89 protein-coding genes, 2 tRNA genes, 1 pseudogene and 1 riboswitch are annotated in these 85,999 nt (G+C 41.1%); of the genes and pseudogenes, 57 read left to right on the top strand and 35 right to left on the bottom strand.

What is annotated here, in order from left to right; all coding sequences use genetic code 11:
* The first annotated feature begins 222 nt into the window (after positions 1-222).
* The 11 genes from ACMVDV_RS23040 (at position 223) to ung (ending at position 9,434) form a co-directional block, all read left to right on the top strand.
* Positions 223-651, top strand: coding sequence for an FKBP-type peptidyl-prolyl cis-trans isomerase (locus ACMVDV_RS23040; RefSeq protein WP_064666343.1), 429 nt, complete (start codon positions 223-225; stop codon positions 649-651).
* 106 nt (positions 652-757) lie between these two features.
* Positions 758-1,372 carry a histidine phosphatase family protein gene (locus ACMVDV_RS23035; protein WP_416159821.1) on the top strand — a complete coding sequence of 205 codons (615 nt, stop codon included), beginning with the start codon at positions 758-760 and terminating at the stop codon, positions 1,370-1,372.
* Between the two features lie 41 nt (positions 1,373-1,413).
* Positions 1,414-1,539, top strand: a riboswitch (cobalamin riboswitch).
* Positions 1,540-1,621: 82 nt separating this feature from the next.
* The gene (locus ACMVDV_RS23030; protein WP_416159820.1) at positions 1,622-2,455 is read left to right on the top strand and encodes an ABC transporter ATP-binding protein; all 834 of its coding nucleotides are present in this window, start codon (positions 1,622-1,624) and stop codon (positions 2,453-2,455) included.
* Complete coding sequence (locus tag ACMVDV_RS23025) at positions 2,445-3,440, top strand: FecCD family ABC transporter permease (protein WP_416159819.1); 996 nt, start codon at positions 2,445-2,447, stop codon at positions 3,438-3,440. Before ACMVDV_RS23030 ends, ACMVDV_RS23025 begins: the two co-directional genes overlap by 11 nt.
* 4 nt (positions 3,441-3,444) lie before the next feature.
* Positions 3,445-4,509: a nicotinate-nucleotide--dimethylbenzimidazole phosphoribosyltransferase gene (cobT, locus tag ACMVDV_RS23020; protein ID WP_416159818.1), complete on the top strand. Its 1,065-nt coding sequence runs from the start codon at positions 3,445-3,447 to the stop codon at positions 4,507-4,509.
* On the top strand, positions 4,509-5,309 hold the full coding sequence (locus ACMVDV_RS23015) for an adenosylcobinamide-GDP ribazoletransferase (RefSeq protein WP_416159817.1): 801 nt from the start codon (positions 4,509-4,511) through the stop codon (positions 5,307-5,309). Before cobT ends, ACMVDV_RS23015 begins: the two co-directional genes overlap by 1 nt.
* Complete coding sequence (gene cobU / locus ACMVDV_RS23010) at positions 5,306-5,833, top strand: bifunctional adenosylcobinamide kinase/adenosylcobinamide-phosphate guanylyltransferase (protein WP_304180638.1); 528 nt, start codon at positions 5,306-5,308, stop codon at positions 5,831-5,833. The genes ACMVDV_RS23015 and cobU overlap by 4 nt, the downstream gene beginning before the upstream one ends.
* The gene (locus ACMVDV_RS23005; RefSeq protein WP_416159823.1) at positions 5,833-7,329 is read left to right on the top strand and encodes a cobyric acid synthase; all 1,497 of its coding nucleotides are present in this window, start codon (positions 5,833-5,835) and stop codon (positions 7,327-7,329) included. The genes cobU and ACMVDV_RS23005 overlap by 1 nt, the downstream gene beginning before the upstream one ends.
* The gene (gene cobO, locus ACMVDV_RS23000) at positions 7,319-7,918 is read left to right on the top strand and encodes a cob(I)yrinic acid a,c-diamide adenosyltransferase (protein ID WP_304180637.1); all 600 of its coding nucleotides are present in this window, start codon (positions 7,319-7,321) and stop codon (positions 7,916-7,918) included. The genes ACMVDV_RS23005 and cobO overlap by 11 nt, the downstream gene beginning before the upstream one ends.
* Positions 7,918-8,775, top strand: a complete 858-nt coding sequence (locus tag ACMVDV_RS22995) for a cobalamin-binding protein (protein ID WP_416159816.1) — start codon at positions 7,918-7,920, stop codon at positions 8,773-8,775. The genes cobO and ACMVDV_RS22995 overlap by 1 nt, the downstream gene beginning before the upstream one ends.
* Positions 8,772-9,434, top strand: coding sequence for a uracil-DNA glycosylase (gene ung / locus ACMVDV_RS22990; protein WP_304180634.1), 663 nt, complete (start codon positions 8,772-8,774; stop codon positions 9,432-9,434). Before ACMVDV_RS22995 ends, ung begins: the two co-directional genes overlap by 4 nt.
* A gap of 192 nt (positions 9,435-9,626) precedes the next feature.
* Here the strand turns inward: ung and ACMVDV_RS22985 are convergent, their stop codons facing one another.
* Both ACMVDV_RS22985 and tal read right to left on the bottom strand, forming a co-directional pair.
* Entirely contained in the window at positions 9,627-9,815 is a 189-nt protein-coding gene (locus ACMVDV_RS22985) for a DUF3545 family protein (RefSeq protein WP_304180632.1), read from the bottom strand.
* A gap of 189 nt (positions 9,816-10,004) precedes the next feature.
* Entirely contained in the window at positions 10,005-10,955 is a 951-nt protein-coding gene (tal, locus tag ACMVDV_RS22980; protein ID WP_304180630.1) for a transaldolase, read from the bottom strand.
* A 248-nt stretch (positions 10,956-11,203) separates the two neighbouring features.
* On the opposite strand from tal, the gene yaaA reads away from it, so the two are divergent.
* The 3 genes from yaaA (at position 11,204) to ACMVDV_RS22965 (ending at position 14,723) form a co-directional block, all read left to right on the top strand.
* A complete protein-coding gene (gene yaaA / locus ACMVDV_RS22975) occupies positions 11,204-11,983 on the top strand; it encodes a peroxide stress protein YaaA (RefSeq protein ID WP_304180628.1) in 780 nt (259 codons plus the stop codon).
* Positions 11,984-12,219: 236 nt separating this feature from the next.
* Entirely contained in the window at positions 12,220-12,408 is a 189-nt protein-coding gene (locus tag ACMVDV_RS22970; protein WP_304180626.1) for a DUF1289 domain-containing protein, read from the top strand.
* A gap of 305 nt (positions 12,409-12,713) precedes the next feature.
* Positions 12,714-14,723, top strand: a complete 2,010-nt coding sequence (locus tag ACMVDV_RS22965) for an alpha-amylase (protein WP_416159815.1) — start codon at positions 12,714-12,716, stop codon at positions 14,721-14,723.
* Positions 14,724-14,903: 180 nt separating this feature from the next.
* Here ACMVDV_RS22965 and srmB read toward each other — a convergent pair whose 3' ends face one another.
* Positions 14,904-16,136 (bottom strand): ATP-dependent RNA helicase SrmB, encoded by a 1,233-nt coding sequence (gene srmB, locus ACMVDV_RS22960; RefSeq protein WP_064666361.1) that lies wholly within the window; start codon positions 16,134-16,136, stop codon positions 14,904-14,906.
* A 76-nt stretch (positions 16,137-16,212) separates the two neighbouring features.
* On the opposite strand from srmB, the gene ACMVDV_RS22955 reads away from it, so the two are divergent.
* The gene (locus tag ACMVDV_RS22955; RefSeq protein WP_416159814.1) at positions 16,213-16,911 is read left to right on the top strand and encodes a tRNA1(Val) (adenine(37)-N6)-methyltransferase; all 699 of its coding nucleotides are present in this window, start codon (positions 16,213-16,215) and stop codon (positions 16,909-16,911) included.
* A gap of 31 nt (positions 16,912-16,942) precedes the next feature.
* Here the strand turns inward: ACMVDV_RS22955 and ACMVDV_RS22950 are convergent, their stop codons facing one another.
* Positions 16,943-18,823, bottom strand: coding sequence for an AMP-binding protein (locus ACMVDV_RS22950; protein WP_416159813.1), 1,881 nt, complete (start codon positions 18,821-18,823; stop codon positions 16,943-16,945).
* 191 nt (positions 18,824-19,014) lie between these two features.
* On the opposite strand from ACMVDV_RS22950, the gene ACMVDV_RS22945 reads away from it, so the two are divergent.
* The 5 genes from ACMVDV_RS22945 (at position 19,015) to ACMVDV_RS22925 (ending at position 23,617) form a co-directional block, all read left to right on the top strand.
* Entirely contained in the window at positions 19,015-19,488 is a 474-nt protein-coding gene (locus tag ACMVDV_RS22945; RefSeq protein WP_064666364.1) for a VOC family protein, read from the top strand.
* A 347-nt stretch (positions 19,489-19,835) separates the two neighbouring features.
* Positions 19,836-21,575, top strand: a complete 1,740-nt coding sequence (locus ACMVDV_RS22940; protein ID WP_416159812.1) for a hypothetical protein — start codon at positions 19,836-19,838, stop codon at positions 21,573-21,575.
* Positions 21,576-21,985: 410 nt separating this feature from the next.
* Positions 21,986-22,243 (top strand): type II toxin-antitoxin system Phd/YefM family antitoxin, encoded by a 258-nt coding sequence (locus ACMVDV_RS22935; RefSeq protein WP_416159811.1) that lies wholly within the window; start codon positions 21,986-21,988, stop codon positions 22,241-22,243.
* Positions 22,231-22,530, top strand: coding sequence for a type II toxin-antitoxin system RelE/ParE family toxin (locus tag ACMVDV_RS22930; RefSeq protein ID WP_416159810.1), 300 nt, complete (start codon positions 22,231-22,233; stop codon positions 22,528-22,530). Before ACMVDV_RS22935 ends, ACMVDV_RS22930 begins: the two co-directional genes overlap by 13 nt.
* 358 nt (positions 22,531-22,888) lie before the next feature.
* Positions 22,889-23,617: a hypothetical protein gene (locus ACMVDV_RS22925; RefSeq protein ID WP_416159809.1), complete on the top strand. Its 729-nt coding sequence runs from the start codon at positions 22,889-22,891 to the stop codon at positions 23,615-23,617.
* Between the two features lie 266 nt (positions 23,618-23,883).
* On the opposite strand, the gene ACMVDV_RS22920 is transcribed toward ACMVDV_RS22925, so the two are convergent.
* From ACMVDV_RS22920 to ACMVDV_RS22900, 5 genes are all read right to left on the bottom strand, one after another.
* Positions 23,884-24,453, bottom strand: coding sequence for a DUF2799 domain-containing protein (locus ACMVDV_RS22920; RefSeq protein ID WP_416159808.1), 570 nt, complete (start codon positions 24,451-24,453; stop codon positions 23,884-23,886).
* 147 nt (positions 24,454-24,600) lie between these two features.
* Positions 24,601-24,981 (bottom strand): hypothetical protein, encoded by a 381-nt coding sequence (locus ACMVDV_RS22915; protein WP_283710236.1) that lies wholly within the window; start codon positions 24,979-24,981, stop codon positions 24,601-24,603.
* Complete coding sequence (locus tag ACMVDV_RS22910) at positions 24,978-25,346, bottom strand: hypothetical protein (RefSeq protein WP_416159807.1); 369 nt, start codon at positions 25,344-25,346, stop codon at positions 24,978-24,980. Before ACMVDV_RS22910 ends, ACMVDV_RS22915 begins: the two co-directional genes overlap by 4 nt.
* Positions 25,347-25,426: 80 nt before the next feature.
* Positions 25,427-26,317 (bottom strand): dienelactone hydrolase family protein, encoded by an 891-nt coding sequence (locus ACMVDV_RS22905; protein WP_416159806.1) that lies wholly within the window; start codon positions 26,315-26,317, stop codon positions 25,427-25,429.
* Positions 26,318-26,424: 107 nt separating this feature from the next.
* Positions 26,425-26,643, bottom strand: coding sequence for a hypothetical protein (locus ACMVDV_RS22900; RefSeq protein WP_304180610.1), 219 nt, complete (start codon positions 26,641-26,643; stop codon positions 26,425-26,427).
* 211 nt (positions 26,644-26,854) lie between these two features.
* Between ACMVDV_RS22900 and ACMVDV_RS22895 the strand changes: the two genes are divergently transcribed.
* The 4 genes and pseudogenes from ACMVDV_RS22895 (at position 26,855) to ACMVDV_RS22880 (ending at position 30,012) form a co-directional block, all read left to right on the top strand.
* On the top strand, positions 26,855-27,718 hold the full coding sequence (locus ACMVDV_RS22895) for a PA4780 family RIO1-like protein kinase (RefSeq protein WP_304180609.1): 864 nt from the start codon (positions 26,855-26,857) through the stop codon (positions 27,716-27,718).
* A 118-nt stretch (positions 27,719-27,836) separates the two neighbouring features.
* Positions 27,837-28,169 carry a PBPRA1643 family SWIM/SEC-C metal-binding motif protein gene (locus ACMVDV_RS22890; RefSeq protein WP_416159805.1) on the top strand — a complete coding sequence of 111 codons (333 nt, stop codon included), beginning with the start codon at positions 27,837-27,839 and terminating at the stop codon, positions 28,167-28,169.
* Positions 28,170-28,340: 171 nt separating this feature from the next.
* Positions 28,341-29,234 (top strand): annotated as a pseudogene (locus tag ACMVDV_RS22885) (GGDEF domain-containing protein).
* A 193-nt stretch (positions 29,235-29,427) separates the two neighbouring features.
* Positions 29,428-30,012, top strand: a complete 585-nt coding sequence (locus ACMVDV_RS22880; protein ID WP_416159804.1) for a YqaA family protein — start codon at positions 29,428-29,430, stop codon at positions 30,010-30,012.
* 28 nt (positions 30,013-30,040) lie between these two features.
* Here the strand turns inward: ACMVDV_RS22880 and ACMVDV_RS22875 are convergent, their stop codons facing one another.
* Entirely contained in the window at positions 30,041-32,014 is a 1,974-nt protein-coding gene (locus ACMVDV_RS22875) for a phytase (RefSeq protein WP_416159803.1), read from the bottom strand.
* 229 nt (positions 32,015-32,243) lie between these two features.
* On the bottom strand, positions 32,244-33,410 hold the full coding sequence (locus ACMVDV_RS22870; RefSeq protein WP_416159802.1) for a hypothetical protein: 1,167 nt from the start codon (positions 33,408-33,410) through the stop codon (positions 32,244-32,246).
* Positions 33,411-33,540: 130 nt separating this feature from the next.
* Here ACMVDV_RS22870 and ACMVDV_RS22865 point away from each other — a divergent pair, with 130 nt between their 5' ends.
* Both ACMVDV_RS22865 and ACMVDV_RS22860 read left to right on the top strand, forming a co-directional pair.
* Complete coding sequence (locus tag ACMVDV_RS22865; RefSeq protein ID WP_416159801.1) at positions 33,541-34,005, top strand: MarR family winged helix-turn-helix transcriptional regulator; 465 nt, start codon at positions 33,541-33,543, stop codon at positions 34,003-34,005.
* Positions 34,006-34,092: 87 nt separating this feature from the next.
* Positions 34,093-34,830, top strand: coding sequence for an RIO1 family regulatory kinase/ATPase (locus ACMVDV_RS22860; RefSeq protein WP_416159800.1), 738 nt, complete (start codon positions 34,093-34,095; stop codon positions 34,828-34,830).
* 40 nt (positions 34,831-34,870) lie between these two features.
* Here the strand turns inward: ACMVDV_RS22860 and ACMVDV_RS22855 are convergent, their stop codons facing one another.
* The 7 genes from ACMVDV_RS22855 to ACMVDV_RS22825 form a co-directional block, all read right to left on the bottom strand.
* Positions 34,871-36,283, bottom strand: a complete 1,413-nt coding sequence (locus tag ACMVDV_RS22855) for a family 43 glycosylhydrolase (RefSeq protein WP_416159799.1) — start codon at positions 36,281-36,283, stop codon at positions 34,871-34,873.
* Positions 36,284-36,511: 228 nt separating this feature from the next.
* Positions 36,512-36,982, bottom strand: coding sequence for a hypothetical protein (locus ACMVDV_RS22850; RefSeq protein WP_416159798.1), 471 nt, complete (start codon positions 36,980-36,982; stop codon positions 36,512-36,514).
* Positions 36,982-38,124, bottom strand: a complete 1,143-nt coding sequence (locus ACMVDV_RS22845) for a PepSY-associated TM helix domain-containing protein (RefSeq protein WP_416159822.1) — start codon at positions 38,122-38,124, stop codon at positions 36,982-36,984. Before ACMVDV_RS22845 ends, ACMVDV_RS22850 begins: the two co-directional genes overlap by 1 nt.
* Positions 38,125-38,411: 287 nt before the next feature.
* Positions 38,412-39,248, bottom strand: a complete 837-nt coding sequence (locus ACMVDV_RS22840) for a mechanosensitive ion channel family protein (RefSeq protein WP_304180597.1) — start codon at positions 39,246-39,248, stop codon at positions 38,412-38,414.
* A gap of 40 nt (positions 39,249-39,288) precedes the next feature.
* The gene (locus ACMVDV_RS22835; RefSeq protein ID WP_304180595.1) at positions 39,289-39,996 is read right to left on the bottom strand and encodes an LrgB family protein; all 708 of its coding nucleotides are present in this window, start codon (positions 39,994-39,996) and stop codon (positions 39,289-39,291) included.
* The gene (locus ACMVDV_RS22830; RefSeq protein WP_304180650.1) at positions 39,989-40,342 is read right to left on the bottom strand and encodes a CidA/LrgA family protein; all 354 of its coding nucleotides are present in this window, start codon (positions 40,340-40,342) and stop codon (positions 39,989-39,991) included. Before ACMVDV_RS22830 ends, ACMVDV_RS22835 begins: the two co-directional genes overlap by 8 nt.
* 130 nt (positions 40,343-40,472) lie before the next feature.
* Complete coding sequence (locus ACMVDV_RS22825) at positions 40,473-41,264, bottom strand: crotonase/enoyl-CoA hydratase family protein (protein WP_304180593.1); 792 nt, start codon at positions 41,262-41,264, stop codon at positions 40,473-40,475.
* Between the two features lie 263 nt (positions 41,265-41,527).
* Between ACMVDV_RS22825 and ACMVDV_RS22820 the strand changes: the two genes are divergently transcribed.
* The 5 genes from ACMVDV_RS22820 to ACMVDV_RS22800 all read left to right on the top strand — a co-directional run bounded on the left by ACMVDV_RS22820 (position 41,528) and on the right by ACMVDV_RS22800 (position 47,626).
* On the top strand, positions 41,528-42,733 hold the full coding sequence (locus tag ACMVDV_RS22820; RefSeq protein ID WP_304180592.1) for an efflux RND transporter periplasmic adaptor subunit: 1,206 nt from the start codon (positions 41,528-41,530) through the stop codon (positions 42,731-42,733).
* A gap of 11 nt (positions 42,734-42,744) precedes the next feature.
* On the top strand, positions 42,745-45,861 hold the full coding sequence (locus ACMVDV_RS22815) for an efflux RND transporter permease subunit (protein ID WP_416159797.1): 3,117 nt from the start codon (positions 42,745-42,747) through the stop codon (positions 45,859-45,861).
* A 108-nt stretch (positions 45,862-45,969) separates the two neighbouring features.
* Positions 45,970-46,290 carry an HI1450 family dsDNA-mimic protein gene (locus tag ACMVDV_RS22810; protein ID WP_392344022.1) on the top strand — a complete coding sequence of 107 codons (321 nt, stop codon included), beginning with the start codon at positions 45,970-45,972 and terminating at the stop codon, positions 46,288-46,290.
* Between the two features lie 61 nt (positions 46,291-46,351).
* Positions 46,352-47,167, top strand: coding sequence for a DUF481 domain-containing protein (locus tag ACMVDV_RS22805; RefSeq protein ID WP_416159796.1), 816 nt, complete (start codon positions 46,352-46,354; stop codon positions 47,165-47,167).
* A gap of 9 nt (positions 47,168-47,176) precedes the next feature.
* Positions 47,177-47,626 carry a hypothetical protein gene (locus tag ACMVDV_RS22800; protein WP_416159795.1) on the top strand — a complete coding sequence of 150 codons (450 nt, stop codon included), beginning with the start codon at positions 47,177-47,179 and terminating at the stop codon, positions 47,624-47,626.
* A gap of 61 nt (positions 47,627-47,687) precedes the next feature.
* Here ACMVDV_RS22800 and ACMVDV_RS22795 read toward each other — a convergent pair whose 3' ends face one another.
* Together ACMVDV_RS22795 and ygfZ are read right to left on the bottom strand one after the other, a co-directional pair.
* The gene (locus ACMVDV_RS22795; protein ID WP_304180584.1) at positions 47,688-48,173 is read right to left on the bottom strand and encodes an FKBP-type peptidyl-prolyl cis-trans isomerase; all 486 of its coding nucleotides are present in this window, start codon (positions 48,171-48,173) and stop codon (positions 47,688-47,690) included.
* Between the two features lie 12 nt (positions 48,174-48,185).
* Complete coding sequence (gene ygfZ, locus ACMVDV_RS22790) at positions 48,186-49,097, bottom strand: tRNA-modifying protein YgfZ (protein ID WP_304180582.1); 912 nt, start codon at positions 49,095-49,097, stop codon at positions 48,186-48,188.
* Between the two features lie 130 nt (positions 49,098-49,227).
* Here ygfZ and ACMVDV_RS22785 point away from each other — a divergent pair, with 130 nt between their 5' ends.
* Positions 49,228-49,479 (top strand): succinate dehydrogenase assembly factor 2, encoded by a 252-nt coding sequence (locus tag ACMVDV_RS22785; protein ID WP_304180580.1) that lies wholly within the window; start codon positions 49,228-49,230, stop codon positions 49,477-49,479.
* A complete protein-coding gene (locus ACMVDV_RS22780) occupies positions 49,472-49,891 on the top strand; it encodes a hypothetical protein (protein ID WP_416159794.1) in 420 nt (139 codons plus the stop codon). Before ACMVDV_RS22785 ends, ACMVDV_RS22780 begins: the two co-directional genes overlap by 8 nt.
* On the opposite strand, the gene nadB is transcribed toward ACMVDV_RS22780, so the two are convergent.
* A complete protein-coding gene (gene nadB, locus ACMVDV_RS22775) occupies positions 49,851-51,476 on the bottom strand; it encodes an L-aspartate oxidase (protein WP_304180577.1) in 1,626 nt (541 codons plus the stop codon). The two genes, ACMVDV_RS22780 and nadB, sit on opposite strands and share 41 nt — an antisense overlap.
* A gap of 259 nt (positions 51,477-51,735) precedes the next feature.
* On the opposite strand from nadB, the gene rpoE reads away from it, so the two are divergent.
* From rpoE to pdxJ, 10 genes are all read left to right on the top strand, one after another.
* The gene (rpoE, locus tag ACMVDV_RS22770; RefSeq protein WP_064666393.1) at positions 51,736-52,317 is read left to right on the top strand and encodes an RNA polymerase sigma factor RpoE; all 582 of its coding nucleotides are present in this window, start codon (positions 51,736-51,738) and stop codon (positions 52,315-52,317) included.
* A 1-nt stretch (position 52,318) separates the two neighbouring features.
* Positions 52,319-52,930 carry a sigma-E factor negative regulatory protein gene (locus tag ACMVDV_RS22765; protein ID WP_335679850.1) on the top strand — a complete coding sequence of 204 codons (612 nt, stop codon included), beginning with the start codon at positions 52,319-52,321 and terminating at the stop codon, positions 52,928-52,930.
* A 4-nt stretch (positions 52,931-52,934) separates the two neighbouring features.
* Positions 52,935-53,891, top strand: a complete 957-nt coding sequence (locus tag ACMVDV_RS22760) for a MucB/RseB C-terminal domain-containing protein (protein ID WP_335679849.1) — start codon at positions 52,935-52,937, stop codon at positions 53,889-53,891.
* A 12-nt stretch (positions 53,892-53,903) separates the two neighbouring features.
* A complete protein-coding gene (locus ACMVDV_RS22755; protein ID WP_304180571.1) occupies positions 53,904-54,353 on the top strand; it encodes a SoxR reducing system RseC family protein in 450 nt (149 codons plus the stop codon).
* 69 nt (positions 54,354-54,422) lie between these two features.
* On the top strand, positions 54,423-56,210 hold the full coding sequence (lepA, locus tag ACMVDV_RS22750) for a translation elongation factor 4 (RefSeq protein WP_416159793.1): 1,788 nt from the start codon (positions 54,423-54,425) through the stop codon (positions 56,208-56,210).
* A 39-nt stretch (positions 56,211-56,249) separates the two neighbouring features.
* Positions 56,250-57,185 (top strand): signal peptidase I, encoded by a 936-nt coding sequence (gene lepB, locus ACMVDV_RS22745; protein ID WP_304180567.1) that lies wholly within the window; start codon positions 56,250-56,252, stop codon positions 57,183-57,185.
* A 2-nt stretch (positions 57,186-57,187) separates the two neighbouring features.
* Complete coding sequence (rnc, locus tag ACMVDV_RS22740) at positions 57,188-57,865, top strand: ribonuclease III (protein ID WP_304180565.1); 678 nt, start codon at positions 57,188-57,190, stop codon at positions 57,863-57,865.
* The gene (gene era / locus ACMVDV_RS22735; RefSeq protein ID WP_416159792.1) at positions 57,855-58,787 is read left to right on the top strand and encodes a GTPase Era; all 933 of its coding nucleotides are present in this window, start codon (positions 57,855-57,857) and stop codon (positions 58,785-58,787) included. Before rnc ends, era begins: the two co-directional genes overlap by 11 nt.
* A gap of 17 nt (positions 58,788-58,804) precedes the next feature.
* A complete protein-coding gene (gene recO, locus ACMVDV_RS22730; protein WP_416159791.1) occupies positions 58,805-59,494 on the top strand; it encodes a DNA repair protein RecO in 690 nt (229 codons plus the stop codon).
* A gap of 58 nt (positions 59,495-59,552) precedes the next feature.
* Entirely contained in the window at positions 59,553-60,284 is a 732-nt protein-coding gene (gene pdxJ, locus ACMVDV_RS22725) for a pyridoxine 5'-phosphate synthase (RefSeq protein ID WP_416159790.1), read from the top strand.
* Between the two features lie 57 nt (positions 60,285-60,341).
* On the opposite strand, the gene ACMVDV_RS22720 is transcribed toward pdxJ, so the two are convergent.
* The 3 genes from ACMVDV_RS22720 to ACMVDV_RS22710 form a co-directional block, all read right to left on the bottom strand.
* Positions 60,342-61,673, bottom strand: coding sequence for an IS4 family transposase (locus tag ACMVDV_RS22720; RefSeq protein WP_416159789.1), 1,332 nt, complete (start codon positions 61,671-61,673; stop codon positions 60,342-60,344).
* Between the two features lie 110 nt (positions 61,674-61,783).
* A complete protein-coding gene (locus tag ACMVDV_RS22715; protein ID WP_304182407.1) occupies positions 61,784-61,975 on the bottom strand; it encodes a hypothetical protein in 192 nt (63 codons plus the stop codon).
* A 57-nt stretch (positions 61,976-62,032) separates the two neighbouring features.
* On the bottom strand, positions 62,033-62,206 hold the full coding sequence (locus tag ACMVDV_RS22710) for a DUF1328 family protein (protein ID WP_304182406.1): 174 nt from the start codon (positions 62,204-62,206) through the stop codon (positions 62,033-62,035).
* A gap of 518 nt (positions 62,207-62,724) precedes the next feature.
* Between ACMVDV_RS22710 and ACMVDV_RS22705 the strand changes: the two genes are divergently transcribed.
* The 7 genes from ACMVDV_RS22705 (at position 62,725) to ACMVDV_RS22675 (ending at position 67,363) form a co-directional block, all read left to right on the top strand.
* The gene (locus ACMVDV_RS22705) at positions 62,725-62,970 is read left to right on the top strand and encodes an OadG family protein (protein WP_304182405.1); all 246 of its coding nucleotides are present in this window, start codon (positions 62,725-62,727) and stop codon (positions 62,968-62,970) included.
* A gap of 10 nt (positions 62,971-62,980) precedes the next feature.
* Positions 62,981-64,765 (top strand): sodium-extruding oxaloacetate decarboxylase subunit alpha, encoded by a 1,785-nt coding sequence (gene oadA / locus ACMVDV_RS22700; protein WP_416159788.1) that lies wholly within the window; start codon positions 62,981-62,983, stop codon positions 64,763-64,765.
* An 11-nt stretch (positions 64,766-64,776) separates the two neighbouring features.
* A complete protein-coding gene (locus tag ACMVDV_RS22695; protein ID WP_416159787.1) occupies positions 64,777-65,907 on the top strand; it encodes a sodium ion-translocating decarboxylase subunit beta in 1,131 nt (376 codons plus the stop codon).
* Positions 65,908-66,049: 142 nt separating this feature from the next.
* Positions 66,050-66,226, top strand: a complete 177-nt coding sequence (locus ACMVDV_RS22690; protein ID WP_167542971.1) for a hypothetical protein — start codon at positions 66,050-66,052, stop codon at positions 66,224-66,226.
* Positions 66,227-66,549: 323 nt separating this feature from the next.
* The gene (locus tag ACMVDV_RS22685; RefSeq protein ID WP_192541627.1) at positions 66,550-66,822 is read left to right on the top strand and encodes a type II toxin-antitoxin system Phd/YefM family antitoxin; all 273 of its coding nucleotides are present in this window, start codon (positions 66,550-66,552) and stop codon (positions 66,820-66,822) included.
* Positions 66,803-67,072 carry a Txe/YoeB family addiction module toxin gene (locus tag ACMVDV_RS22680; protein ID WP_304182401.1) on the top strand — a complete coding sequence of 90 codons (270 nt, stop codon included), beginning with the start codon at positions 66,803-66,805 and terminating at the stop codon, positions 67,070-67,072. The genes ACMVDV_RS22685 and ACMVDV_RS22680 overlap by 20 nt, the downstream gene beginning before the upstream one ends.
* 27 nt (positions 67,073-67,099) lie before the next feature.
* Positions 67,100-67,363 (top strand): hypothetical protein, encoded by a 264-nt coding sequence (locus ACMVDV_RS22675; protein WP_416159786.1) that lies wholly within the window; start codon positions 67,100-67,102, stop codon positions 67,361-67,363.
* A gap of 5 nt (positions 67,364-67,368) precedes the next feature.
* Here ACMVDV_RS22675 and ACMVDV_RS22670 read toward each other — a convergent pair whose 3' ends face one another.
* On the bottom strand, positions 67,369-68,682 hold the full coding sequence (locus tag ACMVDV_RS22670) for a peptidoglycan DD-metalloendopeptidase family protein (RefSeq protein ID WP_416159785.1): 1,314 nt from the start codon (positions 68,680-68,682) through the stop codon (positions 67,369-67,371).
* A gap of 150 nt (positions 68,683-68,832) precedes the next feature.
* Between ACMVDV_RS22670 and tyrS the strand changes: the two genes are divergently transcribed.
* Positions 68,833-70,032, top strand: a complete 1,200-nt coding sequence (gene tyrS, locus ACMVDV_RS22665) for a tyrosine--tRNA ligase (protein WP_192542834.1) — start codon at positions 68,833-68,835, stop codon at positions 70,030-70,032.
* Positions 70,033-70,108: 76 nt separating this feature from the next.
* On the opposite strand, the gene ACMVDV_RS22660 is transcribed toward tyrS, so the two are convergent.
* The 4 genes from ACMVDV_RS22660 to folE2 all read right to left on the bottom strand — a co-directional run bounded on the left by ACMVDV_RS22660 (position 70,109) and on the right by folE2 (position 73,465).
* Positions 70,109-71,056, bottom strand: a complete 948-nt coding sequence (locus ACMVDV_RS22660; RefSeq protein WP_416159784.1) for a cobalamin biosynthesis protein CobD/CbiB — start codon at positions 71,054-71,056, stop codon at positions 70,109-70,111.
* Position 71,057: 1 nt separating this feature from the next.
* The gene (mtnN, locus tag ACMVDV_RS22655; protein WP_304184282.1) at positions 71,058-71,765 is read right to left on the bottom strand and encodes a 5'-methylthioadenosine/S-adenosylhomocysteine nucleosidase; all 708 of its coding nucleotides are present in this window, start codon (positions 71,763-71,765) and stop codon (positions 71,058-71,060) included.
* Between the two features lie 104 nt (positions 71,766-71,869).
* Entirely contained in the window at positions 71,870-72,463 is a 594-nt protein-coding gene (locus ACMVDV_RS22650) for a DUF2726 domain-containing protein (protein WP_064666411.1), read from the bottom strand.
* Between the two features lie 81 nt (positions 72,464-72,544).
* On the bottom strand, positions 72,545-73,465 hold the full coding sequence (folE2, locus tag ACMVDV_RS22645) for a GTP cyclohydrolase FolE2 (RefSeq protein WP_416159783.1): 921 nt from the start codon (positions 73,463-73,465) through the stop codon (positions 72,545-72,547).
* Positions 73,466-73,678: 213 nt separating this feature from the next.
* Here folE2 and arcB point away from each other — a divergent pair, with 213 nt between their 5' ends.
* Complete coding sequence (gene arcB, locus ACMVDV_RS22640; protein WP_416159782.1) at positions 73,679-76,003, top strand: aerobic respiration two-component sensor histidine kinase ArcB; 2,325 nt, start codon at positions 73,679-73,681, stop codon at positions 76,001-76,003.
* 27 nt (positions 76,004-76,030) lie between these two features.
* Here the strand turns inward: arcB and arcA are convergent, their stop codons facing one another.
* The 5 genes from arcA to trmB form a co-directional block, all read right to left on the bottom strand.
* Positions 76,031-76,747: a two-component system response regulator ArcA gene (arcA, locus tag ACMVDV_RS22635; RefSeq protein ID WP_016709833.1), complete on the bottom strand. Its 717-nt coding sequence runs from the start codon at positions 76,745-76,747 to the stop codon at positions 76,031-76,033.
* Positions 76,748-76,855: 108 nt separating this feature from the next.
* Positions 76,856-77,380: a YfiR family protein gene (locus ACMVDV_RS22630; protein WP_416159781.1), complete on the bottom strand. Its 525-nt coding sequence runs from the start codon at positions 77,378-77,380 to the stop codon at positions 76,856-76,858.
* On the bottom strand, positions 77,377-79,002 hold the full coding sequence (locus ACMVDV_RS22625; RefSeq protein ID WP_416159780.1) for an ATP-binding protein: 1,626 nt from the start codon (positions 79,000-79,002) through the stop codon (positions 77,377-77,379). Before ACMVDV_RS22625 ends, ACMVDV_RS22630 begins: the two co-directional genes overlap by 4 nt.
* Positions 79,003-79,164: 162 nt before the next feature.
* A complete protein-coding gene (gene rsmC / locus ACMVDV_RS22620; protein WP_416159779.1) occupies positions 79,165-80,190 on the bottom strand; it encodes a 16S rRNA (guanine(1207)-N(2))-methyltransferase RsmC in 1,026 nt (341 codons plus the stop codon).
* A 31-nt stretch (positions 80,191-80,221) separates the two neighbouring features.
* On the bottom strand, positions 80,222-80,947 hold the full coding sequence (gene trmB, locus ACMVDV_RS22615) for a tRNA (guanosine(46)-N7)-methyltransferase TrmB (RefSeq protein WP_304184296.1): 726 nt from the start codon (positions 80,945-80,947) through the stop codon (positions 80,222-80,224).
* A 142-nt stretch (positions 80,948-81,089) separates the two neighbouring features.
* On the opposite strand from trmB, the gene mutY reads away from it, so the two are divergent.
* Together mutY and ACMVDV_RS22605 are read left to right on the top strand one after the other, a co-directional pair.
* Positions 81,090-82,166: an A/G-specific adenine glycosylase gene (gene mutY, locus ACMVDV_RS22610; protein WP_416159778.1), complete on the top strand. Its 1,077-nt coding sequence runs from the start codon at positions 81,090-81,092 to the stop codon at positions 82,164-82,166.
* Between the two features lie 24 nt (positions 82,167-82,190).
* Complete coding sequence (locus tag ACMVDV_RS22605) at positions 82,191-82,463, top strand: oxidative damage protection protein (protein ID WP_283710265.1); 273 nt, start codon at positions 82,191-82,193, stop codon at positions 82,461-82,463.
* 48 nt (positions 82,464-82,511) lie between these two features.
* Here the strand turns inward: ACMVDV_RS22605 and ACMVDV_RS22600 are convergent, their stop codons facing one another.
* Positions 82,512-85,280: an ATP-binding protein gene (locus ACMVDV_RS22600; RefSeq protein WP_416159777.1), complete on the bottom strand. Its 2,769-nt coding sequence runs from the start codon at positions 85,278-85,280 to the stop codon at positions 82,512-82,514.
* A 222-nt stretch (positions 85,281-85,502) separates the two neighbouring features.
* Between ACMVDV_RS22600 and ACMVDV_RS22595 the strand changes: the two genes are divergently transcribed.
* The 3 genes from ACMVDV_RS22595 (at position 85,503) to ACMVDV_RS22585 (ending at position 85,938) form a co-directional block, all read left to right on the top strand.
* Positions 85,503-85,724, top strand: a complete 222-nt coding sequence (locus ACMVDV_RS22595; protein ID WP_416159776.1) for a hypothetical protein — start codon at positions 85,503-85,505, stop codon at positions 85,722-85,724.
* Positions 85,715-85,790 (top strand) — tRNA-Phe (locus ACMVDV_RS22590). The genes ACMVDV_RS22595 and ACMVDV_RS22590 overlap by 10 nt, the downstream gene beginning before the upstream one ends.
* Before the next feature lie 72 nt (positions 85,791-85,862).
* A tRNA-Thr gene (locus ACMVDV_RS22585) sits at positions 85,863-85,938 on the top strand.
* Positions 85,939-85,999 lie beyond the last annotated feature (61 nt).

Below are 85,999 nucleotides of genomic sequence, written 5' to 3'. Positions count from 1 at the left end.
AAAGTTAGCGAACGCTTGACATAGGGCGCGAAAAGTTTATTTTTGTAAAACTCGCAAACTCGCAAACTCGCAAACTCGCAAACTCGCAAACTCGCAAACTCGCAAACTCGCAAACTCGCAAACTCGCAAACTCGCAAACTCGCAACTCATTATAAGACTTGCGTTCAATATTCTATTTATGCGATAAACCATTTTATTTATAATACAAATAAGTGGATTCACGTGGGTCGTAAAAAAACAACCAAATCAAAAGGCTCTTCAGGGCTCAATCGTAAAAACAGTGAAAGTTTTATTGCTAAGTTTAGTGCTCACCCTGATACTCAACTATGTGATTCAGGTTTAATGTATAAAGTTATTGATGAAGTGTCAGGCGAACGGGTAACTGACCTAGATACAGTTGTTATCAATCAACGTATTATGCTTGCAGATGGAAGTGTGATTGCAGACAGTTATAAAGCAGGCATGCCTGAAGTGTTTGCATTAGCTGAGGCAATTGAAGGGTTACGACAAGGCATTCTACTTATGTCGGTAGGATCTCGTTATGAATTTGTTATTCCAGCTGAACTGGCCTGGGGCCGTAAAGGTAATGGTGGTAAAATTGGGGCTAATGCGGTGCTGCATTTTGATGTTCGTTTGATACGTTTAGCCTAATAATTACTTAATTAGATCTGTGATTGAGCGTTTTACTCATCGATTGATTATCAAGCGTTCAGGTTAATTACATCCCCGGATAATTACTACTCATGTAAAGGATATTATGAAACCATTCTCTAGCCGTGTTTATTTATTGCGCCATGGAGAGCTTGCCGAGCAGGGAGTGTTGGCTGGACATACCGACTTTGCTTTAAGCGATATTGGAATCGAGCAGCTAAATCGTACTTCTGCTGAGCTAACTGGTATTGAGCGTATTATTAGCTCTACCCTAAAACGCTGCAGCGTTTTCGCTACTGAGTTTGCAAATAGACAACAGATACCATTAATTCTGACGGATCAAATCAGAGAGTTTAACTTTGGTGAGTGGGATGGTCGTAAATATGAATTTTTATGGCAACAAACGCATAGCCCAAGTATTGGTGATTTTTGGCAAGACCCATGGCATGTAACTCCACCCAGTGGAGAGTCTATGGCTGATTTCCATGAACGTGTTGCGACATGGTGGCAAACCCTATTAGTTGATATTGCCAAAACCGAGACTCAAGCGCAGTTGGTGATCACTCATGCAGGGGTGATCAAACAGCTACTCGCTATAATTTGCCAGTTGCCTAAACAGTCTCAGCAGCAAGATGTATTTTCTATCGGCTATGGCAAACTGGTTTGTATTGATATTTTTATTGATGAAAATGCTGTCTCGTGGCCAAAAATTGTATTCTAATCATGCCTATTGTAGCCGTCTAGAAAGATATTCATTGAAATATTTACTCACCTGCCCATAATAGAGCCTTATGTATTTTGGAATGGGGTGAAAGTCCTCAACTGTACCCGCAACTGTAAGTCACATGAGTGATAAGTCAGATACAAAATACGTTAATTTGAATCAATGAGCGGGTTAACTCTTCTATTATCACCATGAAGTCATGGTTTGTAGTGCTGTGGGTTTGCTATCGCGAGAGAGAACAACACATTGCATACACCTGACGTAACTGCGCCTGCTTTACTTAAAGTCACCAACTTATTCTGGTCTGTAGCCAATACTGTTATTTTACAAGATATCGATTTTGCGATAAAAGCAGGGCAATTTATAGGTTTGCTTGGCCCTAATGGTGCTGGAAAATCAAGCTTGTTGCGTTGTCTATATCGTTATAGCAAACCACAAAGTGGTGAGGTGCAATTTGCTGGGCGTAATATTTGGCAATTGAGCGCAGATGATTATGCCAAGCAAGTTGCCGTTGTACTGCAAGAGACGCCTTCGCAATTTAATTTGTCAGTGTATGATGTTGTCAGCCTTGGCCTTACGCCACACAAAAGTTTATTTAGTGCTACCACTAAAGCAGATCAGCAAGTTATTTTACAAGCGATTGAGCAAGTGGGTTTAAGTCATCACTTAACACAAAATTTTGACTCACTTTCAGGGGGCGAAAAACAACGCGCATTAATTGCACGGTCAATTGTTCAAGGCCCTAAGTTATTAATAATGGATGAGCCAACCAGCCATTTAGATATCAAGTATCAAATCCAATTAATGGAACTGGCCAAGTCACTTAATCTGACCATTTTGGCGTCGTTTCATGATCTTAACCTCGCCGCAAGTATGTGTGATCAACTGTTGGTACTCAAACAAGGCCAGTTAGTAGCATCAGGCACTCCAGAGCAAGTGATCACAGAGAAAATGCTTAGCGACGTATTTGGTGTCTGCGCTGAAGTATCGCAGCATCCGCAAAGCCAGCAATTACAGAAAGCGATTCCGCGTATTACCTATTTTTATGGTTACCAAGCGGGAGTGAATAATGGCAAGTAAACACACTTTGGCAGTTATTGCGGCGCTGATAATAGCTGTTGTGAGTATTTTTGTGGCGTTGAGCTTTGGGGCTGCGCCGAGTAAGTTTATTGATGTATACCACAGTATTAGTGGCCAAGGACATGACTCGTTTATTGAGCGGATCATATGGCAATTACGCATGCCACGCACATTGCTCGCTTTTTTAGCCGGATCGGGTTTGGCGATTGCGGGGTTAATATTGCAAACCGTTACTCGTAATCCATTGGCCGACCCTTATTTATTTGGTATCTCTTCTGGCGCATCATTTGGGGTGGTTTGCTTTATTACTATCACTGGTGTGAGTGCTGGTATCAGCATGTCTGCTGCCGCCTTTGTTGGCAGCTTAGTTACTATGTTATTACTGGTTTTTATTGCCGGACGTACTGGGCGCGGGCAAGTTGAAACCATGCTCTTGGCAGGGGTCGCTTTATCCTTTTTATTTAGCGCGTTTACCAGTTTGCTGTTGTATTTTAGTGATCCACAAGCGATCACGGCTATTTTATTTTGGACGCTCGGTAGCTTTGCTCGCGCTCAGTGGGCAACGCTCTGGCTACCTGCTTTAGTGATTTTAAGTTGTACAGCTGTAATGATGGGCTTTCGCCGTCAGCTCAATGCCATGTTACTAGGTGATGAAAGTGCCGTGACACTCGGTATTCCAGTGCAACGGTTTCGACTGTTAATGCTGATACTCAGCTCATTGATCACTGCGGTGTTAGTGGCTATGTGCGGTGGGATTGGCTTTGTTGGGTTGATGATCCCGCATATTGTGCGCTTTTTTGTCTCTCAAGGTACGCCTAGTGGCTTAATGATGACTGCACTCGTTGGCGGCACATTTATGGTATGGGTCGATGTGTTATCGCGTATTTTGTTAGCGAATCAAGAGTTACCTATTGGGGTGATCACTTCTGCAATCGGCAGCGTGTTCTTTTTATCATTACTTTATTTTCGCAAGCGAGAGAGTTAGTCAGATGTTTAATATACCTACAGTCACCAATCAATATAGCAACTTAATTGCGGATAAAATTAATCATAAAACCAAACCCCTTGGTGCACTAGGGAAATTGGAGCAATGTGCCACACAATTGGTTACTTTATTCAGCCAAAACGTGGCTGACGAAGATGCTTTTAAAACATTCACTCCTAGTATCACTAAGCCTACTTTGTTGGTCTTTGCAGGGGATCATGGTGTGGCAGCACAAGGTGTATCGATAGCGCCAAGTGATGTAACCTCACAAATGGTTGCTAATTTTGTCAGCGGTGGTGCCGCTATTAATGTATTTTGCCAACAACTTGGCTGGCAATTAGAAGTGGTTGATTGTGGCATTTTGCATCCAGTCACAGCACCGAGTGTGCACGACTGCCGTTTAGGTAGCATCACTAAGCCATTAAATACTGAGATGGCGATGAGTACTATGCAGGTTCAGCAAGGTTTTGATAACGCAACACTGTTGCTGCAGCAGCTTAGCCATAATGGCTGTAATACCATTGCCTTTGGCGAAATGGGCATAGGTAACACCACCAGTGCTGCAGCACTTATGGCAGCCATGCTTAATTTACCGGCGCAGCAGTGTGTAGGCAAAGGTACTGGGGTGAGCGATGATATTGTAAAGCGCAAAATAACGGTAGTCGAGCAAGCTCTTAGATTACATAAATCACAACTTACTGATCCTATCACTTTGCTTGCTGCGTTAGGCGGTTTTGAAATTGTACATATTACCGGTGCTATGCTTGCTGCTGCTGAGCAGGGCATGGCTGTAGTCGTTGATGGTTTTATTTGTAGCGCCGCAGCTATGGTTGCTATCGCGATTAACCCAGCAGTGAAAGATTATTTAATTTTTGCGCATTGCTCAAACGAGCAAGGGCATCGACTGATGTTAGACACGCTAAATGTTACGCCACTGCTGCAACTTGATTTACGTTTAGGTGAAGGTACGGGCGCGGCGTTGAGTCTTCCGCTATTGCAAGCTGCACTTGGTTTTTATAATCAGATGGCCAGCTTTGCTGACGCCGGTGTTGAGCAGGTTGTTAGTTAATGCAGCCTAACCATGAGCAAAATACAGTAACGCAACGGCAGCTGCTGTTACTGGCAATCAGTTTTTTAACCCGGTTACCAGTGCCACTAAACTTTGTGGTAACGGGCGCTCATTTAAATCAAGCAAGCCGCTACTTTGCCTTGGTGGGGTTATTACTCGGCGGGTTGTTAGCACTGGCATATAGTGTTTTCCAGCTGCTGTTACCCCCCTCAATCAGCGTATTACTAATGATGGCTGTGGGGCTGTTATTAACGGGTGCCTTTCACGAAGATGGGTGGGCTGATGTATGGGATGGTTTTGGTGGCGGTTGGCAGGTAGAGCAAAAACTTGCCATTATGAAAGACAGCCGCCTTGGCACCTATGGCGCAGCGGCATTATTTATCATACTGCTAGTGAAATTTCAGAGCTTACTATTGCTAAGTGAGTCATTGTTAAGTGTGCTGAGTGCAATTGTGATTGGGCAATGCCTAAGCCGTGCCGTCGCGACCAGCTTAATATTCAGTATGGATTATGTAAGTGCGGATGCTAGCGCAAAAGTAAAACCGCTAGCGATGCATTTATCGGTCACCAGTTTGGCCACGTTACTTTTAACCGCCGCTACTTTGCTGGTTAGCCTGATTGCCGTTGGCGTATTGTTATGGCAAACCGCATTCATTCTTATCGCAGTATTACTGATCCTCAGAGTAATCATGATCCGCTGGTTTAAGCAGCAGTTAGCTGGCTACACTGGCGATTGTTTAGGTGCGGCGCAACAGCTCAGTGAAGTGATTATTTACCTTACCTTAGTGAGTCTATTATGAGCCTTAACCACACACTTATTTTAGGCGGCGCGCGCAGTGGTAAAAGCCGTTTTGCCGAGCAGTTAGCTCTAAACAGTAATAAAGCGGTTATTTACCTCGCCACAGGGCAAGCCCATGATAGTGAAATGCAAGCACGTATTGCCCATCATCAACAACAGCGTCCCACCGATTGGCCGTTGGTTGAAGAGCCAATAACATTAGCCGATGCGCTACAAACATACAGTACTAAAGACAACTGTATTTTAGTTGATTGCTTAACCTTGTGGCTAAGTAACTGTTTATGCCATGCCAGAGCTGACTGCTGGAATGAGCAAAAAGCAGCGCTGTTAACGGCCCTTGCACATTTACCTGGGCAGGTCATTTTTGTCAGTAATGAAGTGGGCCACGGTATTGTGCCACTGGGTGAATTAAGCCGTGAATTTGTCGATGAATCGGGTTGGCTACATCAAGCCATAGCCGCAAGCGCTGCAAGGGTTGAATTTATCATGGCAGGTCTTGCCTTAACATTAAAAGAGCAGTCATGATGAAAATATTAATGGTACAAGGTACCACTTCTGATGCAGGGAAAAGTACTTTAGTGGCAGCATTGTGCCGGGTATTTGTTGAGCAAGGCATTAAAGTTGCGCCATTCAAACCGCAAAATATGGCTTTAAATAGCGCTGTAACCGAAGATGGCGGCGAGATTGGTCGTGCGCAAGCATTACAAGCAATTGCCGCTAAAGTAGCGTCACGGGTTGATTTTAACCCTATTTTACTCAAACCAAACAGTGATACTGGCGCGCAAGTGATCATTCACGGCAAAGCAATTAGTAATATGGAAGCGCAGGCATATCACGATTATAAAAAAGTCGCGATGGATGCGGTGCTCGCCTCACAACAGCGTTTAAGCGAAGAGTTTGAACTGTTAGTGGTTGAAGGCGCAGGCAGCCCTGCTGAAATCAATCTGCGTGCTGGTGATATTGCTAATATGGGTTACGCCGAAGCGGTTGATTGCCCCGTGATCATTATTGCAGACATAGATAAAGGCGGTGTGTTTGCGCATTTGGTCGGTACTCTTGCATTGTTAAGCGAGTCAGAACAAGCACGAGTAAAAGGCTTTGTGATCAACCGTTTTCGTGGCGATATAGGTTTATTGCAAGGTGGCCTTGATTGGCTTGAAGAGTACACCGGTAAACCTGTATTAGGTGTATTACCTTATTTGCATGATCTTGCCCTAGATGCCGAAGATGCTGTCGCGATAGATAACCAAGTCAGCCAAGCGAAAATTAAAATAGCCATTTTATTGTTGCCACATATTAGTAATCATACTGATTTTGATGCACTGCGATTAAATCCACACATTGATACTAATTACGTACGCCATACCCAAGCAATTCCAGATGTTGATCTTATTATTATCCCTGGTAGCAAAAATGTGATCAGTGATTTGACCTTTTTAAACAATGAAGGCTGGGGCGAACAAATTAAACGCCACCTACGTTACGGCGGTAAACTACTCGGTATTTGTGGTGGCTTACAAATGTTGGGCACTGATATTTTTGACCCTGATGGAGTTGAATCCAAGCAAACTCAATGTAAAGGCTTAGGTTTTGCTGATTTTGTTACTCATCTCGGGCAGCAAAAAGTACTAACCCAAGCCGAGGGAGCGATCACTTTACAGGGCCAGCAAGCCAAAGTGAGCGGTTATGAAATTCATGCCGGTAGCAGCCAAGGCGCCGCATTGGAACAGCCATTTTTAAAATTTACGCAACATCCTAATAATGTTGCGCAAGACGGTTTTATATCAAAAGATAGCTGTATAGCAGGTACTTACTTACATGGCTTGTTTGATAGCAGTGCAGCCACGCAATTGATACTCGATTGGGTATTGCCAAATAGTGGTATTACGCAATTAATTGATATCGACACACATCGCGAACAGCAATTAACGCGCTTAGCGAACATGTGCAAAGAACATTTAGATTTAGACAAAATAACGCAAATTTACCAAACTTGGGAAGGAGTTAAGCATGAGCGATAAAAATAACGACAAACACCAACAACGCCAACAAAAAGTAAAAGATAAAGTGGATGAGCGCATTGCCGCGGCACAAACAGAGAAAGGCGTTTTTCAGGTGATCACCGGTAACGGCAAAGGTAAATCAACCTCAGGGTTTGGCACCGTAACACGTTGTGTAGGTCATGGCATGAAAGCTGCCGTGTGCCAGTTTATTAAAGGTACTTGGCCCTGTGGAGAGCGCAATGTATTGCAAGGCGCAGGGGTTGAATTTGTCATTATGAACACCGGTTTTACTTGGGAGACGCAAAATAAAGAATCAGATACCGCAGCAGCGCAAGCGACGTGGCAAGAAGCTAAACGTATGCTGGCTGACGAATCAATTAATTTAGTATTACTTGATGAAATTACTTATATGATCACCTACGGTTACATTGATTTAGAGGAAGCACTCGAAGTGATCGCTAATCGTCCGCCAATGCAATCTTTAATTATTACTGGTCGTGGTGCGCACCGCAAGTTAACTGACTTAGCAGATACCGTAAGTGAAGTACGCAATGTTAAGCACGCGTTTGACGCCGGTGTTAAAGCACAAATAGGGTTTGATTACTAATGGCTAGGTTTAGGTTTATACTCGTTTTATCGTTGGCTTTGTGCTGCTTTAAGCTCGTGGCTGAGCCTAATAAGCAGCAATTAAGGATCGTTGCCCTTGCCCCGCATATCGTTGAAAACCTGTATACCATAGGTGCGGGTGAGCAAATAGTTGGCACTGTTGAATATGCGGATTTTCCAGCTGCGGCAAATGATATTGTGCGCATTGGTGGTCATCAAGGTATTCAGCTGGAGAAGCTATTAGCACTTAAACCAGACTTAGTGTTAGCCTGGAAAACCGGCAGCAAAACTGAAGATTTAGCCCGTATCGAAGGCTTTGGTATTGAGGTTTTTTACAGTGATGCGAGCGACGTTAATAAAGTACCAACTGAATTGCGCCGTTTAGGGGCGCTCACAGGACGTGAGCAAGCGGCTGAGCAAGCTGCGATTAAATTTGAAAATAAAATTGCAGTCATTAAAGACAAATATAGTGATAAGAGCAACATCGCGGTGTTTTATCAATTGTGGCCAGAGCCGATGATGACGGTGGGGAAAAATACCTGGATCAATCAATTAATCGACATTTGCCAAGGGCGCAATGTATTTGCAAACAGCCGTACGGATTACCCACAGATCAGCATTGAGAATGTGGTGGTAGCAAAACCTGAGGTGATAATATTACCAGACGAAAAATCACAAAAGCCGCAAACTGTGATTGATTGGTCGTCATGGCCAGAAGTGCCAGCAGTAAAGCATAATCAATTTGTTCATGTTAATGCTGATTTATTACATCGTTTTACCACGCGAATGCTCGATGGTCTTGCTGATATGTGTATTAAAATGGATGCCTCACGCGCCGTAATTAAGGAGCCACAATGAGTAATTGGCAAGACTTTTTAAAAACCGAATGTGCAAAGCAATATATGCAAGATACGCTTGCTGTGGTTGCACAAAAACGCAGCCAAGGTATTGCTGTATACCCAGCACAATCGCATGTATTTAGCGCTTTTGATGCAACACCGCTGGATGAAATAAAAGTGGTGATGCTCGGGCAAGATCCTTACCACGGCGAAGGCCAAGCACATGGTTTATGTTTTTCAGTGTTGCCTGAACTGCGTAAACTGCCGCCATCATTAAAAAATATTTATAAAGAGCTGGCTACAGATATTGCAGGCTTTAGTATCCCTGAGCATGGTTACTTACAACGCTGGGCAGAGCAGGGCGTATTCTTACTCAATACAGTGCTGACTGTTGAGCAAGGCCAAGCACATTCACACAAGCACTTAGGTTGGGAGCAGTTTACTGATCAGGTGATTGCCCATATTAATCAACACTGTGAAGGTGTGGTGTTTATTTTATGGGGGGCGCACGCACAAAAGAAAGGTAAAGGTATTGATAGCTCAAGGCATTATGTTTTAAATGGCCCACACCCGTCGCCGCTGTCTGCACATCGTGGCTTTTTTGGTTGTCAGCACTTTTCCAAAACTAATCAGCTACTAACGCAGCAAGGTAAGAGTGCGATTGATTGGCAAGTTTAACAATTGTAGGCGGGGTTTATCCCGCGCAGATTGGAGGCTTTGTCGCGATGTAAAATCGCTTATATGCTACACAAATTGTAATTCAATGCATGTAGGTTAGCCTGCGCAAAATGTAGCTAATTTAACAAAAATAAAGCCCCTTACAGCTCAGTAAGGGCCCTTTAGTTGGTTAGTTGTACTGCGCTGTGTAAATTAAAAATCTAATTCATCAATCGCAATATTGTCTGCAAAAAAATCTAACTCCTGTAGTTCTTTACGTAAACGATGCTTATCTTTTAAAGCTTCTATTTCGCGCCATTTTCTCTTTTTATTTTTCTGAGAGGCCTTTCTTGTTGTATCAGGACCTTCTAATATTTCTAAAATATCGTCTAGGCTATCCATGAACTTCTCCTATTGATTTTTTGAACCTCGGAAATACCTATACCACAGGCCAAACTAAAATAGAATAAAAAAGTGAAGGTTATGTTACAGGTAAGTGATAAATTAATGAATAGGGATTATTTTTGGCATAAAAAAACGTCGTAAATACGACGTTTAGTCTTTTATTAATTAACGAGCCGATAAAAGCGGTTACATCGCTTTAAAGCGTGCTTCTAGTTGCTCTTGGGCATCTGCAAATGAGCGAATACCTTCAGCTAGTTTTTCAGTCGCCATGGCATCTTGATTATGTAACCAGCGGAACTGTGCTTCAGTTAATGGTGCTGGCTTTGGCTCTTTAGCAATATCACTTTCAAGTAAATATTCTTGTGCGCCTTCAAGGTTACCTAGCTCTTCTAAAAGGTTCGGGCTAATCGTTAGCTTGTCGCAACCAGTTAGTGCGATGATTTCACCGGTGTTACGGAAACTTGCGCCCATAACCACGGTTTTATAATCATGGCGCTTATAAAATTCAAAAATACTGCGTACTGATTGCACGCCTGGATCTTGTAATGGATCGGTTGGTTTTTCTAAGCCGTTAGCAACGTGCCAATCTAAAATACGGCCAACAAATGGTGAGATTAAAAATACATTCGCATCGGCGCAAGCACGGGCTTGGGCATCACTAAATAACAAGGTTAAGTTACACTTAGTGCCTTCTTTTTCTAGCTGCTCAGCGGCTTTAATCCCTTCCCATGTTGAAGCAACCTTGATTAAGATTTTGTCTTTGCTCACACCTTCTTTTTCATAAAGACTTAATAAAGTATGGGCTTTATTAATGGTCGCTTGAGTATCAAATGACAAGCGCGCATCAACCTCGGTAGAAATATAGCCAGGTACGATCTCACTGATCTCTTTACCTAGCAATACGGCAAAGTAATCACAGGCAAGTTCTAATTGTTTAGCAGCGTCTTGCTCGGTTTCTTTAGCATAACTCCACGCTTTATCTAAATACGGCTTATAGGCTGCGATTTCACTGGCTTTTAATAGTAGTGAAGGGTTAGTTGTTGCATCTTCTGGTTGGTGTTTTTTAATCGCTTCAATATCACCAGTGTCGGCCACGATAGATGAATGTTGTTTGAGCCTTTGTAGAGCTGAAGTCATTTGCTTTCCTCATTCCAAGCAAGTTAAAAGAAAATACTGTAACTACCTTATACTGCAACACTGTGACAGTGCTTTATAGGTCTTATGTCCGTATCAGTAAAGAACGAAGGCGCATTGCTTAATCTGCTATGCGAATAAGGTAGGTATCATACCAATCAATTCAAGCAGATTGATATAAACAAAACGTGCTTTTCGTTTCATTTAATGTTGAAATTGACATTAAATAATTTCCAAGTCAATAGCTAACTATGATCACTGTTATTTCACCTGCAAAAAATTTAGATTACGAGAGCCAAGCAAGTACCGATAAATTCACGCAACCTGAGTTACTTGAACACAGCGAAGAGTTAATGACAGTGTGTCGCGAATTAACGCCAGCACAAATTAGCAGTTTAATGAAAATTAGCGATAAGCTAGCAGGCCTTAATGCTGCGCGCTTTAGTGAATGGTCACAGCCGTTTACTAGCAACAACGCTAAACAAGCTGTGATGGCCTTTAATGGCGATGTATATGGTGGTTTAGATGCCAACAGCTTAACTGCTGGGCAGCTTGATTATGCACAAAGTCATTTACGTATTTTGTCAGGCCTTTATGGGTTATTAAAACCACTTGATTTAATGCAAGCGTATCGCTTAGAAATGGGCACTAAGCTTGATAATAGCCGTGGTAAAAACCTCTATGAGTTTTGGGGCACTATTATTGCAGACAAACTCAATACCGTACTTGCAGAGCAAGATAGTCAATATTTAGTAAATCTAGCATCAAACGAGTATTTTAAAGCGGTTGATAAAAAAGCCTTAAACGCGCAAATCATTACTCCGCACTTTAAAGACTGCAAAAACGGCCAATATAAAATTATTAGCTTTTACGCGAAAAAAGCTCGCGGCTTGATGGCTCGCTACATTATTGAGAATAAAGTTACCCAGTTAAGCGACTTAAAAAAGTTTACTGTTGATGGTTACTACTTCAGTAGCGAAGCGAGCCAAAAAGAGCTTGAACCGGTATTTTTGCGTGATGAGCAAAATTAGATTGCTAACTTTATTGTAACAATGTTCACAGCTCGAGATCTGCACAATCTGAAAGTGGCAAAGGGCTGAGCGAAATAAGCTCATAAGCGCGAGTTTTCCTCGCGCTTTAACTGTGCATTTCTTATCTAGCCGATGTACATTTTCACACTATTTGCAGCGTAATAATTGGTAATAACATTAGACACCAACTAAAACAGCAACTAGTTTTGAGTTAATCAGGTCGAAGGTTTGACGTTATGAGTAACAGCCACACTGAACAGCCCGAAAATCCATGTATTCGTCACTGCTGTTTAGATAATAATGATATATGTCTTGGTTGCTTTAGAACACTCGCTGACATTTTAGCGTGGCATAGTGCTACTTTAGAGCAAAAACAACAGATCCTTAATGAATGCCAAATTCGTAAAAACGCTCAGCATAAGTAATCGCGTTGTCACTTCAAATTTAGTTCGCAGGACTTACCTCAAATTCCAAGAGCAACCACTCTATAAACACCCTCACCACAGCACATCCCAAGCCGCGGCACAGAAAAATAGAGCATGTTAGCGATAGGCTCGCTTCATTGTATTTGCAGCAAATATTCAGTGAATCAATTTTTGTTAAATATACTGAACGATTTATTAGCGTGTGAGGTTGCATACGTATTCAATTTTTATTCTGTTAGAACCATTCTATTGTTAATCGCTTGTAAATGTAAAAGTACCTAAATGACAACATAATGGAAAACACAATGAAAATTAAAAAAATAGCAACCACGATAGGGCTAAGCGTTGGCCTAAGTACTGCATCGATTGCAAATGCAGCACCCACCACATTCGTCCATTTATTTGAATGGAATTGGCAAGATGTCGCCCTAGAATGTGAACAATACCTAGGGCCTAAAGGCTATGCTGCGGTTCAGGTCTCACCACCGAATGAGCATATCATTGGCAGTCAATGGTGGACGCGTTATCAACCGGTCAGTTATTTGTTACAAAGCCGAGGCGGTAGCCGTGAGCAGTTTATTGATATGGTTAATCGTTGTGATGCCGCTGGCGTTGATATTTACGTAGATACCTTGATCAATCATATGGCGGCAGGCAGTGGAACAGGCACCGCTGGTAATACCTATGGTAATAAACAATACCCAATTTATAGCCCACAAGACTTTCACACCAGTTGCACCATTAATGGCTCAGACTACGGAAACGATCGTTACCGAGTACAAAACTGTGAGTTAGTCGGCTTAGCTGATTTAGATACAGCTGCAACGTATGTGCAAAACACATTAGCGGCTTACATTAATGAATTACAAGCCATTGGTGTTAAGGGATTTCGGTTTGATGCAGCTAAACACGTTGCAGCCACTGATATTCAGAGTTTAATGGCGAAAGTAAATGGTTCGCCAGTGGTATTTCAAGAAGTGATTGATCAAGGTGGCGAGGCTGTAGCAGCCTCAGAATACTTAGCCACAGGTTTAGTGACTGAATTTAAATACAGCACTGAGCTTGGCAATACCTTTAGAAATGGCTCACTCGCATGGTTAAGTAATTTTGGTGAAGGCTGGGGATTTATGCCAAGTGCATCAGCTGTGGTATTTGTAGATAATCACGATAATCAACGTGGTCATGGTGGCGCTGGCAATGTAATTACCTTTGCCGATGGCCGTTTGTACGACTTAGCAAATGTATTTATGTTGGCTTACCCGTATGGTTATCCAAAAGTAATGTCTAGTTATGACTTTCATAGTGATACTGATGCCGGTGGCCCAAGCGTACCTGTGCATAACAACGGTAATTTAGAATGCTTTGCAAGTAATTGGCAATGTGAACATCGTTGGTCATACATTGCCGGTGGCGTAGATTTTAGAAATAACACGACAGATAATTGGGCAACAACCAATTGGTGGGATAATACAAATAATCAAATAGCCTTTGGTAGAGGAAACGCTGGCCATGTCGCAATTAACAAAGAAGAGTCAACACTCAATGCCACCGTGCAAACAGATATGGCTCCAGGACAATACTGTAACGTGTTAAAAGGACATCTGACTAATGATGCAACAAGTTGTACTGGTGAAGTTATAACGGTTAATGCAAATGGCACTATTAACTTAAATGTGGCTGCGTGGGATGCAATGGCTATTCATAAAAATGCCAAGTTGACCACAAGCACCACCCCCGATCCTGAGAGTGATTGGCAGCGCACTGTGGTATTTATTAGCGCACAAACGCAAAGTGGCCAAGATATGTTTATCCGCGGCGGGATTGACCATGTTTATGCAAACACAAATCTTGGGCGTAACTGCCAAACAAGTAATTTTGAATGTGCGATGCCAATTCGCCACAATAATTTAAAAAATGCCACTACCAGTCCTTGGAAAGCGAACGACAACTACCTAGATTGGTACGGTGTTGAAAGTGGCCAAAGTAGTGAAGCGCAAGGCACGGCAACCGATTGGACCACTAATATTTGGCCCGCAGCTTGGGGAGCAGAAAAAACCGTTGCTAACGATGGCTTTGGTGTTACACCGCTAAATATTTGGGGAGAACATTATTGGCTGCTCGATGTTGATATGGATTGCAGCAAAGCGGTTAATGGCTGGTTTGAGGTCAAAGCGTTTATTAAAAATGGTCAGGGCTGGGAGGGCGATATAGCGCAAGCAAACACCCCTTATGTTAGTACTAATCATGTTGCTCAATGCGGCAAAATTAATAAGTTCGAGTTTAGTAATTCAACTGTAGAAATACGCAACTTCTAATTTTATTACAGGAACATCGCCACTAAACCATGAGTATGTGTTTAATGGCGAAGGCTAGCTCTACCTTGCTGGATCAGACTACTTAGGTGTTTGCCAGTAAAAGGCAGCACAAAAACTAAAAAGCCGAGCTTAGGTAGTTGCTCGGCTTTGTTAATTATCCAGAATTTAGGTTAATTACTGTTATTTTTTCTTTTTGACTTTCGTTTTTGCTTTTTTACGGGCTTTTATTTTTGCCGGATCTTTAAGCTTTTTGATCGGTAATTTAGCTTCTTTATGTTGTGGCTCAAGACCTTTGATAACACGACGTTTAAGTTTTTGCTCTGTGTAACGCTCAACTTTGGCAACAATTGCAATATCGTGGGCTTCCACTAATGAAATCGCGATGCCTTTTTTACCGGCGCGGCCAGTACGGCCAATACGATGCACATACACATCTGCGGTACGCGGCATATCAAAGTTAATTACATGGCTGATGTCTGCAACATCAATACCACGGGCGGCAACATCGGTTGCGACTAAAATTTTAGTACGACCAGAATGGAAGTTTTCCATCGCTTTCATGCGCTTGTCTTGCGGCATTTCACCACGCAGCCATGCAGCTTTAACACCGTTGTTAGTTAACTCACCAATTAAGGTTTCAAGGCGCTCACGGGTTTTTACAAACACAATCGCTTTGCTAACATCTGGGCCATTCAGGGTATTAACGAGTAACTCCAGTTTATGATGATAGTCATCGGCTAAATGGATCCACTGGTGAATTTTGGCTTTTTCTTTACGTGATGACTCCGCTTCAAGCAGTGCAGGGTCATTTAATATTTGCTCTGCAAAACGTTCAACACTGTCGCCTTCAAGGGTGGCTGAGAACAAAAAGCATTGACGACGGTTTTTAGCTTCTTCACAAATGCGCATCATCTCTTTACGAAAGCCCATGTCTAGCATGCGGTCGGCTTCGTCTAAAATAAGCATTTCGACATTTTCAGCGTGGAAGTTTTCGGTTTCTAGGTATTCCATTAATCGCCCTGGTGTGGCAATTAAAATGTCGTTATTTTTTTCAAAAATTTCTTTGTGCGTACCGTAGTTAATACCGCCAGTTACTACGCCTATTTTAAGGTGAGTGCCTTTGGCAAGTAGTTCACACTGTTCATGAATTTGATAAGCTAACTCGCGCGTTGGTGTCATTATTAACACGCGGGCAAAACCAGGCTCACGACGCGGAAAATCAAGTAAGTATTGAATCGCTGGGATCAAAAATGCCGCTGTTTTACCAGTACCGGTTGGTGCCGAGGCTAAAATATCACGCCCTTGCAGCGCTTCAGGAATTGCTTGTTGTTGAATGCTGGTAGGGGTTTCATAACCCATTTTAGCAACGGCTTGTAGTAGCTTGTTATCAATATCAAAATCAGAAAATTGCATAGAGTGTCAAAAATAGAGGACAATTGCCGTTAATTATACGCGCTATCCGCCAGTTGGTGAATGAAAAGGTGAAAAAATGTCAGGCTTTGTGTTTAAACAATTTAAAGTAGCGCAAACCCGCAGCGCGATGAAAGTCTCAACGGATGGGATTTTACTGGGGGCATGGGCTGACTTAGCCACCGCACAGCGGTTGCTTGATATTGGTACGGGAACTGGCTTGTTGGCACTAATGTGCAAGCAACGTAAGTCCAGTATGGCCGTTAGCGCCGTTGAAATTGATGCCAATGCATGTGCTGATGCACAGCAAAATTTTGCTAATAGCCCATGGCCAGATATTAGGTTGATGCAAAAAGCTATTCAGCAAGTAACCAGTGAGGTTAAATTTGATGTGTTGATCAGTAACCCGCCGTATTTTAACGCCAGTTTAAAAGGGGAGGACTTAGCCCGTAATACCGCACGTCATACAGATAGCTTAAGTTTTAGTGAGTTACTCAGCGCATTTAAAAATTTGAGTCATCAAAATAGTTTTTTGAACGTTATTTTGCCGTGTCCTGAGGCGCAGTTATTTATCGCTCAAGCACAACGACAAGGGCTGTATTTAGTGCGCCATTGTTTGGTGAACACGACGAAAGCAAAAGTGCCAAGTCGCAGCTTAATGTGTTTTGCCTATCAGGCAGAGCCATGCGAGCAAACTAGTTTAACGATTCATGCTGAAGGTGGGCAATATAGCGATGAGTATATTGCCCTATGTAAGGATTTTTATTTAAAGATGTAGTTACTTGGGTTACAGCCTTGTTTTGATGCGATTAACGATCGTTTAACTGTTGGCTTATTTCGCTAAAAATACTGGCATCATCAATGGTTGATGGGATCTGCAGTTCATCCCCATCAATGAGCTGACGGAGGTTTTTACGTAAAATTTTACCTGAACGTGTTTTTGGTAAACGTTCAACACTGACGATATTTTTTAAACAGGCGATAGCACCAATTTGATTACGAACGGCGAGGATCAATTGTTGCTCAACGTCAGTGGGGTTACCAATAAAATCGTTTTTTAATACGATCATCGCCATTGGCAATTGCCCTTTGAGTGAGTCATTTACGCCAAATACAGCACACTCTGCTACTGCGGGATGGGCGGCCACAATCTCTTCCATTTCACCGGTTGAAAGCCGATGACCTGCCACATTGATCACATCGTCGGTTCTACCCATAATAAACAGGTAACCGTCGTCATCTAAGTAACCACCATCACCCGTTAAATAATACCCAGGATATTCGCTTAAATAGCCTGCTTTATAGCGTTTTGTGTTTTGCCAAATAGTTGGTAAACAACCAGGTGGTAATGGCAATTTGATCACTACCGCGCCTTGTTCGTTTGCTGCACATTGGCTGCCATCGACATTTAGAATTTGTACATCAAAACCTGGAGTGGGGACAGTTGCACTACCGGGCTTTGTATTTAGTTGCTCAATGCCGATAGGGTTGCATGCAATTGCCCAGCCTGTTTCTGTTTGCCACCAATGGTCAAGCACAGGTAACTGAGTGTGTTCGGTTAACCATGCATAGGTTGCGGGATCTAACCGCTCACCAGCTAAAAATAATCGTTTTAAACTCGTGGTATCGTACTTTTTAAAGCCCTCAGCGGTGGGATCTTCTTTTTTGATCGCTCTAAAAGCGGTTGGCGCACTGAATAAAGCGTTTACTTGATACTCTTCAACTACTCGCCAAAATGCACTGGCATCAGGTGTGCGTACGGGTTTTCCTTCATAAAGTACTGTGGTGCATCGAAACATTAATGGCGCATAGACAATATAAGAATGGCCCACCACCCAGCCAATATCAGACGCTGCCCAAAATACTTCTCCAGGTTGCATGCCATAGACTGTTTCCATACTGTAATGCATAGCAACAGCATGGCCTGCGTTTTCGCGTATTACGCCTTTTGGCGTGCCGGTTGTGCCTGATGTATATAGAATATAAAGCGGGTGATCGCCTGCAACAGGCACTACATCGGCGGGTTCAGCTGTTTGCATAGCTTGCTCCCAATCGATGTCCGTAGCATTGAGCTTTGCTGTGATATGTTTGCGTTGATAAATAATACTATGCGCAACTTTATGCTCGGCAAGCTTTATTGCATTATCAATAAGTGGCTTGTAAGCAATGACTGAATTCACCTCAACCCCACATGAGGCACTGAGGATTAATTTGGGTTTAGCATCATCAATGCGTACCGCTAATTCATGGGCGGCAAATCCACCAAATACCACAGAATGAATTGCTCCTAAGCGAGCGCATGCCAACATACTAATAACAGCCTGCGGTATCATTGGCATATAAATGACGACACGATCCCCTTTTACAACACCTAATGATTGCATTACACCGGCAAATTTAGCGACTTCTTGTTGGAGTTGTAAATAGCTATATGTGCACTTACTGTCAGTGACGGGGGAATCATAAATTAGCGCTGTTTGCTCACCAAACCCAGCTGCAACATGTTGATCTAATGCCAGATAACAGCTATTGAGTTGGCTATCTGCATACCAATGATAAAGGCCGTCATTATCTTGTGTGTAAGCGTGTTGCGGGGCTTTGAACCAAGGGATGCGTTTTGCTTGTGTTAACCAAAATTCGCCTGGATCGTGAATAAACGACTGATATTGTTGTTGATAGTTGCCTTGCATAGCAGGATCCTGTGTATAAATGTGTGAGAGACCCTACAAAATGTAAGCCCTTTTCTATAAACCCGATATGCGACCATAGTCTGTTAGCCGTTTAGCAGTAATATTCACAGGGTTAAATACTACTGCCGTTAGCTGACATTCTCAGGCTTTATACTACGCTTTTAAAGCAGCTATATATTAGGAGAACAATAATGACAGTTTCAGCAATTCCAAAGGGGTATCATGCAATTACTCCTTACTTGATAATTAACGGTGCAGCAAAAGCAATAGACTATTACTGTAAGGTATTTAACGCGCAGCTTATTATGCAAATGCCTTTACCTGATGGTGGTATTGCCCATGCGGAGATTAAAATTGGTGATTCGCATATTATGCTTTCAGATATGTGCCCCGAAGTGCATTTTAAAAGCCCCGATGAGCTAGGTGGTACACCGGTTAGTTTAATGTTGTATGTTGCGGATGTGGATGCTGTATTTGCTCAAGCAATTGCAGAAGGTGCAACAGAAGTTCGCCCAGTGCACGACCAATTTTACGGTGATCGAGCAGGCACTTTACAAGACCCATTTGGCCATGTTTGGACAATAGGCACTCATAAGGAAGATCTCAACGATGATGAAATTAGTCAACGTATGGCCGATTTAATAAGCAAAGAAGAAGACGCATAAATTATTAACACGCATAAATTATGGGGCTCATATCTGATCTTACAGGTTTGAAAAATAGATTTATATTTCATCTGACAGACAGCTATGAGCGAGAAGCGGAAGTTGTTAAAACTACCTCAGAAGCTAATTTAACTTGCGTTACTCGGCTAGTTGCTAGTCATAAGAGCAGAATTAATGTTTTACTTTAAGTGCAACCTTCAGGCTTTCATTCAACAACTGATTTAAACCTTTATTGAGTTACTTGCGTCTCAAGGAGCATAATTATAAAAAAAATTGTATTTTTTAATAGCAAGATCGATTTGCTATACAATACCACGTGCTAAATTTTGACATTAGGGACAATTTTGATGCTTACTCGTTTTTCGTACTTTTGTACCATTCTATCCATAGTTACCACCTCGTTTTCGACATTAGCTTCAGATGTTTTAGATTGTGTTATTGAGAGATATAGTCAGCCAAATAGCCCGTTTACGGGTTTACCTAATCCTGCCGAACAGGGCGAACATAAATACACAGTAATGAACTATGGCGAACGACCATTTTTATTTGCTATATCAAAACCTGATGTAATTGCTCCAAATGTGAGCTTACCTAGCTTTCTTTCCGACTATTCACGCAACCAAGGATATGAGGACAATGCTTACCACAAATTTAAAAGTAGTAATTTACCTTTGGAGGCTAAAGTTTGGCTTCCTTTGGGAGCCCAACCACTACCGTTAGTATTATTAGTCCATGGAAACTCTGCTCCAGGGTTTGATTATCTAGGTGAATTACTCGCCAGCCGAGGGCACTTTGTTGTGCAAGTAAATCAAACTTATTTGAATGATTTATGGGGAGAAAATGGTGCCCGTGGTTGGATACTGCTTGAACATATTAAGCTGCTGCAAAAATGGAATGCTGAGCAAGGTCACGCTTTTTATAACAAACTAGATTTAGAGAATATCGCTTTAATAGGGATGTCTAGAGGAGGGGAGGCTGTTGCTTTAGCTGCATCATTTAATCAATGGAAGACCTTACCAAATAGTAGTGAATCAACAGAGTTTGGTTTTAACATTAAATCCATTGTCGCATTAGCCCCAATGGACGGGCAATATCAACATGCTGATGGTAGAAACATCCTGAAAAATGTTAACTATTTAGTGTTACAAGGAGGTCATGATGCGGATGTTTATCAGTTTCTTGGTAGCCAACAATGGCATCGAACTCACTTCGATGATGATAAAAACTACTTAAAGCAGTCCATTTATATTTATCGTGCTAACCACATAAACTTTAATCAAGATATGTCTGATGATTTCCATTGGGGAAGCAGCAAAGATTTTTATTCTAAGCTATTAACACCCAAACAACAGGAGAATTTAACTAAAGTGTATGTTTCTGCTTTTTTGGAAGCTACATTGGCAAACACAAAAGAGTATCGAAAAATTTTTAGACAACCTGTGGCTGGTGAGTTTGGTCTTCCTGACGATATTTATATCAGTCGCCATATGGCATCTGATTTCAAAGTTATAGAAGATTTTGAAAATGTAGCTAAAAAGGAAAGTACCGTTAAAGCCCTATCCGATAAAACGTTAACAGAAGTGCCAATCAGTATAGACTCAGAGCGCCTAAGAAACGGAACTAAAACTTCTAATAATGTATTAAAGGTTCAACTTAAGAAACAAGTTGAAACACGGTTGAGCATTAAGCTTTCAGAAGCTGAGCTGTTACATCAAAATCGCAAAGGAAAATCCTACCTAAGTTTCTCACTGGCTCGAGCTGATTCAGGAGAAAGCGAAGGATGTGGATCATACAATTTGTTATCTGATACCAGGGTAGAGCTACTTGATAAGTCTGGTGTAGTATTTAAAAAAAGTTTGGGCGCATCTGGCAGTGTCTCCCCTTTATTAATTTCTGACTTCTCTGAATTGGAAAAAGGTGATATGAAATATGCGCCGACAGAGCCAGTATTGCAAACCTTTACGCTCCCTATTGAATTGAATAAGCCAATCAGTGCCGAAAGCGAATTAGAGCTTGTCTTGATTTTTGCACCGAAGCGAGATGTATCTATCATCGTGGATGATATTGGGATAACTAGTTCTATATAGCTCATCAGCTTTCTTTTAAAGAAGCTAGTCATTAACGCATTAGGAAAGTTAGTTTACCTTAAGGTGAGGCATAAAATCGTTCTTAACGGCGGCTATTGGCACTCAGCCGATAGTTGGTATCGAGCGATATACGGTCATTGAGGTTTTAGTTAATCTAAGTCACTACTACTAAGGTGACCTGTGAGGAAACTTTTCTCTTTTTACATAATAAAATAACCTACCCCAAAGGTAATATTTATAGTTAGCAATAACTTACACTATTTGTTATTAATAGAAGCACATAAAAGAAGGACATTTTTGTGTGAAAATAGGGAAAGTGTCCTCTGATAAAGCTGCTAGCCGTATAGTTGTAACCTCTAGTTTGTGTGATACTATAGTGATACATTGTTTGGTCATATATTGGATTTATTATGAGAGTTGAACTTGTTACGACCCTTAAACGTCAAGCTACCAAAATTTTAGCGGATCTCCATGCTTCTAAAGAACCCGTATTAATTACTGAACATGGTCAACCATCTGCTTATTTAGTTGATGTCGATGATTATGAGTTTATGCAACAGCGGATGGCTATTCTTGAAGGTGTAGCACGCGGTGAGCAAGCAATTAAAAATGGTCATACATTTTCAAATCAAGAAGCAAAAGAAAAAATGAGCAAATGGCTGAAGTAATATGGACGTCACCAGCTCTCGATGATTTAAATGATATTGCTGAATATATTGCCTTAAGTAATATTCCAGCGGCTAAAATATTGACTCAAAAAATATTTGATAAAATATCTAGATTAGAAAGTCACCCCGAGTCGGGTAAAACACCGCTGGAGTTAATTAACTTAAATTACCGTGAAGTTAATGTTAATCCTTGTCGTATTTTCTATAAAGTTGATAGCGATAAAGTTTATATTTTACATGTCATGCGTCAAGAACGAGATCTGCGTAGATTTCTTCTAAAGAGTTAAATACGGCTAATCGGGTAGCCGGAGGTCTCTAACCTCCAGCCTGCGCCTCATATGATATTTTTGTTCATCAGCTCGCATTTACTAATCATAAAGAATGCAGCGGCTTCCTCCAGACTATCTCTCGCGATTTAGCCCTTGCCATTCGCGAGTGTCTATCGTTTAATAACAGTATGTTATTTAAACGGTGATCTCCCTACAGAGGACTTTCACCTCATAAGTCAATGCCCATGTCGGGCGTACTCAAGTTGTTTAAAAGGACAAAAAACAGTTGGCTTTTGCTCCTTCGTCGCTAATTTTAGCCAACAATTTCTTGCCTCTTAACGAGGCTTTATGTTTCAGCTCTCAAACTAGAGGTTATATGCAAGCTCAAGAGTTTATCGATTTGCTCAGTAAGATCCAATTCAGCCAGACACTCAGTTGGCAAGCTTATATTTTGATAGCCTTTGTTTCTGGAGGGGCTGGGTTTCTTTCTTCATATCTAAAGGAAAAAGGTAAAAATTACGCGAGTAAAGAGGATTTTGAAGAGTTGAAAGGTCAATTGGCGCAAAGCACAAAATTAGTTGAAGACATTAAAGCAAAAGTGTCTGAAAAAACGTGGATAAGCCAACAAATATGGGTCAAAAAGCAAGAGGCATATGAGGCTGTTTTTGACCTACTTATTCACGTTAATAAGTATGTAGTTAGGCAAGTTGATGACTTTGAAGAGTGGGAGTATATAGATAAATATCACCCATATTTTCAATACTTACAATATAACGAAGATAATGAATCTCTTCGTAAGCAACTTGAGAAAGATAAAGCTGAATATAATGAAAGAGTAAATTCTCCTGAGCATAAAGATGAAGCCGAAAAATTGAAACAGAAATACGAAGTTGCAATAGACAACTTATTAGATCTCGTCGATGTTAAGGCGATATACCTAAACTCTGAAGTCGGAGCTGTGGTAGCAAAGTTAAAAATTGAACTTGCCAGAACTTATGATGAAGAAGATTGGGATAGCCACTTTCAACGTTTATCTACAGAAACAAAAAATGCAATTAATAAAATCAAAGAAATTAGCAAAGTCGAGTTAAAAATAGAAACATAACAAGCTGTTAAACAAGGGCAAAAAACAGTTGGCTTGCGATCACTATTCACTGATTTTAGCCAAGTATTCTGCGCCCATTAGCGAGGCGTTACCAATATCCGCTCATGGCACATATGCGACGGTCAGATTTGATTGAATCCCACTAATCTGACAGTTCAAGTTAAGACTTATTTATATAAATTACATTGATTTTTTATTTAACCTGAATTTTGCTTTAACTTTTTGCATTAACCCAGCCCTATGATTACAGGCTGGGCAGAGGATAATCAAGGAAAGGTAATTTCAACTGTTGAGGTTTTATTCAATAGTGGTAATAAGGACTTTTCGCGTCTTAAGTCTTTTAACTCACGTTCTAATTGGCGTTGCTGTGTATTTAACTCTTTGCGCTGTGTTTGCGTGATGTTATTGCTGTTTAACTGCTGATTAATTTCAGAGAGTTGTTGTTTTAGCTCGGTTATACGGTTATCAACTGCTATGCGACGTTGTTGGATTTGATAACGGTCGTTACCTTCTTCCCACGCTTTTCGAAATGCACGGTTGTTACATACACCGTTATATGAGACTCCGCGCATAGCCAGAGTAAAGCCGTTTTCAGGCTGGCAATACACGGCTAAGCCATCCTCGTAGCTAGTTTTAAATTGTTCAATGTTTGGGTTGATATTGTAATCGTTACACGCTGCGATCTTTGTTATGCCATCGGCATAATCACCACCATTTACGCCGTGTTCATAACCTAAACTTTCCCAGTTGGCTGTTCTACACTCATCCTGACTCAAGGTTGTACAGCCATTATTTAGCAATACAAAAATACTTAATATTAATAAACGATTTTGCATAACTATCCTGTTATTTACGTTCTGTACCAATACGTTATAGTACATTTTATGGTTATTAAAAAGCTACAATTTAAGTGGGTTTGTAGACTATTTTAAGTAACAAATTATGTCCTTCATTAAGTTTAATTGCCACAGAGCGCATCTTAACTAGTGGTGCTTTGTACTGCGCGGAGCGCCAAGTATAATCGCCACTTGGCAAATACATACCGATAAGAATGCACTCACGCCCAAGGCGCCCCCAAAATTATTAAAGTAAGGGATTAAATTTTCAAACATGACAGCAAATATAATACTGGATGAAAATAGCGTATAGATACCAAAGCGTTTTGGCGCACTCATGCCAATAAAGGAGCCACCAAAAAAAATGCTGCTGTATAGCTCGGCGTTGAATTCGGTGGGGAGTAAAATAAGGTAAGCGACGATAGATAAAATGGCAGAGGCCCGAATCGCATCAAGACGATGGTGCTTAGCCAAATAAAAGGTCGAGAATGCGCCAAGTAACGCTAATAGGATTGCTGCTAAATTCATAATACGATCCCTTTCGCTAAGACGAATAAAGCCACGCTGATGAAGGCAATACTGCCTAACTTCCCGCCAAAACCAGTAAACATCTTCGCAGTCAGCACATATAACATAGCGCCAATTAAAGAAATAATGGCAAGTTCCCAATAACTATTGATCAAACCTTGTGAGCACATACCGGCAAAACTGCCAGCATAAATAGCAGCGTAAGGATGGTTTTCATACTGTTTTGGAAAAGCAATAAAACTACCAATAAGTCCGGTTAAACAGGACGCGATAACAGCGGGAACTGCAAACTGAGTATGCAAAATAAAACAACTCATACAACCGATAAAAAATGTGACGTACTTTAGGAGAAAAAATTTGCTCATGAGGGCAGCGGTTTCTTTAATGAGTTTAGTAATTGAGAGTGCGGCAGTGCTTAGCTATGTTACTAAACACTGCGCTGAAGTTATACGAGTTTTTCGTTAAAAAATGCGACCGTTCGTTGCCAAGCAAGTTCGGCGTTTTCTTTATCGTAGCGTCCGGTTGAATCGTTATGAAAGCCATGATTGGTTTTCGGATACATATGCATTTTATAGTCAACACCGAGGTTTTTTAAGTCACGCTCATAATCGGGCCATGTTGCATTGACGCGCTCATCGAGTTCGGCAAGTTGGATAACTAAGGGGGCTTTAATATTTTTACGCAGCGCTTCGCTGGCTGGAGTGCCGTAAAAGGGAACGCCAGCATTTAACAGTGTTGAGTCAACAGCCGCTAAGTAATTAACAATGTAGCCGCCAAAACAAAAACCAACGGCGCCAAGTTTACCGTTACTTTGCGGGTGCGATTTTAAGAATCTAGCCGCAGCGATGAAATCGTTTTGGATTTTTTCTTGATCCATAGAGCGCTGCATTGCTCGTCCTTCGTCATCATTGCCTGGGTAGCCGCCAAGTGGAAATAGCGCATCTGGCGCAAAAGCAATAAAGCCTGCTTTTGCTAAACGACGGGCAACATCTTTAATATACGGATTTAAACCACGGTTTTCATGGATCACTAAGACCACTGGGCGTGTGCCAGTTAACCCTGTTGGTACTACTAAATAACCGCGGCCTTTACTGTGGCCATCGGGTGAAGCAAACGTTTGATAGCTTGCTTTAATTGCATCGTCATTAAACGAAACTTGCTCGGCGAGGGTATAATTTGGTAATAATGCCGCTGTTAAAACGGCCATTGAATAGCCCAATGCAGCTAAGCTTGCAAGTTTTTTCATAAAGGTGCGTCGGTCCATTTTTCCATGGGCGTATTCATCGTACCAGTCAAAAGCTTCTTGCGGGATGTGATCTGAGAGTGGGTTTTGCATGCCAGCGCCTTTATGTTAATGAGAAACTTTTTATAACATAGCTGAGAGAATTTAAAATGTATATTATTGTATGCTTAGCAACCAATATTGAGCACGCACAATTAAGTTTAACTAACTTCTTCACCGGCATGCTTTGCGGCTAATTCATCAAGTTCCGCACAGGTGTAGTCAAATCCTACGCCATCAAATTGATAACTTACTTTTACATCAAAACCACCATTGAGCAGTTTTGTTGTTACGCGAGCGATAGGCCAGTGTTTTAATTCGTTTAAAAAACGATTAGCTATTTGTGCCGATTGAAAGTGATAGCGTATTTCTGAATTCATATAAAGTAAGTATAATTTAGGCTGTTAACCTCGCAGTTTGTGGATTTAGCTGATTTAGTCAAGTTTTTTGTTATTTAACCTGTTTGATAAACTCGATTGTGCGGTTATTAGCATTGGTTTTCGTGTGCTTTTGCTTTAACGTAAGGGTCTATCAAATAAAATAGTTTGCGAGAAGATTAAAAAGTATGCCTAAGTACGGTATAAACGTGTTATGAAAACGCCAAAACAGATCCTACCGTTAATCGAAGACGGTATCGTTGATGAAGTCATCAGCCAGTTAATGAGTGGCAAAGAAGCCTCGGTATATGTCGTTCGTTGCGGCAATGATATTCGTTGTGCGAAAGTCTATAAAGATGTGCAACAGCGAAGTTTTAAACAAGCTGTAAAATACCAAGAAGGACGCAAAGTACGAAATAGTCGTCGTGGTCGGGCGATGGAGAAAGGCTCTAAATTTGGCCGTAAAGAACAAGAAAACGTGTGGCAAAATGCAGAAGTTGATGCACTTTTCACGCTGTCTCGGGTTGGTGTAAAAGTACCACAGCCTCATGGTTGTTATGATGGGGTACTGATCATGGATTTAGTCACCGATAATGACGGTGATGTTGCGCCGCGTTTAAATGATGTCAGTTTAACTACTGAGCAGGCTATTGAAGATCATGCCACTATGGTGCATTACATTCGTTTAATGTTATGTGCGGGTATTGTGCATGGCGATTTATCTGAATTTAATGTGTTAGTAGACAGCTATGGTCCGGTGGTGATTGATTTACCGCAGGCGGTGAATGCAGCGGCAAATAATAATGCTCAAGAAATGTTTTTACGCGACGTACGCAATATGCGCTTGTATTACGGGCAGTACGCACCAGAAATACTCGACACTCGTTTTGGTGAAGAAATGTGGGCCTTGTACCAAGCTGGTGAATTAACCCCTGAAACCGTGCTTCACGGTGATATCGCAGATGATCATGCTGCAGCTGATGTTGATTCAGTACTTGATGAAATTAAAGCGGCGTTTGAACAAATGCAGGAGAATCAAGAGCGAATAAAGGCCGCACAAGCGCCTGACGAAGATTAGTCCTACTCTGTGGTAGTGAGGTATTAAAGTGGGCGCGCTAACAGCTTAAAACTCTGTTAGACTGCGCAGCCTTTAGTGACTCACAGTGAGTTGCTGTAAACGACAGTTAGGAACGCCGGTGTCAAAATTTTTCTATCGTGGTAAGCCCGATATCATGGGCAAGCACAATCAAGGTACGTATCAACCTAAACCAAAAGTAAAGCCAGGCAGTGAAGGCAATCCACTGCAATTGTGCGTACCAAACCATGAGCGTGAAAGTGAAGTTATCGCCATTTTAACGGCCAACGAGCTATTTGCAGAGATCATTGTTGATAGCGAGCTTGCTGAAAATATAGCGCCTTTAGAAATTGTGTTACAGCAGCCCGTTAGCCAAGTTTTTGCAAAAACGCCACAGCGCAATGATCCTTGTCTATGTGGTAGCAATAAAAAATACAAAAAATGTTGTGGCTAACTAATTTAACGCTGCAACTGGCAGTACTGCTGAGTAACTTGAGCTCAGCTTAAATGCATATTTTTCTCGTTACAATCGCGTTTACTATTTACCGCTCAGTGCAGCATATGTTCATATTTTTGTGCTAAGGTTAGCCATAATAGATGATAATTCAAGCAGTGATAATCGCGTATGGCATACTGTGAAAATGAGTTTAATCAACAGCTTGAAAGAAAGTGGTTACAGCGAGCATTTTCGTCGCTGTTTATACTTTCACTGCTGTTGATTGTTGTTTTGTATTGCACTTTTTTACCTGAACTTAGTGAGCATATATTTTTAAACGGTGTACTCACCGACACTATAAACTTGTTAATTGTTGTGGCTATTTTTGTGATCGTGCAAAAAGCCAATTTGTCGACCACTGCTTATGTCTATTTAAGTCTCGGTTTGACGTTTTGGACTGCAGGATTAACCTTTGATCTGCTTGATGAAATTTTAACTCAGCCGTTATTTATCGGTATTTATGTCGAAGATATTTTGCGTACTGCGGGAATGCTGCTTACCTGTTACGGGCTAAAGTTAACAATGGCTGATTTAAAGCGCACTCAGCAATGCTTATCAAAAGAGTTGACCACGGATTATTTAACAAAAATAGCAAATCGACGCTTTTTTTATCAACACATACAACAGGTTCAAGCCCAGCGGTTTACTCTGATTATTATAGATATCGACTTTTTTAAATCGATCAATGATGAATTTGGTCATGATGTTGGCGACAAGGTGCTGACCGAGCTGGCAGCGTTATATGCAAATGCACTCAGTCAAGACTGCGTATTTGCGCGCCTTGGCGGAGAAGAGTTTGCCGTATATGTGCCTGATGATAATCAGTAATATGCTATCGACCTCAGTCAGCAGTTACTCGCAATTGCACGAACTATTGAGCTAAACAAACAGCGTAATGTAACAGTGAGTATTGGGGTGTCGTTTAAGGCCGCTGATGAGTCACTTGCTGAGGTACTTAAGCGTGCCGATCAAGCGTTATATAAAGCTAAAAACAACGGACGCAACCAATATAGCCTTGCTTGATTTCTAAGCGATTGATTATAGTAAAATTTACAATTTTGACTGGGATTTTTACAGCCTCAGCCACATTTTACCCCCTGCTCATTTACTTTTTATAAAGAAAAGCATTATTAAACAATGCCTTTATTTAACTGTTAGGGCTGGTATTGAGCTTGCACTGTATTGATAATATGACTTTATTTTCCAAGGTAATACGATGGCTGTTATGCAACGTTTAAAGCAAAAAACGCGACAATTGATAGATTCAAAACACATGCTAACCAGCATAACGGCGGCCTCATTTTTAGAATCAACAATCGTTCCTATCCCTCTTGAGGCTGTGCTAGTGCCTTTGATGCAAGCTCGTCGTGATAAGCTTTGGCTGATAGCCTTAATGGCTACCATAGGCTGTGTAATAGGTGCGTTATTTGGCTATGCGTTAGGGTACTATTTGTTTGATGCGGTAGGTGATTGGGTGATCAATAGTTTTTCAACCCCAGCGCAGTTTGAACAAGTAACACAGCAAATGCAGCAACAGGGTTTTTGGTTTGTAATAACCCTTGGCATTGTGCCCATTCCATTTCAAATTGCGATGCTAGCTGCCGGCGCGACGAAATATTCGTTAGTGATGTTTTTAATTGCCACCATGATCGCGCGTTCAATCCGCTATTTTGGCTTAGCGCTGGTGGTGTATTTTGCGGGTAATCAAGCTGAGCGAATTATTAAAAAGCATAAAACCAAGGCGATGCTTGGCTTAACAATATTAGTGTTACTTATTTGGTGGTTAACAACCTTGCTATAGCCGCTAAATAGCGGCTATAGCAGTCAGTTTACTTGTTGGTGCTGTGTATCAGTGAATGTACTTGGCGCCAATCGACCAGTTTAAAGTTTTGTGGCTGTTGTGGCATACGGTTATAACCATCTTGCACAATTAACACGCCAAGAGGATAGCCTGGCAAAGGTTTGGCTGTAACCGTTAAGCCATCGGTTTCTGATACGCCATCAATGCCTTGCGCTAAATTGGCGATAATATTAAATTTGCTGGTAAATTCAAGGGTAGGGTGATTTTCCCCCTTGTTTATCCGATACACTACATAGCTATTATCACCTTGGCTTGATACCACTAAGAAGCGCTCATTTTCACCTTGATAAATTTCCATGCCTTCTACATCATCAATCAACAGTTCATTAATTGACTGCAATAAAATCGGCGCTTGTTTTGCGTCGGGCTCGGCATCGATAAACCAAATCCCAGCATCTTCTTCACCGGCAAACAGTTCGCCGTTTTCATCATCACTACTGCAACCTTCAGGTTGGCTTGGCAGGTTAAATTCGCGCACAAGTTTGCCAGCGACTTTTTGCTGTTGGTTGGTAATTTTGTATTGCTGATATAGCCCTGATTTGTCATTTACAAAGACATAATTCCCAGAATGCGATGAGTACATACATAAGCCATATATTTCACTTAAATTTGTCGCCACACTGCCTAGCAGCTGTATGTTATTGTGTAGATCTACAGTGAATAAACTAATGCTATTTTCACTGCGATTACTGGCTGCTATTAAGGTCTGAGTGGGATTATCTATGCTGCTATTTTGGCGAACATCAACATTGTTAACTCTGCCAACTTCCAGCGCTTGAGTTTGCTCTCCCGCTAAGTTGTATACCATAAGGCCGCGGCGTTTATCGGTACCTATGATCAGACTTTTGCTGGCATCTGTTGGGTGCAGCCAAATGGCTGGGTCATCTGCGGCATCGCCAAAGGCAGCAACGGGGGTCGTTTGCATATTTGCATACACATGAGCTGTTTTTGCTGCGGTGTTATTTGTTGTGGCGCTGCTAAGTGGCTCTAAAATGAGTTGGCTACTGAGGTACGCGCCCGTTTCATCATCATAGATAATGGCTTGCGTGTCGGCTGCGTTATTAGTCACGGCTACAGCAGCGATACTTTGTTCACCTGCTAAATGCCATTTTTGCTGCAAGTTGTGCTCAGTATGGTATCTGTGTAGGCTATTATCGCTGCTTGTGGTAAACCATAAACTGCCATCTGCGCTGGTGGTTAATACGCCAATCCCGCTGCTGAGCTCGCCAAATGGTGCCACCATTGCCAGTGGCTGTTTAGCTGCGGAGGATTCTGCATTGGCGTTCATTTGCCAAATGCCTAGCTCTTCTTCACTGATAAATAGTTGTTGGCTTGCATCATTAACCGCACAGCCTGCGGCTTCATTTACAGCTGCAAACTCTCTTACTGCAATATTAGCGGTTTCTCCGCTGGCAAGATTATACACTATGGTTTCTGTCATTAAGCCACGCACATCAGCAACAAAAGCTGAAATACTGCCAGTATCGATATTGTTAAATAAGCATACCGCATCAGGTCGCGCTTGTGGGACGACAATGGCGGGGTGCTCTGTTAGTTGCCAATGACCGTTATTTTTAGCAAGCGTAAACATCGCAACCTGATCATGCTCGTTATCAATACTAGCCACCAAAAAAGTATTCTCGGCAATAGAGCGTACTGACAAGGTTTCAAAATTCCCTGACTTAACAACATCACTGTGTTGGCCATTTTTAGAGACTACAATGAGACCCTGACTTTCACTTGCCAGTAACCATGTATCGTCAACAAGCCAAGCGGCTTGTGAACCTTGAATATTATTTTGTTGCCAAAATGGCGTGCTGCTAAGCTTGAGGGTAGTTTGCTCTGCGAGTGAGGAGTGAGCATCTTGGCTGCTGCAAGCGCCTAATGTTGCTGTGAATGTAAGTATGCTTAATGCATAAGCAAGTGGTTTAAGTGTTGGCATGAATAAAGTCCTAGTTAGCTTGGTATGCGATGCAAGCTAAATAACTTTTATGACAACGCCGTGACAAAATAAAGACTGCTACCATGGACATTAAAGGGTTTAATTTTGCCTTATTGTCTTCGGTTTGTTGGTAACGCTTTGTTTTAAATGTGTTTAAATTTAAATTGTTAACGCGATAAGCGCTCTTTTATTACGAGGTCACAGGCTGAGCTGATTTGACCCTAAGCTATTATTTTTCCGTGATAGTGGTGGTTATTTGTGATTTAAGTTGCGCGAGTGTTTGCAGTACCGAGCGCTGCCAAATAGCTTTAAACGCTTTACAAAATAAATATAAAAACAGTAAGGGCATCAAGAATAGTTTGATGATCAGCAGTGATACTAAGTTTAAAAACTCAATAAATAACCCTTCCAATGAATCGGCCATCTCAGTAATGCCATTGCTAACGGTATCCACGACTTTGCTAATTAAATTACCTGAATTACCCGTTAGTTGGTCATTATAATCACGCAATAATTGCTGTTGCTGACTTTGTTGTTGATGTAATGCAGCCAGCTGATTGTTGATAGACGCTTGTTGTTGTCGTAAATCGCGCTGTTTTTTAAGCAATGGTTTGGCTTGTGGAAGCTCTGTTAAGGTGAGTTTTTCGGTTAAACTGCGGGTTGTTTGAATTGCCTCAATTTGCTTATCCAATTCATCAAGTTGTTGTTTATTATCTGCGATAACTATTTTTAATTGCTGTTGTTGGACAGCAATAAGCTCTAGCTCATCAAGGCTGGTTTGCTTTTGACTATTAATTTTTGCGCTTAATTGCGCCGATAACCTTGAGGTGGTATTCGCTTGGGCGCTGAGAGTGTCGACGGTGTTTTCAACATATTGATTTTGATAATTAATCTCTTCATCTAAAAATGCTTGGCTGGCAAGGCCGGTTGATAACACCACCAGTGGAATTAAAAACCGCACTAAAATCAAACTTGCGAGTAACTTACCTGTTAGCTGCTTTAAATACCCGAAGTGATCGCAAAGCAAATAACCAATAGCGCTGACGGTAAATAAGCTACTAAAAAACACTCCCGATGAAATCGTAAATAATATCCGTTGGATAAATAATGAGCCTAATGACATACGCATTGCATCGGCAATATATTCTGCCAAATCGTTAACTGGATCAAGTAGTTGTGCAGGTGCAATACTGGCTATGCCGATGCCAACTTCAGCCGATTGCAATAAAGAAATAATACCGTTAACGCTGCGCGCAGAGGCATACACTAATGACGATTGCACTAAGGCTTGATCAAGAAACGCCATAATGTAGCCGTTAAACTGCTCTAACCAGCAAAGCACTAGTAGTATAACTATGACAATATACTTGATAACATCTCGTTGTTTGCTGTGCATGTCTTCCTCATTAACCTTGGTCAGCTTACTTACGCTACACTAATTAAGTGTAATTAAGCAATTGTGTACGATTGAATTATTTTAGCAGTTAACTGTCTATGAATGACTTTTAATGCCGTGTTGAGAATTTATGAAAGAACCCGCTTCACTTGGACAATGTTGTATTGACGATCTCGATCCTGTTCAAGATCTTGGTCGATTAGTTTCTTATTTGCGCTCAAATTTAGTGACCCACTTAGATGCCGAGCTGATGCCAATGGATTTAACTTCGGCGCAGTACATTGTTGTGGTGTTGCTTGCTCGCGGCACAGTGAATACCTTAGCCCAGCTGTGCGAACACATGATGTATGATCGTGGTGCGATGAGCCGTTTATTATCTCGTTTAGAGGAAAAGGGCTTAGTTGCAAAGCAACAATCCGCAGCAGATCGCCGCTCCACGTTACTATGCCTGACCGCAAAGGGCCAACAGCTTTATCCTGAAATTCTGCCTATCGTAAATACTATTTACCGCACAGCTTTAAGCGACTTTTCTGACGATGAAAAAAAACAGTTAGCGAGCCTGCTGTTTAGAGCAATTCATAATTTAAAATCGTAAATTTATCTAAAGACGACATTGCTGTGAATTGTGAGTTTTGATAATATAGTTGCCTAGGCACTCACATTCAACACGGTTCAGGATGTTATGATCGAAGCTACTTTATTACACCAGCTACAGCTGCAATTTCCTGATCATCAATTCACAGTAAATAACTTAAAGGTTGTGCACACGGGTCGTTTTGCTAATGCCATTGTGTACCGCTATACCGACCTGCAATTTGATTTAGTGATCAAAGATTTTCAACACAGTCCTTGGTGGGTGAGAAAAACCTTTGCACCTTTGTCGGTGAATCAAGAGTATAAAGGGTTGGCTCGTTTAGCGGGTATAACAGGTGTGAGTGGACGATTTCTGCGATTATCGCCGCTTGCTGTTGCCTACGATTATATTGAGGGCACGCCACTTAAGCAGTTAGTACAGCAAAATAAAGTCTTACCTGTGAGCTTTTTTAAAGACTTTGAGCGACTGGTTGCGTTAATGCATCGCCGTGGGGTGGTACATCTGGATTTGCGTAATTTAGGTAATGTGCTGTGTAGCCATGACGGTAAGCCGTATATTATCGATTTTCAGTCAGCGATACGTTATGCGCGTTTTCCTCGTTGGTTGCAGCGATTTATGCGCGGTGCAGATATGTCGGGTGTGTATAAAGCATGGGCTAAGCTATCTGAGCAACCGCTACCGGATACTAAAGCGGATTATTTAAGTAATTTTAATCATGTTAGAAAGCGCTGGATTTTTAGAGGTTACCCGATACAACGTGCATATATGTGGGGATGTGGGGTGGCTACGCAAATCGCCTCTGCCATTATGGAACGGTTTTTATAAAGCGCGTAACCGCGCTTTATAAAAAAGTTGCTAGATTGGTTTAAAATTTTGGCCAACCATTTGAATCCCAATTTAATGTACTGATCAGCAGTTTTGGCACACCGTTGTCACCTGCGTCATAGGCGTGGCGAACCATTACATCGGTATTTAGAATATCTTGTCCGCCTGGGCCTACCCACTGACTGTTACCAGCGTCTAAAATACTGCCACCGCCAGAGAGCATATTGTTGCCATTTTTGTCTAAGTAAGGGCCTCGGATATCGCTGGCACGGCCGTATGCGATACGGTAGGTGCTGTCGGTGCCTGCACAACATTTACCCACCGAGACAAATAAATAGTAATAACCTTGGCGATATACAATACTCGGCGCTTCAATACCACCAGAGCGACTTGCTAATGAATAGAGCTGGCCAAATGGTTTCATGGTGATCGGATTTATACGCATTAATTTGATGCCAGAATTCCATGAGCCGAAAACTAACCACGGCGCCCCATCTTTTGCGACGACTAAGTCAGGGTCAATGGCATTGTAGTTATTGCTGTTAGTGGTATTAATCACTAAACCATCATCTCGCCAGCTACCTGCTGACACGCTAGTGGCAGAAGTTAAGCCAATTGCTGACACCCGTGAGCCGAAAGTTGATATTGAATAATAAAGCCAGCTACGACCATTGTAGCTTTTAAGCTCTGGTGCCCAAACATCAATGCCATCATGTTCAGGCACATAGTTAGCCCACCAGTTTAAACCATTAGGGAAAATCGCAGCCGCATCATTCCAGGCAACCCCATCATTTGACCATTTTCCGGCGATGCCAGGGCCGGTTTGAAATATCCACCAAGTGCCATTTTCGTAACCTATGGTTGGATCATGAGTTACTAAACTGCCTGTTAATGGCCAATGATCTGTCGCGCCATTGGTGGTTGAAGGATCAAAAGGTGCAGACTCTACGTTAGCGAGCTTGTTGAGTTGCCAAAGCTGTGCATCACTGGCGTTATAGGTCCATTGGCTGATATTAGCGCCATCGTTGCCGTTAAACTCAAATAAATCGAGCGCTTTGCCACTATTGGCGTTAATGAAGCTAACGTAACCACTGCCATCGTCATTTATTTGCCAATGTTGCGTAGCCACACCTGAGTATTCATATTGTGCGACATTCGCCCCATCAGCTGTTGACCAGTCATATACTTCCATGGCTTTACCACTGTTTAGGTTGATCACAGAATAGTTATTGCCACCAACGTTGGTAATGATCCAGCGTTGAGTATTATGTTGATTTGCAGCCCACTGGCTTATATTTGCGCCATCATTGCTTTGCGCGCTACTAACTTCGACAAGTTTGGCACTGTATTTTGACTGAATAGTGTAAACACCGTTATCAATTGCATAAGCGCCATTAGCATAAAAACCAACGGCTATACACGCGGCGGCTATTCCTTTATTGGAAAATATCATTGTGTCTCCAAATTATTGTGTGTGGATTGTAGTGTTAGCGAAGCAAGATAATTGCTACTTCACTATTTATAATACTTTATTATATTAATACTTTTGTAAAGGATTTGTTTTGTAATGTTTAATAAAAGTTAAAAAATAGTGGTTTAGGCTGGTTTTTATAAGCGAGGATCTGCCTTGAGTAGTACAAAGGGCAGGGCAGCTTAGGGCAAGGCGCCCTAAGCTAGTTGATTATTGTTGTATTAATTGGCTTGGGATCGACCAGTGTTGCACGAGCTCTTCACCTTGCCAGGTTTGAATAGTGAGCCAAAGTTTATCACCCTTGCTGATGGTTGCAGAGGCAATAGCATGTGCGTGTTGTCCGTGATTGGTGCCGTGCATAATGCCTTCATCCCCCTTTGCCAGTTCACTCAGTGGCAAAGGCTGCGGGCCTATATTTAAATAAGCTTGGCGAATTTTACTGATTTCACCTTGGTTAAACGCTAAAAAGAAGTCTTTTACGTACTCGTTATGATGCGAATAGGGTTGCTCCATATTCAGTGGCATAGGGGCTATTTTAAATTCGCCTATCGTTTGCTCTTGCCATAGATCAGGAAAGGTTGGATTTAATGCCTGATAAATATAGATGCAAGGCAACACCAAAATCAGTGCATTAAGTAAATACTTGTTACGTTGCCACCAGGTTTTTTGTAAGCGTGCCATTAGTTAGCCTCCACAGTATCGTTAATTGTTACAGGGCTTTGCTTTTGTGCTTTAACAAGTTTTTTTGAATACATCATAAAGCCGGTAATTGACATACCACTTAAAATTACGCCAAACAGGAACCAAATTACTTTGGTCCAAAGACCACCAATTGTGCCGTAATGTAATGGATCTGCAATGTGTGACAGGGTCTGTAATGCGCTCATGGTTTCAGGGCTTTTGCTAGCAGCTATTTCGCCTGTCCATGGGTTGATTGCTGTCGAATACGCATAGCCATCATAAAAAATAGTATCACCGGCACCCATGATGCTATACATACCGCGGTTATGCTCAGGAAGCATAATGTATGTTGGAGTAAACTCGCTAAACTGGTTTTTAGTTAGAGTAATTGCACTGTCTAAATCAATTGCTTCAGCATTGCTGACACTGGGTAATTGGGCTTCGCTTACTATCGGCGCATGCTCTTCAATATCAATCTCGTTATGCCACATAATGGCCTGAGCTAAATACCAAAGCCCAGTTAAACTCATAATCGCCATAAACCAAATAGACCAAACACCGCCCATTGTATGTAAGTCTTTTAATAAAGTTTTACTGCCTTGATTAAAGCGTATTTTAGGCTGAATGAAGGCACGCCAGAAGTTTTTATAAATAATTAAGCCAGTTACTAAAGCACCCAAAGTCACAAATGCCATAGCACTGACGAGGTAGTAGCCAACGCTATAGCCTTCCTGCCATGGAAAATATAACCAGCTGTGCAAAGTGCGCATAAACTCGATGAATGAAGTGGTTTGATAGATAGCTTGTACTTCACCTGTGTATTGATTTACATAGGCTGTTGCGTATGGCTTATCGGTATCAGTAAAAATAATTGCATTAACTAAATAAGGTTCGTAACTAACAACACTCATGACATCAGCAGTTGGGTACTGGCTTGTTACGCTATCAATAAGCGTTTGCTTAGATTTTTCAGGTAAGTTATCAGGGTTGCTAGCGCGTGCTTGTGAATTTGTTAGCCAAGTTATTTCGTGGCTGATCACCGAAATAGTGCCTGTTACACAAATAAAACAGAATAAAACCCACACTGGTAGCGAGAACCAGCCATGTAATTGAAACCAAAATCGCTTACTTAGTTTTGCCATCATTAACCTTTATGTAAATAACACTTGTTATCGTTAGTGTTGTGTTTGAGTTATTGTACTATTAATTTATAGCCAATTTCAATTTATCAATTAGGCAGCTAAACGGCAGCAATATACGTTTTAGAGTCGTATTATGGTTTTGTAAAGCTAAGGGTGCGTGCTAAAAAGACCGAGCTGATTTGCTTTCATAGGTAAGCGTATTTAACAGTACAGGCAGTTATTGGTGATGTGTTTAGCTTGTAATTAGGGTAAAAAGAGAGCTTACACTCTCTTTTTATGCATTGCTTTTAGCTATCAAGATCTTGTTTATTGATAGTAATAACGCGTTGTGGGAATGGAATTTCAATATCCGCGCCTTGAATTGCACTATAAACTCCACCGTTGATGGCAAGTTTAGTTTCGATGATTTTAGTCGTTGGCACCCAGTAGCGATAGCTGATGGTTACGCCGCTGTCAGCAAAACGTTCAATACCAACTTGTGCAAGAGGTTCATCAGCAACTAATTCATGCACTTTTAAAACCTCTTCTATGAGTTCTATGGCATGTTGTGCATTGGCGTTGTAGGCGATATCAATTTCACCTTTGACCAACGAATAGTTAAACGAGTTATGCAGTATTTCGCCAACGATGTGTTTGTTAGGAATGGTTATTTCTACTTTTTCTTCGTTAATCAAAATGGTGTAGCCCAGCTCGATGGTTTTGACTTGGCCACTGACATTTTTAACTTCAATAGTATCGCCAACAATAAATGGCCGAGTAGCGATGATGGCAAGACCAGCGCCATAATTTGAGAGCATGCCTTGCAGGGCTAAACCAGCGCCAAGAGAAGCGGCACCAATTGCAGCAACGAATGGGGTAACGCTTACGCCTATTTTACCCAGCGCGATAATAACGAACATAATGATCAGTAATACTTTCACCACATTACTAACAAAGTTGGTCAGGGTGATATCGATATTATGGCGTGCCATTAATGCGGCAACCATCTTCGCTATTTTCTGTGCGACCCATAAACCAAAAATCAAAATGAGTAACGCGCCGACCAGCTGCATGCTGTATTTAACGAGGTACTCGCTGATCATGGTGTAATATTTTTCGACTTGCTGTATTTCTGTACTGATCATCTTATGGCCATAAATAATTTGATTGCAATATGACTGCGTATCATAGCAGAGCTTGACTTAAAAATGGATAAAGTAACGGCACGATTAACGCTGTTAGTAAGGCGCTGAGCGCCATAGCAACAGAAGCAAACGCACCAATTTTTGGATGCTCTGTTAAGGCTGCGGCGGTGCCTATTGCATGAAATGCGCAACCCACGGCTACGCCTTGTGCTTGATGATTATAAATGCCTACGAGTTTTAAAATTAGTAGGGCAAATAATGCGCCGAGCAAACCGATGAAAATTACCATTGCTGCCGCTAAAGAAGGTATGCCATCGAGTGCTCCCGTAACTAATAAAGTAATCGGGGTGGTCACTGATAAAGCCGCCACAGAAGCGGCTAATTGAGCCGGCACATCAAATGCCGCACTGAGTAAAGTTGCAACTACAGTGGCATTGATTATTCCCAAACTACAGCTGCCTACGATGAGTAGTAGGTTTTTTCGTATATGTATAAACTGTTGATATAGTGGTAATGCAAGCGCAACAATGGCAGGTTCGAGTAAACTGCTTAATAGTTGACTATGGCTGGCAAATTGTGAGTAGGGCAGTGAAAAGCTCACCAATAATAAGGCCAGTAAAGCAATAGTCATCAAAACAGGGTTAGTTAGCGTTTTTACTATAGGGTAGTTAATAGCCATATTGAGTTTTCTTAGCACTAAAAACACTGCAATTGTAACTATGCCACTCAGCCACCATAAATTATCCACGCTCAGCACGCCCTTTAAATAGGCAGATCATAAAAGCGATCAGTAACATGCTACTTAGCGGCACTAAAATAACGGTGGCGGTTAAAAACTGCCATTGCTGGGTAATGATCGCAAGGTGTTCAATAAAACCCACTCCAGCAGGAATGAAAAATAATGGCATAAAGTTCAGCAGTGGTTTAGCGCAAGGTGTTAAATGATGTTCTTTTACTAATCCTGTTAAAAGCAGGGTGAGTAAAATCAGCATACCTAATAGCGGGGCGGGAAAACTGCCTTGCAGCCAATACATAATTGTTTTTGCTACAGCCAAACAACCTAAAATCAAACAGCTGCTGAGCAAATAAGGCAATATTTTTTTTAGCACAGGGGTTAGGGGATCCATTGATTATTTACTCACTACGGGTCGCACCACACTTCAGCATGTTTTGTCGTTTAAAACTATGCGACTTATTGCTAAACATGCACATTCAGCGAACTTGTTACCAGCGTTTACTATTTTGATACTCAATGTTATCAGCGCCTTTGGCTTTAGCAATAGCCTTTTTGGTATTGCTATTAATAAGCAGACGAATTTGGCTAATGGTTTCTTTGGCTAAAATTTGCCTTTTAGAAGAGGTAAAACTTTGTTGTGTAACGCGCTTGATTGCCGCTAATGTATCGGGTGAACGAGCTAATAAGGTATTGATCATCGCTAAACAACGCTGTTTTGGATCATCATGTACTTCAGTTATTAACCCCAATTGCAACGCTTTATCCGCACTAATGGGCTCGGCATGACTGGCAAGCCACATTGCATCATCACGTTTAATTAAGCTAGGCAGTATCACGTTCGCGCCCATATCAGGACATAGTCCCCAGCGCGCTTCCATAATGGCTAATTTAGCATCAGGATGAACAATACGATAATCAGCGCCAAGAGCTATTTGTAGCCCGCCACCAAAGCAATTACCTTGAATAATCGCAAATACCGGCACACTTAAAGATTGCCAGCCAAGCACAACGTGCTGCGCTAAATTGCAGTTTCCTGGCAGCCATTTAAACAGCAGCTTGACAATATTAATAGGGCTTTTCATAACCGCGGTAACATCCAGCCCTGCACAAAAATGTTCTCCGTCACCTTGAATAATGACGGCACGGATACTGGCATCGTTGTTAATTTGCTTAATAATTGTTGTTAGCTGTTTGAACATGACAAAGTTTAACGCGTTCTGTTTATCTTGTCGGGATAATGTCACGTAGGCAATAGATTGTTGTTTTTCAAAGTTTATCATGTCAACTCCTCGGACCTGTTTAGGATTAGCTTACGAGTTAATTGAATTGATGTAAAGCATGGCTTTTTAGTTGAAAAATAAGCTGTATTGGCGATGGTTATTGTTAATTTGACATACAAATGATTACAAAGTGGTCTATATTTTTAGCTGAACTAATTGTTATCTCATCGTTCAATATAGCCACTAAGCGCAACGTTGCGTTTAAGCACAATTTGAAAATAACCATAAAGGTAGGATCCGCAAACTACCAAGGAGAAAAAATCATGCTAACACGGTTCACGCCTAGCATTTTAGGAACTTACATGTCACTGGCGATTAAAGGCGTTGTAGGGACAACATTAATTGTATCTTTAGTTGGTTGCTCAGATGACAACGCGACAAAACAAGTGGCTCCTGCTCCGGCGGTTTCTGTGTTTAATGTGGTGACTCAGGAAGTGGGGGATTATCGAGAGTTTGTTGCTCGTACACAAGCTCATCAAGAAGTGAAAATTCGTGCTCGTGTTGAGGGGGAATTAATTGAACGTCATTTTGACGAAGGTTCATTTGTTGAAAAAGGACAGTTATTACTAAAGATTGACCCAAGTGAATATCAATCGTCTGTCGCTGAAATTGAGGCGGACTTAAAAAGTAAACTTGCTGGTCAAGACGGCGCATCTCGCGATTTAAAACGCGGTAAAGAAGTCGCCGCGCAAGGGTTTATCTCGCAATCTGATTTAGATAAATTAATGACTAAGTATGAGCAAGCTACTGCGGCTGTTATCTCTGCAAGGGCAAGCCTTGAAAAAGCAAAATTAAATCTAAGTTACACCGAGATTAAAGCGCCGTTTGCAGGGCGTATTGGTAAGGTGAGTTATGACGTAGGTAATATTGTTAGTCCTTCATCAAATGAATTGGCGGAATTGACCGATGTGGATCCAATTTATGTCAACTTCCAAGTCGAAGAAGGCGATTACATTAGCTACCGTCAAAAACATCAAGACAGTACTAATAACCCGCAAAACGTACCAATAGATTTATCCCTGCGTTTGCCAAATAACTCGGACTTGGGGGTAAAAGGGCTGTTAGATTTTGCCGATACGAAAATTGATCGCAGCACCGGTACTGTTGAGCTAAGAGCGACATTTGCCAATCCACAAAATATTATCATGCCAGGCTTGTTTGTTACTTTGATTGTTGAAAGTAAAGATAAGCAACTGCAAGCACTTATTCCTCAAGCTGCTGTACAAGAAAATCAACAAGGTAAATTTGTACTCGTGGTGGGTGAAGATAACAAAGTTGCAACGCGGATTGTGCAACTAGGACGACGTATTAATGCGATGTGGGTCGTTAAATCAGGCTTAGAAGAAGGTGAGCAAGTCATCGTTGAAGGTTTGCAAAAAGTCCGTCAAGGGGCTGAAGTCAAACCTGTAGAAAAAGTAGTTGATCACACCACCGGAACTATTTCTAACAAAACTAATGCTGCTAGCTAACAGGAGCGCACATGATCAGTAAAACGTTTATCGCGCGGCCAAAGTTTGCCTTAGTTATTTCGATAGTGATTACGCTAGCGGGTTTGATTTCAATGGCATTACTACCGGTGAATATGTACCCAGAAATTACTCCCCCACAAGTACAAATTACTGCCACTTATCCAGGTGCTAGCGCACAAATTGTAGAAGAATCGGTGATCCGACCCATTGAAGAGCAAGTCAATGGTGTTGAAAATATGATGTATATCGAATCCAGCTCGACTAATAACGGCACTGCGAATATCACTGTGTACTTTAAAGTTGGTACTGACACTGATATTGCACAAGTGAATGTACAAAATCGAGTGGCACTTGCAGAGCCCGGGTTACCTAGTGAGGTAACACGCCAAGGTGTTTCGGTTAAGAAAAAGTCCAGTTCAATGTTACTCGGTATTAACTTGTACTCGAATCAAGAAAATATCGATGCAATATTTTTAAGTAACTACGCAACTAATTATTTAACCGAGCCGCTAGGGCGAATTCCTGGCGTGGCGTCTGCTGAAGTGATGGGGGAAAAAACCTATTCTATGCGTTTATGGTTACGCCCCGATAAAATGGCAGCTTTAGGGCTGACAGTAGGTGAAGTGCGAGGCGCATTACAAGAGCAAAATACCATAGTGGCAGCGGGTAAACTAGGTGCGGCACCGAGCTTACCAGGTCAGCAATTTGAGTATTCAATTCAAGCTAAAGGGCGCTTAAAAACCCCAGACGAGTTTGGCCAGACCATTATTCGCGCGAATAAAGATGGTAACTTCGTACGTTTAAATGATATTGCGCGGATTGAACTTGGCTCTGTGGATTACAGCATCAATGCAAAGTTAAATCAGCAAGATACAGCATTTATCGTTATTTACCAATTAACCGATGCTAATGCAACACAAGTAGCAAATGATGTGAAGGCAACCATGGCAGAGCTTGCTAAACAGCTACCAGATGGAGTGGAGTTCTCAATTCCTTATGACACCACTGAGTTTATCGAACGCTCTATTGAAGAAGTAATTGTTACGTTATTTCAAGCGGTAGGTTTAGTTGTGCTAGTGGTATTTTTGTTCTTACAAAATTGGCGTGCGACACTTATCCCAACGATCGCAATTCCCGTCTCTTTAATTGGTACTTTTGCTTTTATGATGGCAATGGGTTATTCAATTAACTTAATTACTTTATTTGGTTTAGTGCTCGCGATTGGTATTGTAGTTGATGATGCGATTATCGTGATTGAAAACGTTGAGCGGATCCTCAAAGAAGAACAGCTACCAATTAAAGAAGCGGTCACTAAAGCAATGGATCAAGTGACAGGGCCTATTATTGCGACCACATTGGTGTTGCTAGCGGTATTTGTACCGGTAGGCTTTATGCCAGGTATTACTGGTGAGCTGTATAAGCAGTTCTCGGTAACCATTTCGTTCGCGGTGCTTATTTCGTCGGTCAATGCATTAACATTAAGCCCCGCTTTATGTGCGTTATTGTTAACTGAAAAGTCAATGAAACCAATTAAGTGGTTGGCACCAATTGAAAATGGTATTACTAAATCGACGTCTGTTTACAGTAAAATAATTCACTTTATTTTAAAGCGCTCAGCGCGGATGGCCATTGTTGCGTTAGTGATTTTTGTCGCTGCCGGTTGGCTGGCGAAGAGTGTGCCAACGGGTTTTGTGCCGGCAGAAGATCAAGGCTTTGTATTTGTAGATGTGCAATTACCTGATGCTGCGGCCTCTGGACGTACTTCAGATGTCATGCATAAAATAGGTGAAATTGTAAAACAAGAGCCAGCGGCAACTGATTTTATTGCGGTGTCTGGGTTCTCTTTATTAGGTGGTGCGGGATCAAATAACGCGCTTGGCATTGTTATTTTAAAGGATTGGGAAGAGCGCACCACAACAGAGCTCGGCTTGAAGTCGGTGATCGGCCGTTTGATGGGGCAATTATGGGCGATGCCAGATGCACAGGTTATGGTGTTCAATCCACCGCCTATTCCGGGGTTAGGTGCGAGTGCGGGATTTGAGTTCCGTTTGCAAGACAGTGAGGGACGCGATCCGACTGAGCTGGCGCAAGTACTTAATGGTTTAGTTTATGAAGCGAATCAACACCCAAGTTTAAGTAGTGTATACAGTACTTTTAGAGCGAATGTTCCACAGTACTTTTTAGAGATAGATCGCAATAAAGCGAAAGCTCAAGGGGTTGCCTTAAGTGATATATTCTTAACGCTGCAAGCTCAGTTAGGTTCACTGTATATTAATGATTTCAATCAATTTAGCCGTACTTATAAAGTCATAATGCAAGCCGAAAGCGAGTTCCGTAAAAACCCCGCTGACTTACAGCATTATTTTGTTCGTAATGACGAAGGTGATATGGTGCCACTTACTACGCTTGCTAAACTTGAGCCAATTCTTGGTCCAACAACCTTGAATCACTTTAATTTGTACCGCAGTGCAAGCATTAGTGGTCAAGCCGCCGCTGGTTTTTCAAGTGGCGATGCAATCGCAGCAATGCAAGAGCTTGCCGAACAACTACCGAGTGGCTATATATTTGAATGGGCAGGGCAATCTAAACAAGAGATTGAAGCCGGCAATATGGCACCTGTGCTGTTCGCATTGGCGGTCATCTTTGTGTATTTATTCTTGGTGGCACAATATGAGAGTTGGACCATTCCGTTCTCCGTTATAGCGGCAATCCCGTTGGCAATGTTTGGTGCTATGTTAGCGCTCTACGTGCTGGGAATGGAAAATAATATTTATGCGCAGGTCGGTTTAGTACTGTTAATAGGTATGTCGACCAAAACCGCTATTTTGATTGTTGAATTTGCGATGGAAGAGCGCCTTGCTGGTAAGAGTATATTCGATGCCGCATTAAGTGCAGCGAAAATGCGCTTTCGTGCGGTATTAATGACGGCACTATCATTTGTACTTGGTGTATTACCATTAGTATTTGCTACTGGTGCTGGGGCTGGAAGCCGCGTATCACTGGGCGTAACTGTACTTGCTGGGATGTTAGCAGCGACGATATTTGGCACTTTGCTGGTGCCGCTGTTTTATAGTTTGGTGCAATCAATGCGTGAAAAAGTAAAGGGCACAGCAACGACACAAGAGTAAAATAAGCGTTGTGTAAAAAAAAGTCAGGGAAACCTGACTTTTTTTTGTCAAAAATTTGCTGAGGTTTGATACTATATCTCGCATTAGCATCATGAAAGGTTTATGGCGATGACAGGACCCCGTTTATACAGCGAAGAAGAAGTAACACATCAAGCTTACGATATCTTTTTAGAGTTAGCCCCAGATAACCTGAGTGAGCAAGATGTTGAAGACTTTAATCAACACCGTGAAGAACTTGGTTTCATTGAAGAAGGTGAACCGGATGAGCAATGGCAGGACTTTGTTGCACTGGAAATAGAACCTGAATTATTTATCCAGGTTTTAGTGGGTCTTGAATTTGATAATCAAGATATTTTATTTGCTAAGATTTTGATTAGCCGTGATAAAGACGCGCCGTTTTGTCATATTTTGTGGAAAGATAGCGAATAATATAGATGTCGTACTTGTGTGAAAGTCGCCTTGTTTTAAACTTCAGTAAAGTGAGCGTACAGTGATTAGAATATTACTGCTATTGAGCTGTCTGCTGAGTTTTAAAGTCTGGGCTGTTGACCCTTTTGAAGATTTTCATGAGTATGGGCAACTCTCGGATGAAGAGATCCATAAAATCCATCAAGGTGAACTATTATACGGCGACACTGAGTTTGGTTTTATTGTCAGCCGCGGTAATACTAATTCGACCAGTTTGAAGTTCAAAGGTAATTTATATCAAGATCTCGAGAAGTGGCGCAATCAATTCAAAATCGATAGCTTATATAAACGTGACCGAAATGAGAGTACGGGTAATGATGAGGTTTCGGCAAACCGTATTTTTCTCTCAGCGCAGGGGAATTATAAGGTTGGGGTAAAAAATGCATCATTCTTTATGTATGGCGATTACGAAGAAGATGAGTTCAGTGGTCTTGATTTCAAAAGTACATTAGCGGCAGGTTACGGTAATCGTTTATATCAAGGAGTAAAGAACCAAGTTGATTTTGATCTAGGGCCTGGTTTATACCGCTCGGTGGCAGAAAGTGACGCTGAACTTGAAGACGATGAAGATAAAACCAAAACCGGTTATTTGTTACGGTTAGCACTGCAATGGGAGCGTACGGTATCGACACGTACTCGTTTTAATCAAGATTTAAGTATTGAGCAATCTTTATCAGGGCTAAACTCTCGTTTAAAGTCAGAGACCTCATTGATAAGCCAAGTAATGGGCGCTGTATCATTAAAGTTTGCTTATTTATATCGTTATAATTCTAAGCCGGAAGACGATAAGTTAAAGTTTGATTCAGAGCTAAGTGCGACATTAGTTTATAGTTTTTAAGAGAGTGTTATGTATCAACATAAGCAATTTGCATTGTTCATTTTTGTTATTTTAAGCTGGATTGCCAGCTTTGTCGGTTTAGCTTGGTATTTAATTGGTGCAGATATACCGTTAATGGTATTTGCAGCGATTTTAGTGCTGGTGGGTTTTTTATTCCATGGTTTAACCATTAAAGTTGATGACAGCCAGATCAGCTGGGGTTTTGGTCCTGGTGTGTTTGGTGATAAGTTACAGTTAGCGGATATTATTGCAGCTAAAGCGGTAGAAAATTCTTTTCGTCATGGCATTGGCCTGCGTATTACCCATGATGGTTGGGTGTACACAGTGTCAGGATTTAGCGCGGTACAGTTAACTTTAAAAGATGGTAGCCAATATCGCTTAGGGACTAATGATCAAGATGGGTTACTAGCAGCGTTGGCGGGTAAAATTAGTCAGCCCGAGGTGATTGAAGCGGTATAATTTGGGCAATAAAAAAAGCGCAGTCGCGCTTTTTTTATGTTTAGCTGGTGTAGCCATTGCTTTAGTGGTCGTGACCACAGCCGCCAGCGCCATGGACATGACCGTGGGCTAACTCGTCTGCTGTTGCATCACGCACTTCAAGTATTTCGACATCAAAGTTTAAGGTGATGCCTGCGAGTGGGTTATTACCATCAACAATTACTTCATCTTCTTGAATATCGATGATCATAACTGATTGGTCACCGTCATCGGTTGAAGCACGAAATTGCATGCCGACTTCAATTTCCATCCCTTCAAACATTGACTTTGGTACTGCTTGCATAAGTTCATCATGGCGTTCGCCATAACCTTGCTCAGGTGGCACTGTCACACTTAACGTGTCGCCAGCTTCTTTGCCTTGGAGAGCATCTTCTAGGCCTTGAATTAAGTAACCGGTACCAACGATAAAAATGAGTGGCTCACCATCAAATGAGTTATCGATAGAGTTTTTGTCATTATCCATTACTGAATAATGCATTTTTACCACTTTATTTGTTGCAATGATCATAGTCACTCCTATTTATTCGTCTTCGAGAGAGTAGGGTAGAGGAAGGATTGATAGCTCTACCGTTGGGGCATGTTTTGCACGCAGTAACTGACTAGGTTCACTGTCGTTTGGCAACACAACAAGGCCAAATAAGGTTTTACTTTGTTGATTGTAGGCTTGGCTGATTAATTTTCCAGCACGGCGCCAGTTTTCACCCATTTGGGTTTCAATCTCTGGCTCTGCGAGCTCGCCATCGCTGTGCCCTGATACGATATACATGGCGCGTTTGTTTTTACCAAGGAACTTCATGCGAGCAACGGTTTCTTGGCCTGTGTAACAGCCTTTTCGAAAGCTTATTCCGCCAATTGCTTGCAGGTTAACCATTTGTGGCACGTATTCGCCCAGTGCCGCTTCATCGAGCTCAGGCTCACCGGCTAAAATACTATGTTGGTGCCACAGCGCATCGTTTTCAAGGGCAATAACATCATCTGGCAGTGAAAAATCAGTATTAACCATCAATAAGACACGGTTATCGGCTAATTTAAGTGCTTTACCATGACTAAAATTACATGCGCTATCTTGTTCATTAAAGTGAATGTTTAATGCCGTTAATGTTGACCTTAAATCATCGCCAATTAGGCCAATTAGTTTGCTGGTATCGGCTTGTATTTCAACTTTTGAAAACACCGCATACTTTTTTAATTCAGTTAAGGATTGTGCAACTTCAACGGCTGATGCGGCTAAATAGTAACTATCTTGATAAGCAAATAGCTTGGCAACACTCCATAGTTTCCCTTTGGCATTGCAGTGTCCTGTCCACAAAAAATTTGTTTGACTGAGCTTATTAATATCTTGGGTAATTTGGCCATGAAGGTAGGCGAGTTTATCAACACCGCTTATGCGGATCAGCTGATGTGATAAAGGGCATGCGTGTACTGTTGACATAAAAACCTGCGTGACAAGAAATGTAGGCGCATATGATAGCGTAGTTAGCGCTGCTGGTATAGGTGCATAAATAGCTGTTTATTCAGGTGCAATTTGTTAAACTGCAAGGCAACTAAGTTTGAGGTGAAAAATGACTGAAATTCACAATAAAGCGCGTATTCGCTGGGCTTGTCGTCGTGGCATGTTAGAACTAGATGTGTTATTTATGCCATTTGTAGATGAGGCCTTTGATTCGTTATCTGCGCAGCAGCAAGCAGTACTACAACGTTTGTTAGAAGCCGATGATCCTGATCTGTTTGCATGGTTTATGGGCCATCAAGAATGTAAAGATCCACAGCTGAAGCAAATGGTACAGCTGATTTTAGACCGAGTTCGTGTATAGGTTTATCATTGAAAGTAACATTGCGGACCACAAGCCCTTTGTGGTCTACTTTAGCTTGTTTGCAGTGTGTTACAGCCTATTTTTAACGACTATTTTTGCGCAAATCATTTGTGTGATTAGCTGTGCAATTTGTGGCTTGTTAAGTTGGCAATGGTACAAAAAGTCCCATCCTCAGCAAGGCGTGTTTATATTAGCGCCTCCGCAATGTCGTTTTGAAAATAATACGCTAAAAATAAATGGTCATATTAGTCACAAAAGCCGCGTTTATCAGCGCAGTGTTTGGCTCTATATTGAGGGCTTGGCAAGCTCCCACTGGCTGATAATTAACGCCAGTGGGGTTGATGAACTAAGCTTTATTAGATTGAAACGTGCTACTTTGGCTGCTCGTCATGAGCGTGGGGAGTCAAAATAGTTGGCGTTGGATTATCATTTAACTGTGGGTAATCAATGGTGTAATGTAAGCCTCGGCTCTCTTTACGTTCCATCGCACTGCGAATGATAAGTTCAGCGACTTGGACTAAATTTCGTAATTCAAGTAAATTATTACTAACCCGAAAGTTAGCATAATAGTCACGAATTTCTTGCTGCAGTAATTCAACTCGGTGTAATGCACGCTCTAACCGTTTAGTGGAACGGACAATGCCAACATAATCCCACATAAATAATCGTAACTCATGCCAGTTATGGGTGATCACCACCTCTTCATCTGAGTTAGTCACGCGGCTTTCATCCCACACTGGTAACTCTTTTAAGGCTGGGCTGTGTTGTATTTTAGCTAAAATATCTTTTGCTGCAGCATGCGCAAATACGATGCATTCAAGCAGCGAATTACTAGCCATACGGTTTGCGCCATGCAGGCCTGTATAAGCAACTTCACCAATCGCATATAAGTTATCTAAATCGGTTTTACCATTAAAGTCAGTCATCACACCGCCACACGTATAGTGCGCAGCAGGGACCACCGGAATGGGATCTTTTGTGATATCAAGACCGACACTTAAGCATTTTGCATAAATGGTAGGAAAGTGCTCAATGATAAAATCTTTATCTTTATGACTAATATCTAAATACACACAATTTGCACCTAAGCGCTTCATTTCAAAGTCGATAGCGCGTGCAACAATATCTCGCGGGGCAAGTTCTTCACGCTCGTCAAAGTCTTTCATAAAGCGTGTGCCATCTGGGCGTTTTAAATATGCACCTTCACCACGCATTGCCTCCGTGATTAAGAAGTTTTGTAGCTCTGGGTGATATAAGCTGGTTGGATGAAATTGATTAAATTCCATATTTGCCACGCGACATCCCGCACGCCAGGCCATAGCTATGCCGTCACCACTGGATACATCTGGGTTTGAAGTATATAAATAGACTTTACTAGCACCACCGGTGGCCAAGGCAAAAAACTTAGCTGAAATAGTTTCAACTCGTTTAGCACAGCGGTTCCACATATAGATACCATGAATGTGTTTGCCTGTTTGCGCTAACTTTTTATCCCCGATTAAATCAATGGCATTATATTGCTCTAGTAAAGTGATATTGGCATGAGCTTGCACTTGGCTTATCAAGGTTGTTTGTACCGCTCGCCCTGTAGCATCAGCTGCGTGTAAAATACGACGATGACTATGACCACCTTCACGGGTCAAATGAAAGCGCTCTTTACCTTTACTATCAAACTCCATATCAAAAGGCACGCCTTGCTCGATTAGCCATTGTAGGCAATCTGGGGCATTACTTGCAGTATAATGAACGGCATTTCGATCGCATAAACCACCGCCAGCATCTAAGGTGTCTTGCACATGTGATTCAATGCTGTCATTCTTTTTATCGAACACGGCGGCAATGCCGCCTTGCGCATACAGGGTGGAACCTTCCGTTAATTCACCTTTACTGATCACGGTAACGTTGCAGTGATTAGCTAAAGAAAGTGCTAATGAGAGGCCGGCAGCGCCGCTACCAATTATAGCGACATCCGCGATGTGGTGTTTATTTTGGTTCATGTCCGTGGTCTTTGCGGTTACAATGCCCGATACTCGTTTATAAATAGTAATGAGCAAATAATATTATGATAGGCGTATATGTATCATATTTGGCGCGACACTATTAGTGATTTTAATCGTTTGCGCGCTAATTTATGGTCTATTTTATAAAAAAATAATATTAAACCGAACTTTTCATTCATACAGTAGTCAGAGTATTTGTAAACAATGGCAGGATATGAATGACAAGCAATAATCAGACAGAGGAGTACCGGCTCGAATGAGCGAGCAGGATTTGGATTTAGCGCTAGTAAAAAGGGTCCAGCAAGGCGATAAAAATGCCTTCAATCTTTTAGTAAAGAAGTATCAGAATAAAATAGCCGGTTTGATTTCACGTTATGTTTCAAATCAAGGCGATATTGCTGATGTTGCACAAGAAGCTTTTATTAAAGCGTACCGCGCACTTCCAAACTTTAGAGGGGACAGTGCCTTTTATACTTGGTTATACCGTATCGCCGTTAATTGTGCTAAAAATTACTTAGTGGCTCAGGGCCGCAAACCGCCAGCAAATGATATAGATGCTGACGACGCCGAGTTTTATGATGGCGCGGATGCAATGCGTTCAAATGCATCACCTGAGAACCTGTTATTAAGCGAAGAAGTTCGCGCAGTGATTTTTAACACCATTGATAGTTTGCCTGAAGATCTTAAAACTGCGATCACCCTACGAGAAATCGAGGGGATGAGCTATGAAGAAATAGCCGTGGTGATGGATTGCCCAGTCGGGACGGTACGTTCGCGTATTTTCCGTGCCCGTGAAGCAATTGATAACAAATTAAACCCATTAATAGGCGAGTCTTAATATGACAAAAGCACACGTTAACAAGTTGGATAATCAGCATCTATCCGCATTACTTGACGGCGAACAATCATTAACTGATGAAGTTATTGCGCAACACGATGCAGCAACTTTAGGACGTTATGCGCTAATCGGTGATGTAATGCGTGCTGAGTCTGAAGATGCCTTCGTCTTTGATATTAGTGATAGTGTGGCAAAAGCGCTCGAAAGTGAGCCTGTCTACGCTGATTTTACTCAAAAAGAGTCTCAGTCTGCAGCCATCGCGGCAACAAGCAGCGACAACGTCGTAGCATTTAATTGGCGTAAACCTGTGGCACAACTTGCTATTGCAGCGAGTGTTGCGATGTTTGCAATCGTTGGTATTCAGACCTTACCACAAGGTGAGAATTCTCCAAATAATGAAATTCCAATGTTACAAACAACACCTGTTACTGGTATGGCTTCACCGGTGAGTTACTCATCAGAACCGGCTTTACAAAATGCAGAGCAAGGTTTGCGTGAATTGCAGCAACAGCGTATTGGCGCATTAGTTTTAGAGCACCAACGTCAAGCACGTGTTGCATATTCATTAGAAAAAGCTCACACTGAGGCGCAAGCCGAAGAGGAAAAAAACTAATTAAATGAAAGTAATTACTTTTATTTTGTCGTTGGTATTAATGGCTCCTGCCTTTGCTAACGACGAAAACCCTGCAAAACAGCTATTGTTGAAAATGGCTGACGCCGTACATAACCGTAACTTTGACGCATCATTTGTGGTCGTCAAAGGAAAATCAATGGAACCATACCGTTGGTTACATGCCAAACAAGGTAATACCGAACTTGAACATTTGAGTTTACTCAATGGTGCAGGCCTTGAAATGGTTCGTATCGATAGCCAGGTCACCTATTTTGAACCCCAGTCTGAGCCTTATTCAATTGATACTGATTCTATCGCGGGTCCAATCCCTGAAGTATTGTTTAAAGATATTGAAAGGTTAAGCCAGCATTATGATTTTGTCTTAGGTGGCAAAGGCCGTATTGCTGGACGTGCTGCGCAACTTGTTCGTATCGAATCAAAAGACGAATATAAATTTAATTACTGGCTATGGCTAGATGCAGAATCATCACTCTTACTTAAGTCTGCATACGTTAACCAAGCCGGTGAGATGCTAGAACAGTTACAACTAACTCATATTAGTGTTACCGAAGAGCCTGCGGCAATATTACTTGAAATGCTGAACCGTGAGTTTCCAACGCCATTACCTGCGACGGCAATTTCTCAAAGTGAAACAAATACAAGTAGTAATAACTGGCAAATAGGGTGGTTACCTGGTGGTTTTAGCTTACTTAAATCAGACCGACATAAATTGGATTTGAATAATGAGCTCACTGATTATTATCTCTATTCAGACGGCTTTGTAGAAGTTTCTATTTTTGTACAACGTCCATTGCCAGGTCGCAGACCAAGTGGTGCCTTGTCATCTGGCGCAACGACAGTGTATGTGCATAATAGTGGTAGCTTTGATGTGTCGGTAGTGGGGAATATCCCTGCCACGACAGCTAAAGCGATTGCTGAATCGGTTGCAAGACCTTTGTAATATAAGCTGATAATGATAGAACAAACTCTTACAGTGGTGTCGCTTGATGGCGCCACTGCGCATTTAGAAGCCCAACAAAAACAAGCTTGTGCAGGTTGTAATGGTCGTTGTGGCTCGCAAGTTTTTAGCAAGCTATTCGGCACGGCTAAAAAAACCTTTCCCTATCGATTTGAAGTCCCTGTGGTTGTAGGGCAAAAAGTGACCTTAGCGTTAGATGACAGTCATATGGTTAAGCATGCTTTTGCTGTGTATATGTTGCCTCTGGTGCTAAGTTTAGTCTTTGCGTTAACGGCCGCAGAGGTTTTGTCCGCGCCTGAGTGGTTGCAAATTATTGCCGCTATAGGCGGTGGTTTTACTGGCTTTGCTATTGCTAAGAGCCGAGTGAAAAGCCTAAGACATGATATAAAAGTAATAAAAATTCACCCAATTAGCCTTCCTTTAACTCAAATAGATGGTGATTGAAGCCAATTAAATGTAAAATTGCGGCTTTATACACTCAGTCCATTAAAATAGAAGTTTAGAATCCAGTTTATGAAGCATATCCGTAATTTTTCGATCATCGCCCATATTGACCACGGTAAATCGACCCTTTCAGATCGTTTGATCCAAGTTTGTGGTGGTTTAACCGACCGCGAAATGCAAAAGCAAGTATTGGATTCAATGGATATTGAGCGTGAACGTGGTATTACCATTAAAGCGCAAAGTGTAACCTTAAATTATAAAGCTAATGATGGCGAAACTTACCAACTTAACTTTATCGACACCCCTGGACACGTTGACTTTACTTATGAAGTATCGCGTTCATTGGCTGCCTGCGAAGGTGCATTATTGGTTGTTGATGCAGGTCAAGGTGTAGAAGCACAAACGCTAGCGAACTGTTACACCGCGATAGAAATGAATTTAGAAGTCATTCCGGTACTGAATAAAATCGATTTACCACAAGCTGATCCGCTTCGCGTAGCTGAAGAGATTGAAGATATCATTGGTATTGATGCCTTAGATGCGGTGCAATGCAGTGCTAAAACTGGCGTGGGTATTGCTGAAGTACTTGAAATGATCGTTAAGGACGTGCCACCACCTGTGGGTGACAAAGACCAACCGCTACAAGCACTGATTATCGACTCGTGGTTTGACCCGTATCAGGGCGTTGTATCACTTGTGCGTATTAAGCACGGTGAATTACGTACCGGCGACAAAATAAAAATTATGTCGAATGAGCATATCCACACCGCAGATCAGGTGGGTGTTTTTACCCCGAAACAAACCAATACCGGTATTTTAAGAACCGGTGAAGTAGGTTTTGTAATTGCGGGCATTAAAGAAATTCATGGTGCACCAGTAGGTGATACGATCACCCACCAGAAAAATCCGGCACCGGAGCGTTTACCTGGCTTTCAAAAAATTAAACCGCAGGTTTATGCTGGTATGTTCCCAATTGCCTCTGATGAGTATGAATCGTTCCGTGATGCGCTGAATAAATTAAGCTTAAACGATGCGTCGTTATTCTTTGAACCAGAGAATTCAACCGCGCTTGGTTTTGGTTTCCGTTGTGGCTTCTTAGGTATGCTGCACATGGAGATTATTCAAGAACGTTTAGAGCGTGAATACGACATCGACTTAATTACCACTGCTCCAACGGTAATTTACGAAGTTGTAACCAAAGAAGGCACTACACAAATTGATAATCCATCTGATTTACCTGCCGTAAACGATATTTTAGAAATTCGTGAGCCAATGGTCGAAGCCAATATTCTTGTGCCGCAAGAGTATTTAGGCAGTGTTATTACTTTGTGTATCGAAAAACGTGGTATGCAAACGAAAATGAGTTATCACGGCAAGCAAGTCGCTGTTACTTACGAACTACCGATGGCTGAAGTGGTGATGGACTTCTTTGATAAGTTAAAATCAACCAGTCGTGGCTTTGCCTCGCTTGATTATAACTTTAAGTATTTTCAAACATCTGACATGGTTCGCGTCGATATTTTAATTAATGGTGAACGTGTTGATGCACTTGCTATTATTGTCCACAGAGACAGTGCGCAATCACGTGGTCGTCAATTAGCCGATGCATTGAAGGAATTAATTCCTCGTCAAATGTTCGATATTGCGATTCAAGCGGCAATTGGCCAACATGTTATTGCCCGTACCACGGTAAAGCAATTACGTAAAAACGTAATCGCCAAGTGTTATGGTGGTGATGTGAGTCGTAAGAAAAAGCTTCTTCAAAAGCAAAAAGATGGTAAAAAACGAATGAAACAACTCGGAAACGTTGAAGTGCCTCAAGAAGCATTTTTAGCAATTCTTAAAGTTGGTAAATAAATTTCGTAATCCAATTACGTAAGATAAAGGATGTAATGCATGGCAGGTTATTTTTCAATATTTTTAGTGTTGCTAACACTTGGCTCAGGCTTAATTTGGTTAATTGACCATTTTATGTTTGCACCAAAAAGGCAGCAACGCTTGGCTCTGGCGCAGAGTTCTGCAGGCGGCGAGCTAGATGAAGAAACTGCTGCATTGATCGCACCTGAGCCGACTATCACGGAAACCGCGAAATCTATTTTCCCGATGATAGCGGCGATTACGATTTTTAGATCGTTTTTATTTGAACCGTTTCAAATACCGTCAGGTTCAATGATGCCAACACTCTTAGTTGGTGACTTTATCTTAGTACAAAAATATTCGTATGGCGTAAAAGATCCCGTTTGGCGCTCACAATTAATCGATGTGGCTGAGCCTGAACGTGGTGATATTGTGGTATTTAAATACCCTTTAGATGAGCGAGTAGATTACATTAAGCGTGCTATCGGTTTGCCGGGTGATAAAATTGTTTACCGTGACAAGCGTTTATATATTCAGCCAAATTGTGCAGAGGGAGAAGCACAACAAGGTGATTTACTGTGTAATGAATTTAATAAAATTGATATGGAGATCATAAATCGTGATGAATTTAAACAAGGCTCTATGGATTTAGTGCGTTTAAATGAAAATTTAACTACGCTAAAACATGATATTTTAATAAACCCAGAAGCGCTGGAAATGAAAGGGCGTTACTATCAACAACCGGGTACACGTTCTGATGAATGGGTAGTGCCGGCTGATCATTATTTTATGATGGGTGACAACCGCGATAACAGCCAAGATAGTCGCGTATGGGGCTTTGTGCCAAAAGAAAACTTGGTGGGTAAAGCTGTCTTTATATGGATGAGTTTTGAATTTGAGAATGGCCCAGACGACATTTTACCAGGCTGGGTTCCAACTGGTGTTCGTTTTGAACGCCTAGGTAATATTCAGTAACAATGAAAAAAAATGTAACAGAGTTATATAGCAAAATAGGCTACACCTTTATTGATCAAGGATTGCTTGAGCAAGCGATGACTCATCGCAGCCATAAAGGTCAACATAATGAACGCTTAGAGTTTTTAGGCGATTCAATTTTAAGTTTCGTGATAGCGAATGCTTTATATAGTAAGTTCCCTAAAGCGCGCGAAGGTGATTTGAGTCGTATGCGCTCTACACTTGTGCGTGGGCAAACCTTAGCGGAGTTTGGTTTAGAGTTTGGTTTAGGTGATTACTTGCGCTTAGGGCCAGGTGAGCTTAAAAGCGGTGGTTTTAGACGCGAATCAACCTTAGCCGATGCTGTTGAAGCAATCATAGGTGCCGTATTTTTAGACGCTGGTATTGATGTGTGTGGTGATTTAATTTTAGCTTGGTATGAAATGCGTTTAGACGCCATTTCACCGGGGTTAAACCAAAAAGATCCTAAAACACTATTGCAAGAGTACTTACAAGCCCGCAAATTACCTTTGCCAGGCTATACTGTAGTAGATACCAAAGGTCAGGCGCACAATCAAACGTTCACGGTAGAATGTATTGTTGAAGGTATGGATAGCATTATCTCAGTGGGCAGCTCTCGTCGTAAAGCTGAACAAAAAGCTGCTGAAAAAGCATTAAAGATACTTAAAAATGAATCTTGATACATTGATCCAACCTCACAACGGTGATGTTGATACCTTTTGCGGCATGGTCGCTATTGTTGGCCGCCCAAATGTAGGTAAATCTACCTTGCTTAATGAAATTATTGAGCAGAAAGTAAGTATTACTTCGCGTAAGCCACAAACTACACGCCACCGTATTATGGGTATTCATACGGTCGATAAACACCAAGCTGTGTATGTTGATACACCGGGTTTGCATGTTGAAGAAAAACGCGCTATTAACCGTTTAATGAACCGTGCAGCGTCAAGTTCATTAGGTGATGTTGAGCTGGTTATTTTTGTTGTTGAAGGCACTCACTGGAATGCTGACGATGAAATGGTACTTAATAAAGTAAAGCAAAATGGTAAGCCCGTTTTATTAGTGATCAATAAAATTGATCAAGTAAAAGACCGCGATCTGGTACTGCCACATATGAAGTGGTTGGGCGAAAAGTTTGACTTTGTGGGCATTATGCCAGTCTCGGCGACACAAGGTAAAAATATCGATCTTATCAAAAATGAAGTGACAAAACGCTTACCACCGTGTGAGTTTTACTTCCCTGAAGATTATGTTACTGATCGTTCAATGCGCTTTATGGCGGCTGAAGTCATTCGTGAAAAGCTGATGCGCTTTATGGGTGAAGAATTACCGTATTCTGTCACTGTTGAAATTGAGCAGTTTAAATGGCAAGACAATGGTATTTGGCATATCAATGGCCTGATTTTAGTTGAGCGTGAAACGCAAAAACGCATGGTGATTGGTAATAAAGGCGAAAAGCTTAAAGTGATAGGCCGAGAAGCCCGTAAAGATCTCGAAGAAATGCTTGATAACAAAGTATTTTTAGAACTTTGGGTGAAGGTTAAGTCAGGTTGGGCTGACGACGAGCGTGCACTACGCAGCTTAGGCTATGGTGAAGATTAATAGCCTAAGCAAAATTTATGGATAGCGACTTCTACACAGCATACTTATTACACCGACGTCCTTTTAGTGACTCACAAGTAATGCTTGATATGCTAGTAGAGGGCGTTGGCCAGTTACGCATGCTGGCCCGCATTAGTGGCCGCCAAGCAACCAAGCATAAAGCCCAGTTACAACCCTTCCAAACGCTACTGGTTAATTACACCGGTAAGCACGACCTTAAATATATTCAGCGCTTTGAACTGCATGGTACACAATCGCCTTTAGTGGGAGATCAGCTTTATTGTGGCTTTTATCTCAATGAGCTGACCAATCGTATTGTGCCAATTAATGAACCTATTGATCATGTTTATCAACTGTATAAAACTCACCTGCAACAACTTAACCAGCACCCCAATTTACAAGCTGTATTGCGCTCTTATGAATTTCAATTATTAGAATTGCTAGGCTATGGCGTTGATTTTAGTTTCGATGCGGCGGGAGAGCCAATTGCCCAAGAGCAAACCTATAGCTATTTTGCTGAGTACGGTTTTGTTGCGCAGGAGCAAATCGGCAGTGGTTTTTCTGGTGCACAGTTAAATGCGATTGCAGCTCATGACTTTAGCGCGCCGGATGTGTTATATATGGCAAAACAATTAAGTCGTCATTTAATGAAGCCTTTGCTAGGTAAAAAACCATTAAAAAGTCGCGAGCTTTTTATATCCAAATAGTTTGGATATTCACCCTAACTTTAGCGCGGTTTCAAACCGTTATTTTATAGGTAAAAAAATGAAAGATATTCTTTTGGGTATAAATGTTGACCATATTGCCACGTTACGCCAAGCTCGTGGTACCAGCTACCCAGATCCGGCGCATGCAGCAAGTGTTGCAGAACATGCGGGTGCCGATGGCATCACCATTCATTTACGCGAAGATCGTCGTCATATTCAAGATCGCGATGTATATGTGATGGCGAAAACAATCCAAACACGGATGAACCTTGAAATAGCCGTTACCGAAGAAATGTTAGCTATCGCATTAGAAGTAAAGCCTGCGTATGTGTGTTTAGTGCCTGAGAAACGTGAAGAACTAACCACAGAAGGTGGCTTAGATGTAGTCGGTAACTTCGATAAAATTAAAGCCGCAACGGCGACGCTTACAGAAGCTGGCATTAAGGTATCGTTATTCATCGATGCAGATAAAGCGCAACTAGATGCGGCAAAAGCATGTAATGCCCCTTATGTTGAAATACATACTGGTGCATATGCAGATGCAGAAACTGATACAGAGCTGGAAAAACAACTTGAGCATATTCGCCAAGGTGTAAAGTATGCAGCTAGCCTAGGCTTGATAGTAAATGCAGGACACGGTCTGCATTATCACAATGTAAAACCGATTGCGGCGATGGAAGAGATTTATGAGCTAAATATTGGCCATGCAATTATAGCGCGAGCTGCGATTGATGGTTTAGATAAAGCAGTACGTGACATGAAGCGATTAATGTTAGAAGCAAGAGCATAAGCTTCTTCCAATAAAAAATAGGCATAAAAAACGACTCATTTGAGTAATGCCACTCGCTTAAGAGCGAGTGGCATTCTTATTTCTAGAACGTGAAGCATATTTCGCCGCTTTTCTTAACACGACTCTGGGGTAAGGTTTCCTTTTCCTCTTTTCTGGTAGAATTAACTGTTTACCATTATCTCGAAGCGTTTTCAGCGCTTTAGGTATTGCACCCGGGGAGCCGCTATCCGACCAAATAAATTCATCCTGTATCAGATAGAGCGCATTGACGAAGCTAATACGTAACGGTTCCACTTTATGTTGCTTTGCCATTTCTGCCATTTCTAGACGAATAATGTTGTATGACGTCAGTATTCCCCAAAGCTCTTGGTATATTCCATCACTCTTCAAGCTTCTCAACAACGGTTTGTTCATCAGTTGATATTGTTTGAGTTCACCATAACCACGTTCGATTTCCCAGCGCTGCCAGTAAACATCGACTAGCTCTTTTAACGCGTATTTCTCAGGGCACAAGCAAGACGTGATAAATCCTTTTATCTCACCTTTTGGTGACGGGATCAGCACAAGCCTCGCCTTCCAAGTTTTTCCTAAATGGGGGTATTGCTCTTGTGCTTGAGGTGAAGTGGGCATTTCAATGAGATGGTCATAATCGCTGTATGATTCCAGAATGTCATATCTAAATTTTGACTTAATTGGCGTGAGCCAATGGGTATTTTCACCGCTGCCTTGCCAGCTTGAGAAGAGTTCAGCGGACATAAAACCTCTGTCAAACAGGGTTAAAGAGTTTTCTGGTGCTGAACCGACAAGTTGTTGTGCATAAGAGATTTCACTTTCTGTCACCGGTCCGAAAGCAGCATCAGAAACTAAATGAGTTCTCGTGGACATCAATGTGACAGCAAGCACTGAAGGAAATGACGCTGATTTTTGAGCATACCCAAAGGTGCGATTACTTTCAGTATCATGGGTTTTGAAGTAAGTACCGTCAACGCTCATCAGTTTCAATCCACAGCATTGCTCAAATTCACTTTGTTTATCCCATTGAGCCGCGGTTAGTTTGAATAGATAACGCATGGGTTCAAAGCCCAGTTTTTCTTTGCCCTTGATAATACTACTTGTAGCTAAAGGAGGGAGTTCGCCCTTGGAATCAGGGAACGCGAGTTCCAGTCGATCACAGACAGTTTGAATTGAACGGTCTCTTAACAGACCAATCCCTAACACTAACCATACAGCTTGCTCTGCTGGAAACCGACGTTTACGGACAGAAGCTCTGCCAGTTTGTCTGACGGCTTCTTCCACCCACTCTAGAGGAATATGTTTAGCAAAAGCATTAAGGTGATGTTCTTGGCAAAACTCAGCGGTGATCTGTAATTCTTTAGAAAATTCGGTCATAAAAAATCGGCCTCAACAATGTTGAGACCGATTATGAAGCCTGCTCAGGATCGGTCAATTACTTAAAACGATCGGCATTACTCATTTGAGTCGTTTTTTAGATGTTTAGCTTAACAGTTAGTTTCTTCGGCGTTTACGCCTTCTTTCACTTCTTCACAGGTGTCTTCGATTTTATTACCCACATCTGTAGCGGCTTCGTCGATGCTCTCACCTGCTTTTTCTGCTGGGCCTGGTTCACAACCCATGATAAAAAAACTAGCGAAAAGGGCGATAACGGCTGTTTTTAATGTTGTCGATTTCATAATGTAATTCCTTGTAAAATATAATGTTCTGTTAATTATGTTAGACCTTGATATTGATCACTTCGGGACGTTGCCACGCAATGCGCCTGAAATAAGTGAAATAACTAACAATATTATAAAGATAAAAAAGATAATCTTAGCAATTCCTGCTGCGGCACCAGCGATACCACCAAAACCTAACACTGCTGCAATAAGTGCAATAACTAAAAATGTAATTGTCCAGCGTAACATTGTTGTCTCCTTGGTTTGTTAAGTTGTTCGAAGTAAATAATGCCAATTGCGTGCCAATAAAATAAATTCTTTACTATCAGTGGGTTAATGTTTTTTCTCTGATGTGTTTCTGAAAGGGCTGGGAATAATTTACAGCTTTACCTGTAAGTTATTCCCAGCTGTATAAATCAGCTTTAAAGTAATTTTTTTGGTAAGACCAATTGATCTAATCTAGTTCGTTGCTGCTGGTGTCTACTAAAAATCGCTGGCGTTGCGAGGTGTTTAGAGAGTGAGCTGGGCTTTCGCTTATAATTTATAGCTATAATCACTATTTTTATCATCTATATTTCGTGAAATTATAGCAAAATGTAGAGTGTTAACTTTACTGAGGATATGTTAGCTTTATATTAATTGGTTTTACCAATTTACAAAGTGTTGGACTTGGTCTATTTCTTTGTTATGATTGGTGCATAATTATTTAAATAAAGTGATTTTTTACCTAGTGATGAGGTTGGGTAAATAAAATCAAGGGGAGCAGCATGGATATAGGTCAGTTACTAGCTACAGCAGCAAACTTAATGGTCACCGGTATGGTAGGTGTTTTCGTTTTTCTTTCGTTGTTGATTTCAGCAATTATCATTATGTCTAAACTAGCGAGCCGTTTTGAACAGTCGGTTGCAACGCCTATGCGTACACCGTCAATCAAAGCACCTGGTGTACCAAGTGCACACATTGCTGCGATCAGTGCAGCTATCGCTCAGTACAAAAATAAACAAAAACTATAAGGGGTGACTTGTGGCCAAATTAAAATTAACAGAATTAGTACTTAGAGACGCGCATCAATCATTATTAGCAACGCGTATGCGTTTAGATGACATGCTACCAATTGCAGAAAAACTAGATGATGCGGGCTACTGGTCTATTGAGTCATGGGGTGGAGCGACATTTGATTCATGTATTCGTTATTTAGGCGAAGATCCTTGGGAGCGTATTCGCGCCCTTAAAAAAGCGATGCCAAATACTAAGCAACAAATGTTATTACGTGGTCAAAATCTTTTAGGTTATCGTCATTATGCAGATGACGTGGTGGAAAAATTTGTAGAGCGTGCACACAAAAATGGTGTTGATGTGTTTCGTATTTTTGATGCGATGAATGATGTTCGTAACCTTGAAACTGCAATTAAAGCTGCTATTAAAGTGGGCGCGCACGCACAAGGAACAATTTCATATACAGTAAGTCCTGTGCATACGCTTGATATGTGGCTAACACTTGCTAAACAACTTGAAGAGTTAGGTTGTCACTCAATTTGTATCAAAGACATGGCGGGCTTGTTAAAACCCTATGCTGCAGAAGAACTGATCAAAGCATTAAAAGAAACTGTCTCTATCCCAATTGCTATGCAGTGCCATGCGACAACGGGTTTAAGTACCGCGACATATCAAAAAGCGATTGATGCAGGCATTGATATGCTTGATACCGCAATTTCATCAATGAGTATGACTTACGGGCACAGCGCAACTGAGACGATTGTATCAATTGTTGAAGGCACGGAGCGCGATACTGAACTTGATTTAAATCAGCTCGAAGAAATTGCTGCTTATTTCCGTGATGTACGTAAAAAATATGCCGCGTTTGAAGGCAGCTTAAAAGGTGTTGATGGCCGTATTTTATTAGCACAAGTGCCAGGTGGCATGCTAACTAATATGGAAAATCAGCTTAAAGAGCAAGGTGCTGCGGATAAATTGAATGAAGTATTGCTTGAGATCCCACGTGTACGTGAAGACTTAGGTTATTTACCGCTAGTTACACCAACATCACAAATTGTTGGTACACAAGCTGTATTAAACGTACTGACGGGCGAGCGTTATAAAACTATCACTAAAGAAACCGCCGGAGTGCTAAAAGGTGAGTATGGCGTAACTCCCGCGCCGATGAATAAAGAATTACAAGAGCGGGTACTTGATGGCGCTGAGGTGATCACTTGTCGTCCTGCTGATCTATTAAAACCAGAACTTGAATCGCTACAAGCTGAGCTATTAAAAGCGGCACAAGAGCAAGGTCTTGAACTTGCTGATGAGCAAATCGATGATGTTTTAACCTACGCGTTATTCCCACAAATTGGTTTGAAGTTCATTAAAAATCGTAATAATCCAGATGCCTTTGAAGCTGCACCAAGTGCTGAATCTACTAATAAAGAGCAAGCTGTTAGCAATAAGCCGAGTAACAACAATACCGTTAAAGCAGAGCAGTACAGCGTAAAAGTTGATGGTAAAGTTTATGATGTTGTGGTTGCACAAGGTGGCGAGCTAAAAGAAGTTACCTTAAAAGACAGTGAACTTATTCCACAATCTGCGTCAGTTGCATCCGGCGAGACTCTTAACGCGCCACTTGCAGGTAATATCTTTAAAATTAAGGTGAAAGCGGGGCAAACGGTGAATGAAGGCGATGTAGTGATCATCATGGAAGCGATGAAAATGGAAACTGAAATTCGCGCAATACACACAGGTACTATTGCTGAAATTCTCGTTGCTGAAGGTGATTCAGTGGCAACGGGTGATGCTATGATTGCACTAGCTTAGGAGCGCAGAGGATGGAAGCATTATTAAACCTCTGGCAAGCAACAGGTATTGCTAATTTTACATTCCCAGCACTTATTATGATCGCTGTGGGGGGAGGACTGTTGTATCTGGCAATTGCGCGCAACTTTGAGCCGTTACTATTATTACCAATTGGCTTTGGGGCAATATTAACAAATATCCCCTTAGCGGGCTTATCAGATCCCGGTGGTTTACTGTATTACGTTTATCATATTGGTATCGATACCGGCGTGTTTCCGCTGTTGATATTTATGGGCGTTGGTGCACTTACTGATTTTAGTGCCTTGATTGCAAACCCTCGCATGTTATTGTTGGGCGCGGCGGCTCAGTTTGGTATTTTTGCAACCTTGTTTGGCGCAATTTTGCTGAACTTCGTACCTGGTTTTGAGTTTTCCTTACAAGATGCGTCAGCAATTGCGATTATTGGTGGTGCTGATGGCCCAACGGCAATCTTTTTAGCCTCAAAGCTTGCTCCAGATTTATTGGGTGCTATCGCCGTAGCTGCATACTCATATATGGCATTGGTGCCAATTATTCAGCCGCCGATCATGCGCGCATTAACAACACCAGAAGAACGGCAAATTAAAATGCCACTGTTACGTACAGTATCTAAAAAGGAAAAAATCATTTTCCCTCTTATAGTACTTACGTTAACAATGCTATTTTTACCAGCCGCGACACCGTTAGTTGGGATGTTTTGCTTAGGTAACTTAATGCGTGAATCAGGCGTGGTTGATCGTTTAAGTAACAGTGCGCAAAACGAGATCATTAATATCACCACTATATTTTTAGGTCTAGCTGTAGGTTCAAAACTCGCTGCTGATAAGTTTTTAACGGTAGAGACGATTGGTATTTTGGTGCTCGGCGCCTTGGCTTTTGCAATCGGTACAGCTTCAGGTGTATTTATGGCAAAAGGCATGAATAAGTTCTCTAAATCACCAATCAATCCACTCATCGGTGCGGCTGGTGTGTCCGCTGTACCAATGGCTGCACGCGTAGTTAATAAAGTGGGTCTTGAAAGCAATCCGCATAACTTCTTGTTAATGCATGCAATGGGGCCAAACGTTGCGGGTGTACTTGGTAGCGCTGTAGCTGCTGGTATCTTGTTAGCCCTGGTAGGTTAAACACATCATTACAGCATACTCAACAAGCTTGAGTATGGTTAGGTAACTTTTTACTTCCAACCGACTAGCGCAGTATTTACTGCGCTTTTTTTTGCCTGCTTTTTGGGTATACTCGATAGATATTCAATAAATAAGGAATGGTATGAATATTTTCGTGATTTTAATTTCACTGTTTGTCGCACTGATTATTCTGGTGCCATTACTTGAAAAGTACCAGTCTAAAATGGGCCTAGACGGCGCGACTAAATACGCCAAATACATCTGGCCGTTGGTGATGATTTCATTGGTTGTGCAATTGATTTATGTGTTGGTGCGATAGAGTGCAGCCGTCAGCCGTCAGGTTCAGGGCTGCTAGGAGCGGTAAGCCTTAAGTTGTAAGTGATAAGCTCGGCGTTAAAATTGGCTGTGTAGGTTGTGGTTGAGTACCGTGAAAGCCAACGAAAAAATACCCTTTCAGACAACATCAATGCACTGCATTATCGGATATTTTTATTTCTGCACTTTGGGCAAAGCCTTTTAAATGGATTATTAATAAAGTCAATTTACTCGTTCTTTATTGCCTGTTATTTGTCCTTTAAAGTGACTTGATATATTTTTTTTATTATAATGTACGACATTACCGTACATTATTGAGGTTTAATTATGGATAGCATCAGCGTAAATCAATTTAGAGAAAACTTAAAAACATACGTAGAGCAAACTGTTAGTGACCATGAGCCAATAAAGGTTACACGGCGTTCAGGAGATGCATTTATAGTTATGAGTGCCGATGACTGGGAACGAGAGCAGGAAACTTTACATGTTTTACAGAGTAGTAGTTTAATGCAACAAATCGCTGACTCAATGAAAACTCACACAACTAGGTCAGGTTATAAACCCACACAAGAGCAGCTAGATGAGATCATTAACCTTTGAGGGTAAAACTTGGTTCACCTATGAGCAACTACGAGAGAAAGATAAAAAGTTGCATACAGCATTATGTAAAATACTAAAAGAAATGATGCGCTCAGATCCAAGTAAAGGCTTAGGTAAACCAGAGCCTTTAAAGCACAATTTATCAGGATTATGGTCAAAGCGTATATCGCAAAAAGATCGGTTAATTTATAAGTTTGATGATGAGTGCATATATATTTTTGCCATTGGTGGGCATTACGACGACCATTAGAAAAATAACCTCATTAAGAGGCAAAAATTGCTAGCCAAAATCAGCGACGAAGGAGTAAAAGCTAACCGTGTTTTCTCGAATTTAAACAATCTGTTAGCAGATATAGCTAAATTATCACTGTGTATTATTGGTCTGGAAGCCTGCTCTGGCATGTATTATTGGGTGAGAAAGTTCGGTAAATTCGGTCACAACCTAATGACTGATAGCTTAACAAAAACCGTTGCTATTTGCATAGCAACGGTTTTATATTTTCTGGCCGCTGGCCGCTGGCCGCTGGCCGCTGACCGCTGACCGCTTTATTTAAGCGCGAGTTGTAGTTCTCTGTTGCGCTCTAGCTGTGCTAAGAAAGTGTCTGCAATTGGTTTAAACTTAGCAAGTTCGTCACGTGGTAACGGCTCTGACTTTGGTAACTGAACTGTTTTAGGATTACGATGCACGCCGTTAACCAAAAACTCATAGTGCAAGTGTGCACCGGTTACTCGGCCGGTAGCGCCTACCGTACCAATTTTTTGGCCCTGTTTAACTTTTTGGCCTGTTTTAACTGCACGTTTATTTAAGTGTAAGTACTTAGTGACGTACTGAGTGCCGTGGCTAATAAATACATAGTTACCGTTATACTTACTGTAACCTGATTTAATTACTTTACCATTACCCGATGCAACAACGGGCGTTCCTGTGCGCGCCGCGTAATCAATACCGTTATGTGGTTTTACGGTTTTAGTTACTGGGTGCAAGCGACGTGGGTTAAAGCTTGAGCTAATATACTTAAAGTTAACCGGAGCACGTAAGAATGCTTTTTTCATGCTGCGCCCTTCAGGTGTATAAAAGGTATCATCGCTGTGGCGTATTGCCGCATAACGTTGGCCCTGATTTATAAACTCGGCGGCAATAATTTTACCCGTGCCAATAAATTCACCATCAACATAATGTGATTCGTAAATTAAGCCAAACTGATCGCCTTTACGAATATCGTTAGCAAAATCCACATCCCAACCAAAAATATCAGCAAAGTTCATTATTTGCCGCTCGGTTAAGCCAGCAGCAATACCTGAGGTCCAAAAGCTATTGGTTATTTCACCACCTGTGGATTTCGTGAGAGTTTCGATTTCTTTGCTATCGATTGATGTATCGTAGTTACCTTCGTCATTTAAGGTTACAAACAAGGTATCTGTTTTTGAGATCACATAACGTAATTGCGCTAAAGAGCCATCTTTAGCGGTGGCAAAACTAAGTATTTCACCAGGGTGAATTTTAGTTAGTTTGCGGGTTTCTGCATTGGTGTTAAGTAATTTATGCACGGTTTGCGCGTCAAAACCAGCGCGCTTGAAGATAAGTGCTAAATTGTCACCGTTCTTTACTTCAAAATCGACTAGATCATATTCTGGTAATTTTGCTGCGTCTTGTTGCGAATTTAATTCAGTTAATTTCTCAACGTCATCAACTTTAATTTGTAATTCGTAACGTTTGCCAATTTCTAGCGCATCTGCACTATTGTCTCTAGAGGCCGTTGCTTTTTCTGAAGGGATGAGTGTTAAAGCAGCAATCGCAGAAACTAAGCCTAGAATAAGCAATTTGTGTTTTTTTGGGAGTTTATGCACAACGCGAACCATAACGTGCCTTTTCCTGCTGTCAAGATAATTAATCACTAATATTGCAGGATATACTTAATAAAGCGTTAATACCAGTGTTTTGTAGATTTAAACTGGCGCTGATTTACGCTAGAATCACCAGATTGACTGAATTTTTTGGAGTAATACACAGTGGATTTACAAACCGCTCTAGCAGAGATAAAACGCGGTGCCGAAGAAATACTAATTGAAGACGAGCTAGTTGAGAAGCTAAAGTCTGGTAAAAAGCTAAAGATCAAGGCGGGTTTTGATCCAACTGCGCCAGATTTGCACTTAGGCCATACAGTGCTAATTAATAAAATGAAAACCTTCCAAGACTTAGGTCATGAAGTGATTTTCTTAATTGGTGATTTTACCGGCATGATAGGTGACCCAACGGGCAAAAATGTAACCCGTAAACCACTTACCCGTGATGATGTATTAGCTAACGCTGAAACATATAAAGAACAAGTATTTAAAATTCTTGATCCGGCTAAGACCACAGTTGCCTTTAATTCCACGTGGATGGAGAATTTAGGCGCTGCAGGTATGATCAAGTTAGCAGCACGACAAACTGTTGCTCGTATGCTAGAACGTGATGATTTTAAAAAGCGTTATGCTGGCGGGCAATCAATTGCGATTCATGAGTTTTTGTATCCATTAGTGCAAGGCTGGGACTCAGTGGCGCTTGAAGCTGATGTTGAGCTCGGTGGTACTGATCAACGTTTTAACCTATTAATGGGCCGTGAGCTGCAAAAAGACGAAGGACAAAAACCACAAACCGTATTAATGATGCCTTTATTAGAAGGTACAGACGGTGTGCAAAAAATGTCTAAGTCATTAGGTAACTACATTGGTATTACTGATGCACCGAACGATATGTTTGGTAAAATCATGTCGATTAGTGATGAGCTGATGTGGCGTTATTATGATTTGCTAAGTAGCTTATCAATTGACGAAATTGCTGCGCTGAAAGATAAAGTAGCACAAGGTACTAACCCGCGTGATATTAAAATCGATTTAGCAAAAGAAATGATTGCTCGTTTTCACAGCGATGCAGCGGCTGTTGGTGCGCATGAAGATTTTATTAAACGTTTTCAAAAAAATGCCTTACCTGATGATATCCCAGATATGACAGTAACGATTGATGAAGATACCGTATTTATTACTAACTTGCTTAAAGAAGCAGGGTTAGTGGCAAGTACTTCAGAAGCGATGCGAATGATCAAACAAGGCGCAGTTAAAATCAATGGCGAAGAAAAGGTCACTGATACTAAGCTTGAAATTGCAAAGGGCACGACGGCTATTTATCAAGTCGGTAAGCGTAAGTTTGCAAATATTACCTGTGCTTAATAGGTAAAGAATGAAAATTCAGTTAGATATTTAAGTAACAAAAACCAGCTCCGGCTGGTTTTTTACTATCTGTGATCTACAACATTATTTTAATTATTTCTATGCCAAATATAACCAGCAACCAAAAGCCACGCGCTTGATTGAGCCGATTTATCAATACAGCAATATCATCAGCCTGTGGTAAACGTTCGGTGCCAATACGCATTTTATCAAATCGAGTACCTTGGTATATCGCAGGGCCGCCTAATTGCACACCAACAGAGGCGGAACAACAACTTAATAACCAGCCACTATTTGTTTGATAAAAGTGCCGTCCATAATGCTTGATATAATGAATGCTCAATTTACTGGCTTTACTTGCTGCAACAGTCAGCGCCAATATCCGCGTAGGGAACCATTCAAGAATATATAATAGCCAACTAAGTGATTTTAAAAATGGGCTATTAGGCAACATATCTTTGCGCCAAGCTTGGTGGATCAAAGTCAGTAAGCGATAAGCCAGTGCAGCCATAGGACCAAAGAGTAGATAAAAGAAAATCACGCTAAAGTAATGACGGGCAACTCTTAAGATCAGCGTTTCCATAATGGCTTTGCAAATCCCAGGGCTGGATAATTTATCAACTTGGCGAGCAAGTAGCGGTTTTAATAACTCTCGGGCTGTAGACTTTTGATTTTGTTTAACGAGTCGTGCAATGCGCAGTGCTTTGCTTTCTACACTTCGCCATTCAAGGCTTAAATAAAGGATTAATCCGGCTAACAGTTCTGGGTAATAGGCAAATTCAAGCAGTAAAATCACTAAGGTCATGATCACTAAAATGACTAAACTGAAACACAGCGAAGAGGATAAATACTGGTAACTGGCAGGTTCACTCTTGCGAAAAACGCGTTTGCCAAGTGCTCTAAATACCGCAGTTAAAAATGTATTTGGGTGATACCAGCTTACCAAAGGCAAAAAGCGCTCAGCAAGGAGCGCTAATATAAATACAATAAAGTCCACATGTTGCTGAACTAAATTGGGTAACACCTTATAGCGTTACCGTTGTCAGCTTTTCTAGTAATGCGACCACCATTTTTGATGAATTAACTGAGGCGGTTTCTAGGTATTCTTCAAACGACTGTGGTGATTCTTTACCTGCAATATCAGACATTGAGCGGATCACTACAAACGGTGTCTCTAAAGTAAAGCAAGCTTGTGCAATAGCTGCGCCTTCCATTTCTACAGCTAACATAGTGGGAAAGTCAGCACGGGCTTTATCAATACGCACTGGGTCACACATAAATGAATCACCGGTACAAATTAAACCGACTAAGGTTTTAACATCGCCGATTTGGGCAATACTTTGTTCTGCGGCGTCAATTAATTTAGGGTGCGCGGCAAAACCAGCTGGCATTTGTGGCACCTGACCAATCTCATAACCAAATGCGGTTACATCAACATCGTGATGACGTACTTCTGATGAAATTACCACGTCGCCTACGCTCAGTGATGGATCAAAACCACCGGCAGAGCCTGTGTTGATCACGCAATCTGGCTGAAAATTATCAATCAATAAGGTGGTGGCAATACTCGAGGCTACTTTACCGATACCTGATTGCACTAAAGTCACTGTGTTACCAGCTAACTCACCGGTATAAAAAGTGAAACCAGCTTTAGTTAGAACTTGTGGATTTTGCATTGTTTCACGCAAAATTTTAACTTCTGGCTCCATAGCGCCAATAATACCAACATTCATAATTTTAAATTCCTCGAATTAGATGTTTAGATTATACGTGAAGTTAGCGATAAAAAACAAAAAATGCGAGCCTATAAAGCTCGCATTTTATCGTTTAAGAAAACTTATATTTCAGCTAAAGCTGTGGAATGGGCTTTTGCCTGCGAAGGTGACAGTACTGCTGGTTTTGTAACTCGGTTGCGGGTAGGGCGAATACTTGCCGCCGCTGGTTTACCAAGTTTAAACATAATCGCATCACGTACTTCTGATGGGCGATAACCTGACTTCACTTTCATACGGATATGCGGGATGCCAGCAGCTTCTAATGCGCCATTAACAAACCAATCACGTTGTGCTTTATGGCCATCTTTGTTGGCGTTATTAACTAAATCAACGGCTGCCACAATGGTCATTTTTTCTTTGTCGATTAATACATAATCAAGCTGTTTGTTTTTGGCTTTTGCGATTGCTGCGCGTTTCGCTTTAGGAGATAAACCTTTTTTACAATCAATGACATCGATTAACTTCACGCGGCTAACAATTTTATACTGGTCGCCTACAGCACGCTCTAAAAGATTAAGGAAAGAACTTTCAACTTGCGTAAAAACACTGCTTTTACGCGTGAATGGGTAAGGATTTCCGCCATCGTCGGTAAACTTTGACGCAACAACAGATGCCCCAACTACTAATACTAAAATTGATAATAAAGCGAATTCCATACGGTAACTCCACAACAACAAATTGACACTGTAATTTTAATAGCAATTTACGTGCCCAATTTTTGTGGAGTTACACTTTATTTAAGGCTGGTATCCGTCGTCAATTCCTTTAACGGCAATCGCCACGGCATCATGGGCATGCAGTGATTCATAATGGTTTATTTGCAACCAGTAATCAGCGTATTGAGCTTCTTCTAAGATGGCTTTGATTTTACGCGCCGCGTCTTCGCAGAACATTAAGTTCTGGCCATTTAAACGCGCAAATTCTTGCTCATCTTCGCGCTTAACCGCGGCTTGAACTGGGGTTTTCAGCTCATTTTCTAGTGTGTTGATCAAACTTAAAATATCAAATTCGGTGATATTACTGTCAAGCTTAACTTTTACATTGGCGATAGAGCGTTGTGAGTGGGGAGTCGCAACAATGCCGTCAGTACTACCAAGCCAGTTGAGTACTTGTTCATGGTTTAGTGCTTGGCCATTAAACTGTTCAGCAAACGCTTGTTGAATAAGCTGACGTGCTAATGCAGCAGAGCAAGGGCAAGTCGATGAATAAGTTACATCAAGGCTTAATTCAAAACTCAGTACGCCGCGGTCAATTTTTGCCTCTATGGTTAAAGGGTAACTTTTCCAGCCCGCCTTACCACTTAAAAGCGACTTTCTGCGCAGCGGCAACTCAAATTTAAACTCTATTTTAGCTTGATCAGATAGCCCTTCATGGCTGGAAATAAAGCTGTCTAGCGCTTGGGCAATCGTTTTTGGATTAACGTGTTGCTCAGTTGATAAGGTATCGAGTGCTAAAAATAACCGTGACATATGAATGCCTTTGGCGTCTTCTTTATGTAGGTTTACAAAAGCACGGGCTTTAGCGTTGACATGAATAGGCGCAAGATCACGAGATTCGAATATAAAAGGCAGTTCAATATCAGCCATACCAACCCAGTCTAATTTACCTGTTTGTAAGGCGGGAGCCGTATCTGCTATATCGGGCATGTTGCTTTGCATGAAAAATCTCGTAATTGACAATTGTAAAGCGCGGTATTTTACACGAAATAATTCAAAAATACGTGGTAGATGAAAATTTTCTGTTTTCGTCGCGGAACATGAAAATAGTTAATGCAAAAATGCTAAAATCATAGCACTAGTGGTTTTTTTGTAGCTGTGTAGTCAGCTGATTTTTTATATACTTAAATGTATAGTTAAGAGACAGATTTATATATGATCGATTCCTCTTTGAGTCCGTGGGCTCGAATACTTTCTAGTTTAATTACTCGATTCGGTGAATTCAAAACCGCAACTATTTGTTATGCATTACTATTAGTGCTGGCACTAATATTATCATGTATGTTTTATTATGTAGCAGTAGGCGAGGTAACGCTCGTTGATGTACTTGCCGTGATGTTTTTTACAGCCGTAGTCTCGCCTATAATTATCAGTGTGTTGATCAATTCAATACGTCAGCTAGATGCTTCCTACGCGTATTTGGACAGTGCCACCAAGCAAGAAAAGTTATTAAACCAAACATTAAAAGATAATATTAATCGCCTTAATGTTGAAATCGATGAACGTAAAATGGCCTTTCATGCCAAACATCGAGCAATTGAAGAACTCAGGCGAGAAATTGTCGAGCGTAAGAAAACCCAACAAGAACTTGCGCAACAAGGCATGTTACTGCGTTCAATTGTCGATTCATCCCCTGATTTATTCTATTACCGCGATAATAATGGGGTGTTTGCCGGTTGTAATAAAATGTTTGAAGAAGTTATCGGTAAGCCAAGTAGTGAGTTAATCGGCAAAACTGCAGAGGAAATTTACCCAACGCAATACTTACCAGAAGTTTTATTAACTGATAACAAAGTCGAAAAAACTCACGCAGCATTAACGCTTGATGTTGAATACCCTGTGGGTAATGAAAACCGTTGGTTTGAAATGCGTAAACTGCCGTTTATTAATGATGACGGCGACTACATTGGTTTATTAGCGTTTGGTCGTGATATTACGAGTCGTAAAGAAGCAGCCCAAGCACTTGAAACGGCCTATAAAGATAAAGGGAAATTTATTGCCACCCTAAGCCATGAATTACGCACGCCACTTAATGGCATTGTTGGTTTAACCCGAATGCTGCTTGACACCGATCTTGATAAGCAGCAACGCAGCTGGTGTAACACGGTATTTTCAAGTGCCGAAACATTAGGCAATATATTTAACGATATTATCGACCTAGATAAAATTGACCGTGAACAACTTGATATTGTCACTGATTCTATCAATGTATCTGACTTTATAAATGATGTAGTTAACTTTGCCGGATTGATTGCTGAACAAAAAGGCTTAGAGTTTGAAATTAAACGCAAAGGTATGTTGGATATTTACGCACAATTAGATCCAACACGATTACGCCAAGTGGTATGGAATTTAATTAATAATGCCGTGAAATTTACCCAGCAAGGTAAAGTGCAATTAGCGTGTGCTCGGGAAAATCGAGCGGATGGTACATGGTTGGTTATGAAAGTCACCGACACCGGACAGGGCATTCCGCAACAGCAGTTGCATCGTATTTTTGATATGTATTATAAAGCTCCAGATTTAAACGGCACTAACGCGATTGGATCAGGTATTGGTTTAGCGGTGACTAAAGCGCTGGTCACTGCCATGCAAGGACAATTACATGTCAGCAGTACCGAAGGGGAAGGCAGTTGTTTTGTGGTGGAAATACCCTTGTCGCTTTGTATTGCACCTGCTGAGCACAGTTACGTTGGCCGTAGTTTAAATATTTTACTGGTTGAAGATGTGCCGCTGAATGCTGAAATCGCCACGAACTTACTTGAACAACGTGGTCATGAAGTTATCTGGGCTGAAACAGGTGAAGATGCGCTGTCGTTTGTTGAAACTGAAGATGATCTTGATCTTGTGTTACTTGATATGCAACTACCCGATATAAATGGTGATGAAGTCGCTCGTCAGATCCGCGCCGATAGTCATTTCGACAAGTTACCTATTGTCGCACTGACGGCCAATGTGCGCAGCGCTGAAGAAGAGCTGCAAGGGATCTCAATCCAAGGCGCTTTAGCTAAGCCAATTAATACCACTAAGCTTGATAAAATGTTGGCAGAACTATTTGATATTAAACAGCAACAACAATGTGATGAGGCACGTTTGACGGTCAGTAAAGAAGCCAGTGCTAATATCAATATTGATTTATTGGATGTTGAAACCATAGAAGACTTTGTTAATTCTATGGGCATAGTCATATTTAAACGCAGTAGCAGTTTATTTGCAAAGCTCAATCCGCAGTATCAACAAGAGTTAGCAACGTCATTAGCAGCTGGTGACCGTGAAGAGTATAAGTCTGTTGCACATAAGCTTAAAGGCGCAGCAGGATCTGTTGGCTTAAATGATGTGCAATTACATGCTAAAAAGATGGAACACGGGGCGATAGATGAAAGTGATGAAGAATTACAAAGCTGGTTAACAATATTGGCAGATAAAATAAATGAAGGGCAACAGGCCCTTCATTTATTCTTACAACAGTTAGAACGTTAATGCTGCGGGTATTTGATAAAAAATATATTAACTATCAATTTTACCAATGAAACGATAACCTTCACCATGGATGGTGCTGATCAGCTCAGATGTGCTGTTATCACTTTCAAAATGCTTTCTGATACGACGGATCGTTACGTCAACTGTACGGTCATTTGCACGAAGTTCACGACCAGTCATATGCTTGATTAATTGCTCACGGCTAAAAATACGGCCCGGAGAGTCAAGCATTAAACGTAGCGCTCTGTATTCACCTTTAGGTAAGCGTTTAGCGTCACCATTTGGTGATGTTAAACAGCGGCTATTTTCGTCAAGTTCCCAGCCATTGAATGTGATCACACCATTTGTTTCAAGGCTTGATTCTTCACCGCCAAGAGCAGTACGAGAAAGCAAGTTACGAGCACGAATAGTTAATTCACGAGGATTGAACGGTTTAGTAATATAATCGTCCGCACCAATTTCAAGGCCTAAAATACGGTCTACATCATTATCACGACCGGTTAGGAAAATAAGTCCAACGTTACGCTTTTGACGTAATTCACGTGCTAAAATTAGCCCGTTTTTGCCTGGCAGGTTGATGTCCATAACTACAAGGTTCACATCATCATTATTTGTAAGCTTGTCATGCATGTCATCGCCATCAATGGCTTCAATAACTTTGTAACCTTCAGCTTCAAATAAACTAACGAGGTTTAGTCGAGTTACGTCTTCATCCTCTACAATCAGAATGACTGGCGTTTGCATTATTAATTAACCTTTTTCGGAATATTTTATTTACAATTAATTCGGTATTGTATTATAAAACCGAATACTAGTGATTATAGGAGTATATCCAATTGTTAACAAGTAAAATCAATTCGGATGAAATTTAGAAACAGCTAATAACCGAGATTGCACTTTAAAATTACTGCGCAACAACTGCTGTCTATTGATATACAGTCGGATTTTATTCCCTTCTTGGACCAAAGAAACAATGCCACCTTTTTCTAAAAAATTAATACTCTCACCAACTGTTAAGGTATTTAATGAAATGGTATCGATCCAAAGTGGAATTATATCATCTTCCATTGTTTCATCAATGTATGTGATATCACAAAAGCGAGAAAGTTCAGAAATTTGCTGATTTTTACCAATTAATACAGTTTCAATCGGTATATTGTTAATTTCAAGGCTCGAATTACTCTTTAGTAACTCACCAACGCCATGTTCAATGTTATAAAAACAAAAATTCACGGCCTGATTATTGTTAACTTGAGGGAACTCGATGAACTTTGCAATCTGAAATAAAAATGCAGACTTAACTTGCTCTGGTGATTTAGCCTGTAAAAACGCGGGAAAAACGATCATCAGAGTTAAAAACAAACCGCTTAGTTTCATATTTTATTTGCCTCAGTCAACGGCAAGGTAATAATAAAACGGGTTCCTTTTGAGCTTTGATCATCAAAATAAACACTGCCACCTAAGGCTTGTGTGACTAAATTGTAAACTAAATGCATACCTAAGCCACTGCCTCCTTCGCCACGTTTAGTGGTAACAAAGGGATCAAAAATACGTTTCTTAATACTTTTATCAACGCCAATACCATTATCATAATAGTTAATGATCAGACTACTCTCGTTACGTTCAACAGTGATTTCGATTTCATTATTTTGATTATCTCGAAAGCCATGAATTACAGAATTACTTAATAATTGCTGTAGGACTTGTTGTAGCGGACCGACTTTAGTTTCGAACATCAATTGCGATGAACAGTGAATAACGACGTTGGGAGCTTTTTCTAGTAAATCAGTGCGCATAGAAAGCATTACATTGCTGATCAGATCATGCATATTAACCAGCGAATTGAGCTCACCATCTTGGTTAACGGCTACTTTTTTAAAGCTGGAAACCAGCTCAGCTGCGCGATTTAAATTTCGATAGATAAGGTCTAAATTTTCTATGCCATTATCGATAAAGCGTTTCAATTGACTTGAGGTTAAGGTTTTTTGCTCGAACCCTTGGCTTATTTCTGCCAGTTTATCTCGCAGTAGGGTAGAGCCGGTGATCCCCAAACCAATTGGGGTATTTACCTCATGGGCAACACCGGCAACCATTTGCCCTAAAGAGGCCATTTTTTCACTTTCAACAATTTGGTTTTGGTATTGATGCATTCGTTCCAGAGTCGTTAGTAACTCTTGATTGGCCTCCCTGAGCGCGATGGTACGTTGATTTACTTTCTCTTCTAAACTTTGGTTTAGCTGTTTAATTTCTTGCTTATCATTTTTATGTCGTTCGATTTGGTTTTGAGTACGAGTTAACATGATGTTTAAGCTATTCGAAAGCATATTTATTTCGGTGATATTTGTTTTTGCGGCTCGGGCGTTGTAATTATGATTTTTCGAGACATCTTGCAGTAATCTGCTTAATTGGTCGATTGGATCGGCAATGCGTTTTTGAATGCGCCTTGCCACAAAGTAAACCAGTACTAAAACGAATAACGTTAAAAGAATATCGATGAGAATTTTTTTGTTTATATAGTCGTTAAGGCGCTCTAAGCCACCACGAATATACACATACCCTTTAATATTGCCTTCGTACATGATTGGCTTGATTAATTCTATAGAGTCTTCTGTGATCTTAGGCTGCTTTAGTTGTTCAATGCTATCAACCCGAAGTGGTACTGGTGGCGTTTTTCGTGCATTGAAACTGGTAAAAAATACCGCTTTATTTGATATTTCATCGATTGTGTAGATATGTATATTTTTAATAAGTGGAATTTTTTCAAAAGATTTAAGGCGTTGCTCTTCGGTTTTTCTATCATCAAACAGTACACTTACTTGTGCATTAAAGGCGATAATTTCTGCAAGGATATTGAGCTTGTTGACGATCAATAGTTTTTGTTCTTTGACATCAAGATAAGTAGATATAGAAATAGATAATGATAAACACAAGGCTGTAACAAGCATAACTGCGCTGATCAGAGCTTTACGAATACTTGTTTGCGATGTTGATTTAGGCATTATTGTGATGAAGGCCGAATTATATAATTTTGATAGAATTACCGTAAGTCTAGCAAAGACCTATCAAAGTAACTAAAAAATATCCGAAGTTTGTTGAAAAGCTGCCTATTTTATTTTTTGGCAGCTTTATTGAAGTGTTACAGTATCGAAGTGGGGTCGCAGTTAGCTGCTATATACCGAAAACTTATTGGTTTTATGCACTGTTTGGTAAGTGCCAAACTGGGCCTCTAAAATAGGTGGGTATTTTAAGAAACAGTTTGCAACAATCGTTAATTTACCTTGCTTGGTTAAGTGCTGTTTAGCGCCACTTAAAAATTGTTCTGCCACAGTATAATCAGTAGCAATACCAGTATGAAACGGTGGATTTGAAATAATGAGTTCAAACTTGCCAGTTACATTTGCTAATCCATCACTTAGTAAAGCGCTACCGTTTACACCGTTAAGCGCTAATGTTTGTTCGGTTGCATAAGCGGCAAGGGCACTTACATCTGTACAGGTAAAGCTCAGTGCTGGATTTTTCAAGCCTAAGAAGGTTGCAATTAAGCCTGCGCCACAGCCAAAATCCAGTACCTTCCCCGATTTAATTGTTGGTGCATTTTCAAGTAGTATTTTAGTACCGCCATCAAGCTCACCATGGTTAAATACCCCAGGTATGCTAATCGCGTTAAAACTCACGCCTGCCACATCTACATTAAATTGTTTGTGGTAACGAGTGATCACAAACTCAGCTAAGCTAGCTATTTCTGTAAATAAATACAAAGCACAATGGCGGGCACTGTCAATTTTATTACTGTATTCGCAGTGACTGCTAAATTGCTTTTCAATTGATTTTACGCCGCTTTTATTTTCACCGACCACCAATAGTTCTGCATCTGGATTAATAACTGCACGGATATTATCTAGCGTCATTAGCGCTTCAGGCTTGGCTTTAGGATAATAATAGATAACTAAATCAAAATGTTTTGCAGTTATTTCGTGGCTTACGCAAACATCAATACCTTTGATGTTTTTTGCAAATTCACCATTAGCATGGTTGTAGCTAAAAGCGCTAATTTTGCTGTTTGGATTTAGCTGTTGCAACTGTGACAAAAAGCCATCTTGGACAAAATTAACCACCAAAATAGAGTCTGCCTTGAGGTTTTCGCTATTACGAAGTAACAGTGAACTAGGGTTGGTTAATGCGCTCATAAATGGCTTTGCCTTTGATTAATTAATTTAATTAGCTAATGCGTTCAAACATTAAATCCCAAACACCATGACCTAAACGGTGGCCACGTTGCTCAAACTTCGTCAATGGACGTAAAGCTGGGCGTGGTACATAGTCATTTGTTTGTGATTGGTTTGTAAAGTGTTGTGCAGTTTGCATCACTTCAAGCATGTGCTCTGCGTAGTTTTCCCAATCAGTGGCCATATGGAATACGCCACCAATTTTTAATTTACTACGTAGGCTTTCAACAAACGCAGCTTGTACAATACGACGCTTATGGTGACGTTTTTTATGCCATGGATCAGGGAAGAATAATTGCACTGTGGTAATGCTACCCTCGGCAATACAATCAGCAAATACTTCAACCGCATCATGTTCAAAAATACGTAAGTTGCTAATACCCGCTTCGTCGGCATCCATTAAGCAGGCACCAACACCAGGGCGGTGAACTTCAATACCGATAAAGTTAAGATGCGGAGCATTCTTAGCCATTTCGACTAATGATTTACCCATACCAAAACCAATTTCTAAAACAACGTCGTTGTCATTGCCAAATACTTGCGCTAAATCAAGCATGCCATTTTGGTGCTCAAGGCCCATGGTTGGCCAGCATTTTTCAATTGCAGCAGCTTGTCCTTTGGTTAAACGACCTTCGCGTTTAACAAAGCTGCGAATTGTACGAATATATTTACCTTCTTGCTTTGCTTGCTCAAGGTTATCGTTACTTGAATCACTCATATATTTTGGCCTGATGAAAACAACATGTCTTAAAATGGTGGCGTATTATCCCTGACCAAGGGCTTGATCACAAGTACTTGACCTTTTTATTAACTGCAATAGACTGAGCGCCATCAAGGGTCGAGTATAAAAAGTAGTAATTTTGAAGTTAAACAACAGTGAAGCAAACTGGTTTTCTCAGCAAGTTGTCGATTGGTATCACCTACATGGACGTAAAACTTTACCTTGGCAGCTAAATAAAACACCATACAAAGTCTGGGTATCGGAAGTAATGTTGCAACAAACTCAAGTTGTGACTGTTATTCCATATTTTGAAAAGTTTATGGCAAGTTTTCCAGATATTATTGCTTTAGCAAATGCTGATGAAGATCAGGTGCTGCATCATTGGACTGGGCTGGGTTATTACGCGCGTGCTCGTAACCTGCATAAAACCGCGAAAATAGTCCGCGATCAATACCATGGTGAATTTCCAACCACATTAGATGAAGTAGTCGCGCTGCCTGGCATCGGGCGTTCAACAGCTGGGGCGGTGCTATCACTGTCGCTTGGGCAACATCACCCAATATTAGATGGTAATGTAAAGCGGGTACTGGCGCGTTATTTTATGGTTGAAGGTTGGTATGGGGTTAAAAAAGTTGAAAACCAACTGTGGCAATTAACTGAGCAACTCACCCCAAAAGAAAACGTTACGGAGTTTAATCAAGCGATGATGGATTTAGGCGCAAGCCTTTGTTCGCGCAGTCAGTTTGATTGCCAAGCATGTCCGTTAAACTCGCGTTGCGGGGCATTTAACAACGATGCAGTAAAACAGTTTCCTCACTCAAAACCTAAAAAAACAGTGCCTAAAAAAGTGTGTCATCAACTAATTGTGCAATGTGATGAGCAAGTTTTGATGGAAAAAAGGCCTAACTCAGGAATATGGGGCGGATTATTTAGCTTTTTTGAGTTTGAGCAAAAAGCCCAGTTAGACGCATTTTTAGCTCAGCAAGGGCTTGCTGTTACAACCGATGCTATGGACCCTTTTAGCCATGTATTTTCGCATTTTGAATTAACAATTAATCCTCATGTATTAAAACTGAGTAACATACCAGATGTAGTAAATGAGCGGCAGCTGGTATGGTACCCACTTGATCAGTCAATAGAGGTCGGTTTAGCCGCACCAACTAAAAAGCTAGTTAAACAAATTGCCACAATGGTTTACACTAGGGCTAAGTCTTAAACGAATATTAAGTAGAGATCAATTATGGCACGTACAGTGTTTTGTCAGAAGTTACAAAAAGAAGCCGAAGGCTTAGGCTATCAGCTTTACCCTGGTGAATTGGGTGAAAAGATTTTTAATAATATTTCTAAAGAAGCATTTGCACAGTGGCAGCACAAGCAAACTATGCTGATCAATGAGAAGCATTTGAATATGATGGATCCTGAACATCGCACTTTTTTAGAGCAACAGATGATTGGCTTTTTATTTGAAGGTAAAGAGGTCGAAATCGAAGGCTATCGCCCGCCAGAAAAATGATTTTCTATAGCAAGAAAGGGCTTTTAAAGCCCTTTTTTATTGCTTAAATTAAATCGTATCATCTTGCTCTTGAGCATTACGTACTTGCTCTTTTAAATATTGCGCAACACGAGAATATTCAATTTCTAAATTATCGCGTAGTTCAATTAATTGATCACTGGTTAGGTCTTGCTCTTTACAATGACTTTCAAAATCAGTGGCAAGTTCCGCGACTTTTTCGGCGCCAATGGTTTTCGATATTGATTTTAATTGGTGACACGCGGAGATAATTTTTTCATTATCGGCGGTCATTACACCGGTATTAATTTCTTTAGTTAAAGTATGGCTTTGCTCTAAATACATTTTAAAGAAACGTAATTGCTTTGCTTCGTCATGGTTGATGTATTTGGCAAGCATCTCAAGGTTAATAGGTGTAGTCGGTTTATTTTGTGTAGCTGCGATAGCTCCTTGCTTACTTATATTACTCCAACTATTGAGCGTTGCCTCTAGGGTGTTTAATTCAACTGGTTTGGTAATAAAATCATTAATTCCAGCGTTTAAACAGCGCTCTTTTTCACCTTTTAGAGCATTCGCGGTTACGGCGATGATATAAGGTTGGGCGTTGATGTCTTCAAGTTGTGCGGCTTCATCGCGGATTTTTTCAACCATGTCATAACCAGACATTTTAGGCATGTGTAAGTCAGTTAAAATTAATGGGTAATGACCGCTTTGCCACATTTTTAAGCCTTCTTCGCCGTTTTCAGCAACCTCTACACCAAACCCTAGTAAATGCAATTGATCGGTGAGTACTTGCTGATTTAAAACATTGTCTTCAACGAGTAACACGAGTTTGTTCTCATCACGAGCTTGTTCAATATTTAAATAATTATTAAGGGTTTTAACCGGCTTAACTTGTCTTGGTGTGTGAAGCCCTGCTGCAACTAACAACGACATCATAAAGTTTGACTTACATAACGGCGCTGCGTTGAGATAAAAAATGTTTTGATGATTGATCGCGGTTTCATCTAACTTACTAAGTACCACGACCTGCTGGTTATTATCTTCAAGGGTATACAGTAAACGACGTAATAAGTAATTAATATTATCCATAGTATCAACACCATCAAGCACCCAAATAATACCGCGAGTGTCTTGATGTTGTTCCACTTCTGCTACCGTTTGTACTGTAATTGTTTTAGCGCCCATAAATGATAAGTAACGATTTATGGTTTGCTTTCTGGTTTGGTGCTCAGTAACCAACACAACGCGGTGATCTTTTAATGCATTTTTATGGGCGTATTTAATATTGTTTTCAGTACTAAATGGCAGCTCCACTACAAAATCACTACCAATCCCAACGTTACTAGTCACATTTATTGAGCCCAGCATTAGCTCAGTTAAACTTTTACAAATTGATAAACCTAGACCTGTACCACCGTATTCTCGGGTAATAGAGCCTTCAGCTTGAATAAATGGATTAAATATTTCTCGAAGCTGGGCTTGGTTCATGCCTTTACCGTTATCACTTACCGTAAAACGCAAGGTGAAGTGATCCGCGGTATTTTGTGCGACTTCTACTGAAATACGCACATAGCCTATACGGTCGTCATTGCTGCTGGTAAATTTAATTGCATTACTGCATAAATTATAAAGTACTTGGCGAACACGTACCGTATCACCTATTAAGTTAATCGGGATATCAGGAGCTATGGCAAGTTCTAACTCTAATTGGCGTTTTTTAGCTACCGATGACAATACTCTGGCAACTTCCTCTATGGTATCTGACACTGAAAAAGGAATTGTATCTATATTGAGTTTACCGGCTTCAATTTTTGAGAAATCCAGAATATCATCCAAAATCCCCAATAATGAAAAGGCTGATTCACGAATAATAGTACTTAAGCGATGCTGAGCACCATTGAGCTCGGTTTGTCTCAATAAATCTATCGTGCCAATAACGCCATTCATTGGCGTGCGTATTTCATGACTCATAGTCGCTAAAAAAGTTGTTTTTGCTTCGCTTGCTTGTTCAGCTCTTTGACTTGCTTTTTCAAGCGCTAAAGTACGGTTTTGTACTTCTGTTTCAAGGCTACTTTGCAGGTTCTGTAAATCTTGTTGGGCGATATCATTATTACTGATTGCATTTTGTACTTGCAGCAATAGTTGGTTGATATTTTTTGCGACCACGGCAAGGCCAATATCGAGCTGTTCGTTAACTTGTGTATTGTAACTGTTAGATTTAGTGATGCTTTCTAATTCATGAGCAAGAATGTCACTGCTTTTACGGATCCGTGTATTAAGGTAGACGTTAAAAAACAAGGCAAGCAAAAATAAGCATACAGCAGCAAATCCAGCAATGGCTATTGCAAGTACTGTTGAATGTTGTGGTAACAAGGCTGCGGAATTGGATTTTTGTTTAATGATCAATTCACCAACGGGCTGATCATTTAACTTTAACTGATGATGGATAACACCTTGCTCGGCTAAATGCTGGTCAAGTTTATTAGCTTCAATTACAGGCTTATTACTAGCAAAGACTAATTGTGTTTGTGCAGTTGCTGTATACCTATATAAGTAGTAATCAAACTGTGTATTCAGTGCGACACTTAAATCGAGTAATTTGTTGGCATTATCTTGCCCTGGGCGCGTCAACGCGTTTACTAAAGGTGTATCTAGTTGCTCAGCTAATTGCGTTAAGCTTAGTGAGTTTTGCGCTACTTTAGTATTTTGCGTAGGGTAAAAAGAATAAGCAACTACAGCGAGTGCTGTTACGGTTAGGTTTATAATTATAAAAAGAGGCAATAAGCCTTTTACAGGAGAAGAAAATTTACTCTGCATTTATTATCCAACTTGTCTATTATCAACCGCAATCTAAACAGTCGCTTGTGTACTGGAAATCAATCCTATCATTTACCAGAAATAATTCACTACGTTTTTAGTACAGTTGTACACAAAGCAGTTAAAATACCTATCCGATAGATAAATTAAAGCGTTATTGCTGTAAAAAACAGCGTGCTTTACATTTATTAATCGCTTTGTTGAAAAACTGTGCAAACAGTTATGAAGAATAAAAAAAAAGTTGACTTGAAAGGGCAAAACCAGTTTAATACGCCGCACGCCCAGATAGCTCAGTCAGTAGAGCGAGATGGGAATTGTATTGAAAATCCTTTGTGGTTTTTAATTAAAACTGAAATTGCCCAGATAGCTCAGTCAGTAGAGCTAAGTGGGAAATGTATTGAAAATCCTTTGTGGTTTTTAATTAAAACTGAAATGCCCAGATAGCTCAGTCGGTAGAGCAGAGGATTGAAAATCCTCGTGTCCGTGGTTCGATTCCGCGTCTGGGCACCATTATTTAAGTAATGGTGTTTAAATCACATGATTAAAACATTATTACGCGTGCCTTAGTACACAGTTTAGTGTGCCGACTTAGCTCAGCTGGTAGAGCAACTGACTTGTAATCAGTAGGTCAACCGTTCGACTCGGTTAGTCGGCACCATTTATTTAGATAATTTGAATAGAGCAACTGACTTGTAATCAGTAATTCATTTAAGTTATCA

It is taken from the genome of Pseudoalteromonas sp. ASV78, from assembly GCF_047806705.1.
Taxonomy (GTDB): domain Bacteria; phylum Pseudomonadota; class Gammaproteobacteria; order Enterobacterales; family Alteromonadaceae; genus Pseudoalteromonas; species Pseudoalteromonas prydzensis_A.
The sequence above is the reverse complement of the archived record's forward strand: the minus strand, read 5'-3'. Positions and strand labels throughout refer to the sequence as shown.

Bases quoted from the DNA above. Each gene is read 5' to 3' on its own strand.
- ACMVDV_RS22925 (WP_416159809.1), top strand. From the start codon at position 22,889: ATGCAAGCTCAAGAGTTTATCGATTTGCTCAGTAAGATCCAATTCAGC.
- ACMVDV_RS22840 (WP_304180597.1), bottom strand. From the start codon at position 39,248: ATGATCAGTACAGAAATACAGCAAGTCGAAAAATATTACACCATGATC.
- ACMVDV_RS22605 (WP_283710265.1), top strand. From the start codon at position 82,191: ATGGCACGTACAGTGTTTTGTCAGAAGTTACAAAAAGAAGCCGAAGGC.
- ACMVDV_RS22910 (WP_416159807.1), bottom strand. From the start codon at position 25,346: ATGAGCAAATTTTTTCTCCTAAAGTACGTCACATTTTTTATCGGTTGT.
- ACMVDV_RS23005 (WP_416159823.1), top strand. From the start codon at position 5,833: ATGAAAATATTAATGGTACAAGGTACCACTTCTGATGCAGGGAAAAGT.
- ACMVDV_RS23025 (WP_416159819.1), top strand. From the start codon at position 2,445: ATGGCAAGTAAACACACTTTGGCAGTTATTGCGGCGCTGATAATAGCT.
- ACMVDV_RS22985 (WP_304180632.1), bottom strand. From the start codon at position 9,815: ATGGATAGCCTAGACGATATTTTAGAAATATTAGAAGGTCCTGATACA.
- ung (WP_304180634.1), top strand. From the start codon at position 8,772: ATGAGTAATTGGCAAGACTTTTTAAAAACCGAATGTGCAAAGCAATAT.
- ACMVDV_RS22595 (WP_416159776.1), top strand. From the start codon at position 85,503: ATGAAGAATAAAAAAAAAGTTGACTTGAAAGGGCAAAACCAGTTTAAT.
- ACMVDV_RS22625 (WP_416159780.1), bottom strand. From the start codon at position 79,002: ATGCCTAAATCAACATCGCAAACAAGTATTCGTAAAGCTCTGATCAGC.
- ACMVDV_RS22785 (WP_304180580.1), top strand. From the start codon at position 49,228: ATGACTGAAATTCACAATAAAGCGCGTATTCGCTGGGCTTGTCGTCGT.
- ACMVDV_RS22860 (WP_416159800.1), top strand. From the start codon at position 34,093: ATGATCGAAGCTACTTTATTACACCAGCTACAGCTGCAATTTCCTGAT.
- ACMVDV_RS22875 (WP_416159803.1), bottom strand. From the start codon at position 32,014: ATGCCAACACTTAAACCACTTGCTTATGCATTAAGCATACTTACATTC.
- era (WP_416159792.1), top strand. From the start codon at position 57,855: ATGAATCTTGATACATTGATCCAACCTCACAACGGTGATGTTGATACC.
- ACMVDV_RS22905 (WP_416159806.1), bottom strand. From the start codon at position 26,317: ATGCAAAACCCACTCTCAGATCACATCCCGCAAGAAGCTTTTGACTGG.
- lepA (WP_416159793.1), top strand. From the start codon at position 54,423: ATGAAGCATATCCGTAATTTTTCGATCATCGCCCATATTGACCACGGT.
- ACMVDV_RS22935 (WP_416159811.1), top strand. From the start codon at position 21,986: ATGAGAGTTGAACTTGTTACGACCCTTAAACGTCAAGCTACCAAAATT.
- ACMVDV_RS22900 (WP_304180610.1), bottom strand. From the start codon at position 26,643: ATGAATTCAGAAATACGCTATCACTTTCAATCGGCACAAATAGCTAAT.
- ACMVDV_RS22755 (WP_304180571.1), top strand. From the start codon at position 53,904: ATGATAGAACAAACTCTTACAGTGGTGTCGCTTGATGGCGCCACTGCG.
- yaaA (WP_304180628.1), top strand. From the start codon at position 11,204: ATGATCACTGTTATTTCACCTGCAAAAAATTTAGATTACGAGAGCCAA.
- arcB (WP_416159782.1), top strand. From the start codon at position 73,679: ATGATCGATTCCTCTTTGAGTCCGTGGGCTCGAATACTTTCTAGTTTA.
- ACMVDV_RS22845 (WP_416159822.1), bottom strand. From the start codon at position 38,124: ATGGCAAAACTAAGTAAGCGATTTTGGTTTCAATTACATGGCTGGTTC.
- ACMVDV_RS23035 (WP_416159821.1), top strand. From the start codon at position 758: ATGAAACCATTCTCTAGCCGTGTTTATTTATTGCGCCATGGAGAGCTT.
- ACMVDV_RS22695 (WP_416159787.1), top strand. From the start codon at position 64,777: ATGGAAGCATTATTAAACCTCTGGCAAGCAACAGGTATTGCTAATTTT.
- tal (WP_304180630.1), bottom strand. From the start codon at position 10,955: ATGACTTCAGCTCTACAAAGGCTCAAACAACATTCATCTATCGTGGCC.
- ACMVDV_RS22970 (WP_304180626.1), top strand. From the start codon at position 12,220: ATGAGTAACAGCCACACTGAACAGCCCGAAAATCCATGTATTCGTCAC.
- ACMVDV_RS22705 (WP_304182405.1), top strand. From the start codon at position 62,725: ATGGATATAGGTCAGTTACTAGCTACAGCAGCAAACTTAATGGTCACC.
- ACMVDV_RS23015 (WP_416159817.1), top strand. From the start codon at position 4,509: ATGCAGCCTAACCATGAGCAAAATACAGTAACGCAACGGCAGCTGCTG.
- ACMVDV_RS22710 (WP_304182406.1), bottom strand. From the start codon at position 62,206: ATGTTACGCTGGACAATTACATTTTTAGTTATTGCACTTATTGCAGCA.
- ACMVDV_RS22920 (WP_416159808.1), bottom strand. From the start codon at position 24,453: ATGCAAAATCGTTTATTAATATTAAGTATTTTTGTATTGCTAAATAAT.
- ACMVDV_RS22940 (WP_416159812.1), top strand. From the start codon at position 19,836: ATGCTTACTCGTTTTTCGTACTTTTGTACCATTCTATCCATAGTTACC.
- lepB (WP_304180567.1), top strand. From the start codon at position 56,250: ATGGCAGGTTATTTTTCAATATTTTTAGTGTTGCTAACACTTGGCTCA.
- ACMVDV_RS22880 (WP_416159804.1), top strand. From the start codon at position 29,428: ATGGCTGTTATGCAACGTTTAAAGCAAAAAACGCGACAATTGATAGAT.
- ACMVDV_RS22800 (WP_416159795.1), top strand. From the start codon at position 47,177: ATGTATCAACATAAGCAATTTGCATTGTTCATTTTTGTTATTTTAAGC.
- rsmC (WP_416159779.1), bottom strand. From the start codon at position 80,190: ATGAGCGCATTAACCAACCCTAGTTCACTGTTACTTCGTAATAGCGAA.
- ACMVDV_RS22760 (WP_335679849.1), top strand. From the start codon at position 52,935: ATGAAAGTAATTACTTTTATTTTGTCGTTGGTATTAATGGCTCCTGCC.
- mtnN (WP_304184282.1), bottom strand. From the start codon at position 71,765: ATGAATGTTGGTATTATTGGCGCTATGGAGCCAGAAGTTAAAATTTTG.
- ygfZ (WP_304180582.1), bottom strand. From the start codon at position 49,097: ATGTCAACAGTACACGCATGCCCTTTATCACATCAGCTGATCCGCATA.
- ACMVDV_RS22690 (WP_167542971.1), top strand. From the start codon at position 66,050: ATGAATATTTTCGTGATTTTAATTTCACTGTTTGTCGCACTGATTATT.
- cobT (WP_416159818.1), top strand. From the start codon at position 3,445: ATGTTTAATATACCTACAGTCACCAATCAATATAGCAACTTAATTGCG.
- rpoE (WP_064666393.1), top strand. From the start codon at position 51,736: ATGAGCGAGCAGGATTTGGATTTAGCGCTAGTAAAAAGGGTCCAGCAA.
- ACMVDV_RS22965 (WP_416159815.1), top strand. From the start codon at position 12,714: ATGAAAATTAAAAAAATAGCAACCACGATAGGGCTAAGCGTTGGCCTA.
- trmB (WP_304184296.1), bottom strand. From the start codon at position 80,947: ATGAGTGATTCAAGTAACGATAACCTTGAGCAAGCAAAGCAAGAAGGT.
- ACMVDV_RS22685 (WP_192541627.1), top strand. From the start codon at position 66,550: ATGGATAGCATCAGCGTAAATCAATTTAGAGAAAACTTAAAAACATAC.
- ACMVDV_RS22630 (WP_416159781.1), bottom strand. From the start codon at position 77,380: ATGAAACTAAGCGGTTTGTTTTTAACTCTGATGATCGTTTTTCCCGCG.
- ACMVDV_RS22670 (WP_416159785.1), bottom strand. From the start codon at position 68,682: ATGGTTCGCGTTGTGCATAAACTCCCAAAAAAACACAAATTGCTTATT.
- cobO (WP_304180637.1), top strand. From the start codon at position 7,319: ATGAGCGATAAAAATAACGACAAACACCAACAACGCCAACAAAAAGTA.
- ACMVDV_RS22955 (WP_416159814.1), top strand. From the start codon at position 16,213: ATGTCAGGCTTTGTGTTTAAACAATTTAAAGTAGCGCAAACCCGCAGC.
- arcA (WP_016709833.1), bottom strand. From the start codon at position 76,747: ATGCAAACGCCAGTCATTCTGATTGTAGAGGATGAAGACGTAACTCGA.
- ACMVDV_RS22810 (WP_392344022.1), top strand. From the start codon at position 45,970: ATGACAGGACCCCGTTTATACAGCGAAGAAGAAGTAACACATCAAGCT.
- ACMVDV_RS22680 (WP_304182401.1), top strand. From the start codon at position 66,803: ATGAGATCATTAACCTTTGAGGGTAAAACTTGGTTCACCTATGAGCAA.
- ACMVDV_RS22870 (WP_416159802.1), bottom strand. From the start codon at position 33,410: ATGCACAGCAAACAACGAGATGTTATCAAGTATATTGTCATAGTTATA.
- ACMVDV_RS22950 (WP_416159813.1), bottom strand. From the start codon at position 18,823: ATGCAAGGCAACTATCAACAACAATATCAGTCGTTTATTCACGATCCA.
- ACMVDV_RS22820 (WP_304180592.1), top strand. From the start codon at position 41,528: ATGCTAACACGGTTCACGCCTAGCATTTTAGGAACTTACATGTCACTG.
- ACMVDV_RS22895 (WP_304180609.1), top strand. From the start codon at position 26,855: ATGAAAACGCCAAAACAGATCCTACCGTTAATCGAAGACGGTATCGTT.
- ACMVDV_RS22855 (WP_416159799.1), bottom strand. From the start codon at position 36,283: ATGATATTTTCCAATAAAGGAATAGCCGCCGCGTGTATAGCCGTTGGT.
- ACMVDV_RS22825 (WP_304180593.1), bottom strand. From the start codon at position 41,264: ATGATAAACTTTGAAAAACAACAATCTATTGCCTACGTGACATTATCC.
- ACMVDV_RS22945 (WP_064666364.1), top strand. From the start codon at position 19,015: ATGACAGTTTCAGCAATTCCAAAGGGGTATCATGCAATTACTCCTTAC.
- folE2 (WP_416159783.1), bottom strand. From the start codon at position 73,465: ATGCAAAGCAACATGCCCGATATAGCAGATACGGCTCCCGCCTTACAA.
- cobU (WP_304180638.1), top strand. From the start codon at position 5,306: ATGAGCCTTAACCACACACTTATTTTAGGCGGCGCGCGCAGTGGTAAA.
- ACMVDV_RS22915 (WP_283710236.1), bottom strand. From the start codon at position 24,981: ATGAATTTAGCAGCAATCCTATTAGCGTTACTTGGCGCATTCTCGACC.
- srmB (WP_064666361.1), bottom strand. From the start codon at position 16,136: ATGCAATTTTCTGATTTTGATATTGATAACAAGCTACTACAAGCCGTT.
- ACMVDV_RS22865 (WP_416159801.1), top strand. From the start codon at position 33,541: ATGAAAGAACCCGCTTCACTTGGACAATGTTGTATTGACGATCTCGAT.
- nadB (WP_304180577.1), bottom strand. From the start codon at position 51,476: ATGAACCAAAATAAACACCACATCGCGGATGTCGCTATAATTGGTAGC.
- ACMVDV_RS22850 (WP_416159798.1), bottom strand. From the start codon at position 36,982: ATGGCACGCTTACAAAAAACCTGGTGGCAACGTAACAAGTATTTACTT.
- rnc (WP_304180565.1), top strand. From the start codon at position 57,188: ATGAAAAAAAATGTAACAGAGTTATATAGCAAAATAGGCTACACCTTT.
- ACMVDV_RS22765 (WP_335679850.1), top strand. From the start codon at position 52,319: ATGACAAAAGCACACGTTAACAAGTTGGATAATCAGCATCTATCCGCA.
- ACMVDV_RS22715 (WP_304182407.1), bottom strand. From the start codon at position 61,975: ATGAAATCGACAACATTAAAAACAGCCGTTATCGCCCTTTTCGCTAGT.
- pdxJ (WP_416159790.1), top strand. From the start codon at position 59,553: ATGAAAGATATTCTTTTGGGTATAAATGTTGACCATATTGCCACGTTA.
- ACMVDV_RS22930 (WP_416159810.1), top strand. From the start codon at position 22,231: ATGGCTGAAGTAATATGGACGTCACCAGCTCTCGATGATTTAAATGAT.
- recO (WP_416159791.1), top strand. From the start codon at position 58,805: ATGGATAGCGACTTCTACACAGCATACTTATTACACCGACGTCCTTTT.
- ACMVDV_RS22995 (WP_416159816.1), top strand. From the start codon at position 7,918: ATGGCTAGGTTTAGGTTTATACTCGTTTTATCGTTGGCTTTGTGCTGC.
- ACMVDV_RS22795 (WP_304180584.1), bottom strand. From the start codon at position 48,173: ATGATCATTGCAACAAATAAAGTGGTAAAAATGCATTATTCAGTAATG.
- ACMVDV_RS22720 (WP_416159789.1), bottom strand. From the start codon at position 61,673: ATGACCGAATTTTCTAAAGAATTACAGATCACCGCTGAGTTTTGCCAA.
- ACMVDV_RS22600 (WP_416159777.1), bottom strand. From the start codon at position 85,280: ATGCAGAGTAAATTTTCTTCTCCTGTAAAAGGCTTATTGCCTCTTTTT.
- ACMVDV_RS22815 (WP_416159797.1), top strand. From the start codon at position 42,745: ATGATCAGTAAAACGTTTATCGCGCGGCCAAAGTTTGCCTTAGTTATT.
- ACMVDV_RS22650 (WP_064666411.1), bottom strand. From the start codon at position 72,463: ATGGAATTCGCTTTATTATCAATTTTAGTATTAGTAGTTGGGGCATCT.